Source organism: Neoroseomonas soli, from assembly GCF_018129065.1.
Taxonomy (GTDB): domain Bacteria; phylum Pseudomonadota; class Alphaproteobacteria; order Acetobacterales; family Acetobacteraceae; genus Neoroseomonas; species Neoroseomonas soli.
Genome location: NZ_JAAEDM010000004.1, coordinates 1 through 113,739, shown reverse-complemented (window position 1 = coordinate 113,739; position 113,739 = coordinate 1). Strand labels below are relative to the sequence as shown.

96 protein-coding genes (1 of these 96 only partly in view) are annotated in these 113,739 nt (G+C 70.9%); 44 read left to right on the top strand and 52 right to left on the bottom strand.

Features of this window, described 5'->3' with window-relative positions; all coding sequences use genetic code 11:
* From GXW76_RS02730 to GXW76_RS02720, 3 genes are all read right to left on the bottom strand, one after another.
* Nucleotides 1–969: the 5' portion of a Re/Si-specific NAD(P)(+) transhydrogenase subunit alpha gene (locus tag GXW76_RS02730; protein WP_211860448.1), read on the bottom strand. Its footprint begins 183 nt before the window's first position; only the first 969 of its 1,152 coding nucleotides appear in the window; the start codon lies at nt 967–969; its stop codon lies beyond the left edge, outside the window.
* Nucleotides 970–1,108: 139 nt separating this feature from the next.
* Nucleotides 1,109–2,476: an ABC1 kinase family protein gene (locus GXW76_RS02725; RefSeq protein WP_211860447.1), complete on the bottom strand. Its 1,368-nt coding sequence runs from the start codon at nt 2,474–2,476 to the stop codon at nt 1,109–1,111.
* Nucleotides 2,469–4,331 carry a M3 family oligoendopeptidase gene (locus GXW76_RS02720; protein ID WP_211860446.1) on the bottom strand — a complete coding sequence of 621 codons (1,863 nt, stop codon included), beginning with the start codon at nt 4,329–4,331 and terminating at the stop codon, nt 2,469–2,471. The genes GXW76_RS02725 and GXW76_RS02720 overlap by 8 nt, the downstream gene beginning before the upstream one ends.
* Nucleotides 4,332–4,407: 76 nt before the next feature.
* Here GXW76_RS02720 and GXW76_RS02715 point away from each other — a divergent pair, with 76 nt between their 5' ends.
* The 3 genes from GXW76_RS02715 (at nt 4,408) to GXW76_RS02705 (ending at nt 8,907) form a co-directional block, all read left to right on the top strand.
* Entirely contained in the window at nt 4,408–6,132 is a 1,725-nt protein-coding gene (locus GXW76_RS02715) for an AMP-dependent synthetase/ligase (protein WP_211860445.1), read from the top strand.
* A 248-nt stretch (nt 6,133–6,380) separates the two neighbouring features.
* Complete coding sequence (locus tag GXW76_RS02710) at nt 6,381–7,784, top strand: CoA transferase (protein WP_211860444.1); 1,404 nt, start codon at nt 6,381–6,383, stop codon at nt 7,782–7,784.
* Between the two features lie 13 nt (nt 7,785–7,797).
* Nucleotides 7,798–8,907 (top strand): hypothetical protein, encoded by a 1,110-nt coding sequence (locus tag GXW76_RS02705; RefSeq protein WP_211860443.1) that lies wholly within the window; start codon nt 7,798–7,800, stop codon nt 8,905–8,907.
* A gap of 142 nt (nt 8,908–9,049) precedes the next feature.
* On the opposite strand, the gene GXW76_RS02700 is transcribed toward GXW76_RS02705, so the two are convergent.
* The 4 genes from GXW76_RS02700 to GXW76_RS02685 form a co-directional block, all read right to left on the bottom strand.
* Nucleotides 9,050–10,336 (bottom strand): ParB N-terminal domain-containing protein, encoded by a 1,287-nt coding sequence (locus GXW76_RS02700; protein ID WP_211860442.1) that lies wholly within the window; start codon nt 10,334–10,336, stop codon nt 9,050–9,052.
* A gap of 225 nt (nt 10,337–10,561) precedes the next feature.
* Nucleotides 10,562–11,632, bottom strand: coding sequence for a TauD/TfdA family dioxygenase (locus GXW76_RS02695; protein ID WP_211860441.1), 1,071 nt, complete (start codon nt 11,630–11,632; stop codon nt 10,562–10,564).
* A gap of 40 nt (nt 11,633–11,672) precedes the next feature.
* A complete protein-coding gene (locus tag GXW76_RS02690) occupies nt 11,673–12,944 on the bottom strand; it encodes an aminopeptidase (RefSeq protein ID WP_408904298.1) in 1,272 nt (423 codons plus the stop codon).
* Nucleotides 12,945–12,952: 8 nt separating this feature from the next.
* On the bottom strand, nt 12,953–14,587 hold the full coding sequence (locus GXW76_RS02685; protein WP_211860440.1) for a flavin-containing monooxygenase: 1,635 nt from the start codon (nt 14,585–14,587) through the stop codon (nt 12,953–12,955).
* A 233-nt stretch (nt 14,588–14,820) separates the two neighbouring features.
* Between GXW76_RS02685 and GXW76_RS02680 the strand changes: the two genes are divergently transcribed.
* Entirely contained in the window at nt 14,821–15,663 is an 843-nt protein-coding gene (locus tag GXW76_RS02680) for an amidohydrolase family protein (RefSeq protein ID WP_211860439.1), read from the top strand.
* A gap of 20 nt (nt 15,664–15,683) precedes the next feature.
* Complete coding sequence (locus GXW76_RS02675; protein ID WP_211860438.1) at nt 15,684–16,478, top strand: SDR family NAD(P)-dependent oxidoreductase; 795 nt, start codon at nt 15,684–15,686, stop codon at nt 16,476–16,478.
* On the opposite strand, the gene GXW76_RS02670 is transcribed toward GXW76_RS02675, so the two are convergent.
* Nucleotides 16,475–17,983 carry an ATP-binding protein gene (locus GXW76_RS02670; protein WP_211860437.1) on the bottom strand — a complete coding sequence of 503 codons (1,509 nt, stop codon included), beginning with the start codon at nt 17,981–17,983 and terminating at the stop codon, nt 16,475–16,477. The two genes, GXW76_RS02675 and GXW76_RS02670, sit on opposite strands and share 4 nt — an antisense overlap.
* A 241-nt stretch (nt 17,984–18,224) precedes the next feature.
* Between GXW76_RS02670 and GXW76_RS02665 the strand changes: the two genes are divergently transcribed.
* The 4 genes from GXW76_RS02665 (at nt 18,225) to GXW76_RS02650 (ending at nt 21,715) form a co-directional block, all read left to right on the top strand.
* Nucleotides 18,225–19,079, top strand: coding sequence for an endonuclease/exonuclease/phosphatase family protein (locus GXW76_RS02665; RefSeq protein ID WP_246513858.1), 855 nt, complete (start codon nt 18,225–18,227; stop codon nt 19,077–19,079).
* A gap of 233 nt (nt 19,080–19,312) precedes the next feature.
* Nucleotides 19,313–20,158, top strand: coding sequence for an SDR family NAD(P)-dependent oxidoreductase (locus GXW76_RS02660; RefSeq protein WP_338150872.1), 846 nt, complete (start codon nt 19,313–19,315; stop codon nt 20,156–20,158).
* Nucleotides 20,155–20,709, top strand: a complete 555-nt coding sequence (locus GXW76_RS02655; RefSeq protein WP_211860436.1) for a carboxymuconolactone decarboxylase family protein — start codon at nt 20,155–20,157, stop codon at nt 20,707–20,709. The genes GXW76_RS02660 and GXW76_RS02655 overlap by 4 nt, the downstream gene beginning before the upstream one ends.
* Before the next feature lie 22 nt (nt 20,710–20,731).
* Nucleotides 20,732–21,715: a Bug family tripartite tricarboxylate transporter substrate binding protein gene (locus GXW76_RS02650; RefSeq protein ID WP_211860435.1), complete on the top strand. Its 984-nt coding sequence runs from the start codon at nt 20,732–20,734 to the stop codon at nt 21,713–21,715.
* 180 nt (nt 21,716–21,895) lie between these two features.
* On the opposite strand, the gene GXW76_RS02645 is transcribed toward GXW76_RS02650, so the two are convergent.
* On the bottom strand, nt 21,896–24,202 hold the full coding sequence (locus GXW76_RS02645) for a molybdopterin guanine dinucleotide-containing S/N-oxide reductase (RefSeq protein ID WP_211860434.1): 2,307 nt from the start codon (nt 24,200–24,202) through the stop codon (nt 21,896–21,898).
* 493 nt (nt 24,203–24,695) lie between these two features.
* On the opposite strand from GXW76_RS02645, the gene GXW76_RS02640 reads away from it, so the two are divergent.
* The 3 genes from GXW76_RS02640 to GXW76_RS02630 are packed head-to-tail and all read left to right on the top strand — an operon-like array spanning nt 24,696 to nt 27,288.
* Nucleotides 24,696–25,817, top strand: coding sequence for a methionine ABC transporter ATP-binding protein (locus tag GXW76_RS02640; protein WP_246513857.1), 1,122 nt, complete (start codon nt 24,696–24,698; stop codon nt 25,815–25,817).
* On the top strand, nt 25,814–26,476 hold the full coding sequence (locus GXW76_RS02635) for a methionine ABC transporter permease (RefSeq protein WP_211860433.1): 663 nt from the start codon (nt 25,814–25,816) through the stop codon (nt 26,474–26,476). The genes GXW76_RS02640 and GXW76_RS02635 overlap by 4 nt, the downstream gene beginning before the upstream one ends.
* A 14-nt stretch (nt 26,477–26,490) precedes the next feature.
* Nucleotides 26,491–27,288 carry a MetQ/NlpA family ABC transporter substrate-binding protein gene (locus GXW76_RS02630; RefSeq protein WP_211860432.1) on the top strand — a complete coding sequence of 266 codons (798 nt, stop codon included), beginning with the start codon at nt 26,491–26,493 and terminating at the stop codon, nt 27,286–27,288.
* Between the two features lie 213 nt (nt 27,289–27,501).
* Here the strand turns inward: GXW76_RS02630 and GXW76_RS02625 are convergent, their stop codons facing one another.
* Nucleotides 27,502–28,437 carry a LysR substrate-binding domain-containing protein gene (locus GXW76_RS02625; RefSeq protein WP_246513856.1) on the bottom strand — a complete coding sequence of 312 codons (936 nt, stop codon included), beginning with the start codon at nt 28,435–28,437 and terminating at the stop codon, nt 27,502–27,504.
* A 109-nt stretch (nt 28,438–28,546) separates the two neighbouring features.
* Between GXW76_RS02625 and GXW76_RS02620 the strand changes: the two genes are divergently transcribed.
* From GXW76_RS02620 to GXW76_RS02600, 5 genes are all read left to right on the top strand, one after another.
* Nucleotides 28,547–29,572, top strand: coding sequence for a YeiH family protein (locus tag GXW76_RS02620; protein ID WP_211860430.1), 1,026 nt, complete (start codon nt 28,547–28,549; stop codon nt 29,570–29,572).
* Nucleotides 29,573–29,735: 163 nt separating this feature from the next.
* Nucleotides 29,736–30,854 (top strand): cache domain-containing protein, encoded by a 1,119-nt coding sequence (locus GXW76_RS02615; protein ID WP_211860429.1) that lies wholly within the window; start codon nt 29,736–29,738, stop codon nt 30,852–30,854.
* Nucleotides 30,851–32,062, top strand: coding sequence for an HlyD family secretion protein (locus GXW76_RS02610; RefSeq protein ID WP_211860428.1), 1,212 nt, complete (start codon nt 30,851–30,853; stop codon nt 32,060–32,062). The genes GXW76_RS02615 and GXW76_RS02610 overlap by 4 nt, the downstream gene beginning before the upstream one ends.
* Complete coding sequence (locus GXW76_RS02605; RefSeq protein ID WP_211860427.1) at nt 32,062–34,041, top strand: glycosyltransferase; 1,980 nt, start codon at nt 32,062–32,064, stop codon at nt 34,039–34,041. The genes GXW76_RS02610 and GXW76_RS02605 overlap by 1 nt, the downstream gene beginning before the upstream one ends.
* A gap of 238 nt (nt 34,042–34,279) precedes the next feature.
* On the top strand, nt 34,280–36,061 hold the full coding sequence (locus tag GXW76_RS02600) for an SLC13 family permease (RefSeq protein ID WP_338150871.1): 1,782 nt from the start codon (nt 34,280–34,282) through the stop codon (nt 36,059–36,061).
* Here the strand turns inward: GXW76_RS02600 and GXW76_RS26100 are convergent.
* Complete coding sequence (locus tag GXW76_RS26100) at nt 36,058–36,339, bottom strand: transposase (RefSeq protein ID WP_408904297.1); 282 nt, start codon at nt 36,337–36,339, stop codon at nt 36,058–36,060. The two genes, GXW76_RS02600 and GXW76_RS26100, sit on opposite strands and share 4 nt — an antisense overlap.
* A 484-nt stretch (nt 36,340–36,823) precedes the next feature.
* Between GXW76_RS26100 and GXW76_RS02590 the strand changes: the two genes are divergently transcribed.
* Nucleotides 36,824–38,863, top strand: a complete 2,040-nt coding sequence (locus GXW76_RS02590; protein WP_338150870.1) for an arsenate reductase (azurin) large subunit — start codon at nt 36,824–36,826, stop codon at nt 38,861–38,863.
* A gap of 61 nt (nt 38,864–38,924) precedes the next feature.
* Here the strand turns inward: GXW76_RS02590 and arsJ are convergent, their stop codons facing one another.
* The 5 genes from arsJ to GXW76_RS02565 all read right to left on the bottom strand — a co-directional run bounded on the left by arsJ (nt 38,925) and on the right by GXW76_RS02565 (nt 43,600).
* Nucleotides 38,925–40,172 (bottom strand): organoarsenical effux MFS transporter ArsJ, encoded by a 1,248-nt coding sequence (gene arsJ, locus GXW76_RS02585; protein WP_211860425.1) that lies wholly within the window; start codon nt 40,170–40,172, stop codon nt 38,925–38,927.
* Nucleotides 40,173–40,188: 16 nt separating this feature from the next.
* Nucleotides 40,189–41,232, bottom strand: coding sequence for an ArsJ-associated glyceraldehyde-3-phosphate dehydrogenase (locus GXW76_RS02580; protein ID WP_211860424.1), 1,044 nt, complete (start codon nt 41,230–41,232; stop codon nt 40,189–40,191).
* Complete coding sequence (locus tag GXW76_RS02575) at nt 41,229–42,089, bottom strand: metalloregulator ArsR/SmtB family transcription factor (protein WP_211860423.1); 861 nt, start codon at nt 42,087–42,089, stop codon at nt 41,229–41,231. Before GXW76_RS02575 ends, GXW76_RS02580 begins: the two co-directional genes overlap by 4 nt.
* 63 nt (nt 42,090–42,152) lie before the next feature.
* On the bottom strand, nt 42,153–43,226 hold the full coding sequence (arsB, locus tag GXW76_RS02570) for an ACR3 family arsenite efflux transporter (protein ID WP_211860422.1): 1,074 nt from the start codon (nt 43,224–43,226) through the stop codon (nt 42,153–42,155).
* Nucleotides 43,223–43,600: an ArsR/SmtB family transcription factor gene (locus GXW76_RS02565; protein WP_211860421.1), complete on the bottom strand. Its 378-nt coding sequence runs from the start codon at nt 43,598–43,600 to the stop codon at nt 43,223–43,225. The genes arsB and GXW76_RS02565 overlap by 4 nt, the downstream gene beginning before the upstream one ends.
* Before the next feature lie 135 nt (nt 43,601–43,735).
* On the opposite strand from GXW76_RS02565, the gene GXW76_RS02560 reads away from it, so the two are divergent.
* The 3 genes from GXW76_RS02560 to GXW76_RS02550 all read left to right on the top strand — a co-directional run bounded on the left by GXW76_RS02560 (nt 43,736) and on the right by GXW76_RS02550 (nt 47,198).
* Entirely contained in the window at nt 43,736–44,923 is a 1,188-nt protein-coding gene (locus GXW76_RS02560) for an acetyl-CoA C-acetyltransferase (RefSeq protein WP_211860420.1), read from the top strand.
* Nucleotides 44,924–44,934: 11 nt separating this feature from the next.
* Nucleotides 44,935–46,695, top strand: coding sequence for an arsenical pump-driving ATPase (arsA, locus tag GXW76_RS02555; RefSeq protein WP_211860419.1), 1,761 nt, complete (start codon nt 44,935–44,937; stop codon nt 46,693–46,695).
* Between the two features lie 65 nt (nt 46,696–46,760).
* A complete protein-coding gene (locus GXW76_RS02550) occupies nt 46,761–47,198 on the top strand; it encodes a DUF2703 domain-containing protein (RefSeq protein WP_211860418.1) in 438 nt (145 codons plus the stop codon).
* A 31-nt stretch (nt 47,199–47,229) separates the two neighbouring features.
* Here the strand turns inward: GXW76_RS02550 and GXW76_RS02545 are convergent, their stop codons facing one another.
* From GXW76_RS02545 to GXW76_RS02515, 7 genes are all read right to left on the bottom strand, one after another.
* On the bottom strand, nt 47,230–48,444 hold the full coding sequence (locus GXW76_RS02545; protein WP_211860417.1) for an MFS transporter: 1,215 nt from the start codon (nt 48,442–48,444) through the stop codon (nt 47,230–47,232).
* A 4-nt stretch (nt 48,445–48,448) separates the two neighbouring features.
* The gene (locus GXW76_RS02540) at nt 48,449–49,813 is read right to left on the bottom strand and encodes an NAD(P)-binding domain-containing protein (protein WP_211860416.1); all 1,365 of its coding nucleotides are present in this window, start codon (nt 49,811–49,813) and stop codon (nt 48,449–48,451) included.
* 160 nt (nt 49,814–49,973) lie between these two features.
* A complete protein-coding gene (locus tag GXW76_RS02535) occupies nt 49,974–50,405 on the bottom strand; it encodes a PadR family transcriptional regulator (protein WP_246513855.1) in 432 nt (143 codons plus the stop codon).
* A gap of 24 nt (nt 50,406–50,429) precedes the next feature.
* The gene (locus GXW76_RS02530; RefSeq protein ID WP_211860415.1) at nt 50,430–50,780 is read right to left on the bottom strand and encodes a hypothetical protein; all 351 of its coding nucleotides are present in this window, start codon (nt 50,778–50,780) and stop codon (nt 50,430–50,432) included.
* Between the two features lie 407 nt (nt 50,781–51,187).
* Nucleotides 51,188–52,426 (bottom strand): Zn-dependent hydrolase, encoded by a 1,239-nt coding sequence (locus GXW76_RS02525; RefSeq protein ID WP_211860414.1) that lies wholly within the window; start codon nt 52,424–52,426, stop codon nt 51,188–51,190.
* On the bottom strand, nt 52,423–53,592 hold the full coding sequence (locus GXW76_RS02520) for a M20 aminoacylase family protein (RefSeq protein WP_211860413.1): 1,170 nt from the start codon (nt 53,590–53,592) through the stop codon (nt 52,423–52,425). Before GXW76_RS02520 ends, GXW76_RS02525 begins: the two co-directional genes overlap by 4 nt.
* A 92-nt stretch (nt 53,593–53,684) precedes the next feature.
* Entirely contained in the window at nt 53,685–54,734 is a 1,050-nt protein-coding gene (locus tag GXW76_RS02515; protein WP_211860412.1) for a pyridoxal-phosphate dependent enzyme, read from the bottom strand.
* 54 nt (nt 54,735–54,788) lie between these two features.
* On the opposite strand from GXW76_RS02515, the gene GXW76_RS02510 reads away from it, so the two are divergent.
* A complete protein-coding gene (locus tag GXW76_RS02510) occupies nt 54,789–55,283 on the top strand; it encodes an Lrp/AsnC family transcriptional regulator (protein ID WP_246513854.1) in 495 nt (164 codons plus the stop codon).
* Between the two features lie 341 nt (nt 55,284–55,624).
* On the opposite strand, the gene GXW76_RS02505 is transcribed toward GXW76_RS02510, so the two are convergent.
* Both GXW76_RS02505 and GXW76_RS02500 read right to left on the bottom strand, forming a co-directional pair.
* A complete protein-coding gene (locus tag GXW76_RS02505; protein ID WP_211860411.1) occupies nt 55,625–55,894 on the bottom strand; it encodes a DUF2312 domain-containing protein in 270 nt (89 codons plus the stop codon).
* 71 nt (nt 55,895–55,965) lie between these two features.
* Nucleotides 55,966–56,277, bottom strand: a complete 312-nt coding sequence (locus tag GXW76_RS02500; RefSeq protein WP_211860410.1) for a DUF1244 domain-containing protein — start codon at nt 56,275–56,277, stop codon at nt 55,966–55,968.
* 155 nt (nt 56,278–56,432) lie between these two features.
* Between GXW76_RS02500 and GXW76_RS02495 the strand changes: the two genes are divergently transcribed.
* The 3 genes from GXW76_RS02495 to pyk all read left to right on the top strand — a co-directional run bounded on the left by GXW76_RS02495 (nt 56,433) and on the right by pyk (nt 60,211).
* A complete protein-coding gene (locus tag GXW76_RS02495; protein ID WP_211860409.1) occupies nt 56,433–56,819 on the top strand; it encodes a nuclear transport factor 2 family protein in 387 nt (128 codons plus the stop codon).
* A 199-nt stretch (nt 56,820–57,018) separates the two neighbouring features.
* A complete protein-coding gene (locus GXW76_RS02490; RefSeq protein WP_211860408.1) occupies nt 57,019–58,299 on the top strand; it encodes a glycerate kinase type-2 family protein in 1,281 nt (426 codons plus the stop codon).
* Between the two features lie 478 nt (nt 58,300–58,777).
* Nucleotides 58,778–60,211 carry a pyruvate kinase gene (pyk, locus tag GXW76_RS02485; protein WP_211860487.1) on the top strand — a complete coding sequence of 478 codons (1,434 nt, stop codon included), beginning with the start codon at nt 58,778–58,780 and terminating at the stop codon, nt 60,209–60,211.
* Nucleotides 60,212–60,242: 31 nt separating this feature from the next.
* Here pyk and ada read toward each other — a convergent pair whose 3' ends face one another.
* The 3 genes from ada to glcF form a co-directional block, all read right to left on the bottom strand.
* On the bottom strand, nt 60,243–61,322 hold the full coding sequence (gene ada / locus GXW76_RS02480; protein WP_211860407.1) for a bifunctional DNA-binding transcriptional regulator/O6-methylguanine-DNA methyltransferase Ada: 1,080 nt from the start codon (nt 61,320–61,322) through the stop codon (nt 60,243–60,245).
* 64 nt (nt 61,323–61,386) lie between these two features.
* Nucleotides 61,387–61,962, bottom strand: a complete 576-nt coding sequence (locus GXW76_RS02475) for a tetratricopeptide repeat protein (RefSeq protein ID WP_211860406.1) — start codon at nt 61,960–61,962, stop codon at nt 61,387–61,389.
* A 47-nt stretch (nt 61,963–62,009) separates the two neighbouring features.
* Nucleotides 62,010–63,326 (bottom strand): glycolate oxidase subunit GlcF, encoded by a 1,317-nt coding sequence (glcF, locus tag GXW76_RS02470; RefSeq protein WP_211860405.1) that lies wholly within the window; start codon nt 63,324–63,326, stop codon nt 62,010–62,012.
* A 156-nt stretch (nt 63,327–63,482) separates the two neighbouring features.
* On the opposite strand from glcF, the gene GXW76_RS02465 reads away from it, so the two are divergent.
* The 4 genes from GXW76_RS02465 (at nt 63,483) to GXW76_RS02450 (ending at nt 69,965) form a co-directional block, all read left to right on the top strand.
* A complete protein-coding gene (locus GXW76_RS02465; protein WP_338150868.1) occupies nt 63,483–64,247 on the top strand; it encodes a bestrophin-like domain in 765 nt (254 codons plus the stop codon).
* Nucleotides 64,248–64,350: 103 nt separating this feature from the next.
* Nucleotides 64,351–66,015, top strand: coding sequence for an ABC transporter permease (locus tag GXW76_RS02460; RefSeq protein ID WP_246513853.1), 1,665 nt, complete (start codon nt 64,351–64,353; stop codon nt 66,013–66,015).
* Nucleotides 66,016–66,186: 171 nt separating this feature from the next.
* Entirely contained in the window at nt 66,187–68,445 is a 2,259-nt protein-coding gene (locus GXW76_RS02455) for a penicillin acylase family protein (protein ID WP_211860403.1), read from the top strand.
* Nucleotides 68,442–69,965 (top strand): GH3 family domain-containing protein, encoded by a 1,524-nt coding sequence (locus GXW76_RS02450; RefSeq protein WP_211860402.1) that lies wholly within the window; start codon nt 68,442–68,444, stop codon nt 69,963–69,965. The genes GXW76_RS02455 and GXW76_RS02450 overlap by 4 nt, the downstream gene beginning before the upstream one ends.
* Here the strand turns inward: GXW76_RS02450 and bfr are convergent.
* The 7 genes from bfr to GXW76_RS02415 all read right to left on the bottom strand — a co-directional run bounded on the left by bfr (nt 69,931) and on the right by GXW76_RS02415 (nt 76,945).
* Nucleotides 69,931–70,419, bottom strand: a complete 489-nt coding sequence (gene bfr / locus GXW76_RS02445) for a bacterioferritin (protein ID WP_211860485.1) — start codon at nt 70,417–70,419, stop codon at nt 69,931–69,933. The genes GXW76_RS02450 and bfr overlap by 35 nt on opposite strands.
* 87 nt (nt 70,420–70,506) lie before the next feature.
* Entirely contained in the window at nt 70,507–70,686 is a 180-nt protein-coding gene (locus GXW76_RS02440; RefSeq protein ID WP_211860401.1) for a (2Fe-2S)-binding protein, read from the bottom strand.
* Nucleotides 70,687–70,693: 7 nt separating this feature from the next.
* The gene (locus GXW76_RS02435; RefSeq protein ID WP_211860400.1) at nt 70,694–71,716 is read right to left on the bottom strand and encodes an extracellular solute-binding protein; all 1,023 of its coding nucleotides are present in this window, start codon (nt 71,714–71,716) and stop codon (nt 70,694–70,696) included.
* Between the two features lie 130 nt (nt 71,717–71,846).
* Nucleotides 71,847–72,632, bottom strand: a complete 786-nt coding sequence (locus tag GXW76_RS02430) for an HpcH/HpaI aldolase family protein (RefSeq protein ID WP_211860399.1) — start codon at nt 72,630–72,632, stop codon at nt 71,847–71,849.
* Nucleotides 72,633–72,685: 53 nt separating this feature from the next.
* The gene (locus GXW76_RS02425; protein ID WP_211860398.1) at nt 72,686–74,254 is read right to left on the bottom strand and encodes an ABC transporter substrate-binding protein; all 1,569 of its coding nucleotides are present in this window, start codon (nt 74,252–74,254) and stop codon (nt 72,686–72,688) included.
* Nucleotides 74,255–74,312: 58 nt separating this feature from the next.
* Complete coding sequence (locus tag GXW76_RS02420; RefSeq protein WP_211860397.1) at nt 74,313–75,902, bottom strand: cisplatin damage response ATP-dependent DNA ligase; 1,590 nt, start codon at nt 75,900–75,902, stop codon at nt 74,313–74,315.
* On the bottom strand, nt 75,899–76,945 hold the full coding sequence (locus GXW76_RS02415) for a ligase-associated DNA damage response exonuclease (protein ID WP_211860396.1): 1,047 nt from the start codon (nt 76,943–76,945) through the stop codon (nt 75,899–75,901). The genes GXW76_RS02420 and GXW76_RS02415 overlap by 4 nt, the downstream gene beginning before the upstream one ends.
* Nucleotides 76,946–76,992: 47 nt before the next feature.
* Between GXW76_RS02415 and GXW76_RS02410 the strand changes: the two genes are divergently transcribed.
* Together GXW76_RS02410 and pdeM are read left to right on the top strand one after the other, a co-directional pair.
* Entirely contained in the window at nt 76,993–79,536 is a 2,544-nt protein-coding gene (locus GXW76_RS02410; RefSeq protein ID WP_211860395.1) for a ligase-associated DNA damage response DEXH box helicase, read from the top strand.
* Complete coding sequence (gene pdeM / locus GXW76_RS02405) at nt 79,533–80,246, top strand: ligase-associated DNA damage response endonuclease PdeM (RefSeq protein WP_211860394.1); 714 nt, start codon at nt 79,533–79,535, stop codon at nt 80,244–80,246. The genes GXW76_RS02410 and pdeM overlap by 4 nt, the downstream gene beginning before the upstream one ends.
* Nucleotides 80,247–80,535: 289 nt before the next feature.
* On the opposite strand, the gene GXW76_RS02400 is transcribed toward pdeM, so the two are convergent.
* A complete protein-coding gene (locus GXW76_RS02400; RefSeq protein ID WP_211860393.1) occupies nt 80,536–80,739 on the bottom strand; it encodes a hypothetical protein in 204 nt (67 codons plus the stop codon).
* 679 nt (nt 80,740–81,418) lie between these two features.
* On the opposite strand from GXW76_RS02400, the gene GXW76_RS02395 reads away from it, so the two are divergent.
* A complete protein-coding gene (locus tag GXW76_RS02395) occupies nt 81,419–82,999 on the top strand; it encodes an AMP-binding protein (RefSeq protein ID WP_211860392.1) in 1,581 nt (526 codons plus the stop codon).
* 4 nt (nt 83,000–83,003) lie between these two features.
* Here GXW76_RS02395 and GXW76_RS02390 read toward each other — a convergent pair whose 3' ends face one another.
* A complete protein-coding gene (locus GXW76_RS02390; protein WP_211860391.1) occupies nt 83,004–84,206 on the bottom strand; it encodes a Zn-dependent hydrolase in 1,203 nt (400 codons plus the stop codon).
* 139 nt (nt 84,207–84,345) lie between these two features.
* On the opposite strand from GXW76_RS02390, the gene GXW76_RS02385 reads away from it, so the two are divergent.
* Nucleotides 84,346–84,555 (top strand): hypothetical protein, encoded by a 210-nt coding sequence (locus GXW76_RS02385; protein WP_211860390.1) that lies wholly within the window; start codon nt 84,346–84,348, stop codon nt 84,553–84,555.
* Between the two features lie 60 nt (nt 84,556–84,615).
* Here the strand turns inward: GXW76_RS02385 and GXW76_RS02380 are convergent, their stop codons facing one another.
* From GXW76_RS02380 to GXW76_RS02370, 3 genes are read right to left on the bottom strand one after another with little or no spacing between them, the layout of a single operon-like run.
* Nucleotides 84,616–85,386, bottom strand: coding sequence for an SDR family NAD(P)-dependent oxidoreductase (locus tag GXW76_RS02380; protein WP_211860389.1), 771 nt, complete (start codon nt 85,384–85,386; stop codon nt 84,616–84,618).
* Nucleotides 85,383–86,345 carry a 3-hydroxyacyl-CoA dehydrogenase family protein gene (locus tag GXW76_RS02375; protein ID WP_211860388.1) on the bottom strand — a complete coding sequence of 321 codons (963 nt, stop codon included), beginning with the start codon at nt 86,343–86,345 and terminating at the stop codon, nt 85,383–85,385. The genes GXW76_RS02380 and GXW76_RS02375 overlap by 4 nt, the downstream gene beginning before the upstream one ends.
* A gap of 4 nt (nt 86,346–86,349) precedes the next feature.
* Nucleotides 86,350–88,026 carry a thiamine pyrophosphate-binding protein gene (locus tag GXW76_RS02370; RefSeq protein ID WP_211860387.1) on the bottom strand — a complete coding sequence of 559 codons (1,677 nt, stop codon included), beginning with the start codon at nt 88,024–88,026 and terminating at the stop codon, nt 86,350–86,352.
* Nucleotides 88,027–88,103: 77 nt separating this feature from the next.
* Here GXW76_RS02370 and GXW76_RS02365 point away from each other — a divergent pair, with 77 nt between their 5' ends.
* Nucleotides 88,104–89,036 carry a Bug family tripartite tricarboxylate transporter substrate binding protein gene (locus tag GXW76_RS02365; RefSeq protein WP_211860386.1) on the top strand — a complete coding sequence of 311 codons (933 nt, stop codon included), beginning with the start codon at nt 88,104–88,106 and terminating at the stop codon, nt 89,034–89,036.
* Between the two features lies 1 nt (nt 89,037).
* Here the strand turns inward: GXW76_RS02365 and GXW76_RS02360 are convergent, their stop codons facing one another.
* From GXW76_RS02360 to GXW76_RS02330, 7 genes are read right to left on the bottom strand one after another with little or no spacing between them, the layout of a single operon-like run.
* Nucleotides 89,038–89,571 carry a carboxymuconolactone decarboxylase family protein gene (locus GXW76_RS02360; RefSeq protein ID WP_211860385.1) on the bottom strand — a complete coding sequence of 178 codons (534 nt, stop codon included), beginning with the start codon at nt 89,569–89,571 and terminating at the stop codon, nt 89,038–89,040.
* Between the two features lie 49 nt (nt 89,572–89,620).
* Entirely contained in the window at nt 89,621–90,100 is a 480-nt protein-coding gene (locus GXW76_RS02355; protein WP_211860384.1) for a MaoC family dehydratase, read from the bottom strand.
* Entirely contained in the window at nt 90,097–91,722 is a 1,626-nt protein-coding gene (locus GXW76_RS02350; protein WP_211860383.1) for a hydantoinase B/oxoprolinase family protein, read from the bottom strand. Before GXW76_RS02350 ends, GXW76_RS02355 begins: the two co-directional genes overlap by 4 nt.
* Nucleotides 91,719–93,788 (bottom strand): hydantoinase/oxoprolinase family protein, encoded by a 2,070-nt coding sequence (locus tag GXW76_RS02345; RefSeq protein WP_211860382.1) that lies wholly within the window; start codon nt 93,786–93,788, stop codon nt 91,719–91,721. Before GXW76_RS02345 ends, GXW76_RS02350 begins: the two co-directional genes overlap by 4 nt.
* 20 nt (nt 93,789–93,808) lie before the next feature.
* Nucleotides 93,809–95,173 (bottom strand): TRAP transporter large permease, encoded by a 1,365-nt coding sequence (locus GXW76_RS02340; protein WP_211860381.1) that lies wholly within the window; start codon nt 95,171–95,173, stop codon nt 93,809–93,811.
* Nucleotides 95,170–95,814, bottom strand: coding sequence for a TRAP transporter small permease subunit (locus GXW76_RS02335; RefSeq protein ID WP_211860380.1), 645 nt, complete (start codon nt 95,812–95,814; stop codon nt 95,170–95,172). Before GXW76_RS02335 ends, GXW76_RS02340 begins: the two co-directional genes overlap by 4 nt.
* A complete protein-coding gene (locus GXW76_RS02330) occupies nt 95,811–96,881 on the bottom strand; it encodes a TRAP transporter substrate-binding protein (RefSeq protein ID WP_211860379.1) in 1,071 nt (356 codons plus the stop codon). The genes GXW76_RS02335 and GXW76_RS02330 overlap by 4 nt, the downstream gene beginning before the upstream one ends.
* A gap of 240 nt (nt 96,882–97,121) precedes the next feature.
* Between GXW76_RS02330 and GXW76_RS02325 the strand changes: the two genes are divergently transcribed.
* Genes GXW76_RS02325 through GXW76_RS02315 form a run of 3 tightly spaced genes read left to right on the top strand, consistent with a single transcriptional unit; the run spans nt 97,122 to nt 101,753 of the window.
* Nucleotides 97,122–98,081 carry a Bug family tripartite tricarboxylate transporter substrate binding protein gene (locus tag GXW76_RS02325; protein ID WP_211860378.1) on the top strand — a complete coding sequence of 320 codons (960 nt, stop codon included), beginning with the start codon at nt 97,122–97,124 and terminating at the stop codon, nt 98,079–98,081.
* Nucleotides 98,074–100,146, top strand: coding sequence for a hydantoinase/oxoprolinase family protein (locus GXW76_RS02320; protein WP_211860377.1), 2,073 nt, complete (start codon nt 98,074–98,076; stop codon nt 100,144–100,146). Before GXW76_RS02325 ends, GXW76_RS02320 begins: the two co-directional genes overlap by 8 nt.
* Nucleotides 100,143–101,753 carry a hydantoinase B/oxoprolinase family protein gene (locus GXW76_RS02315; protein WP_211860376.1) on the top strand — a complete coding sequence of 537 codons (1,611 nt, stop codon included), beginning with the start codon at nt 100,143–100,145 and terminating at the stop codon, nt 101,751–101,753. Before GXW76_RS02320 ends, GXW76_RS02315 begins: the two co-directional genes overlap by 4 nt.
* A gap of 100 nt (nt 101,754–101,853) precedes the next feature.
* Here the strand turns inward: GXW76_RS02315 and GXW76_RS02310 are convergent, their stop codons facing one another.
* Nucleotides 101,854–102,873, bottom strand: coding sequence for a hypothetical protein (locus tag GXW76_RS02310; protein WP_211860375.1), 1,020 nt, complete (start codon nt 102,871–102,873; stop codon nt 101,854–101,856).
* Nucleotides 102,874–102,957: 84 nt separating this feature from the next.
* On the opposite strand from GXW76_RS02310, the gene queA reads away from it, so the two are divergent.
* The 3 genes from queA to queF are packed head-to-tail and all read left to right on the top strand — an operon-like array spanning nt 102,958 to nt 105,640.
* On the top strand, nt 102,958–104,046 hold the full coding sequence (gene queA / locus GXW76_RS02305; RefSeq protein ID WP_211860374.1) for a tRNA preQ1(34) S-adenosylmethionine ribosyltransferase-isomerase QueA: 1,089 nt from the start codon (nt 102,958–102,960) through the stop codon (nt 104,044–104,046).
* On the top strand, nt 104,043–105,170 hold the full coding sequence (tgt, locus tag GXW76_RS02300) for a tRNA guanosine(34) transglycosylase Tgt (protein ID WP_211860373.1): 1,128 nt from the start codon (nt 104,043–104,045) through the stop codon (nt 105,168–105,170). The genes queA and tgt overlap by 4 nt, the downstream gene beginning before the upstream one ends.
* Nucleotides 105,167–105,640, top strand: a complete 474-nt coding sequence (gene queF, locus GXW76_RS02295) for a preQ(1) synthase (RefSeq protein WP_211860372.1) — start codon at nt 105,167–105,169, stop codon at nt 105,638–105,640. The genes tgt and queF overlap by 4 nt, the downstream gene beginning before the upstream one ends.
* 208 nt (nt 105,641–105,848) lie before the next feature.
* Here queF and GXW76_RS02290 read toward each other — a convergent pair whose 3' ends face one another.
* The gene (locus GXW76_RS02290; protein ID WP_338150873.1) at nt 105,849–106,682 is read right to left on the bottom strand and encodes a Bug family tripartite tricarboxylate transporter substrate binding protein; all 834 of its coding nucleotides are present in this window, start codon (nt 106,680–106,682) and stop codon (nt 105,849–105,851) included.
* Nucleotides 106,683–106,717: 35 nt separating this feature from the next.
* Nucleotides 106,718–107,365, bottom strand: coding sequence for a MarR family winged helix-turn-helix transcriptional regulator (locus tag GXW76_RS25575; protein WP_246513852.1), 648 nt, complete (start codon nt 107,363–107,365; stop codon nt 106,718–106,720).
* Nucleotides 107,366–107,452: 87 nt separating this feature from the next.
* On the opposite strand from GXW76_RS25575, the gene queG reads away from it, so the two are divergent.
* The 3 genes from queG to GXW76_RS02275 are packed head-to-tail and all read left to right on the top strand — an operon-like array spanning nt 107,453 to nt 109,763.
* Nucleotides 107,453–108,505, top strand: coding sequence for a tRNA epoxyqueuosine(34) reductase QueG (gene queG, locus GXW76_RS02285; protein ID WP_211860370.1), 1,053 nt, complete (start codon nt 107,453–107,455; stop codon nt 108,503–108,505).
* Nucleotides 108,502–109,206 carry a 7-cyano-7-deazaguanine synthase QueC gene (queC, locus tag GXW76_RS02280; RefSeq protein ID WP_211860369.1) on the top strand — a complete coding sequence of 235 codons (705 nt, stop codon included), beginning with the start codon at nt 108,502–108,504 and terminating at the stop codon, nt 109,204–109,206. Before queG ends, queC begins: the two co-directional genes overlap by 4 nt.
* Nucleotides 109,203–109,763 carry a VUT family protein gene (locus tag GXW76_RS02275; protein WP_211860368.1) on the top strand — a complete coding sequence of 187 codons (561 nt, stop codon included), beginning with the start codon at nt 109,203–109,205 and terminating at the stop codon, nt 109,761–109,763. Before queC ends, GXW76_RS02275 begins: the two co-directional genes overlap by 4 nt.
* Before the next feature lie 12 nt (nt 109,764–109,775).
* On the opposite strand, the gene GXW76_RS02270 is transcribed toward GXW76_RS02275, so the two are convergent.
* Both GXW76_RS02270 and GXW76_RS02265 read right to left on the bottom strand, forming a co-directional pair.
* On the bottom strand, nt 109,776–110,750 hold the full coding sequence (locus GXW76_RS02270) for a Bug family tripartite tricarboxylate transporter substrate binding protein (RefSeq protein WP_211860367.1): 975 nt from the start codon (nt 110,748–110,750) through the stop codon (nt 109,776–109,778).
* A 108-nt stretch (nt 110,751–110,858) separates the two neighbouring features.
* On the bottom strand, nt 110,859–111,839 hold the full coding sequence (locus GXW76_RS02265; RefSeq protein ID WP_211860366.1) for a Bug family tripartite tricarboxylate transporter substrate binding protein: 981 nt from the start codon (nt 111,837–111,839) through the stop codon (nt 110,859–110,861).
* A gap of 169 nt (nt 111,840–112,008) precedes the next feature.
* On the opposite strand from GXW76_RS02265, the gene GXW76_RS02260 reads away from it, so the two are divergent.
* Nucleotides 112,009–113,643 carry a thiamine pyrophosphate-binding protein gene (locus GXW76_RS02260; protein ID WP_211860365.1) on the top strand — a complete coding sequence of 545 codons (1,635 nt, stop codon included), beginning with the start codon at nt 112,009–112,011 and terminating at the stop codon, nt 113,641–113,643.
* The last annotated feature ends 96 nt before the right edge of the window (nt 113,644–113,739 follow it).

Below are 113,739 nucleotides of genomic sequence, written 5' to 3'. Positions count from 1 at the left end.
CCAGTTGGTGAAGCCGAGCACCTTCACGCCGTTCTCGGTCACCACCATCTCGCCGGGCTTCGTCACGGCGCAGTTGCCGCCGGCATCCGCCGCGATGTCCACGATGACGGAGCCCGGCTTCATCGAGGCGACCATGGCGGCCGTCACCAGCGTCGGCGCGCGGCGGCCCTGCACCAGGGCGGTGCAGACCACGACGTCCTGCTTGGCGATGTGCGCGGCCACGACCTCGGCCTGCCTGGCGTAGAACTCGGCCGAGAGCTGCTTGGCGTAGCCGCCGGCGGTCTGGGCAGCCTTGCTCTCCTCGTCCTCGTAGCCGACGAAGGACGCGCCGAGGGACTTGATCTCCTCCTTCGCCGCGGGCCGGACGTCGGTGGCGGAGACGCGGCCACCGAGGCGGCGCGCGGTGGCGATGGCCTGAAGCCCCGCCACGCCCGCGCCCATGATGAAGACATTGGCGGCGGGCACGGTGCCGGCCGCCGTCATCATCATCGGGAAGCCCTTGTCGTAGGACGTGGCCCCCTCGATCACCGCGCGGTAGCCCGCGAGGTTCGCCTGGGAGGACAGCACGTCCATCGACTGCGCGCGGGTGATGCGCGGCAGCAATTCCATGGAGCAGGCCTCGATCCCCGCGGCGGCGTAGCGGGCCGCGGCATCGGCGTCGGCGCCGAGCGTGCCGATCAGCAGCGCGCCGCGCGGGATGGCGGAGAACTCGTCCACCTCCCCTTCCCCGGCGGCGAGCGGCGCGCGGACCTTGAGCACGATGCCCGCCCCGGCGAGCGCCCCGGCCGCATCGGCGGCGAGCTTCGCGCCGGCTTCCGCATAGGCGGCGTCGGTGATGCCGGAGGCGAGGCCCGCCCCCTGCTCGACCGTCACCTCGAGACCCATGCCGATATATTTCTTGACCGTTTCGGGCGTAGCCGCGACTCGGGTCTCCCCGTTCCGCCGTTCCAACAGGACCGCAACTCTCATGCGGGAGGTCTCCCTGCGCCCAAATGTGCGGCTTCGGACCTACAAGGGGCGCGGCTGGGTGTCCAGCATGCGCGATGACCATGCATCGACCGGCCGCCGGGTGCCGCCGGCCGGTCGCGTCCCGCCCGGGGTCGCGCCGTCAGGTCGCCGGCACGCCGGCTTCGGCCAGCGCCGCCTGCTGCCGCTCCGCGAGCCTCGCCTCGTCGAAGTCGGCGATCAGTTCGTGGAACAGGTCGTGCCAGTTCACCTTGGCGCCCAGCCGCAGGAAGACCGAACCGAGCCCGATCGCCGCCCGGTCCATGAGAGGGAATTCCCGCGGCACGCGCACGCCGCCGGTACGCTTCAGGCCTGCATGGACCTGCTCGGCGATCCTGCGCCCATAATTCGCGTCGTCGGTTACCTGGATCGGCCGCACGCGATCGTCGAGCAGCGGCTCGTAGAGGAAGCGCGCCCAGATGTTCAGCACTTCCATCGTCTCCCGCTTGAGGTCGCGGAAGCCCCAGATGCGATAGGCCTCGGCCGACTTGTCGAAGTCGTCGTCGCGGACGGCCTCGTAGAGCATGATGACGCCGCCGATGAAGGCCGGCGGGAAGACCCGAACCACGCCGAAATCGAGCAGGTTGATGCCCCAGCCGCCATTCTCCGCCGCCTCGGCGCGCACCTGGTAGTTGCCGAGATGCGGGTCGCCGTGGATGACGCCGTACCGGTAGAGCGGCAGATACCAGGCGCGGAACAGGGCGCGGGCATAGGCGGCGCGCTCCTCCTCCGGCGGATCTTCCTCGATGCGCGCCTGGATGGCTCGGCCATCGAGCCAGGTCATGGTCAGAAGGCGCCTCGTGCAATAGCCCTCGACCGGCACCGGCACGCTGACGCCCGGCGTCCCGGCGAGCATCAGCCCATAGAGGCGCTGCTGCGCGGCCTCGCGGATGTAGTCGAGTTCCTCACGCAGCCGGTCGGAGAGCTCGAGGTAAGCCTCGTCGTTCTCCAGCGTCGGGTCCATCCGCCGGTAGACCGCCATGGCGATCTTGAGCTGACGGAGGTCGGCCTCCACCACGCTCGCCATGTCCGGGTATTGCAGCTTGCAGGCGACGCGGCGGCCATCCGGCAGCACGGCGCGATGGACCTGGCCGAGCGAGGCCGCGGCGGCCGCCTCCCGCTCGAAGGAGGCGAACCTCGATTCCCAGGCCGGGCCGAGTTCGCTCGCCATCCGCCGGCGCACGAAGGGCCAGCCCATGGGCGGGGCATTGGCCTGAAGGGTCGCCAGTTCCTTCGCGTATTCCGGCGGCAGCGCGTCCGGCACGGTGGAGAGGAACTGCGCCACCTTCATCATCGGGCCCTTGAGCCCGCCGAGGATCGCCTTCAAATCCTCCGCATGTGCGGCGGCGCCGCCCTTCATGCCGAAGATGCGCTGGCCAGCGACGCGCGCGGCGATGCCGGTGACGGCGCCGGAGGTGCGCAGCATCCGCCGCGCCTCCCCGAACAGGGTGCTGCCCTCGCGCTCAGGCATCCGTGCGTTCCGGCACGTCGTCGCGCGGTTCGCGCTCCAGTTCGTCGATGAAGCCGGAGATGACGTCGAGGCCCTTGGTCCAGAAGGCCGGATCCGCCGCGTTCAGCCCGAAGGGCGCGAGCAGTTCGCGGTGCCGCAGCGTGCCGCCGGCGCGCAGCATCTCCAGGTACTTGGCCTGGAAATCCTTCACGGACCCATCGCGGTACACGCCGTAGAGCGCATTCACCAGGCAATCCCCGAATGCGTAGGCATAGACGTAGAAGGGCGTGTGGACGAAGTGCGGGATATAGGCCCAGTAGACGCCGTAATCCGGCGTGAACTCGAAGGCCGGGCCGAGGCTTTCCACCTGCACCTGCATCCACAGTTCGGCGATGCGCTCATGGGCGATCTCGCCCTTGCGGCGCTCGTCGTGCAGCAGCGTCTCGAAGCGATAGAAGGCGATCTGGCGGACGACCGTGTTGAGCATGTCCTCGACCTTGCCGGCGAGCAGCGCGCGGCGGCGCCTGGGGTCGGTCTCGGCGTCGAGCACGGCGCGGAAGGTTAGCATCTCCCCGAAGACCGACGCGGTCTCGGCCAGCGTCAGCGGCGTCGAGGACATCAGGTAGCCCTGCGCACCGGCCAGGATCTGGTGGACGCCATGGCCGAGTTCATGCGCCAGCGTCATCACGTCGCGCGACTTGCCGTGGTAATTCAGCAGCAGATAGGGATGCGCGGACGGCACGGTCGGATGCGCGAAGGCGCCGGACGCCTTGCCCGGCCGCAGTGCCGCGTCGATCCAGGGCTTGTCGAAGAAGCGCCGGCCGATCGCCGAGAGGTCCGGGCTGAAGGCGGCGTAGGAGGCCAGCACGCGCTCCACCGCCTCCGGCCAGGGCACCAGTCGGTCATCCTCGTCCGGCAGCGGGGCGTTGCGGTCCCAGTGCTGCAGCTTCTCCAGGCCGAGCCACTTCGCCTTCATCGCGTAGTAGCGGTGCGACAGGCGCGGGAAGGACTGGCAGACGGCGCCGACCAGCGCGTCCACCACCTCGTCCTCCACCATGTTGGAGCGGTTGCGGTAGGAACCGGGGCGCGGGTAGTGGCGCCACTGGTCCTCGATCTCCTTGTCCTTCGCGAGGACGTTGGTGATGAGGGAGAACAGCCGCACGCGATCCCCGAAGGCTTCCGAGACGCCCTTCGCCGCGGCCTCGCGCTTCGCACGGTCGCGCTCGGAGAGGCGGTTGAGGGCGGCCGAGACGGTCAGCTGCTCCTCGCCCACCTTCACCTTCATGGTGGCGATGGTCTCGTCGAACAGCCGCACCCAGGCGGAACGGCCGGCGACCTCCTTCTCGTGCAGCAGCTTCTCCGCCTCGTCCGAAAGCTGGTGCGGGCGGAACACGCGCAGGTCGCGCAGCCAGGGACGCCAGCGGCCGAGCGCGGCCGAGCCACCGATCTTCGATTCGAGCGCATGGTCCTCGAGCCGGTTCAGTTCCAGCGTGAAGAACAGCAGGTGGGAGGAGATGGTCGTCACCCTCTCCTGCGTCGTCTGGTAGAAGCGGCCGTTCGCCGCGTCCTGGGCATCGCCGCTGAACAGCAGCCCGGCATAGGAGGTCACGCGCCCGAGCCGTTCCCACATCGCCTCGTAGTCCGCGATGGCCTTGGCGAGCGTGTCGCCCGCCAGGCCGGCGAGGCGGCCGGAGAGCCGGGCCTCGAATGCGCGCGCTTCCTCCTCCGTGCGCGCCAGGTCGGCGGCGAGGCGCGGGTCGTCCGGCCCGGCATAGAGGTCGGAGAGGTCCCAGACGGGCAGCGCGGCTTCCGCGGCGGCGGCGTCGAGGGGGGCGCGGGCGGGGGTCGGGAGATGCTTGCTGGTCACGTCGTCCATATAGGCGAAACGGGGACTTGGCCAAGCGCTTCCGCCACCCCCAACATGCCGGTCCCGGAACCCCAGAGGGAGACGCATGGCCCATTCGCCCGAAGACTGGCCGACGCTGCCCGCAATGATGCTGTCGCGCGCCGCCGAATGGGCGGACAGGCCATTGTTCCGCCACTGGCAGAATGGCGGCTGGCGCAGCCTGCCCTGGGGGGGGTTCGCGGTGCAGGTGGCCTCGGTCGCCGCCTTCCTGCGCGGCCGGGGCATCGGCCCCGGGGACCGGGTGCTGCTGGTCAGCGAGAACCGGCCCGAATTCCCCATCGCCGACACCGCCATCATGGCGATCGGCGCCATCACGGTGCCGACCTACACCACCAACCTGCCGGGCGACCACGCGCACATCCTGCGCGATTCGGGGGCGCGCGCGGCGATCGTCTCGACTCGGAAGCTGGCCGAGCGGGTGCTCGAGGGCGCGGCGCTGGCCGAGGGCCTGGACCTGCTCATCTGCTGCGAGGAGCCGCCCGCGCAGGCGGGCCTTGCCGGCCATGGCTGGGCGGAGGCCCTGGCGACCGCCGGCGACCCGGCCATGCTCGCCGCAGAGGCCGCCAGCGCCCCGCGCGAAAGCCTGGCCTGCCTGATCTACACATCCGGCACGGGCGGGCTTCCCAAGGGCGTGATGCTGCCGCACCGGGCGCTGCTGGCGAACCGCGCCGGGGTGGTGCCGCTGGCGCGGCGGCTGGAACTCGCGGGCAAGGCCTACCTGTCCTTCCTGCCGCTGTCGCATTCCTACGAGCACACGGTGGGCGGCTTCCTGCTCCCCTCGGTCGGGATGGAGGTGGTCTATTCGCGCGGCGCCGACCGGCTCGCGCATGAACTGGCCGAGATCAAGCCCGCCGTGCTGACCGCCGTGCCGCGCCTCTTCGAGGTGCTGCGCGGCCGCATCCTGGCGGGGCTCGAGAAGGAAAGCGCCTTCAAGCGGCGGCTTTTCGATCGCACCCTCGCGCTCGGAATCAGGAAGATGGACGGGCCGCCGCTCGGCCTGCTGGAGCGGTTGCAGGACGTGGTGCTCGACCGCCTGGTGCGGGAAAAGACGCGCGCGCGCTTCGGCGGGCGGCTCCAGGCGATGGTCTCGGGCGGGGCGCGGCTCGATCCGGAACTCTCGGGCTTCTTCATCGCGCTCGGCCTGCCGGTGATCCAGGGCTACGGCCAGACGGAGGCCGGGCCGGTGGTCAGCGTGAACCTGCCCTGGGCCAACCGGCGCCACACCGTCGGCCCGCCGCTGAAGGGCGTGGAACTCCGCATCGCCGAGGACGGCGAGGTGCTGGTCCGCGGCGACCTGGTGATGACCGGCTACTGGAACAACGCCGAGGCCACCGCCGCCGCGCTGAAGCCGCCTCCCGGGGACGACACGCACTGGCTGCACACAGGCGACGTCGGCGTGATCGAGGACGGCTACCTGCGCATCACCGACCGCAAGAAGGACTTCATCAAGACGCTCGGCGGCGACATGGTCAGCCCGGCCAAGATCGAATGCCTGCTGATGGCCGAGCCGGAGGTGCACCAGGCCCTCGTCGCCGGGGAGGGCAAGGCGGCACTGGTGGCCCTCCTCGTCCCGGCGGAGGGGATGGCGGAGAAGATCGGCGACGCGGTGCGCCGGGTGAACGCCAAGCTGCCGACCATCGAGCGCATCCGTCATTGGTCCGTGACGGAACCCTTCACCATCGAGAACGGCCTGCTGACGCCGACCATGAAGGTGAAGCGGCGCGCGGCAATCGAATCCCGGGGGCCGTCGCTGGAATCGCTGTGGGGGTGAGAGGCGGCGCGCCCGACGGCCCGTGAAGCGGCGGGCGACGAGGAAGGCACGCGGCGCGGTGGCGTCGTCCGTCGCGACGACAGGTGGCTCCTCCTCCTCCCTCCGGGCACGCAAGGGGGGCTTCGCGCGGGTTGGCGCCGTGCAGGTTGGCGCCGCCCTCCCTCCGGGCTCGCAAGGGGACTTCCTGCCTTTACCCACGCGATGACGCGGGGCAGCCTCCCCGCTTCATGCGCGAGGATGCCAGGTGGATGAGCGGGAGTGACGACGCCCTTGCGGGTCTCTGGAACGCGGCCGGGCTGGGCGACGCCGCCCGCCCCGAGACCTCGCTCTCGGGCGCCGACCCGGTTGTTCCCTCCTCCTTCGCCGTCGGCACGGCGGCCGTTGCCACCATCGCCGCCGCAGGCGCGGCGGCCGCGGCCATACACCGGGCGCGCGGCGGGCCGGCGCAGCGCGTCTCGGTGGACATGGCCCATGCGCTGACCGAATTCCGCTCCGAGCACCACCTGAGGATCGACGACGCGCCGGTCCATGAGGGCTGGGACCGCATCGCCGGCCTGCACCGCTGCGGAGACGGGCGCTGGGTGCGGCTGCACACCAACTTCCCGCACCATCGCGACGGCATGTTGCGCCTGCTCGGCTGCGACTACGACCGGGAGGCAGTGAGCCGCACCCTTCAGGGCTGGACGGCCGAGGCGCTGGAAACCGCCGCCGCCGAGGCCGGCCTGGTCGCCACCATGACGCGCAGCCTCGACGAATGGGCCGCGCATTCGCAGGGCCAGGCGGTCGCGACGCTGCCGCCGCTGGTGATCGAGCGCATTGGCGACGCGCCGCCGATACCGCTGCCCCCGCTCGGCGCCCGGCCGCTGGATGGGCTGCGCGTGCTGGACCTGACGCGGGTGATCGCGGGGCCGGTGGCCGGGCGGACGCTCGCGGCGCATGGGGCGGAGGTGCTGCACGTGACCGGGCCGCATCTGCCCTCGATCCCGGCGCTGGTGATGGATACCGGGCGGGGCAAGCGGTGCGCTGCGCTCGACCTCCGGCGGGAGGAGGATCGGGCGGCGCTGCGCGGCCTCGCCGCCGGGGCGGATGTCTTCCTGCAAGGCTACCGGCCGGGCGCGGTCGCCGCGCACGGCTTCGCCCCGGACGAACTTGCCGCGCTGAGGCCCGGCATCGTCTGCGTGTCGCTGTCGGCCTATGGGCATCTCGGCCCGTGGGCGGGACGGCGGGGCTTCGATTCGCTGGTGCAGAACGCCAACGGCATCAACGACGCCGAGGCCGTCGCCGCCGGCAAGGACAAGCCGCGCCCCCTGCCCTGCCAGGCGATCGACCATGCCTCGGGCTATCTGCTGGCCCTCGGGGCCATGGCGGCGCTGCTGCGGCGGGCGCAGGAAGGCGGGTCGTGGCTGGTGCGGGTGTCGCTGGCCGGCACCGGGGAATGGATCAAGCGACTGGGCCGCGTCGAAGGCGGGCTTGCCGCGCCGGGGATTCCGGACGCGGCGGCCACGGGATGGCTGGAGGAAAGCGCCAGCGGCTTCGGCCGCATGACGGCAGTGCGCCACAGCGCGATCCTGTCGGAGACGCCCGCGCATTGGGCGCGCCCGGCCGTGCCGCTCGGCAGCCACGCTGCCGCCTGGGCGGCGAGCCCCGGCTGATGGGGCGCGGCAGGTGAGTGCGGGCCGCGACGCCGCCGGGGAGGCAATCGGCCGGTTGGTGCCGGCCATCCTGGATGCGTTGGCGGTGCTGGAACACGCGGCGCGGCACCTCGACCCCGAGACGCTGGCGGCACTGACGCAGGCGGTCGGGGAGCGCGGGTCGGACCTCGGGCCGGCGCTGGCGGCGGCGCGGGCGCTCGATTGGCCGGAGGGGCTGATCCCCGTGCGGGATTGCATGGAACGCGCGGGACAGGCCGCGCTGGGCGGGCTCGACGGCCTGGCCGGCGCGATGGCAGCGCCGGACCCGCTGCGCGCCGCCTATCGTGCGACACGTGCCTATGGCCGGGGTTGCGAGGCGATCTATCCCCTCGCCCCCTTCATGTCCGCCGTCAGCCGCTTCTTCCTGACGCCCGAGGCGCGGGAGGATGCGGCGCTGGCCGCGCGCCTCTCGGCGCAGCCTGGACGGGAGGGGCGCGGGACAATGTCGCTCGGCGGCCCGCCGGGCAGCCGCGGAGCTGCGGCGCTCTATGTGCCGGAGGACCATGATCCGGCTCGGCCGGCGCCGCTGATCGTCGCGCTGCACGGCGGCAGCGGGGATGGCGGCGGGTTCCTCTGGACCTGGCTGCGGGACGCGCGATCCCGCGACTGCATCCTGCTGGCACCGACCGCGATCGGCCGCACCTGGTCGTTGCAGGATCCGGCGCTGGACGGGGAGAACATCACGCGGCTGGTGGCGCAGGTGGCGTCAGGGTGGGCGGTGGACCCGGCGCGCATGCTGCTGACGGGGATGAGCGACGGCGGGACCTTCGCCTATCTGCACGGGCTGGCGGCGGGGGTGCGGTTCACGCATCTCGCGCCGGTGGCGGCGGCCTTCCACCCGATCATGGCGAGCGTCGCGGACCCGGCGCGGCTGCGCGGGCTGCCGGTATTCATCCTGCACGGCGCGCGCGACTGGATGTTCCCGCCGGAGACGGCGGAGCGCGCCGCATCGCTGCTGGTGCAGGGCGGCGCGGCGGTGCGGCATGAGGAGATCGCGGATCTCGCGCATTGCTGGCCGCGCGAGGCGAATGGGCGGGTGCTGGACTGGTTTCTCGGGGGAGGACGCTCCCCACTGGTTGCTTAGAGCCGTTACCGTTCGCTCTGGCGCACGGTAACGGCTCTAGACACCGCGGGAGAGCGGAATGGCATCTTCCCTCCGTCAAGTCAGCAGCATCCCCCAATACCGGCGATGCCAATATCCCAGCACAAACGGTAAGCGTATTAGCTTACCTGTTGAGCGTGGCGACAAGAAAGCGCCCTAACCGAACCCAATAAATGCGAAGTTCGCTCTCCATAGGTGCAAAATCAGGAGAGTGAATATACCGCTGCATACTCGCTACTGAAATTAACTGATCATTGAGGCGCATCCTCTCCAGCTCATCAAAATAGTCTTGATCAATTATCTGACGGCCAAGCAGATGCGTAGAGACGGCACCCACTTTGCGCGATAGGTTATCAAGAACCTGCAGACCATGTTCGTTAATGTAACTCTCAACTGATAGCTCCAATAAGATTCGCATAAGCACCGATACCGCATTTGGATGCCTTTGCAGAGATAACGACTGCAATTCCTCCCAGACTGCTCGGGCACGCTGCTGATTCGCCAGCCATTGGACGTGGGGCGCGTCAGACGGAATAAAGGTCGTCTGCGGGGGCTGGGGCGGTTGCTGGTTTCTTCTGGTATTTCTCGGTGAAGTTCGGCTGCCGGTTGCCTCGGGCAGGCGCTGGGCCTCCTGAGGTAGGATGCCCTCGCTCTCAAGACGACCTAGATAGGCTCTTTTTCCTTCATTGTTCCAGAGATCACCTAGCGTTACGACTTGATCTGCCAAGTCGTTCGCAATTCTATACAGAGCCTCTGTTACAACCTCGCGCTCGTGTGTCAGCCGAAAGCGTCTACCCGCCGTGCTGATTCCGGCTCGGTTCCGAAATTCCTCGGACGAAAGCAGTCTCGTAAGGGTTGACCATGGTATCATTCCTTCCGGAAGTCTCCCCGCTTCGGAAAGAACTCGCTCGATTTCGGCTGCAACGTTGACGCTTTCGTTGCGGCCGGTCCGCTCAACAAAGTTCAGCTTCGCTCGATCGTTCCATCCGAGTTGTCCGATACCTCGCTGCGATCCGGTGTGTCGTCGGAACAGAATACTGTCGATAACATTGCGATCACTTTCAGTCTGGCAAATAAGGCGTGTTGGTATTCGATCACCAAATTCGTTCCTCAAGTTTGAAAATAACGTTTGCAATTCGGCAGACGGAGCGCGCCTGGGATTTAAAAGCAACTTTGCACAAGTTATCCTTCTATTTCCGTCAAATACCACAAAGCTGCCATTGCCTGGCATCACTAGCGGCGGATCGTATATGGCGCCCTCAGCAGCAATATCAGCCGCGAGGTTTCGCATCTGAGCGTCATGTAACCGGAACAGCTCAGCAATTGCGAGGTCCTCACTCCCGACCTCTCCGTGTCGATCATTGGCTTGGTTGACGCGCAGATCACCGACATTCAGTTCTTCGTAGGTCAACTAACCCCCCCTACACAAAGCCTTCTCCACCCGAAAGTATGCACGGAAACGGGAGGACGACAGCCCAAATATTGGGCGCATCGCGGGCCGACTGCGCCCGATCGGGCCCGGTCTTGGTTCCCGCTAGCGCCGGCCTCTGCTTTCAGTCCCCATCTGCTTTCAGTCCCCAAAAGCCAAAGAAGGTTGAGGGGGGTGTGGGGGGAGAAGTTCCCTTCTCCCCCCGCCTCACGCCGCGATCGCGCTTCGCCCCAGGATCGCGCCACCCCTCAGCGCCCCTGCCTCGGTCGCGCCCCACTGCACGCGGTGCCCTTCCGGCAATGCCCGGCTGAACGGCACCGCCAGCCAGATGCGCAGCAGCACGCGGTGCGCTCCGGACGCCGCGTCGTCCGCATAGGCCGTGCGCCCATGATAGGTGACGTGCTGGTTCAGCAACTGGACGTCGCCGGGGGTGAAGGGCGCCTCGGCGCAGAGTTCGTCGGCGAGGGCGGCGAGCATGTCCATCGCCTCCACCTGTTCGGGGCGCAGCGGCGGCACGCCGGGCTCGGCATGCGCCATCTCGACATAGGTGCGGGAATACTGGCTGGTGAAGGCGCCGTCCGGGCCGCGGGAGAAGACCGGCATGCGGAAGACGCGGTCGGCATGCTGCGCGCCTTCCTCGTCCGCCGGGCGCATGCGCCAGAAATCCTCGTAGAGCACGCGCAGCAGGTCGGGGCGGCGGCGCGCCATCTCGTCATGGATGGCAACGGTGGAGACGACGCGGGAAACGCCGCCCGCGATGCCGTTCGACGCACAGAGCAGGCAGAGCAGGTCGCACTTGTCCGTGTGGAAGCGGAGCGGCCCGGTGGAGCGGCTGCGCGCGCGGGCCGAAGGCACCGGGCCGGGCCCGCCGCCGGTCACGGCGATGCCCTGGCCGGTTTCGTCCTTCACCTCGGCCAGGACTTCGCCGGTGGTGTTCTGGAACAGCGGCGTGCCGATATTGGCACACAGGCCCCAGAACAGCGTCCTGAGATCGTCCTTCGACAGCCGCTCCACGGGCAGGCCCGAAAGGCGCACCACGCCGGCGCCGCTCTCGAGTTCCGCGGTGACGGCGGCGAGCAGTGGCGCGAGCGCGGGGATGGCGAAATGCTCGCGCGCGATGGCGGGCGGTGCGCGTCCCGCGGCCTTCACCGCGCCGAGCGCCGCGTCCAGCGCGGCTACCTCCTGCGCCGTGAGGCGCCGCGGCCAGAAGCCGCGCGCGGCGAGTTCCGCGCCGCGCCAGGCGGCGGCGCCGCCAATCGGAGTGATGGCCTGGTCCATGGTTGTTTCCCCTCCCCGTGCCGGCCAGCGCCGGCTCAACCTATTTCACCCATTCGCCGCCGCGCATCAGCGGCTCCGCGCGGCCGTCGGCGTCGATGCCGTCCACCTCGGTCTCGGGCGAGCCGATCATCCAGTCGACATGGATCAGGCTGGTGTTGGCGCCGCGCGCGGCGAGTTGCTCCGCCGTCAGGTCATCCTCCACGAAGCACTTGGAATAGGCCTGGCCGAGCGCGATGTGGCTCGCCGCGTTCTCGTCGAACAGCGTGTTGAGGAAGAGCACCCCGCTGCGCGCGATCGGGTTGGAGGCCGGCACCAGCGCGACTTCGCCCAGCATCCGAGCGCCCTCGTCGGTGCCGATCATGCGATCCAGCACGGCGCTGCCGGTGGCGGCGGAGGCCTCGACGATGCGGCCGCCCGCGAAGCGCACGCGGATGTCGCGGATCAGCGTGCCCTGGTAGGAGAGCGGCTTGGTCGCCGTGACCGTGCCTTCCGTCATCCGTGCGTCGGGGGTGGTGAAGACCTCCTCGGTCGGGATGTTGGGATTGCCGGTGATGCCGTTCTTCGCCGGGCTGGCGCCGCCCATCCAGGCGTGGCCCTGCGCGAGGCCGACGCGCAGGTCGGTGCCCGGCCCGCGGAAATGCAGCGCGGCGTAACGGCGCGCATTCAGCATGTCGCGCCGTGCGCGCAGCGCGGCGTTGTGCTCGGCCCAGGCCGCGACCGGATCGGGCGCATCGATGCGGGAGGCGGCGAAGATCGCATCCCACAGCTTCGCCAGCGCGACCTCCGGCGGTTCATCCGGGAAGACGGCGGCGGCCCAGGCGGGCGTCGCGCCGGCGACCAGGGACCAGTTGATCGCCGAGGCGGTGATGAGTTCGAGCGCGGGCCGATAGGCCGCCGACCGCGCCCGGTTGGCGCGCGCGACCTTGTCAGGGTCCTCGGCGGCGAGCAGGGCGGGATCCTCGCCGACGATGGCAAGGCGCGCCGCGCCATTGCGGAAGGCCGCGGCCATGCCGTCGAAGAGCCAGCCGGGGGCGGTGTCGAAGGCCTCGTCGCGCGCGAGGCGGTAGCGCGCCAGCGTCGCCTGCTCGTCCGAGAACAGCGTCGTGACGAGCGAGGCGCCCGCCTTGTAGGCCTGCTCGGTGATGCGGCGCGCGAGGTCGATGGATTCAACCGAAGCCGTCATCACGACTTCCTGCCTCGGCGCCAGGTTCAACCCGACGCGCACCGCGAGCTCCGCCAGGCGGTCGAGCCGCGCCTCGAAGCCGAGCGTGGTGGCGTGGGTGCCCATGTCGTTCATCGTGTCCTGCCTCATTCGTCCCGTCAGGCGCCGAGGGCGAAGCCCTCGTAGCCGCGCGCCGCAACCTCGGCGCAGGTCTTCCGGTAGCGCGCCAGGCCGCCGGCGTAAGGCATGAAGACGCGTGGCTTGCCCGGCACGTTGGCGCCAAGATACCAGGAATGGCCGGCCTGGGGCAGCAGGGTGGCGTTGGCGGCCTCGTTCACATGGGCGACCCAGCGGTCCACCGCCTCGGGCCGCGGCTCGATGCGGGCGATGCCCTGCTCGCGCATGTGCGCGATGCAGTCGGTGATCCACTCCACATGCTGCTCGATGGCGACCGGCATGTTGGTGAGCACCGACGGGCTGCCCGGGCCGGTGACGGTGAAGAGGTTCGGGAAGCCCGCCACCTGCAGGCCGAGATAGGTTTGCGGCCCGGCTCGCCAGGCGTCGCCCAGCGCGAGCCCGTCGCGGCCCTGGATGTCCATGCGCAGCAGCGGCCCCGTCATGGCGTCGAAGCCGGTGGCGAAGACGATGATGTCGAGCGCGTGCTCGGTGCCGTCGCGCAGCAGGATGCCGGCGGGGGTGATGCGCTCGATCGGCGTCGCGCGCAGGTCCACCAGCGAGACGTTGTCGCGGTTGAAGGTCTCGAAATAGCCGGTGTCGATCGGCGGACGCTTGGTCGCGAAGGGATGGTCGATGTTCGACAGGATCTCCGCCGTCTTCGGATCCTTCACCACGTCCCGGATGCGGGCGCGGAGGAAGTCGGACGCGGTGTCGTTCGCCGCGCGGTCGGTCAGGATGTCGCGGAAGGCGGCACGCAGGTGCAGGCCGCCCTTCTCCCAGGCGGCGCGGTAGATCGCCTCCCGCTCCTCCGGCGTCACGTCATGCGCGGAGCGCTCGGCGATGCGGTGGGGATGGCCGTTGACGGTCGAATGCATCAGGCGGCGGAGTTCCGCCGCGTTGTCCTTGGCCCAGCGCTTGAAGTCCTCGGTCAGCGGGGCATTGCGCGCGGGGATGCTGTAGTTCGCCGTGCGCTGGAAGACGGTGAGGTGCGCGGCCGCTTCCGCGATCACCGGCGCGGCCTGGATGCCGGTGGAGCCAGTGCCGATCATACCGACGCGCCTGCCGCGGAAGTCCACGCCTTCCTGCGGCCACAGGCCGGTATGGTACCAGCGGCCGGCGAAGTCGTCGCGGCCGGCGATGTCCGGCACGTTGGCGGCGGACAGGCAGCCGACCGCGGTGATCAGGTAGGTCGCCGCGAAGCGTTCGCCGGTCTCGGTGCGCACATGCCAGCGGTTCGTCGCGGCGTCGTAGGCCGCGCCGGTCACGCGCGTGCCAAAGCGGATGTCGCGGCGCAGGTCGAAGCGGTCGGCGACGTGGTTCAGGTAGCGCAGGATCTCGGCCTGGCCCGGATAGCGTTCGGACCAGGTCCAGTCCTGCAGCAGTTCGTCCGAGAAGTAGAAGGCGTAGGAATGGCTCTCGGAATCGCAGCGCGCGCCGGGGTAGCGGTTCCAGTACCAGGTGCCGCCGACACCATCCCCCGCCTCCAGCACCTGCACGGAAAGCCCCAGCCGGTCGCGCAGGCAATGCAGTTGGTAGAGCCCGGCGAAGCCGGCGCCGACGATGATCGCGTCGACCGTGGTCTCTGGGCCGGGAGATGCATCGGCGGCAGGGGACATGGTGGGATGCTTCCTCGTTGCGGATGCCTCACCTGGCCGTGACAGGGGCACGGACAAGGGCTGGTTCCGGTGCGTCGCGGGGAGTGTCCCGCCTGCGGCGCGGCACGGCAAGTCACGGCGTGCCCGCGCGGGGTTGATGCGGCCTGAATGGCTGCGTAGCGTTCGCGCACAACGCCGGCGCGGCGGGTTCCGGTGATCCGCGGATACGCACGCGCTGCAGGGGAAACGACGCCATGCCGGTCATCGACGCCCAGGTACACGCCTATGAACGCGACCATCCGGGGCGGCCCTGGGCCGGCGTGCTGCACGGCCCGCCCGAGGTCACCGGCGACGAGATGGTGAAGGCCATGGACGCGGTCGGGGTGGACGGCGCGATCCTCGTCTCGGCCTTCACGATGTACCGCTACGACGCCTCCTATGCCGTCTCCGTGCGCAAGGCACATCCGGGCCGCTTCGCGCTTGTGAAGCCGGTGGACACGCGCAACCCGGCGGTCGAGGAGGTCATCGCCGACTGGGCCGGGACCGACGGCGCGGTGGCGGTGCGCATCATGATGAACCAGGACGTGCCCGAGGACCCGGCCGATCCGGGCGTGGCGCGCGTCCTCGCCGCGGCCGGGCGGCATGGGCTGCCGGTGAACCTGCTGTGCTGGGGGCGGCTCGACCAGGTGGATGCGCTCGCGGCGCGGCATCCGGGCACGCGGCTGGTGATCGACCATCTCGGCCTGCAGCAGCCCTTCGAGCCGCCCGTGCCGGCGCAGCCCTTCGCGGAACTGCCGAAGCTGCTGAGGCTCGCCACGCACGACAACGTGGTGGTGAAGATCACCGGCGCCTGCACGCTGTCCCACCGGCCCTTCCCCTACGCGGACATCTGGGACCCGCTGGCGCGCATCTTCGACGCCTTCGGCCTGGACCGCTGCCTGTGGGGCACCGACTGGACGCGCGCGGTGGCGTTCCTGACCTACGCGCAGGGGGTGGATGCCTTCCGCGTGACGGATCGCCTGAGCGATGCCGACCGCGCGGTGCTGATGGGCGGCACGGCGCAGGATGTCTACGGCTGGGCACCGTCCCGCGACTGAAGATACGGAGGAAACGCAAGGTGGATTTCAAGGGCAAGGTCGCGGTCGTCACCGGCGGCGGCAACGGGATCGGGCGCGCGGCGTGCCTGGGCTTCGCACGGCATGGCGCGAAGGTCGTGGTGGTGGACCGCGACGCGGAAGGTGCCGAGGCCGTCGCCGCCGAGATCGGGAAGAAGGACGCCGTCGCCTGCGTTGCCGACGTGGCCCGCGCGGCCGATGTGCGGGCCTATGTGCAGGCCGCGCTCGACGCCTTCGGCAGCATCGACTGCTTCCACAACAACGCCGGCATCGAGGGCCGCATCCTGCCCACCGCCGAGTACGACGAGGCGGTGTTCGACGAGGTCATGGACGTGAACGCGAAGGGCGTCTTCCTCGGCCTGCGGCATGTGCTGCCGGTGATGATCCGCCAGGGGCGCGGCGCGATCGTGAACACGGCGTCCATCGCGGGGCTCGTTGGCACGCCGGCCATGCCGGCCTATGTCGCCTCCAAGCACGCGGTGATCGGGCTGACCAAGGTTGCGGCGGGCGAGGTCGGGCCGCTCGGCATCCGCGTCAACGCCGTCTGCCCCGGGCCGATCGAGACGCGCATGATCCGCGGCATCGAGCGCCAGGTCTCGCCGAATAATCCCGAGAGCGTGCAGGAACGCTATTCCGCTGGCATCCCGCTGCGCCGCTACGGCACGGCGGAGGAAGTCGCGAACGTGGTGCTGTTCCTCTGCTCCGACCTCGCGGCCAATGTCACCGGCGCGCAATATGCGGTCGATGGGGGCCGCACCGCCGCGCCCGCGGGCGTGTCGCAGGCGAGCGTCTCCTAGGCGGCGGGCAGTTCCAGCGCCCCGTCGGGTTCGCCGGGCGCCGTCTCCCAGCCGAGGCCGACCAGCGCCACGCTGCGCCGGCCTGCCCGCTCCGCGCGGAGCACGATGGCGCCGCGCTCCTCGAGCCAGGTCAGCACCCGGCGCGCCCGGCCGAGCGAGCGGCTGCCATAGGCCCGCGCGATGGTCGCGTCCGAGGGACAGGCTTCGCACGCCAGGGCGGCGCGGGCGAGCAGCAGGTAGACGCCCTGCGCGTCCTCGGGCAGCGCCTCGGCGCGCTCGACCGCGCGGGGCCATTCGGGGCCCTCCGCCGCCGCGTCGCCGATCCCGGCGAGGGCATTGGCGAGCATCCGCCGGAACCCCGGCAGGTCGATGGGCGAGGCGCCGAGTTCCTGGATCCGGCAGCGCACGATGAAGTCCTGGTAGAGCACCGCGGCCGGGCGGAAGGGCGCCTCCGGGTCTGCCATGATCTGGCGCAGGATCGCTGCGAGCTGGCGCTCGCGCTCCGCGGCCTCCTCCGGGCTGGGCGGCGTCACCTCCGCGCGCGTCTCCGCCGGCGCGAGCGGCACGTATTGCGCGAGCTGCTGGAGGATGTCCGGCGCGGGCGCACGCGGCGGGCGGCGCTGGCGAGCAGGTAGCGACGCCTCGGGTTCAGGCGCGTTCCGGATCAGTTCGCGCGCCTCCTCCATCGTCGCGAGATCGGGCGGCGGCACCAGTTTCGGGCCGGCGCTGCGCGTCGCCGTCTCCACCACGCCGATGCGCAGCGGCAGCGGCCGGCGCGCCAGGGCGGGACCGAGGGCGACGAAGTTGCCCCGCGGCAGGTCGCGGAACATCTCCGCCTGGCGGCGCTCCATGCCGAGCAGGTCCGCCGCGCGCGCCATGTCGATGTCGAGGAAGGTCCGCCCCATCATGAAGTTGGACGCCTCGGCCGCCACGTTCTTCGCCAGCTTCGCCAGGCGCTGCGTCGCGATGACGCCGGCGAGGCCGCGCTTGCGGCCGCGGCACATGAGGTTGGTCATGGCGCCGAGCGACAGCCGCCGCGCCTCGTCCGAGACCTCGCTCGCGGCGGCGGGGGCGAAGAGCTGCGCCTCGTCCACCACCACCATCACGGGCGCCCAGGCGTCCCGGTCGGCATCGAACAGCCCGTTGAGGAAGGCGGCGGCGGAGCGCATCTGCTCGTCCACCTCCACCGATTCCAGGTTCAGCACGACCGAGACGCGGTGCCGGCGCACCAGGTCGGCGGTGCGCTGCAGGGCGCCCTCGGAATGGTCCGCGACGTCGATGACCAGATGGCCGTGGCGCTCGGCCAGGGTGACGAAGTCGCCCTCGGGGTCGATCACCACCTGCTGGACCCAGGCGGCGCTCTGCTCGAGCAGCCGTCGCAGCAGGTGAGACTTTCCGGATCCGGAATTGCCCTGGACCAGGAGGCGGGTGGAGAGCAGTTCCTCGAGGTCGAGGAGCGCCGGCTCGCCTGCGGCCGTCCTGCCCATCTCGATCCCGATCGTCATTCAGTCACCCCGGTGAAGGCCTCTCCTCCCGGGCGCGAGTCGCCCAGGCTGTGCAGGGGGGTGGTCCTACCGCCTATCGGCCGGGGCCGGAAGGCGGGTGCCGAGGCATGGGCCTTCCACCCCCCATGAGCGACCGGCATCGCCGCCCCGCGCAATTTCTGCTGGGATATCGGACCTTGAGCCCCTATTTCTGTGGCCAGTCATGGGCCTCGAATCGCCCGTTCCCCTGGACCGACCCTGGATGAACCTGCTGCCCATGCGGATGCCGCCCAGCCGGGCGACCGCCCTGCCCCGGCTGATCGACGGCCTTCGCGCGCGCCTCGGCGTTGCCCTGCCGGAACGGCATGACGTGCCCGAGAGCGCGCTGACCATCGCCTCCTACAACGTCCACAAATGCGTCGGCACCGACAAGCGCTTCGACCCCGACCGCGTGGCCGAGGTGATCACCGAACTCGACGCCGACATCCTCGCCTTGCAGGAGGCTGACCGCCGCTTCGGGCGGCGCCACGGGCTGCTCGACATGGCCGGGGTCGAACGGCGGACGGGGCTCGCCCTGCTGCCGCTCTCGCTCGATCCGGACGGGCATGGCTGGCGCGGCAATGCCCTTCTGGTGCGCGGCGTCCGCGCGATGCGGCTGCGCCGGCTGACCCTGCCGGGCGGCGAGCCGCGCGGCGCGGTGATGGCCGATCTCGACCTGCCCTCCGGGCCGCTGCGGATTGTTTCGGCGCATCTCGGCCTGCTGCGCCGGAACCGCCTGCGGCAGGCGGAGGCGATCCTCGCCGCCCTGGCCGAGGCCGAGGACATCCCCACGGTCATGCTGGGCGACCTCAATGAATGGCGGCCCGGGCCGCGTTCCTCCCTGCGCGCGCTGGAGGCCGGGTTCACCGACGCCCGGCCCGGCCCGGCCACCTTCCCGAGCCGGCGCCCCCTGCTGCCGCTGGACCGCATCCTCGGCCGGCCGCGCGGTCTGGTGCGCGCGATCGAGCCGCATGACAGCCCACTCGCCCGCATCGCCTCCGACCACCTGCCGATCAAGGCCAGGCTGGACATGGTGGCGGTCGAGGCCGCCGTGCCGGAGATGGCCGCGGCCGCCTGACTGCCCGCCCAGGTCAGGCTGCCTGGATCAGGCCTTGCCAGGGGAGCCTGGCGACACCCTGCCGCGGCGGCGCGCCGGGCAACGACCCCTTCGTGCCGATCCCCGCCCCTGGCCGGATCGGCGGAGGCGGTAGGCCCCGGCGTGCTCCGCGCCGCGTCGGCGTGCCGCGCATTCGGAACGCACGGGCGGCACCCCGGGCCTCGGTTGCCACTGCGCCGCCCCGACGTTACGGAGTGCCCGACACTGATTTCGTCGGGGGAAGCGTGCTCGATCTCACAGGCAAGGCAGCCATCGTCACCGGCGCCGGTTCGGTCGGTCCCGGCTGGGGCAACGGGAAGGCGGCCGCCGTCCTCTTTGCCCGGCAGGGTGCCGCCGTCTTCTGCATCGACAACAATCCGGACGCCGTCGCGGAGACGGTCGGGATCATAGCCTCCGAAGGCGGGCGCGCGGTCGCGCACACCGCCGACGTGACGCGCAGCGACGATGTGAAGGCCGCCATCGAGGCCGCGGTCGCCGAATTCGGCCGCCTCGACATCATGGTGAACAATGTCGGCGGTTCCGCGCCGGGCAGCGCAGAGTCGATGAGCGAGGAGGTGTGGGACCGCCAGTTCGACATCAACCTGCGCAGCGTCTTCCTCGGCTGCAAGCATGCCCTGCCCCATCTGCGGCAGCAGGAGACCTCGGCGATCGTCAACATCGCCTCCATCGCCGCGCTGCGCATGAGCGGCGACCGCCCGCACATCGCCTATTCCGCCTCGAAGATGGGCGTGATCGGGCTGTCGAAATCCGTCGCGATGGAGCAGGCGCGCAAGGGCGTGCGCTGCAACGTCGTGGTTCCCGGGCTGATGAACACGCCGCTGGTGGAGAACCGCCTGCTGCGCCAGCTCGGCGCGAACGACGCGGCGACGCTGATCGCGAAGCGCGACGCGCAGGTGCCCACCGGCAAGATGGGCACCGGCTGGGACGTCGCGCATGCGGTGCTGTTCCTCGCTTCCGACGAGGCGCGCTACATCACCGGCACCGAGATCATCGTCGATGGCGGCATGAGCGCGATGATGCCCGGGGCTGGCGCGGCATGAGCGGGCGCTTCCCTCCCCTCGCGCGCGAGGCGCTGGACGAGGCGCAGCGCGCGGTGTTCGACGCCATCGCATCCGGCCCGCGCGGCGGCGTCCAGGGACCCTTCACCGTGCTGCTGCGCGCGCCGGCCTTTGCGGATGCGGCGCAGCGGCTGGGCGCGACGCTGCGCTTCTCCGGCCTGCTCGACGATGCGCTGCGCGAGATCGCGATCCTCACCGTCTCCCGCCGCTGGTCGGCGCAGTTCGAATGGTACGCGCACCATCCGATCGCGGTGAAGGCGGGCGTCGACGCCGATGCACTCGAGCGTCTGCGCCAGGGCGAGGATCCGCGTTTCGCCGACGCGACGCAGCAGCTCGTCTGGCGGCTGTCGCGCACGGTGCTCGAGCGTGGGCGGCTCGATGACGCGGAATTCGCCGAAGGGCGGGACGCGCTGGGCGAGCCGCGGCTCGTCGAGCTGCTCGGCGTGCTCGGCTACTACACGCTGCTCTCCTTCATCCTGAATGTCGGGCAGGTGCCGGTGCCGACGCCGCCGCCCTTCCCCGAAGCGACCTGACGACCACCGGGAGGAACCCAGAATGACGATCACCGCACCGCGCCGCGCCCTGCTCGGCGCCGGGCTGGCGACGCTTGCCGCGCCCGGACTGCTCCGCGCGCAGGGCAGCCTTGCCGGCAAGACCATCACCCTCGTCGTGCCGTCGCCGGCCGGCGGCGGCACGGATTTCAGCGCCCGCCTGGTGGCGGATTCCTTAGGCCGCGCGCTCGGCGCCACCATGGTGGTGGAGAACCGGCCGGGCGGGAACGATGTGGTCGGCCTGCAATCCGTGCTGCGCGCGCCGGCGGACGGCACCACGCTGCTCTGCGGCTACTGCGCGACGATGACCGCGCGCCCGGCGATCGGCGGCATCGGCGACATCGTGCCGACGCGCGACTTCCAGGCAATCGGGCAGATCACCGACACGCCGCAGCTCTTCGTCACGCACCCCACCGTGCCGGCGAACACGCTGCAGGAGTTCATCGCGCTGGCCAAGCAGCGGCCGGGAGAGATGAACTACGCCTCGGCAGGCAACGGCTCGATGCACCACATGGGGACGGAATACCTCAAGCACCGCGCGGGCATGGACCTGCTGCACGTGCCGTATCGCGGCACGGGCGAGACCATCCGCGACCTGATCGCCGGGCGCATCCAGTTCTACATGAATTCCCCGCCGCCGCTGACGCCGCTGGTGCGCGACGGCAAGCTGCGCGCGCTCTGCGTGAGCTCGAACGAGCGGCATCCGGGCCTGCCGGACGTTCCCTCGGCGGCCGAGCAGGGGATGCCGGACCTCAACCTGAACGTCTGGTTCGCCGCCTTCGCGCCGCGCGGCGTGCCGGCGCCGATCGTGGCGATGCTATCGGAGAAGCTGCGCGAGGTGCTGGCCGACCAGGCCATCCGCGACCGCGCCTTCACCGCCGGCGCGCTGGTCGCGCCCAGCACCGGCCAGCAGCTCGCCGACCGCGTGGCACGCGAGACGGAGAACTGGCGCCAGATCGCCCGCACCGCGAACATCACCGCAGGCTGAGACCGGCCGGCGGCGCCTGACCGGGTGCCATGCCAATGGCCCCGGTTCCTGACCTGCGACCCAGGCCGAGGCCGCGAATGCGGCCCGCCGGGAGCCCGGCGAAGCCGAGCGGATGCGCGGCGCCCGGCGTTTGAGGGCGCGAAAACGGATACCAGCGGTCAATGATATGGACCGCTGGTGTCAGGCGCCTGCCGGCGGATCCCAGGCGCGGACCGGCGGCAGTTCCCCGTCGAAGCGTTCCACCTGCACCGCCGTGAGCTGGCCCGTGGTGCCCTGGGCCAGGCGCGAGGTGCCGACATCCCGCGTCAGCACGTTCGGGTTGCCGTGCACGCAGAGCGGCCGGTCCGCCTGTGGATCCTCCGGGTCGTACCAGGCGCCGGTCGAGAGCTGCACCACGCCCGGCCGCAAGGCCTTGCTGATCGCCGCCGCCGCGAGGCAGGCGCCGCGCCCGTTGAACAGCCGCACGATGTCGCCCTCGGCGATGTCGCGCGCCGCGGCATCGGCCGGGTGGATGCGCATCACCTCGCGGTCGCGGCGCTTCTGCGCGGCGCTGTGGGTGCCGAAGTCCAATTGGCTGTGCAGCCGCGTCGCCGGCTGGTTCGCCACGATCCAGAGCGGATGCGCCGCATCCGGCACGTCGCCCTGCGTGAGCCAGGCGGGATGGCCGGGGCAGTCGGCATATCCGAAGCCGGCGATGGTGGCGGAAGCGATCTCGATCCGCCCGCTCGGCGTCGGCAGCGGGTTCGCGACGGGATCGCAGCGGAAGGCGCCGAGGATGCCGCCGGTATCCTCCTCCACCGGCAGTTCGAGTTCGCCGGCCTCCCAGAAGGTGTCGAAATCGGGCGTGTTGATGCCGCGCGCAGCAAGCCCTTCCGCCGTGCGCGCATAGAGGTGGCGCAGCCAGGCCTGCGCATCGCGCCCCTCGGTGAATTCGGCCTTGCGACCAAGCCGGTCGGCGATGCCGGCGAAGATCGCGTAGTCGTCCCGCGCCTCGCCATGGGGTTCGGCGATGCGGTGCATGGCGACCAGCAGCGGGTCGGAGGTGGAGCCGGCGATGTCCTCCCGCTCCAGCGTCATGGTGCAGGGCAGGACGATGTCGGCGTGGCGCGCGGTGGCGGTCCAGGCCGTCTCGTGCACCACCAGCGTGTCAATGCGGGCGAAGGCCTCGCGCAGGCGGTTGATGTCCTGGTGGTGGTGGAAGGGATTGCCGCCGGCCCAGTAGACCAGGCGGATATCCGGGTAGGTCAGGCGCTGGCCGTTGTAGTCGAATGGCGCGCCGGGGTTCAGCAGCATGTCGGAGATGCGCGCGACGGGGATGAAGGCGCTGACGCCGTTCTCGCCCTGCGGCAGGCCGCCGATGGGCACCGCGACACGCCGCCGCCCGTAATGCCCCAGCGTGCCGAGTGCATAGCCGAAGCCGCCCCCGGGCAGGCCGTACTGGCCCAGCATCGCGGTCAGCACCGCGCCCATCCATACCGGCTGCTCGCCGTGCTCGGCGCGCTGCAGGGCATGCGCCATGCTGACCAGGCAGCGCCTGCCCGCGACCTCCCGCGCCAGGGTGGCGATGCGCTCCGCCGGCACGCCGCAGATCGCGCTGGCCCAGGACGCCGACTTCGGCACGCCGTCGCTGCGGCCGAGCAGATAGGCCTCGAATTCCGGGTAGCCGACGCAGTAGCGGTCGAGGAAGGCACGGTCGTGCAGCCCTTCCGTCGCCAGTGTGTGCGCCAGGCCGAGCATCAGCGCAGTGTCCGTGCCGGGGACCAGCGGCACCCATTCCGCGCCGGCTTCCTCGGGGAGGTCGTCGCGCAGGGGGCTGAACAGGACGAAGCGGGCGCCGCGGGCGTGGGCCGCGGCCATGGCGCCGCGCTCGACATGGCGGCTGACGCCGCCGCCGGCGACGGCGCTGTTCCTGATCGCCATGCCGCCGAAGGCGAGCACCACCTCGGTCTGCGCCGCGATCTGTTCCCAGGTGATGCAGTGGCGCGCGATCGCCTCGAAGGGGCCGAGGATGTGGGGAATGACCACGTTCGAGGCGCCGGCGCTGTAGCTGTTCACCGAGCGCACGTAGCCGCCGACAGCCTTGTTCAGGAAGCGGTGCACCTGGCTCTGCGCGTGATGGAATCGCCCGGCGCTGGACCAACCGTAGGAGCCGCCGAAGATCCCCTCTGCGCCGAACTTCCCACGCACGCGCGCCAGTTCCGCGGCGACGAGATCGAGCGCCTTCTCCCAGGAGACGGGCACGAACTCGTCCCGCCCGCGACGGTCGCTCGGGCCGGGACCGTTCTCGAGCCAACCGCGACGGACCACCGGCCGCGCGATCCGCGCCCGATGGCGCAGCGCGCCCGGAAAGTTGCCGAGGATGGCGGAAGGATCGGGGTCGCCCGGATGTGGGGTGACGACGAGTTCACCGCCCTGCCAGCCGGCGCTGAACACGCCCCAATGAGAGGAATGGGGTCGCGGGGGCGTGTCGGTCGGTGTCTGGTCCATGCGTCTCGTTCACCGGGGGAGGCCGCACATGGTGGCGCCAGACCGGCCACCTGTCATCGGATGGCCGCGAGGCTGGTCGGCGGGCAATCGCCGGAGGACGAACCGTGCCGGCCCGGACATGGCCGGAGGAAAATGGCCTCCGCGATGGTGTGATCCGGCAATATTACATTTTCTTCTGGTGCTTTATTGACGGGTGGCGCGCAGGCCGCCATCTCTGCCGCGGGCGAAGACATGCCCTCGAAAGAAGAGAGAGTACGCATGAAGTCGCGGCCGGAGATCGGCGGGGCGCCATGGCCCATTCCCGGATATTCACGTGCCCGAATGCCGGCGGCGATGTGCGCCCGCTGTTGGCGCGACTGACGCTTCGCGACCCCGTCGCTCCCGCCCCGCCACGCCGGACCCTCGGCACAGCGGGCCGATGCGGCTCTCCATTATTTGACGAAACATCATTATGAATATGCAACCCACGCGCTTGCCGGGGCCGTCCGCGCTGATGGCTGACCTGCAAGCCGAACGGCTACACGCTTCGCATCCGCGCGCGCATATCACCCGCATCATGCATGACGAAACCGCCCCGGCGGATCGCGCGACCGCGATCCGGCTCATCGGACTCAGGAAGCGTTTCGCCGCGGGCGGGACAGTGGCGCTCGACGACGTCTCGCTCGAGGTGAAGCAGGGCGAGGTGTTCGGCATCGTCGGCCGCTCCGGCGCCGGCAAGTCCACCCTGATCCGCAGCGTGAACCTGCTCGAACGCCCCGATGCCGGCCAGGTCGAGGTGCTCGGCGCCGACCTCCTCGCGATGGACGAGCCGGCGCTGCGTTCCGCGCGGCGCGGCATCGGCATGGTGTTCCAGCACTTCAACCTGCATACGCGCCGCACCGTCGCGGAGAACATCGCCTTCCCGCTCGAGATCGCGGGCGTGCCGCGGGCCGAACGCGCCGCGCGCGTCGCCGAGATCCTCCCTCTGGTGGGGCTGGAGGCGAAGCGCGATTCCTATCCGGCCCAGTTGTCCGGCGGGCAGAAGCAGCGCGTCGGCATTGCCCGCGCGCTGGCCTCGCGGCCGCGCATCCTGCTCTGCGACGAGGCGACCAGCGCGCTCGACCCCGAGACGACGCAGGAGATCCTCGCCCTGCTGCGGGAACTGCGCGAACGGCTCGACCTGACCGTGCTGCTCATCACGCACGAGATGGGCGTCGTGAAGGCCGTCTGCGATCGCGTCGCGGTGATGGAAGCCGGACGCGTTATCGAGCAAGGCCGGGTCTTCGACGTCTTCACCAGGCCAGCCCATCCCACCACGCGCCGCTTCGTCGCCGAGGTGATCGGCCACGCCGTGCCGCAGGGCACGCTTGCGCGCCTGCCGCGGCCGGCCGAGGGCCAGGTGCGCCAGGTCGTGCAGGTCGTCTTCACCGGCCCGCACAGCACCCGCGCCGTGGTCAGCGAGGCGAGCCGCGACTTCGGCATCGACATCAACATCGTCTCCGGCCGGGTGGACGAGATCGCCGGCGAGCCCTTCGGCGTCATGGCGCTCGCCGCCTATGGGCCGGAAGCGCGCGTCGCGGCGGCCTTCGCCTGGATGCGCGGCCTTGGCCTGGACGTCGCGGAGGTCTCGGAATGAGCTGGCTCACCCCCACCATGCAGGACTTGCTGCTGGAGGCGTTGTGGCAGACCGCGGTGATGGTCGGCGCCGGCGCTGCCATCTCGGTCGCCCTCGGCCTGCCGATCGCGCTGCTGCTCTACGCCACGGGATCGGACGGGCTGCGGCCCGCGCCCTGGGTGAACCGCCCGCTCGGGCTGCTGGTGAACGCGACGCGCTCGACGCCCTTCATCATCCTGATGGTGGCGATCGTGCCCTTCACGCGGCTCGTCGCCGGCACCTCCATCGGCACCGGGGCGGCGATCGTGCCGCTCGCGCTGGCCGCCACCGCCTTCCTCGCGCGGCTGTTCGAGAATGCGCTGCGCGAGGTGGACAAGGGCGTGATCGAGGCCGCGCGCGCCATGGGCGCCACGCGGCTGCAGATCCTGCTCAAGGTGCTGGTGCCGGAGGCGCTGCCCGGCCTGATCGCGGCCACCACGGTCGCGCTCGTCTCGCTGGTCGGCTTCTCCGCCATGGCGGGCGCGGTCGGCGGCGGCGGGCTCGGCGACCTCGGCATCCGCTTCGGCTACCAGCGCTTCATGCCGGAGGTGATGGCGACCGTCGTCCTCGTTCTCATTCTTCTCGTGCAGGGCCTGCAGTCCTTCGGGGACTGGCTGGTCCGCCGCACGTCCCATCGCTGAGGGAGTTGTCGATCATGTTGTCCCGTCGTTCCCTGGCCCTCGCGGCCATCGTCCTGCCGGTCGCCGCCCAGGCACAGGAGATCGGTTCCGCGCAGCGGCCGCTCCGCATCGGCGTCACCGCCGGCCCGCATGCCCAGGTGATGGAGAAGGTGCGCGAGGTCGCCGCGCGCGACGGCCTCGTGCTCCGCGTCATCGAGTTCCAGGACTACATCCAGCCGAATGCGGCCCTGGCGGCCGGCGACCTCGACGCCAACAGCTACCAGCACCAGCCTTTCCTCGACCAGCAGGTGCGCGACCGCCGGCTGCCGATCGTCAGCGTGGCGAAGACGCTGGTCTTCCCGATGGGGGTCTATTCGCGGCGCCATCGCCGCGTTGCGGATGTGCCGGCGGGCGGGCGCATCGCCATCCCGAACGACCCGACCAATGGCGGGCGCGCGCTGGTTCTGCTCGCGCAGGCCGGCGCCTTCCGCCTGCGCGACGGCGCCGATTTCCGCGCCACCGTCGCCGACATCGCGGAGAACCCGCGTCGCCTGCGCATCGTGGAACTGGAAGCCGCGCAGATCCCCCGCGCGCTGGACGAAGTCGAGGCCGCGGCCATCAACACCAACTTCGCCATCCCGGCCGGACTGAACCCGGTGCGCGATTCCATCGCGCTGGAAGCCGCCGACAGTCCCTATGCCAACCTGATCGTCGTGCGGGAGCAGGACCGCAACGCCGACTGGGTGCGCCGCCTCGTCGCCGCTTACCAGAACCAGGAGGTGAAGGACTTCGTCCAGGTGACCTTCCAGGGCGCCGTGGTGCCGGGCTTCTGAGCAAGGCGGCGATGCTGCCGCGACGCTCGATCCTGCCCCTTCCTGCGCTGCTGCCCGGCGCGGGCGCGGCGCAGGCACCCCGTTGCGCGCCCACTGCGCGGCGTCTCGACCGGAGCAGAACCCGATCAGGTGGAATCGCCTGATCGGGCGAAGATGCTTGCAGAAACAAGGGCCTGGAGCGGTGTCCGTGCGCCGAGGCGAACGGAGATCGCTCTAGCCTTTCGGGTCGCTCCGGAGACCTGCGGCCCGCGCCTTCGCGCGCGGGCGTGCCGCGAGAAGACCCTGGAATGCCATCGCGGCAGGGCTGAGTTGACGGCCCGCGACGCTCAGCCGGTTGAAGTCCCGCCGAAGGACGAAGTCCCGGAGCCGCACCACACGCAGCTTGCCGAGAGCGATCTGGTCCGCCGCCGCATCCGCCGAGATCAGCGCGACCCCGACACCCGCCATGACCACCTGCTTGATCGCTTCCGTACTGCCGACCTCGAGCTGCTGACGCGGCACGATGCCCTTCGCTGCGAGTGCGGTATCGACGATCTCGCCGGATCCCGACCCGGGTTCGCGGACGATGAGGATCTCTTCCGCCAGGACCGTGATCGGGACCGGCCCCTTGCGCAGCGCCAGCCGATGCGCCGGGGCCGCTATCAGAACCATCGCGTCCTCGCGCCACCGCGTCACCTGAAGGCTCGGATCGCCCACAGGTCCTTCGACAATCGCCAGGTCGAGCTCTCGGCGCAGCAGGAGGTCCGCAATGGCCCTGGTGTTCGCACTCGTCAGCCGGAGTTCCACCTGGGGATGGGAGCGGTGAAAGGCCCCGAGCAAAGGCGGAAGGACGTAGGTCGCGACGGTCGTGCTCGCCCCGATACGCAGCACGCCGCGGGTGAGACCGCGGAGAGCCGCCAGCTCCTCCTCGGCCGAGCCCTCCGCGGCGAATATGGTTCGGGCATGGCCGGCCAGCACGCGCCCGGCCTCCGTCAGGCGGATGCCGCCCGGCCCTCGCTCCAGCAGGGGGCTGCCAAGCTGGGCCTCCAGTTCCCGCACGCCTTTCGAGACGGCGGGCTGGCTGATGTGCAAGGCCTCGGCGGCGCGGGAGAAGCTGGCGCGGCCCGCCACGGCATCGAACAGCCGGAGAAGGTGCAGGTTGATGGGCATAACTGAAGGGCATGCACCCGTGAGAAGAATGTATTGGAGTTATCCGGGAGCCTGATGTCTCTGCAAGCCCTCCGCCGGACAGGATCGGCGTTGCAGGGAACAACCCCACATGAATGTCATCGCGGGTGCCGCCTCCCGGATCGGACCGGGCGTGGCGCTCTGTCTCGTCATCGCACTGTTCGGCTTCGCGTTGCAGGCCGCGGAAGAGGCCATCTTCGGCCACCCCTATGTCGATGCCCTGGTCATCGCCATCCTCGCGGGCATCGCGCTGCGGACCTGCGGGACGATCGGCGGACGCTGGCTGCCGGGCATCGCCTTCAGCGCCAAGACGCTGCTTGAAATCGCGGTGATGCTGCTCGGCGCGACCGTCAGCATCCAGGTTCTCCTCTCGGTCGGGCCGGGGCTTCTCGCCGGCATCGCCCTCGTCGTGCTGCTGGCCATCGGGGCGAGCTACGGCATCGGGCGAGGGCTCGGCCTGTCGCACCGGCTGGCCCTGCTGGTCGCGTGCGGCAACTCGATCTGCGGCAACTCCGCCATCGCGGCGGTGGCGCCGGTGATCGGGGCGAATGGGCGCGACATCGCCTCCTCCATCGCCTTCACCGCCGTGCTCGGCGTGATCGTGGTGCTGTCGCTGCCCATGCTGGTGCCGATCCTCGGGCTCTCGGCGACGCAGTACGGGGTGCTTGCGGGATTGACCGTCTATGCCGTGCCGCAGGTCCTGGCGGCGACGGCGCCCGTCGCCATGGTCAGCGTGCAGATGGGCACGATCGTGAAGCTGGTGCGCGTCCTCATGCTGGGCCCGGTGGTCGTCGCGCTCAGCCTGATGAGCGAGAGGCCGCGGTCGGCGGAAACCGCGCCGCGCCTTGCCCTGATGCGCTTCGTGCCCTGGTTCATCCTGGGCTTCCTGGGGCTTGCAGCGCTCCGTTCATTCGGCCTGGTCCCACAGGCGATGGTCGGGCCGCTGACACTGCTCGCCAAGATCCTGACGGTCGTGTCGATGGCCGCGCTCGGCCTCGGCGTCGACCTGCGGGTCCTGCGGGCCGTGGGTGGGCGCGTCACCGCCGCGGCGGGGGTGTCGCTGGTCCTGCTCGTCGGCATCAGCCTCGGACTGATCCGCCTGCTCGGGATCGGCTGAGTCGCGCCGCATCCATTCGCTCACGCCTGCCCTGAGCCCGAATCATTTCACGAATGGCGCATGCGGGAACCCTGGCGCGCATATCTCACTTTCACCACAACCTGTATTGCGCATTACCGCGGCGTCACTACTTTCGGGCGAGTAAGCCTTGATGTGAGTAGCGATGCGTCGAATTCCGGAGCGGACTCTTTCCGCCACCCTTGCCGTTCTGGTGCTCGGCGCGGCACTGCTTCCGCTGGTCGCGAGCGTGCCGGGCTTCCTGACGGCCTCCAGGAGCACCGTGGGCGATCGCGCGGCCGAGAACCTCACCGCCGCGGCACGCCAGATCAGCATCCGGCTTGGGTTCGGCATCAGCGAACAATGGGCCGAGCTCCGCACCGTGGCCGGCTGGGCGGCGACCGATGGTCTCGTCGGCAGCCTGCTGCTGCGCCTCGATGCGGCCAAGGATCTGAACGGGCGCCTCGCCTGGATGGGCATTGCCGCGCCCGACGGGCGCGTCCTGGTTGCGACGAACAGGGTCCTCGAAGGCCAGGACGTCTCGGCGCGGCCATGGTTCCGCGCCGGCCTGCAGGGCGACTTCGTCGGCGACCTGCATGAGGCGCTCCTGCTGCAGCGCCACCTCGCCCCGCCGCCCGGCGGCGAGCCGATCCGGCTGATCGACTTCGCCATGCCGCTGCGCCGGGCGGACGGCACGCTGGTCGGCGTGATCGGCAGCCATGTGGACTGGGCCTGGATGCGTGACCGGATCCGCCGCGCCCCATTGCCGCCGGGGTTTGATGCCCTCCTCGTCGCGCGGGACGGAACCGTCATCGTCGGGCCGGAGGGTCTCGAAGGCACCCGGCTGACACAGCGGACCACCCTCGCCGGCGGCCAGGGCGTCAGCGTCGTCACCCAGGAACAATGGCCGGACGGGCGGCGCTACCTCGCCGCCACGGTCCCGGCCGGCACGGCGGATGGCATGCCGGGCTTCGGCTGGACCGTCATCGTCCGTCAGCCGCCCGAGGCCACCTACGGGGAGGTGCGTTCGCTGGCGGGCGCGATCGGCATCCCCCTGCTGGCCAGCAGCGTCCTGGTCCTGCTGGTCGGCCTGGTCCTGACGCGCGCGGTCGCGAAGCCGTTCGCGCGTCTCGCCGAGGCGGCCACCTCGCTCGCCGAAGGCAGGCTCGACAGCCCGGTTCCCGATACCCGTTCGACCCGGGAGGCCGCCCTGCTCTCAGCCGCCCTGGCGCGGCTCGACCGGCCCTCGCCGCAGGGCGCCGCGTCCGCGGGAGGCGGGGCATGAACCGCTGGGTCAAGGTCGGCGCCGGCCTGCTCCTGGTCGGCGCCGGGCTCTACGTGATCGTCGGCGAGCAGATGGCGGGCGTCTCGGCCGATGCGGTCGTCAATGCGCAGGTCGTCACGGTCCGCGCCCCGGTCGACGGCGTCATCAGCCTGCAGGTCCGCACCCTCGGCACGCGGGTCGTCGCGGATGAGCCGCTCGGCACCATCACCGATCCGCGCCCGGACGAGCTGCGCCTGACCGACCTCCGCCAGACACTGGCGCATGCCGAGACCGACCTGCGACGCATGGAGGACCTGATCAACGCACTGGTCGCCAGCCGCGCCGCCTACGCCCAGCAGGCGGAGGACTACGCCATCGGCCGCACCCGCCAGGTCGAAGCGCGGCTCGCCGAGGCGACGGCCGCGCTGGAGGCCGCGCAGGCCCGGCTGCGGGAGGCGGATGCCACCATGCGCCGCGCGACCGACCTCAGCCGCCAGGGCATCCAGACCGCCGCCGACTTCAATCGCGCGCGTGCCGGCTTCGAGGTCGGCGGGCAGGAGGTGGAGGCCGCGCGCAACCGCCTCCTCTACCTGACCATCGAGGCGGAGGCCGCGCGCCGTGGCGTCTTCCTCGGCGATTCCTACAATGATGCGCCGTCCTCCCAGCAGCGGGTGCGGGAACTCGACCAGCGCATCGGCGAACTGTCGGCCGAGGTGCGCGAGCGCAATCGCCGCATCACCCAGCTCGAAGCCGCCGTGGCCGAGGAGCGCGTGCGGCTCGCCCGGTTCCGCGAGGCGCGGTTCCTGTCCCCCGCCCCCGGCGTGCTGTGGGAGATCATGACCGGCAACGGCGAATACGTCCTCCGCGCGCAGGACGTGCTGCGCCTGGTGGATTGCACGACCACGATGGTGACCGCGAGCGTACGGGAATCCGTCTACAACCGGCTCAAGGTCGGGGACGCCGTGCAGTTCCGGCTGCTCGACGACGGGCGGGTGTTCGAAGGCGTCGTCGCGCGCCTGGCCGGTTCGGGGGCGGAGACGATCTATCGCAGCCTCGCGGTCGGGCCGAGCGTCGAGCACCTCAAGCGCTTCGACGTCGCCGTCAGCGTTCCGGCCCTCGCCGCGGATCCGGAGCTCGCCTGCGCCGTTGGCCGCACCGGACGGGCGGTCTTTGCCGGCCGTCCGCTCGATGCGCTGCGGCGGCTGATGTCACAGTTCGGCTTCTTCTGATGCTTCTGCTCGGGGACTACTCGGCGGCGTTGGCCCCGACGCTGGTCGTCCTCGGCCTCGCGCTCGTGATCCTGCCGCTGTGCCGGCGGGACGACCCCGTGGTGCGCGCCACGCTGTGCGTGATCGCCTCGCTGCTTGCGTGGCGCTACATGGCCTGGCGCTTCACCGAGACCGTGCCCGATCTCGACTGGACCTTCGACGCGCTGGTCGGCTGGGGCTTCGCGCTGCTCGAAGCGACGACGCTGCTTTCCTCGACCATCGCCTTCATGATCCTGACGCGCACCCGTAACCGCGCGCAGGAAGCCGACGACAATGCCGGCTGGTGGCGCCCGGGCCCGGCGCCCGTGGTGGACGTGCTGATCGCCACCTACAACGAGGAGGAGCCGATCCTCGAGCGCACCATCGCCGGGGCGCTGGCGCTGCGCCATCCGCGAACGCGCGTCTGGGTCCTCGATGACGGGCAGCGGGACTGGCTGCGCGCGCTCTGCGAACGGCTTGGCGCGAACTACCTGGCACGCACCGACAACGCGCATGCCAAGGCGGGCAACATCAACGCCGCCTTCGCGACGCTGCGCGCGCTCGACCGGCCGCCGGAATTCGTCGCGGTGCTCGATGCCGACTTCGTGCCGCACAAGGACTTCCTCGATCGTGCGCTCGCGCTGTTCCACGACCCGAAGGTGGGCCTGGTGCAGACGCCGCAGCATTTCTTCAACCAGGATCCGATCCAGCAGAACCTCGGCCTCGGCCGCACCTACCCGGACGAGCAGCGCTTCTTCTTCGACCACGTCCAGCCCGCGCGCGACGCCTGGGGCCTCGCCTTCTGCTGTGGCACCTCCTCCGTCATGCGGTGGGGGGCGCTGGAGGCGATCGGCGGCTTCCCGGTCGGCTCGGTGACCGAGGACTACCTCATCACCCTGCGCCTGCAGGAGGAAGGCTTCGCCACCGTCTACCTGAACGAGCCGTTGACCGAAGGGCTCGCGCCCGAGGGCCTCGGCGAATACATCACCCAGCGCGGGCGCTGGTGCCTCGGCCTCATGCAGATCGTGCGCGGGCCGATGGGCCCCTTCGCGCGCAACCGCCTGCGGCTGCGCGACCGCATCGGGCTGGTGGACAGCTTCCTGTTCTGGGCAACCACCTATCCCTTTCGGCTCGCCTGCCTCGTGACGCCGCTCGCCTATTGGTATTTCGGCATCACCGTCGTGAACGCGCCGGTCGCCGGGGTGATCGCGTATTTCCTGCCCTACTTCGTCGCCGTGCTCTTCGCGGTGAACTGGGTGTCGGGCGGGTTGATCGTGCCGGTGCTGAACGATGTCAGCCAGTTGCTCGGCGCCAAGGAGATCAGCAAGGCAGTCGCCATCGGCATCGCACAGCCCAGGGGGCACAAGTTCAAGGTCACGGCGAAGGGCGGGGACCGCACCCGCGTCGTCGTGCAATGGCCCATCCTGCGCCCGCTTGCCATCGTCTTCGTGCTGACCCTCGGCGGGCTGTTCTTCTCGCCGGCGACCGACGTCGTCTTCGACCGCGACGCCGGTGACGGGAAGTGGGTGATCCTCGGCTGGACGATCTACAACCTCGTCGTGCTCGGCGTCGCGATGGCCGTCTGCGTCGAATTGCCGCGGGCGAGCAGCGCTCCGCGGATCATGCCGGAGCGCGTCCTGCTGCACACCACGGCCGGCGACGGCAATGCCTGGCTGATGCGGCTGACGACCGAGGATGCCTGGCTGCGCGGTGGGCCGTTCCTCGCACCGGGCGACACCTGCGAGGTCGCGATCGAGGGCGTCGGGCGCGTCGCGGCCAAGGTCACCCGCGTGGAGCCGAGCGGCTCCGCGCTCGCGCTGATGCCCGACGAGCCCCAGCGTACGGCATTGCTGGTCCGCCTCCACACCCGCGAGGGTGCGGCAGGAACGACCGAGACCAATGTCGGTGGGCTCTTCACCGACCTCGCGCTGCGCGCCAGCCGGGGTTGGATGGGACGCTGACGCGGCGGATCCAGGCTCGGATGCATGGGTTCGCTCGACGCGGGGCGTGTGCGTGCGCCGGTGCCGGCATTCCGATGTCAACGCCTGCCCGATAAGGGGCACACGGCATCGATCAGCGAGATGGCGGCGGCGTCGCGGTGGCCACGTCGTCGCGACAGATTTACCTCCCCCTGATGCACCGAACGCGCAACCTGCGCCCGGGCGCGACGTTATGTCAGGCCAGATCCAAGGGGGCGCCGTGCCGTCGCTGGAACAAGCATTGGCCTTCTCGATCCTGGGCATCACCCTGGCGCTCTTTGTCTGGGGCAGGCTCCGCTACGACCTCGTCGCACTTCTGGCGCTGCTCGCAGCGATCGCGAGCGGCGTCGTGCCGGCGGCGGACGCCTTCAAGGGATTTGGCGATCAGGTCGTCGTCATCGTCGCGTCCGCGCTCGTCCTGAGCGCGGGTATCGGGAAATCCGGACTGATCAAACGCGCCATCCGCCAGGTGGAGCCGCATCTGCGAAGCACGGGCGCGCGGGTGGTGGCGCTGACAGCCAGCGTCACCGTGCTGTCGGCATTCATGAAGAACATCGGCGCCCTGGCGATCTTCCTGCCGATGGCAATGCAGATCGCCCGCCGCAGCAATACACCCCCGTCCGCGTTGCTCATGCCGATGGCGTTCGGCTCCCTCGTCGGCGGTCTCGTCACGCTGGTCGGCACCTCGCCCAATCTGATCGTCTCCCGCGTGCGGGAGGACATCGGCGGCGCACCTTTCGCCATGTTCGACTTCGCGCCGGTCGGCCTCGGCATTGCCGCGGCCGCGCTCGTCTTCCTCGCCTTCGGCTGGCGCCTCCTGCCGCACGATCGGAAGGGGCAGCCGAGCGCCGCCGAGGCGTTCGAGGTCGGGCCGTACATGTCCGAGGCAAGGATCCCCCAAGGCAGCGCGATCGTGGGAAAGACCGTGGGCGAATTCGAGGCGATCGCCGACGGCGAGATCGTCACGCTCGCGGTCCTGCGCGAAGGGGGAAGGAGCTACATACCGAATGGCGCATGGAGACTGTTCGCCGGCGATGCCCTGATCCTGCAGGGCGACCCGCACCGCTTGACCGACCTGGTCACGCAGACGGGGCTTGAACTGGCCGGCGCCGGCAAGGGGCCTGCCAGGAACCTGCCGGCGGGGGACATCAGCGTCGTCGAAGTCGTGGTCATGCCCGAATCCGCGCTGGTCGGTGCCACCCCGCGCCAGATGCGGCTGCGGGATGCCCACGGGCTGAACCTGCTGGCGGTCGCGCGCCGGGGCGAGACCATCCGCACCCGGCTCCGGCAGGTGCGCGTACGCGCGGGCGACGTGCTGGCGTTGCAGGGGCCGGCCGGGGCGATGACCGAGGCATTGCGATCGCTCGACTGCCTCCCGCTCGTGGATCGCGCCACGGGCCTGGGCCGGAAGCGGTACGAGATCCTGCCGCTCATCCTGCTCGGGATAACGCTCGTGCTGGTCGGCTTCGGCATCGTGCCGGTCGCACCGGCCTTCTTCGCGGCTGCCGTGATGACCGTGCTGTGTGGCGTGCTGACGCTGCAGGAGGCCTATGACGCGGTGGACGCGCCGATCCTGATCCTGCTGGCCTGCCTGATCCCGGTCAGCGATGCGATCGCCAATACGGGCGGCGCGCAACTGATCGCCGGCGGCCTGGCCCAGATCGCGGTGCAGCTTCCGGCGACAGGAAGCCTGGCCCTGGTGCTCCTCGTCGCGATGGCATTGACGCCATTCCTCAACAACGCGGCGACGGCGCTGATTATGGCCCCGATCGCCGCCGACCTCGCGGTGCGGCTCGGATTGAAGCCCGACCCCTTCCTGATGGCGGTGGCGATCGGCTGCGCCTGCGATTTCCTCACGCCGATCGGTCACCAGTGCAACACGCTGGTGCTGGGGCCCGGCGGGTATCGCTTCGGTGACTACTGGCGCCTCGGCCTGCCGCTGTCAGCCATCGTGCTGGTGATCGCGACGCTCACGATTCCGATCGTCTGGCCGCTGCGTTAGGGCCTCACGGGGAAGGTCCGGCACATGGTGCGGGAATTGCCGCCGCGCCTGGCGCGGCAGCCGTCGCGGTCCTGAGCCTTGGCCGGATGGACGACGACACCGAGCAGGAGGCCGATGGCGTCGGTCAGCAGATGGTGCTTCCGGCCGACGACCTTCCCACGCGTCGCAGCCGGACGGATCGGCGGCACCACCGGCGTCCATTCGGCATCCGTCAGGTCAGACGGGTGACGCAGGCCGCGGCGATCCGCCGCGCGTCGACGTTCCGCCGCCCATTCCATCCACCTGCCCCCCGGAATGACCCGGCGGGCAAGAGAATCACGGGAGATTCGATCGGCTCAATCGCTTTCCGGGTGAGCCTTCGCGATGGGCGTTGTCAGTGAAGGCATAGTCTGTCACAAATCAGGATATCCAACCCGCAGAAATCCGCCAAATTTGGTTTTGTGACACCATTTCAATTAAGCGAATTGGGCGTCACAAAAGGTAGTTTTGAGCGCATTGGTTGTCACAAGGTGGAAGTCCCTGCCTCGGCAATCGGCATATACTTGATACCCAAATCGCAACGACTGCCCAAGGCTCCGCGGACTAGGCAACGGCGCCCTTCTCTTCTTTCGAGGTTGCCTAGGCTCCATCCCGAGGGACCTCTCCCCGGTTGGTTGCCGACAGCAGCGTAGAGAACGGCGTCGTGACCGTGCAAAGGGAATCCTTTGCTCCAGCCGTGACCCGCGAAAGCGGTCCCGGCGGGACGATTTGGTTTCAACCGATATGACCCTCTCCACCGTCGCTGGTTGGCTGCGAGATCCCTGCTGGAACGGCGAGGTCGTCCGCGTCGTCGTCGCCGTCGACACCCTCGATCGCGAGGTCATGGCCTGGGTCCCCACGATCGGAGCAGGCATCCCCATATCGGCTTACACCTGCTCTCGCCGCGTGAGTTCATCGCTGCACAGTCAGCAAACCAAGCCGCATGGCTCACGCGACATGGGCGTGGGTGAGCTGAACAACTGCTACGAAGACGCCGAGCTCGCAGACACCATCATGGTGGTCGGCGCCAACCCGCTCGAGACCCAGACCAACTACTTCCTGAACCATTGGGTGCCGAACCTGCGCGGCGCGTCACTCGAAAAGAAGCGCCGCGAGATCCCGAACGAACCGCATGCCCAGGGCCGCATTGTCCTCGTGGACCCGCGCCGCACGGTCACGGTCGCGGCGTGCGAGACCGAGGCCGGGCGTGACAACGTGCTGCATCTGGCAATCAACCCCGGCACGGACCTCGCCCTGTTCAACGCGCTCTTCACGGAGATCGCGGCGCGCGGCTGGGTGGATCGGGCCTTCATCGCTGCCTCGACCAGCGGCTACGACGCGGCCGTCCAGGCGAACCGGACGACGATCGAGCAGGCAGCGCAAATCACCGGCCTGTCCGCCGAGGATATCCGCAAGGCGGCAACCTGGATCGCCGAGCCGAAGCAGGGCGGCGTCCGTCGGCGGACCATGTTCGCTTATGAGAAGGGCCTGATCTGGGGCAACGACAACTACCGGACCAACCAGGCCCTGGTGAACATCGCGCTCGCGACCGGCAATGTTGGGCGGCCTGGCGGCGGCTGCGTCCGCCTCGGTGGCCACCAGGAAGGCTATTCGCGCCCCTCCGACGCGCATGTCGGCAGGCCGGCCGCCTATGTGGACCAGTTGCTGATCGGCGGCCGCGGTGGCGTCCACCACATCTGGGCCTGCGACCACTTCAAGACGACGCTGAACGCCGCTGAATTCAAACGCGCCTACAAGCGGCGCACCGACCTGGTGAAACAGGCGATGGACGGCGTGCCCGCGGGCGACCGTGCGGCGCAGGTGGACGCCATCATGGGCGCCATCCGCCAGGGCGGGCTCTTCAGCGTGGACGTGGACATCGTGCCGACCCAGATCGGCTCCTGCGCCCACATCGTTCTCCCCGCCGCGACCTCGGGCGAGATGAACCTGACCTCGATGAACGGCGAGCGGCGGATGCGGCTGACCGAGCGCTACATGGACCCGCCCGGCCAGGCACTGCCGGACGCGCTCATCGTGGCGCGCCTGGCGCAGGCGCTGGAACGGTCCTGGCGGACGGCCGGCAAGGCCGATATCGCCGACAAGTTCCGTGGCTATGACTGGCGGACCGAGGAGGACGCCTTCAACGACGGCTACCGCCGGCACGAGAGGGGCGGCGAGCACGTCACCTACGAACGCCTCCGCGCCGCAGGTACCAACGGCTTCCAGGAGCCGGCGACGGGCGTCGAGAGCGGCCGAATTGTGGGCACGAAGCGACTCTTTGCCGACGGCAAGTTCAACAAGCCGGACGGCCGCGCCACCTTCACCAGCACGCAATGGCGCGGTCTGCAGGCGGAAGGCAAGCAGGCCGAAAAGGACAAGTTCCGTTTCCTCGTGAACAACGGCCGGGCAAACCACATCTGGCAGTCGGCCTATCTCGACCAGCACAACGACTTCGTCCGCGACCGGTTCCCGTACCCCTTCATCGAGATGAACCCCGCCGACATGACGGAGCTTCGTCTGAATGCCGGCGATCTCGTGGAGGTGTTCAACGACAACGGCGCGACGCAGGCGATGGTCTGGCCGGTGCCCTCGGCCCGGCGTGGGCAGACCTTCATGCTTTTCGCCTACCCGACCGGCGTGCAGGGCAACGTCGTGTCGAAGGGCGTGAACGAATTCATCATCCCGAACTACAAACAGACCTGGGCGAACATCCGGAAGATCGCCGACGCGCCCGAGGGCGTACGGCACCTGACCTTCAAGTCGCAGGAGTATCGTCAGCCCTGAACCGCGTGAGGGGTGCGCCGGCCGCATGCCGGCGCGCCTTCCTGGAGTCGGGGCGGAGCCTTTACGCCGGGAGCGCCTGCGACCGGTTGCTCGGGAATGCCAGGGTGAAGGCCCAGCACAGGGCGAGCATGACCGTGGCCCCGAGCAGGCAGGCGGTGAGCCCGCCCCACCCATACAGGACACCGGACAGCAGGATCCCGCCGAACCGCCCCGCGGCATTGGCGGCATAGTAGAACCCGACATCCTCGGCTGCCTTCTCGCTGCCGGCGTAGGCCAGCACGAGATAGGAATGCACCGAGGAGTTCACCGCGAACAGCACGCCGAAGACGCAGAGCCCGACCGGCACGAAGAGATCCGCCCGCGGCACCCCAGCCAGCATCATCACCGCGAGAAGCGCCGGCACTGCCGCCAGCGCAAGTGACCAGGCCCGGGCCACCGGCACCTCGGCCGAGAGCCCGTCCTCGCTACGGCGGACGAGCGCCGGCGCGGAGGCCTGGATCAGGCCGTAGCCGATGGTCCAGAGGGCAAGGAAGCCGCCGACCATCGTGAAGGTCCAGCCACTCGCGTAGAGGAACACGGGCAGGCCGACGACGAACCAGACGTCGCGCGCACCGAACAGGACGACCCGCGCGGCGGCGAGCAGGTTGACGCCACGGCTCTTGGCGAAGAGTTCCTTCGCCGATTTCGATGCCTTCGCCTTACCCATCAGCGGTGGTAGCGACAGCACGACACCAGCGAGGACCAGCGCCAGCACCGCAGCCATGGCCCAGAGCGCTCCGCGGAAGCCGAGCGCCTCCAGCAGCGCACCGCCCAGGAAGAAGCCGGCGCCTTTCATCGCGTTCTTGCTGCCGGTGAAGAAGGCGACCCACTTGAAAAGCCGTCCGGATGCCTCCCCGGCCGTCAGCTTGATGGCGGATTTCGACGCGGTCTTGGTCAGGTCCTTCGCCACGCCGCAGACGCCCTGCGCCACCACCACCCAGGCCACCGACAGCGCCGCCCCCCAATCCGGCGACACGGCCGAGAGCATCAGGAAGCCCACGATCTGGGTGCTGAGCCCCGCCGCGAGCATCCGCGCGATGCCGAAGCGCGTGGCGAGCCAGCCGCCGACGAGGTTCGCGCCGATCCCCGCCGCCTCGTAAAGCAGGAACAGGAAGGCCAGCGTGAAGGGGCTGTAGCCGAGCCGGAAGAAGTGCAGCAGCACCAGCATGCGCAGCGCGCCGTCGGTCAGCGTGAAGCCCCAATAGGCGAGCGTCACGATGACGTAGTTGCGCGTCCCGTGCGACGCGGCGCCGGCGGTGCTGCTGCTCATGCCGTCAGACCCCGGTTCAAATGCCCGCTTCGCGCATGTGGCAGGCCAGGTCGATCATGCGGCAGGCATAGCCCATCTCGTTGTCGTACCAGGCATAGACCTTCAGCAGCGTGCCGTCGGTGACCATGGTGGAGAGGGCATCGACGATGCTGCTGCGGGTGTCGCGGGCATAGTCGGCCGAGACCAAAGGACGCGTCTCGAAGCCCAGGATGCCGGCGAGCGGGCCGGCAGCGGCGGCGCGGAACAGCGCGTTCACCTCCTCGGCGCTGGTCTCCCGCCGCATCTCGAAGACGCAGTCGGTCAGGGATGCGTTGAGGACCGGGGCACGCACTGCATGGCCGTTCAGCTTGCCCTTGAGTTCGGGGTAGATCAGCGCGATGGCGGTCGCGCTCCCCGTGGTCGTGGGCTGGAGCGACAGCATGGCGCTGCGTGCCCGCCGCAGGTCCTTGTGGGGTGCGTCGACCACGACGTTGGTGTTGGTCGGGTCGTGGATGGTGGTGATCTGGCCGTGCCGGATGCCGATGGATTCATGCACCACCTTTACGACCGGCGCGAGGCAGTTGGTGGTGCAGGAGGCCGCAGTCACGATCGGGTGCCGCGCCGGGTCGTAGAGGCCGTCGTTCACGCCCACGACCACGTTGAGCACGCTGTCGAACTTCACCGGCGCGGCGACGATCACCCGCTTCGCCCCGCGGTCGAGGTGGCCCTGCAGCATCTCGGGCGAGAGGAACTTGCCGGTGCATTCCAGCACCAGGTCCACCCCCAGCTCACCCCAGGGGATCTCGCCAGGCTTCGCGTGCTCGCTGAAGCCCAGGCGGCGGCTGCCGATGCGGATGGCCGCATGTTCCTCGGCCTCGATGGCCGTGCGCCAGCGTCCCTGGACGCTGTCGAACTCGAGCAGGTGCGCCGTGGCAGCGACGCCGCCCTTGACCTCATTCACGTGCACCACGTCGAGGCGATTGCCCGCGCGCGGATCGTCACCGGGGCGCTCGGCAGCCCCCATCGCCGCGCGCAGCGCGAGCCGGCCGATGCGGCCCATGCCGTTGATGCCGACCCTCATGCCCGGCCCCCCGCAGCGAGCGGCTGCGCCAACTCGTCGAGCCGCGCCTTCAGCGCCATGCGGTCCAGGGCGCCGAACGGCAGGCTGGTGAAGATGCCAAGGCGGCGATGCAGCGCGGCGTAGAGCTCGTTCAGCAGCGTCGCCCGCTCCGTGGCGGTCCCGGAGAACTTCGCCGGGTCAGGCAGCGGCCAGGCGGCGGTGACGTGGGTGCCCTCGAAATCCGGGCAGGCCTGGAGGTTCAGCGTGTCACACAGGGCGATGACGAAATCCATCCGCGGGGCATCAGGTCCCGTGAACTCGTCCCAGGACTTCGAGCGCAACTCGGACACGTCGTGGCCGATCGCCTTCAGCTGCGCGAGGACCTCGGGCAGCGGGCCGGTGGGCAGCGGCTCGGAACCGGCCGAAAAGGCGCGGAAGCGACCCTGGCCGATGTCGTTCAGGATCGCCTCGGCCATGATCGACCGGGCTGAGTTGCGCGTGCAGAGGAACAGGACTTTGAAGGTCGCCGGTGTCATCCGGGCGGTCTCCCTGGGGGTGTCGAACAGGCGGTGCAGGTCGCCGCAGCGCGATGGATCCCCGTCGCAGCAGGCATCGGCGAGGAAGGTCAGCAGCGCGCGCAGGCGATCGACCTGCGCCGCGTAGATCAGGCTGCGCCCCTGCCGGGTGGGGGCGATCAGCCCGGCCTGGTCCAGCGCGCGCAGATGGAAGGACAGCGTCGAGGGCGGCACGCCGAGCCGCGCGGCGATGTCACCGGCGGCGAGCCCGCTCGGCCCGGCCCCGAGCAGCACGCGCAGCAGGTCGAGGCGCGTCTCCTGACCCAGGGCGGCAAAGGCGAAGGCGGCCGTTGATGATTCCATAATTCAACAATGATCGAATCATGGAATCAGGCCAGTGATGATTCGATGACAGGCGCGCTCGGCCTACCGCGCCTCCGCGGTCGTTAGGCCGAACCACCGCTCCCCGAGCCGCAAGGCCACGCCGACCAGCAGGATCAGCACCGGCACCTCGACCAGCGGTCCGATCACCGTTGCAAAGGCCACCGGCGAGGACAGCCCGAAGGCCGCGATGGCCACCGCGATGGCGAGTTCGAAGTTGTTGGACGCGGCGGTGAAGGCGATCGCCGTCGTGCGCGGATAGTCCGCCTCGATCAGCTTCCCCATCCAGAAGCTGACCATGAACATCACCACGAAATAGATCGCCAGCGGCACCGCGATCCGCAGCGCGTCCAGCGGCAGCCGCAGCACGTCACCGCCCTTCAGCGCGAACATCGCCACGATGGTGAACAACAGCGCAGCCAGCGTGACCGGCGCGATGCGCGGCAGGAAGCGCTGCCGGTACCAGGCCTCGCCGCGCCGCGCGATCATCACCCGACGCGTCAGGAAGCCCGCCGCGAAGGGTACGCCGAGATAGAGCAGCACCGCCCCCGCGATGGTGGCGAAGGAGACCTCCACCACGCGCCCCTCGAGGCCGACGAGCGGTGGCAACACGCCCAGGAAGAACCAGGCATAGACGCCGAAGAACAGCAGCTGGAACACGCTGTTGAAGGCGACGAGGCCGGCGACGTACTGGTTGTCCCCGCGCGCCAACTGGTTCCAGATGATCACCATGGCGATGCAGCGGGCCAGGCCGATCAGGATCAACCCGGTCATGTATTCCGGCCGGTCCGACAGGAACAGGACGGCCAGCACGAACATCAGCACCGGCCCGATCACCCAGTTCTGGACCAGCGAGAGCAGCAGGACACGCCGGTCGGCGAAGACCTCGGGCAGCGCCTCGTAGCGCACGCGCGCGAGCGGCGGATACATCATCAGGATCAGCCCGGCGGCGATCACGATGTTGGTGCCGCCCACCGAGACGCTGTCGAGCGCGGCCGGCAACCCTTGGACGAAGGCGCCGAGCGCCACTCCCAGCGCCATCGCGGCGAAGATCCAGAGCGTCAGCCAGCGGTCGAGGAAGGACAGGCGCCGCGGCGCGGCCTCGGCGACCGCGCTCATGCCGCGCACGCCGGCTGGCAGGATCCTGGGAGCGGTCCGCAGGACGATGCGGGCATGGCCGCGTCGAGCAGTGCCGCACAGCGCTCGGGTTGGCCGCCGCAGCACTCCTGCACCAGGAAGGTGACAAGCCCGCGCACCGTCTCCAGGTCCACCGAGTAGATGACCTGCCGGCTTTCGCGCCGGGACCGCGCCAATCCGGCGCGGGACAGGATCGCCAGGTGCGTCGACATGGTGTTGTGCGGCGTGCCGAGGCGGCGGGCCACCTCGCCGGCCGGCAGGCCGTCAGGGCCCGCACTCAGCAGCAGGCGGAAGACCTGGAGCCGGGTGTCCTGGGCCAGGGCTCCGAAGGCGTCGATGAGATGAGGTTCGTCCATATGTCCAGATTGCCCGAAACATAGAATCGTGACAACGTCATCGCAGCCTGACTTGAGGCGCCGCAAGGCGCACCCGGGCCCGAGGCCGCAGTTTTCCTGCAGCCGCGCTGCGGCAACCGACAGGAGGATCCCCCCATGGCTGACCGCGATGTCGTCATCTGCGCCCCGGTCCGAACCGCAATCGGCACCTTCGCCGGAACGCTGAAGGACACGCCGGCCGCCGAGCTCGGCGCCGTCGCCATCCGCGCCGCGATGGAGCGCGCGGGCCTCGATCCCGCCAAGGTCGATGGCGTGGTCATGGGCAATGTCATCCAGGCCGGCAACCGCATGAACCCTGCCCGCCAGGCGGCGATCGGCGCCGGCATCCCGGTGTCGGCGCCGGCCCTCACGGTGAACCGCGTCTGCGGCTCGGGCGCCCAGGCCATCGCCTCGGCCGCCCAGGAGATCCGCCTCGGCGAGGCCGAGGTGATGATCGCCGGCGGCATGGAGAACATGGACCGCGCGCCCTACCTGCTGCCGAACGGCCGCTGGGGCATGCGCATGGGCGACGGCCAGATCATCGACAGCATGCTGTACGATGGCCTGAACGACGCCTTCTCCGGCCAGCATTCGGGCTGGCACACCGAGGACCTGGTGACGAAGTGCCAGGTCTCGCGCGAGGAGCAGGACGCCTGGGCGCTGCGCTCGCAGACCAACTTCTCTGCCGCCCAGGCGGCGGGGAAGTTCGAGGCCGAGATCGCGCCCGTGCAGATCCAGGGCCGCAAGGGCCCGGTCGCTTTCGCGAAGGACGAACACAACCGCCCGGAGACCACGGCCGAAACACTGGCCAAGCTGCGCCCCGCCTTCCGCAAGGATGGCACCATCACCGCCGGCAACGCGCCCGGCCTGAACAGCGGCGCCGCAGCCATGGTGGTGGCCGAGCGCAGCGCCGCCGAACGGCTCGGTCTCAAGCCGGTGGCGCGTCTCGTCTCCGCCGGCGTCGGCGCGGTTGAGCCTGGGATGTTCGGCCTTGGCCCGGTGCCCGCGGTGCAGCGCGCCCTGGCCCGTGCGGGCTGGAAGGCCGCCGACATCGAGCGCGCCGAGATCAACGAGGCCTTCGCGGCCATCGCCATCGCCGTGATGCGCGAGACCGGCCTGAAGGAGGAGGCGGTGAACCCCGAAGGCGGCGCCATCGCCCATGGCCACCCGATCGGAGCGAGCGGCGCTGTGCTGACCACGCGGCTGCTCCACGGCATGGCCCGCGCCGGCCAGACCCGCGGCCTCGTCACGCTGTGCATCGGCGGCGGCCAGGGCATCGCCCTTTGCCTGGAGCGCCTGCCCTGAACGAGCCTCACATGACCCTTCCGGGCTTCCTCCAGGCGCCGCCGCGGCACCTGTTCTTCACCGGCAAGGGCGGGGTGGGAAAGACCTCGATCGCCTGCGCCTCCGCGATTGCCCTGACGGAGGCCGGGCAGCGCGTGCTGCTGGTCAGCACAGACCCGGCGTCCAACCTGGACGAGATGCTCGGCGTGGCGCTGTCGGATGTGCCGCGCCCGGTGCCCGGCGTTCACGGTCTCTCGGCGCTGAACATCGACCCGGAGACCGCCGCCGAAGCCTATCGGAAGCGAGTCCTGGCGCAGATGGAGGGCGCGCCGGAGACCGAGCGTTCGACCGTGCGGGAGCAGCTCTCCGGCGCCTGCACCACGGAGGTCGCCGCTTTCGACGAATTCGCCGGTCTCCTGGCCGGTGACACGGCGGAATTCGATCATGTCGTGTTCGACACCGCGCCGACGGGGCACACGCTGCGACTGCTCAGCCTGCCAGCGGCCTGGACCGGGTTCCTCGGGGCGAATGAGGCGGGCGCCTCCTGCCTCGGCCCTCATTCCGGGCTGAAGATGCAGGAGCGCCGCTTCCGTGCCGCGATGGAGGCATTGGGCGATGCCGCGACCACGGCCATCATCCTGGTCGCCCGGCCCGACCGGGTTTCCCTCGTGGAGGCGGCCCGCAGCGCTGGGGAACTTGCCGCGCTGGGCCTGCGCAACCAGCGCCTTGTGGTCAACGGCGTCTTTCGTGCGGGCGCCTCGGACGACCTGGTCGCACGCGCCATCGAGCAGGGTGGCCGCGCCGCGCTCGACGGCATGCCCGAGACGCTGAGGCTCCTGCCGCGCGACGAGGTACCTCTGCGCGGCTTCGACACGGTCGGTCTCACGGCGCTTCGTGCGCTGCTGAAGCCGGGCCCTCCGGCGGCGCCCGCCATCCCGCCGGCGACAGCCGTGGCATCGGTGAAGACACCGGGTCTCGACGCCCTGGTGGACGGACTTGCCGCGCGCGGGCACGGCCTTGTCATGGTCATGGGCAAGGGCGGCGTCGGCAAGACGACGATCGCCGCGGCCGTGGCCATCGGTCTCGTGGAGCGCGGCCATGCCGTCCACCTCAGCACGACCGATCCGGCCGCCCACCTCGCCATGACGCTCGGCGGCGATATGCCCGGCCTGCGCGTGGATCGCATCGACCCCAAGGTCGAGACCGACCGCTATGTCGCAAAGATCATGGAAAGCCGTGGTCGCAGCCTGGACGAGGCCGGACGCGCGCTGCTGCGGGAGGACCTGCGCTCCCCCTGCACCGAGGAAGTCGCGGTGTTCCACGCGTTCTCGCGCATCGTCGCCGAGGCGCGGAGCAGCTTCGTGGTGCTGGATACCGCGCCCACCGGACACACGCTTTTGCTGATGGACGCGACCGGCGCCTACCACCGTCAGATGACGCGCAACCTAGAGCCGGCGAATGGCACCGGACGCATCGTCACCCCCCTCATGCGGCTGCAGGATCCCGAGCACACGCAGGTCCTGCTCGTCACCCTTCCCGAGACGACGCCCGTCTCGGAAGCGGCAGCGCTTCAGGAGGATCTGCGGCGCGCGCGCATCGAGCCCTATGCCTGGGTGGTCAATCGCGCGCTCTCGGGCAGCGGCACGACGGATCCCTTGCTGATGCAGCGGATGGCAGGCGAGCGAGCCCAGATCCAGCGGATCGAAAGCGGCCTCGCGCAGCGGCTGTTCCTTCTGCCCTGGCAGGCCGAGGCACCGGTTGGTCTGACCGCGCTCCAGCGCCTCGCGGCGTAGGGGCTGGGGCTTGGCTGCTGCTGGCGGCATGACGAATGCCGCCGAATCGACGGAGGCGGATCGCCATGGCGCAACTCTCTATCGTCTGGCAGAGGTTGGTGACGGAGGGTGCCACCTGCCCCCGCTGCGATGGCACGCAGGGCCAGCTCATGCGCGCCGTTGCGACGTTGCGCAGCGCGCTTGCCCCGCTCGGCATCGAGCCGGTGCTGACCGTCAAGGAACTCGACGAGACGACCTTTCGCGCAGCGCCAGGCGAGTCCAACCGGATCTGGATCAGCGGCAAGTCCTTGGAGGAATGGGTCGGCGCGCAGAGCGGGAGCAGTCAGTGTTGCTCCGTCTGCGGCGATGCCGAGTGCCGCACGACGGAACTCGGCGGCACGGTTTATGAGGAGGTGCCCGAGCGGCTGATCGTCCAGGCGGGGCTGATGGCGGCATCGCGGATGGTCGGCGATGTGAGGCCAGATAGCAGTTGCTGTCAGGCGGGCGACTGCTGCGCGGGGTGACCGGCGCTTCCGATCCGCCGCGCGGGGGAGGCTAGCGTGGTCGCATGGCCACGGGCAGCAGGGGCAAGACCAGGAGCAGGTTCACCACGCTCGCCACACTGAGCGCGACCAACGTGCCCTCCGCCCCGAATGCTTCCAACGCCCATACACCAAGCATCGGCGCCGCTGCCGTGGCCAGCAGCGTGGGGACGGCAAGCCGTCCCATCAGGATCGCGTAGCCCTCCTTCCCGAAGAGCACGAGCGGCACCGTCCCGCGCACGATGGAACGGAGCCCGCTGCCGATGCCGTAGAGGATGATCGCGCCTGCGGCCCAGCCGGGTGCGAGGAGCAACAGCACCGTCCCCAGCGCCACCAGCGCCGACGAGACCAGCAGTGTCCAGATCGGGTGCGCGCGCCCGCCGAACGCCATCTCGACCAGGCGGCCGCCGACCTGCGCCGGCCCAATCAGCGTGCCCAGCGCAACAGCGGCGGCCAGTTCCAGCCCGCGCGCCTGCAGCAGGGTCAGCAGGTGCACGGCGATCACGGTCATGACGGCGAAAGCGAGCGTGAAAACCACTGCGATCAGATTGAAGGCAAAGCGCTGGTCCGGCCGGAGATGGCCCGGCGGGTGCATCGCCGTAGCGCCGGCAGTCGACCTTGCGGTGGCTGCCTCCTTCGGGATGACGCCGAGGTAGAGCGGCAGCACGAGCACCAGGTGAATGACGGCATAGGCGAGGCAGGCGCCGCGCCACCCGAGGGCTTCGCTCAAGACAGCCGTCAGCGGCCAGCAGACCGTGCTGGCGAGGCCGCCGTAGAGCGTGACCTTGGTTATCACCGGCCGCGCCGCCTCACCGTAGAGACGGCCAAGCGTGGAGAAGGCCGGATCGTAGAGGCCCGCGCCCATTCCAATGCCGATCACGACCCAAGCCGCGACGAAGGCTGGAAGGTTCGGCGCCAGCCACAGCCCGATCTGGCCGAGCGCGATGAGCCCCGCGGCAGCGGCCAGAACCGGCCGCCCGCCATGGTGATGGATCAGGCCGCCGACGCGCGGCGATACGAGGCCCGACGCCACCAGGCCGACCGACAGCGCGCCGAACAGCCAGCCGAGCGACCAGCCCGTGTCCTCGGCGATCGGCACGGCCAGCACCGCCGGCAGGTAGTAGGTCGAACCCCAGGAGAGAATCTGCCCGAGCCCGATGGCGGAGATCACCGCCAGGCTCGGGCGTTCGGCCGCCTCGGCGGCGGCCGGCACCGCGCTCACGCGCATTCTCTCAACCGCAGCAGCCGCCGCTCTTCGGCGCTGGCGCCACAGCCGGGCCGCAGCAGGCGCCGGCGGTGACCGGCTCAGGCAGGGCCGCCGCCAAGGCGGGACCGCAACAGGATGCAGTGGAGGTCGTCGCGCTGCGCTCGGTCGAGCACACCCCAGTTTCCGGCAGGACGAGTTCCACGCGGCGGGCCGCCTCGACATCGCCGGCGAGGAAGGCGGCGATGGAGCGTACCTGCTCGTGGCCGGTCGCCAGCAGGAAGGTCGGCGCGCGGCCGTAGCTCTTCATGCCAGCGATGTAGAAGCCCGCCTCCGGGTGGCGGAGCTCCGCCTCGCCGTGAGGGCGCACCGTGCCGCAGGAATGCAGGTTCGGGTCGATCAGCGGCGCGAGCGCCGGCGTCGCCTCCACCGCCGGGTCCAGCCCGAGGCGAACCTCACGCAAGAAGGAAAGATCGGGCCGGAAGCCGGTCGCGACGATCATGCGGTCGGCCTGCACCATCCTGGTGCGACCCTCCTGCCGACCGGAGACGGACAGCGCGCCATCCGCCTCCGCGATGCGGTCGATCAGGAAGGGGGCGAGCGCGTTTGCGGCGCCGCTCTCGACCAGCGCCTGCGCCCGCGCGCCGAGCTCGCCGCGCTGGGCAAGGCCGTCACGCGCGCCACCGCCGAAATTCACCGCGCCGAGAGGGCGTCGGAATGCCCACAGGATGCGCGTGTCTGGTACCGCCTTCGCGAGTTCGACGAGATCCAGCACGGCATTCATCGCCGAGTGGCCCGCACCGACGACCAGCGTGGTACGGCCGGCATAGGTGGCTCGCTCGGCGCCGAGCACGTCCGGGATGCCGTAGGCGATGCGGCCCGCGAGCCGCGTCTCGCCTGGTGCCGGCATGCCATGGCTGCCGGCCGGGTTCGGTGCATTCCAGGTGCCGGAGCAGTCGATCACGGCGCGGGCGTCGATCGCCTCCGTGCCGCAGCAGGTTTCGACGTGAAGGACGAACGGCGCCGCATCGCGGCCTTCGCCGTTATGCAGGCGCCCGAAGTCCCGTCGTGCGACGCCGACGACGCGCATGCCGGTGCGGATACGATCGCGTAGGGCGTCGGTGGCGGCCAGCGGTGCGAGGTAGCGATCCACCAGCTCGCCGCCGGTCGGATAGGCATCGGGATCGGGCGCCGTCCATCCCTCTGCCGCAAGCAGGGCACGCGCGGCGGCATCCGTGTTGAAGGCCCATGGTGAGAACATCCGCACATGGCGCCAGGCGCGGACAACGTGGCCGACCTCAGCACCGGCTTCCAGGACCAACGGCTCGATGCCGCGGGCGAGGAGTTGCGCGGCGGCTGCCAGGCCGATGGGACCGGCGCCGATGATCGCCACCGGCAGCCTCGCTTCGGCGGCCGGGTCACGCGTTGCGTCGGTCGAAGCGGCTGCGGGCCGCGAACAGCACGAGGTCATAGGTTCCTCCACACGCGAAATTCTGAACCACGATGCATCGATGATCGAGGTATTGGCCGACAGGAAGAGGTCGGATCGCCGCTCACGGGCAGCATCCATCGCCTCCTGCGCGCGACTTGCGCGCCTGATCGGCCGCTGCGAAGGCGCGGCCGGTATCCTGTAGAGCCGCCGTCGCCTCCATCCAGGCGTCGAGGGCGACGCGGAACGCGGCACGTCCTGCCTTGGTGAGTTGGTAGACGCGGCGCTGCCGGCCCTGCACCACTTCCTCGTGCACGGTCAGGAAGCCGCCGGCCTCGAACTCGCGCAGCACGGGATAGATCGTTCCCTCTGTCGGCGAGCAGCAGCCTCCCGTCGTCCGCTCGACGGAACGCGCGATGTCATAACCGTGCATCGGCCCGTCATGCAGGACGCGCAGGATGAAGAACTTGGACAGGCCCATCTTGATCGTGCCCGCCCAGTAGTCGCGGGAGGCGTAGTCGACGCGCGGTGCGGGAGCGGGGCTGAGGGCCTTCATGGAGCGCTTCTATACCTTGACCATCTATGCATCAAGGCAAATAGCAATCGGCAAGCCAGTGATGAGCGCCCGGGAGGGCGCTGGGGCCTCGCGCGTCAGGCGGTCGAGCTCCTGCACCACGTCGAAGGCCCGGAAGGTGGCTCTCGCTGCGATCGAGAGCGCCTCTCGCGTGTGAGCGTCGATCACTGCCAGGATCCGGATCGGCCGGCCGTCGAACAGCTGGTCGACGACGAAGTCCATCGCCCAGATTTCATTCGGCGCCGTCGCGCCCGGCCGTCCTTTCCGATACCGCCACGCCCGCTTGCGCCGCGGCAGTTTGGTCCGGATCGTCAGGCCTTCCTCACTGTACAGGAGATACACGCGCTTCGCGTTCACCGGCCACAGCAACCACCACCCAGGTTGGGACCTTCCACAATACTAGGGAGGCGAAGGCCGCGATGGAGAAATCGGCGGGCACCTTCACGCTGGACGTGAAGATCGGATCGTAGAGCGCCCCCAGCAGAATGCCGACCGTGGAGGCGTTTACCCCCCCCCAGCATCGCCTGCGCCAAGCGCCGCTTCCGGAACTCGCCCCGGGACCGCAGCATGCCGTCCCATCAGCAGCAAGCCCGGCAGGAAGATCCCGATCAACGCGCTCACTGCACCAAGCACGCCATTGGGGATGGGTAGTGAATTCTACACCATTGGCCGATAGGCGGTCCTGACCATCTCCGGGCGGCCGGAGCAGCATGCCCCGCTGGGCCGCCTTTGCCTGCGGCCCACAAGACGCCGACGGGGCGTGATCAGGGCGACACGCCCGTGAGCTTGCGAACGACATCCAGCAGCACGCTGGCCCCCGCTTCCAGCTCCGCGGCGGCGGTGTGCTCGCGCGGGTTGTGGCTGATGCCGCCGGCGCTGGGGACGAAGATCATGGCGGCCGGGCAGATGCGCGCGATCATCTGCGCATCATGCCCGGCACCCGAGGTCATCCGCCTGGAGCGCAGGCCATGTGCCGCAGCCGCCTCCTCGATGGCCTGCACGATGGCCGGGTCGAAGGTCACCGGCGCGAAGCGTGCGAGGCGCTCGACCGAGATCGTCACCCCCTCGGCCGCCGCCAGGTCATCGAGGTAGCGCGCCAGCGCATCCTCCTCCGCTCGCAGCCTGTCCTCATCGGGGTCGCGCAGATCGACGGTGAAGACGGCGCGGGACGGGATGACGTTGATCGCATTGGGTTCGAAGGCCATGCAGCCTACCGTCGCGACCGTGGGGGCATTGGAGCCGGCCACCCGGTCGCGCAGGAAGGTCACCACCCGCGCGGCCGCCTGGCCCGCATCCTGGCGCATGGACATCGGCGTGGTGCCGGCGTGGTTCGCCACGCCGTCGATGGTCACCCGCTGCCAGGAGATGCCCTGCAGGTTCTCCACCGCGCCAATTGGCACGCCCTCGCGCTCCAGCACCGGCCCCTGCTCGATGTGAAGTTCCAGATAGGCGTGCGGGCGGAGGAAGCCGGGCTCGTGTGGGCCGGCATAGCCGATGCGGGCGAGTTCCTCGCCCAGCACTGTGCCGTCGGTGCCGATGGTGGCGAGCGCCTCATCCACATCAAGGCCGCCGGCATAGACGAGGGAGCCCAGCATGTCGGGCGCGTAGCGCACGCCTTCCTCATTGGTGAAGGCCGCGACCACGATGGGCCGCGCCGGCTGCACGCCGGCCTCGCGCAGCGTCTGGACCACTTCCAGCCCACCCAGAACGCCGTAGCAGCCATCATAGATGCCGGCGTTGATGACGGTGTCGATATGGGAACCGAGCATCAGCGGCGCCGCGCCCTCCGGCCCCGCCTGCCAGACACCGAACAGGTTGCCGATGCGGTCCACCATCACCTCGAGCCCCGCGTCACGCATCCAGCCGGCGACGGCATCGCGCCCCGCGCGGTCGGTATCCGACGCGGCAAGCCGGGTCAGCCTCCCCTCACCGTCCCTCCCGATCTCTCCAAGGGCCTGGAGCCGGCCGAGCAGGCGTGCACCGTTGATGCGGAGGTCGGTCATGGCGGGGACTCGCGGATCGGAAGGCGGTCGCGCACGATCTGCACGAAGAACTTCGTGCCGTGCGGCAGAGCGTCGTCATTGAAGTCGTATCCGGGATTGTGCAGCGGCTTCGATTCCTCGCCATTGCCGATGAAGGCGAAGCAGCCGGGCGCCTGCTGGAGGAAGCGGGCGAAATCCTCCGATCCCGTGTTCGGGGCCGCCGCCTCGGCAACGCTGTCCGCCTCGAACACCTTGCGAGCCGCAGCGAGGGCCGCCGCCGCGGCGTCGGGGTCGTTGATTGTCGGCACGAATTCTCGCGTGTAGGTCACGTCGCAGGCGAGGTCGTAGCTGGCGGCGGTGCCGGCGGCGATGCGGCGCAGCTCCGCCTCGATCGTCGCACTCACCGCCGGATGAAAGCTGCGCGCATCGCCCAGAATGCGGGCCGTGCCGGGCAGCGCGTTGCGGGTGCCATCCGTCAGCAACTCGGTCACCGAGACCACCGCCGTGTCGGTCGGCGCAACGCGGCGGGAGACGATGGTCTGGAGATTGAGCACGAGGGCGCAGGCGGCCACCAGCACCTCCCGCCCCTGTTGCGGCCGCGACGCATGGCCGCCCACGCCGCGCAGGACGATCTCGAAATTGTCCTCGGCCGACATCACGGCGCCGGCCCGGGTGCGGAAGGCGCCGACCGGCAGGCCCGGCTGGTTGTGGATGCCGTAGATCTCGTCGAAGGGGAATCGCTCCGCCAACCCGTCGGCCAGCATGGCGAGCGCGCCCTTGCCCCACTCCTCGGCAGGCTGGAAGACGAAGCGCACGGTGCCGTTGAAGCCGCCCTCGGCCGCGAGGATCCTCGCCGCGCCCAGCAGCATGGTGGTGTGCCCGTCATGGCCGCAGGCATGCATCACCCCCGGCGTCCGCGAGCGATGCGGCACCTCGCCCTGTTCCTGGATTCGGAGCGCGTCCATGTCGGCCCGCAGGGCGATGGACCGATTGCCAGTCCCGCGCGTCAGCGTCGCCACCACGCCGGTGCCGCCGATGCCTTCGACCACCTCGGTGAAGCCGAAGGCGCGCAGGCGTTCCGCCACCAGGCGGCTGGTCCGGTTCTCCTCGAAACCGAACTCAGGATGGGCGTGGAAGTCACGGCGCCAACCCCGCAATTCAGTCCACAGCGCGTCGTCGTCGGTCATCCCAGATCCCCCATCAACTCGTCGCTGCCGTAGCGCCGGCGAGCGGTGCCTCGGCAAGGTCCCCGTGGAAACCTGTCATCACCACCAATGCGTCAGGCTGCCATATCCGTTTCGGTGACGAGCACCAGGATCCTTGCCTCGGGGCCCGGAGCCGTGGGCCCGGCCAATGCCGCGACGGCGCCGGCAAGGCCCGCGCTGCCGGATGGTGTCGTGCGCGGCCCGCCGCAGCCATGCAGCAGCCCCGGCGCCGCCGCCAGCGCGTCCTCGGTGACCGTCATGGATCGGACGCCGTGCCGGCGCAGCACCGCCAGAGCCGGGGCGCTGCCCTCCCCGCAGGACAGCATCTCGGCCGTGGTTTCGAGATCGCCCTCGACGCGGACGGGTTGCCCGGAGGCAAGAGCCGCGGCGACCGCGGGCGCATTCGCGGGCTCCACGACGACGATGATCCCGGGCTCGGCCAGCCAGCCGCCGAGACCTTCGGCCATGGCCGCCGCCAATCCGCCGACGCCCGCCTGCACGAAGAGGTGCGTCGGCCGCGCATGGCCGGCCGCGGCCACCTGATGCCGGATCTCCTCCGCCATGACGCCGTATCCGGCCATCACGTCGCGCACGACCGGGTCGTCCGGATCGTCGGTGGTGTCCGCCACCAGGATGCCTGCGCCGGCATGCGCGGCCGCGGCCGCGGCACCCACCGCGTCATCGTATGTGCCCGCGACCCGCACGATCTCGGCCCCCTGCGCCTGGATGCGCTGGGCGCGCGCCAGGGGCACGCCGTCATGTAGGTACACGCGGGCGTTGGCCCCGGCGAAACGCGCCGCCGCGGCGACCGCCAGGCCATGGTTGCCGTCGCTGGCGCAGACCAGCGCAGGCTGGCCTGCCGGGTGCGACGCGATCAGCCCCGCGATGTCCGTCCGCGCGGCGCGGGCCAAGGCGCGGAGCCCGGCATAGGTCCCGCCGAGCGACTTGAAGCTGCCGAGCATCCGGCGCCCTTCGTCCTTGGCCAGGACCTGGGCGACGCCGAGCCTGGCGGCGAGGCGGGGCAGATCGAGCAGCGGTGTCGCCGCATAGTCCGACGAGAGGCGGGACAGCTCCACCGCGATGGCGGAGGGCGTTGCGAAGGCAGCTTCGGCCAGCGTGTTCATGGAGCGATCATGCCGCCCCTTGGATGACCATTGGCGCCGAAATCGGGGCGCCCTATGACGGATTTCGTCATTTGGCGGGCACTCATGATGAAAAACGCCGACCTGGACGATTTCGACCGCGCCCTGCTGGATCGGCTCCGAGCCAACAACCAGACGCCGGCCCGCCTCCTCGCGGAGCAGGTTGGCCTGTCTGAGAGCGCGGTGCTGCGGCGCGTGCGCAATCTGCGGAAGAACGGCGTCATCATTGCCGACGTATCCGTCGTCCATCCGGCGGTGCTCGGCACGCCCCTGACCATCCATGTGCTGGTCTCCCTTGAGCGGGAGGGAACGGCGGCGCTGGACGCCTTCGAGAGGAAGCTCCGCGCCCGCGAGGAGGTTCAGGGCGCCTGGTACGTCACGGGCGAGGTGGACTTTGTCCTCCTGCTGCGAGTGCGCAGCATGGAGGCCTACGCGACGTTCACCCGCGAGATGTTCCACGACGATCCGAACGTCGCGTCATTTCGAACGATCGTCACGCTTCGTGAAGTGGAAGGTCTTCGCCAGCCATGATGCTGGGCGGGCAATCCTGTGCCGGCGTCGCGGAGTAGGGGACGGTATGGGGGCAGTCAGCGGCGCGGCGGCGGCTTTGCGCCCATTGCGGTCGTCACGTCAGGAATGAACTGATCCCTTAAGCTGCCGCCGGTCGAGTTGGATCATTCGACACGGCCGGCGGCACGACTCGGTCTCCTGTCTAGGGCACAACGTCGTAGGTGAAATTACGCGCTGCCAAGGCCCTAGTGGCCTCGTATTCCCCATATCCGCCGCCGCGCATCCGGCCGCGCCTCTTGTTTCGCTATCATGATGTTCTGTGAAGGCGTTTGTGACAAACTATGCCTTCACTGACATGGGCGTCACATCCCCAGCGCGCGGCGATAGAGGTCGAGCAGCGTCTCATGCTCCTCCACATCCGCCGGTTCCTGCTTGCGGATGCGGATGATCTCGCGGATCACCTTCACGTCGAAGCCGGCCGACTTCGCCTCCGCCATGATGTCCTTGATGTCGGAGGAAAGGGCCTTCTTCTCCTCCTCGAGCCGCTCGACGCGCTCGATGATGGACCGCAGCCGGTCGGCCGCGATGCCGCCAACCTCGGTGTCGTCCTGCTTCGCCGCCGTCTGCGACATGTTCTTCCGCGCCTCCGTCTGAAGGGCGGCGGGTTTAGCCTTCGGCGTCCGCGCCATCAACCTTGCCTCTCTCAATGCCCCGGATTCGCGGCGGCGAACTTCGCCTTCTGCTCGGGCGTCGCCGCCTTCTGGTGCTTCGCCTGCCAGTCCTTGTAGGGCATGCCGTACACGATCTCGCGCGCGTCCGGGTCGGCCAGGGCCATGCCCTTCGCCTCCGCGGCCTCCCGGTACCAGCGGGAGAGGCAGTTCCGGCAGAAGCCCGCCAGGTTCATCATGTCGATGTTCTGCACGTCGGTCCGCTCGCGCAGGTGCTGGACCAGGCGACGGAAGGCGGCGGCCTCCAGCTCGATGCGGGTGGCGTCGTCGATCTCGGGCACGGGCATGGCGCGGTCTCCTTGTCCTGGTCCAGGGCCAATCTGGTGCAGGCGGCGGCCGGCGCCAAGCTCGGGGCGGCGGAAATGGCATCCCGGCCCCGGTCCCGCCGGTGTAGTCTCCCGTCGTACGCGGCGGAACACGCGCCGCGCGGGGAGGAAGCGCCATGTCGCACAGCGCACACCGGGCCGCGGCCGCCTTCGATCTCGCAGCCATGAAGCGAGCCCTCGAACAAAGCGATGCCGACACGATCGCCTCGCTTTACGAGGACGACGCGGAGATGGAGATCATCGACCGCAACCGCCCGCCCAGCACGCCCATGCGCCTGGTCGGCCGGCCGGCCATCGAGGCCTTCTGGCGCGACGTCTGCTCCCGCGAGATGACCCATGCCGTGGGGGAGACGATCAGCGACGCGCACCGCGCGGCCTTCGTCGAGCGCTGCGCCTATCCCGATGGCTGCCACGTGGTTTCGGCCATGACGCTCGAACTGCATGACGGGCGCATCCGCCGGCACCTGACCGTCCAGGCCTGGGACGAGGTGAGCTGCGGATAGCCGAACTCCGCAGCGCCGGCGGCGCACGAAACGGATCGGCAGGCCACGGAAAACCACGGCCAGCGAGCCGGCGAACGAAGGCCGCGGGATCCCGGAACCGGGAAACCGGCGCGCCCGGGCGGAGGGAGGGCCGCGCGCGGCATTGCCTCGCGCGCCGGAGCGGGGATGATGCCGCCCGACGAGATCGAGGACGGAACGCATGGCCCTTGATGACGCAACGGCCCGCCGGGCGCTGCGGCGCCTGTTCGACGCCGCGGTGGCGAGCGCCGACCCCCGCGTCGTGCTGGCGCGCCACCTGCCGGAGAAGCCCAGCGGCCGCGTGCTGGTGCTCGGCGCCGGAAAATCCGCCGCGGTCATGGCCGCGGCGGTGGAAGCGGCCTGGCCGGATGTCCCGCTCTCGGGCCTGGTGGTCACGCGCTACGGGCACGGCTACCCGACGCAACGGATCGAGGTCGCGGAATCCTCCCACCCCGTGCCCGACGAGGCCGGGGCTGTCGCCGCGCGGCGCATGCTGGACCTCGCCGCGGCGGCGGGGCCGGGGGATCTGGTGCTGTTCCTCGTCTCGGGCGGCGGATCCTCGCTGACCACCCTGCCCGCCCCCGGCCTGGCGCTCGCCGACCTGATCGCGGTGAACAAGGCGCTGCTCGCCTCGGGCGCGACCATCCACGAGATGAACTGCATCCGCCGGCACCTCTCGGCCTTCTCGGGCGGGCGGCTGGCCGCGGCTGCGCATCCGGCGCGGGTGGTGACGCTCGCCATCTCGGACGTGCCGGGGGACGACCCCACGGTGATCGCCTCCGGCCCCACGGTGCCGGACCCTTCGACCTTCGAGCAGGCGCGCACCCTCGTCGCGCATTACCGCATGGCGCTGCCTGGCGCCGTGACGGCGCACCTTGCCGACGCCGCGGAGGAAAGCCCCAAGCCCGGCGACCCGCGCCTCGGCACGCCGGACTACCGCTTCATCGCGACACCGCTGACGGCCCTCGAGGCGGCGGCGGAGGCGGCGCGCGGGCTGGGCCTCGCACCGATCATCCTGGGCGACGCGCTGGAAGGCGAGGCGCGGGAGGTCGGCACCGTGCTCGCCGGTATCGCGCTCTCCGCGCGGCAACATGGACATCCGCTTCCGGCGCCCTGCGTGCTGCTCTCGGGCGGCGAGACGACGGTGACGATCCGCGCCGAGAAGCCGGGCCGCGGCGGGCGGAATGGAGAATGCCTGCTCGGCTGCACGCTCGCGCTTGCCGATGCGCCGGGAGTCTGGACCCTGATGGGCGATACGGACGGCATCGACGGATCCGAGGAGAATGCCGGCGCCATCGCCGCTCCCGACACGCTGGCCCGCGCCCGCGCCGCCGGGCTCGATGCGCGCGCCCTGCTCGCCGGCCATGACAGCCACCGGCTTTTTTCCACGCTGGGCGATCTCGTCACCACCGGGCCGACGCTCACCAACGTCAACGACTTCCGGGCCATCCTGGTCGCGTGACCGAGGCCGCGCGGCTCGCCGCCCGCCACCGGCGCTTCGCGGCGGAGGAGGTGCGCGACCGCGCGCCGCCCTGCGCAGATCCCCGCCGAGGCCATCGCGGGGGGGGGGGCGAACGGCCTCCTGCTGTGCGTGGAGGCCGGGCCGGCGGCCTGGATCGACCCTCATAGCAAGGCGATCCGATGGATTGAGGCAGGGAACCTTACATATCGTAAGTGACAAATTACTCTCGGCGAGCGTTCTTATCTGACGTAAGAATAAGCCCATGCGCGACCCCGTCCTCGAAGAAGCCTTCGCCCGCCGCGGCGCCATCACGAAGATCGCCACGGAACTCGGCATCTCCACCGCCGCCGTCTCCCAATGGAGGCGGGTGCCGGACGACCGCCTTGCCGATGTCGCCCGCATCCTCGGCCTGGCGCCGCAGGCGCTGCGCCCGGACCTCACCGCCCCGCCCCCGCCGAAGCCCGAAGGATCCCCCCGCATGGCCAGCCGTCCCGTCCTCCGCCGCCGGCGGCGGACCAAGGTGATCGCGACCCTCGGCCCGTCCTCCTCCACCATCGAGGTGATCGAACGGCTCTACCGCGCCGGCGCCGACGTCTTCCGGCTTAACTTCTCGCATGGCTCGCATGAGGACCACGCCGCCCGCATCGCCATGATCCGGGAGGTCGAGCGCAAGGTCGGCCGCCCGATCGGCATCCTCGCCGACGTGCAGGGACCGAAGTTGCGGGTCGGGCGCTTCCAGGCCGGGCGGGTGCAACTGACCCAGGGACAGGCCTTCCGGCTCGACCTGAACCCGACGCCCGGCGATGCCGTCCGCGTCAACCTGCCGCACCCGGAGATCATCCAGGCCGCCCGGATCGGCACCAGCCTGCTGCTGGACGACGGCAAGTTGCGGCTGCGCGTCACCCGCACGCGGCCCGACCATCTCGAAACCGAAGTGGTGGTCGGTGGCCCGCTCTCCGACCGCAAGGGCGTGAACGTGCCCGATGTCGCGCTACCCATCCCGGCGCTGACGGAGAAGGACCGCGCCGACCTCGATTTCGTGCTGCCGCTCGGCATCGAATACATCGGCCTGTCCTTCGTGCAGCGGCCCGAGGACGTGGCCGAGACGAAGAAGATCGCCGCCGGCCGTGCCTGGGTGATGGTGAAGATGGAAAAGCCCCAGGCGGTCGAAAACCTCGACGGCATCCTGGCGCTGACCGATTGCGTCATGGTCGCGCGCGGCGACCTCGGCGTGGAACTGCCGCCCGAGGAAGTGCCGCTGGTGCAGAAGCGCATCGTCCGCGCCGCCCGCGCCCTCGGCAAGCCGGTGGTGGTGGCGACGCAGATGCTCGAATCCATGATCACCGCGCCCTCGCCGACCCGCGCCGAGGTCTCGGACGTCGGCACCGCCGTCTTCGACGGCGCCGATGCGGTGATGCTCTCCGCCGAAACCGCCGCCGGCCAGTATCCCTACGAGGCGGTGAACATGATGGACCGCATCGTCGCGCGAGTGGAGCAGGACCCGGACTGGCGGCGCATCACCGATGCCTCCCGCCCCGCCCCGGAGCGCACCAGCGCCGGCGCCATCGCCACCGCCGCCCGCCAGGTGGCCGAAACCATCGAGGCCGAGGCGATCGCGACCTTCTCCTCCACCGGGTCCACCACGCTGCGCGTCGCGCGGGAGCGGCCGAACTGCCCGATCCTCGGCCTGACCGCGAGCGGGGAGACCGCGCGCCGCATGGCCGTGATCTGGGGCGTCCACCCGCTCGAGGTCAGCGAGATCCACTCGATGACCGAGATGGTGGCCCGCGCCGTCCGCGCGGCGCAGACCGAAGGCTTCGCCAAGGCGGGAGACGAGGTGGTGGTCACCGCCGGCGTGCCGTTCGGGACGCCGGGGACGACCAACGCGCTGCGGGTCGCGATCGTGAAGTAGGGCGCGTGGGACAGCGCGGGCCTCGCAGGCGTCAGGCCTTGGGCGTCCTCCGGGCCGCGCCTTCCCCCGCCAGCAGCGCCCGCTTCCGCTCCACGCCCCAGCGATAGCCGGTGAGGTCGCCGTCCTTGCCCACGACGCGGTGGCAGGGCACGGCAAGCGAGACCTTGTTCTGCGCGCAGGCCCGCGCCACGGCGCGCGTCGCGCGGGGTTCCCCGAGCGCTGCGGCGAGGCCGGAATAGGTCCGCGTCTCGCCGAGCGGGATCTGGCGCAGCGCCTCCCACACCCGACGCTGGAAGGCGGTGCCGCGCAGGTCCAGCGGCAGGTCGAGCGCCGCCCTGGGCTCGGCGACGAAGGTGACCACCTGGCGCACCGCATCGGCCAGCGCCTCAGGCGCGTCCTCGATGCGGGCCTTGGGGAAACGGTGCATGACGTCGCCGCGCAGCGCCGCCGCATCCTCCCCGAAGCCGATGAAGCAGATGCCCGCCTCGGTGGCGCCGATCAGTAGCGGGCCGAGAGCGCTTTCGGCGAGCGCGACGCGGATCACCTCCCCTGCCCCGCCGCGGCGGGCCGCGCCGGGGGTCATGCCGAGCACGCGGCCGGTGTCCTCATAGACGCGGCTTTCGCTGCCGAAGCCGGCCTCGGCCACCGCATCGGCCACCCGCGCGCCCTCGGCGAGCGCCGCCGAAAGGCGCCGCGCGCGCACGCTCTCGGCATAGGAGCGCGGAGTGACGCCCGTGATGTCGCGGAACAGGCGCAGGAAATGGTGGCGGGCATAGCCCGCGCGCTCGGCAAGCGTCGCCAGGGAGGGAATGGTCTCGCTCGCCTCGATCAGGTCGCAGGCGGCGCGGATGGCGGCGGCGTGGATCGCCGCGCGCTCGCCCTTCGGGTCGCAACGCCGGCAGGCGCGGAAACCGGCGGCCTCGGCGGCGGCGACATCGGGGAAGAAGCGCGTGTTCCGTCGCAGCGGTGGCCGCGAGGGGCAGCCAGGCTTGCAGAACACGCCCTGCGTCGTGACAGCGTAGAGGAAAGGCCCGCAGGCCGGATGCGGTTCACGCGCCAGCAGGGCGGCCCAGCGGGCATCGTCGGCGGAGGGGCGGAGGTCGTCGGGCATGAGCAACCCTATCCCACGCCCGCCTTGCCGCGAGCCATCCGGGCGTTGCGCCGGCGCGGCGCGGTCATGTCGCGTCGCCCTCGGCCTTGCGGCGCAGTTCGCGCAGGCGTTCCCGGCCGCCGCGCAGGTGCGGGTGAAGCGCCAGCGCCGCCTCCATGCTGCGCAGCGCCGCGCGGGCGTCGCCGCCTTCGTCCTGCAGGATCGAGAGCGTGACCAGCGCACCGAAATGCCGCGGCTCCAGCCGCAGCGCCTCCCGCAGGTCGCGCGCGGCGGCTGCCGCATCGCCCATTGCGGCATTGGCCTGGGCGCGCTGGAACCAGGCCTCGGCGCTCAGCGGACTGAGGGTTATGGCGGCGTCGAAATCCTCGAGCGCCTCGTCATGCGTGCGGGAGGCCATGTTGCGCGCGCCGCGGCGCAGCAGCAGGACGGCCGCGGGCGAGGCCATCTCGATCCAGATCGCGCGGATGCGCCCTTCCACCGCGGAGGCAAGCGCCTCGTCCGGTGCGGATTTCAGCGTCTCGAAGAGGGAATCCAGCTCGGCGCGGCGGCTTTCCTGGGCACGGTTGGCGCCGGGCTGCGACTGCGCGGCGGCCAGGGTGGGCGGCAGCAGCAGCGTCAGGGCAAGCAGGGCGGCGCGCATGGGGCGATGCTCCGCCCTCCACACCCTGCGGGGCAAGCGCCGCGTGGTCACGCCGCCGCGCGGGCGCGCGCCACGGCGTCCGGCTCTGGCCCGCCCGCCATCCAGTCGAGCAGTTCCACCGTATGCACCGCCGGGATGGCGCCATCGCCCAGTTGCGTCAGGCAACCGATATTGCCCGAGGCGATCAGCGCCGCCCCGGTGCGCGCGATATTGGCCTGCTTGCGTTCCTTGAGCTGCCCCGCGATCTCCGGCTGCAGCAGGTTGTAGGTGCCGGCGGAGCCGCAGCAGATGTGGCTTTCCGCCGGCTCCTTCACCGTGAAGCCTGCCGCCTTGAGCAGCGCCTTGGGCTCGGCGGTGATCTTCTGCCCGTGCTGGAGGGAACAGGCGGCGTGGTAGGCGACGGTGATGCCCGGCGCCGGGCGCGTGGGCGCGTAGCCGAAGCGGGTCAGCACCTCGGAGATGTCGGCCGCCAGCGTGGCGACCTTCGCGGCCTTCTCGCGTTCCGGCTCGTCGCGGAACATGAAGCCGTAGTCCTTCAGCGTGGTGCCGCAGCCGGATGCGTTCACCACGATCGCATCCAGCCCCTCGCCCTCGATTTCGCGGCTCCAGGCGGCGATGTTGGCGCGCGCCAGGCGCATCGCGGGGTCGTGGTGGCCCATGTGGTGGTCGAGCGCCCCGCAGCAGCCCTGGTCCTTCGTCACCACCACCTCGAGGCCCATTCGCGTCAGCAGGCGGATCGTGGCCTCGTTGATGGAAGGCGCCAGAACCTGCTGCGCGCAGCCCATCAGGATGCCGACGCGCCCGCGCCGCGGGCCTTCCGCCGGATGCACGCGCGGCCGTTCGACATCCGACGGCGACGGCACCGAGGCAGGCGCCAGCCGCAGCATCGCCCGCAGCCGGTTCGCCGTCTGCGACCGCCCCGGCACCAGCCGTGCAAGGGGACGCGCCAGGGATGCGCCGGCAAGTGCCAGGCGGAACCGCCCCGGATGCGGCAGCAGGAAGGAGAGCAGGCGGCGCAGGGCCCGCTCGGCGCGGGGACGCTCGTAGGTCTTCTCGATATAGGCCCGCGCATGGTCGACCAGGTGCATGTAGTGGACGCCGGAGGGGCAGGTCGTCATGCAGGACAGGCAGGAAAGGCAGCGGTCCACGTGGCGGACCACCTCCTCCGTTGCCGGCTTGCCGCCTTCCAGCATCTCCTTGATCAGGTAGATGCGGCCGCGGGGGGAATCGAGCTCGTCGCCCAGCAGCAGGAAGGTCGGGCAGGTCGCGGTGCACATGCCGCAATGCACGCAGGTGCGCAGGATGCGGTTGCTCTCCGCGGTGTCCGGGTCCTTGAGCTGCGCGGCGGTGAAGCTGGTCTGCATGGTGTCAATCTAGGAGCCGCACGGCGCGGCCGCCAGCACCCGGGCCCGATTGCGCCACACGCTCCCCACTGCCTACCATCGGCCGTCTCGGAGATCGCCGCCCTGACTGAATTCGTCATCGACATCGCCCGCTACGGCGCCCTGGCCTTCGCCGCCGTGCTCTTCGTCCTGCAGCTGCTCTCGCGGGAGATCGGCCACTGGCTCGGGCGGCGCACCGCGGTGAGCGGCGCCGGCGAGCCGGAGGGGGTCGGCGTCATCGTCGGGGGCATGCTCGGCCTGCTCGCCTTCGTGCTGGCCCTCACCCTCTCCTTCTCCTCCGCCCGCTTCCAGGAAAGGCGGGACGGAACGCTGGCCGAGGCCAATGCGATCGGCACCGCCTGGCTGCGGGCGGTCGCGATCGACCACCCTCGCTCCGCCGAAGTCGCCCGGTTGCTCGAGGCCTACGTGCCGGTCCGCCGGGACTTCGTGCAGGCGCCGCTGGACACCGGCCGGATCGCGGCGATCCAGGCCCGGTCCGACGCCCTGCAGGGCGAGATGTGGGGCCATGTCTCCGCGCTGGTGCGCGAACGGCCGGATCCCGTCGCCGCCTCCCTGATGGCCGCGGTGAACGACGTGATCGACCAGTCCGCCGCCGAACGCCTCGCCTTCGTCACCGGCATGCCGCCGACCCTGTTCTGGCTGCTGATCGGCATGACCTTCGCGACCATGGCGGGCCTCGGCTACCAGCTCGGCCTGCGCGGGATGCGGCTGCGGCTGATCAGCCTGGTGCTCATCACCATGTGGACGGTGGTGATGACGGCAATCCTCGACCTCGGCTCGCCACGGCTCGGCAGCGTGCGCACGAGTGCCGCGCCCTATGACTGGACCATGCAGGGCTTCGCCGGAGGCAACCGCATCCCGCCACTGCCGGCGGCGCGCTGAAACCCGGGAACCGACGCGGCGTGGCGCCGCGAAGGCAGCCCGCGGGACAGGCTCGCGCCCGGCCGGCTGGCATGCTATCGCCTGGCTGAGAATGGCTCGCAACATGACCGTGGAGGCCGTGCCCCTCCCTCGCCTGGCACCCCAACGGCGGCGTGCGCCGGTCTGGGCCTGGGCCTCGCTGCTCGCGGCCGCGGCCATCACCGCGCCGTTGCTCGCCCTGGTCGCGACCGCGGTGGCCGTACCGGGCGCGAGCTTCCTGCATATCGCCACCACCACCCTGCCCGACATGCTGGCCAATTCGGCCCTGCTCGCGCTGCTGGTGGCGCTGATGGCGGGCTCGGCCGGGGCCATTTCGGCCTGGATCGTCTCGACCTGCGACTTCCGCGGCCACCGGGTGCTCGAGGTGGCGCTGCTGCTGCCGCTCGCCATGCCGGCCTTTCTCTGCGGCTATGTCTACACATGGCTGTTTGACGTGGCGGGGCCGGCGCAGGAAGCGTTCCGCAGCCTGACGGGCCTGCGCTACGGCCAGTACTGGCTGCCGGAGATCCGTTCGCTGCCCGGGGCGGCGGTGATGCTGGCGATGGTGCTCTACCCCTACGTCTACCTGCTCTGCCGCGCCGCCTTCCTGCAGCAGAGCGTCTGCCTGCTCGAAGCGTCCCGCACGCTCGGGCACGGGCTGCCGCGCACCTTCCTGCATGTCGCGCTGCCGCTCGCGCGCCCGGCTCTCGCGGCCGGTATCGCGCTGGCGCTGATGGAGACCCTGGCCGATTTCGGCACCGTCCAGCATTTCGGCGTGCGCACCTTCACCACCGGCATCTATGAAGCCTGGTTCGGCATGGACGACCGCGGGGCGGCGGCGCAGCTCTCAGTCGCGCTGCTCGGATGCGTGTTCCTGCTCCTGGGGCTCGAGCGCATCTCGCGCGGCGGCCGGCGCTTCCACCCGACCACGACGCGCCACCCGCCGCTGCGCCCGGTGGTCCTGCGCGGGTGGAAGGAGGCATTGGCCATCTTCGCCTGCGCCATGCCCGTCGTACTGGGCTTCGGCGTGCCGGCCGGCGCGCTCGCCTGGCTCGCCGTGACCTCTGGCGACCCGCTGACACCGGAGCGATTCCTGCCCTTCGCGCTGAATTCGCTGACCCTGGCGGCGATCACCGCGGGGCTGGCGGTGACGATCGCGTCGGTGATGGCCTGGGCGGCGCGGATGCATCCCTCCCCGCTGCGCTCGGCGGCGAACCGGGTGGCGGCGCTGGGGTATGCCCTGCCGGGCTCGGTCATCGCGGTGGGCACGCTGGTGCCCTTCGGCGTCTTCGACAATGCGCTCGATGCCTGGATGCGGGCGCGGTTCGGCGTCTCGACCGGGCTGCTGCTCTCGGGGACCATGGCGGCGCTGGTCTTCGCCTATCTGGTGCGGTTCCTGGCGGTGGCGCTATCGGCGGTGGAATCGGGGCTGGCGCGGCTGAAGCCCTCGCTCTTCGCCGCGGCGCGGGTGCTCGGCCGCACGCCCGGGCAGGCAGTGCGGGAGGTGGAACTGCCGCTCGCCCGCGGCGCCCTGCTGACGGCGGCGGTGTTGGTCTTCGTCGACACCATGAAGGAACTGCCGGCGACACTGATCGTGCGGCCCTTCGACCTCGATACGCTGGCGGTGCGCATCTACAACCTGGCCTCGGACGAGAGGCTGGCGGAAGCATCGACCGCGGCGCTGCTGATCGTGGCGGCGGGGCTGTTGCCGGTTATCGCGCTGACGCGAGCCATGCGACGGGAGGGTTGAAGGCGGGGGGAGAAGGGAACTTCTCCCCCCGACCCCCCCTCAACCTTCTTTGTCACTTGGGAAATGACTGCCTAGGTCAGTTCCTAGGAAGACAAAGAAGGGAGGGGGATCGGGGGCGGTTCCCCTCCCCCGACCTTGCCGTCCGCCGCGCCTGGCCCAAGCATGGCCTTCATGCTTCGCCTCCTCCTGCTCCTGTTCCTCGCCGGCTGCGCCTCCATCGACCCGCGCCCGGTCGGCGTTGACCGCCGCATCGCGGCGCTCCCCGCCGCCGGCGCCGCAATCGAGCGCCCCGTCGTCATCCGCTGGAACCGCCACATGGTCCCCTGGGTCGAGGCCGAGACCGACCGCGACCTCTTCTTCGCCCTCGGCCTGGTGCAGGGGCACCTGCGCGGAGCGCAGATCGCGCTGATGCGGCTGGCCGCGCGCGGGCGGCTCTCGGAGGTGGCCGGTCCCTTCGCCACCGAGATCGACCACGCGTTGCGCATACTCGATTTCGGCCGCGCCGCCCCGGCCATCCGCGCCGCCTGGCCGGAGGAGACGCGCCGCCTGATGGCCGCCTTCGTCGCCGGGCTGAACCACGCGACCATGCGCGCCGAGCCGCCGCCGGAATTCGCGCTGCTGGGCCTCGCGCCCGAGCCCTACACCGAGGACGACCTGCTCGCCATCGGCCGGCTGGCGGGCACGGACGTGAACTGGCTCGGCTATCTCTCGATCCTGCCGGCGCGCGGCACGCCGGGCTTCGCGCGACTGTGGGAACGCACGGTGGCGGCAGGCACCTCGGCGCCGGAAGCCGCGCTGCCGCCCGATCGCCGGCTGGCGCTGGTAAGGGACATCCTGGCCGGCACTTCCCGCGCCGGCTCCAACACCGTCGCCGTCGCCGGGCGGCGTTCCGCGAGCGGCGGGGCGCTGATCGGCTCCGACCCGCATCTCGCGCTGAACCTGCCGAACCTGTGGCTGGCGGCGGGGATGCGCTCGCCCTCCTTCCATGCGGTGGGGCTGATGGTGCCGGGGCTGCCCTTCCTCGGCGTCGGGCGGAATCCGGAGATCGGCTGGGGCGGGACCAACATGCGCGCGGCGTCCTCGGACCTGTTTGACGTGTCCCGCCTGCCGCCGGAGCAGTTCCGCACGGAGACGGTCCGCATCCGCCAGCGCCTGTGGTTCACGGCGACGCGCGAGGTAAGGATCACGCCGCTGGGGCCGGTGCTGACCGATGCCTCGGTGCTGCCGCGCCGGCCCGGGGACGTGATCGCGCTGCGCTGGGTGGGCCACGAGCCGACCGACGAGATCACCGCCCTGCTCGCCGCCGCGCGCGCCCGCAACGGGCAGGAATTCCGCGCCGCCTTCGACCGCTTCGGCGTCTCGGCGCAGAACATGCTTTGGGCCGGCCGCGACGGCAGCATCGGGCAGTTCTACGCCACCACCATCCCGGCGCGGCGGGAGATCCCGCGCGAGGATCCGGTGCTCGACGCGCGTGACGCGGCCGCGACCGCGCCGTGGCAGCGCCTGCTGCGCACGCCGGACCTCCCCTACGTGGTGAACCCGCGCGAGGGCTTCCTCGCCAGCGCCAACAACCGGCCGGAACCGCTCGGCGGCCGCACGCCGCCGGTGCTGGGCTACTTCTTCTCCGACAGCGACAGGGTGGCGAGGCTGCGCGAGATGCTCGCCGCGCAGCCGCGCGCCACGGCGCAGGACATCATGGCGATCCAGGCCGACACGCGCTCCCCGCGCGCCGGCCGGCTGGCGGCGGCGCTGGTGGAACGTCTCGGCGGCACGCCCGAGGCCGCGCCGCTGATCGAGGCCCTGCGCGGCTGGGACGGCGACTACCGGGTGGATGCGCGCGCGCCGGTCGCCTTCGAGGTGCTGCTCGCCCGCCTGGTGCCCCTGCTGCAGCCCGAGGAGCGGCAGGGCGAGACCGGCAACCGTCGCTCCCCGGAAAGCCAGTGGAACTTCCTGACCGCCTTTCTGCTGCCGGACCTCGACGCGCTGCCGCCCGGGCGCCGCGCGGCGGTGCTGCGCGAGGCCTCGGCGGCTGCGGCGCGCGACTTCGCCGCCCTCGGCACCTGGGGGGACATGCACCGCCTGCGCGTCTCCCACTGGCTGTTCAACCTGCCGGTGGTGGGCGGCGCCTTCGCCTATGGCGACCATCCCGTGGGCGGGTCGCGGGAGACGCCGATGAAGACGAGCCACGGGCTGGTGACGCAGCGGCATGCGGCCTCCTTCGGCTCCATGGCGCGGCATGTCAGCGACATGGCCGACCCCGACGCCAACTGGTTCACGCTCTGGGGCGGGCAGGACGGGTGGCTGGGCTCTGCGGCCTTCGCGGACCAGGTGCCGCTGTGGCTCGAACGGCGGAGCATCCGCATCCCGCTGCGCCGCGAAACGGTGGCGGCGGAATTCCCGCGCGTCACGCGGCTGGAGCCGGCGCGGTGAGCATTCCCTTCGACGCGACGCCCTGCCTGCGCGCCCATGCGGCGCGGCGCGTCGCGCGGCTGCGCGCCATGGACCCGGCTGCGGAACAGGAACGCCTGCTGCTGTCCCTGCTGCGCCGTGCATGCGGCACGCGCTTCGGGCGCGACCACGGCTTCGACGGGATCCGCTCCGTCGCCGACTTCCAGCGCGCCGTGCCGCTGCGGCGCTACGAGGACCTGCACGACGACTACCTGGCCGCCGCCCTGCCCGTGCTGGACGGCGTGCTGTGGCCGGGGCGCACGCCCTATCTCGCGCTGTCCTCGGGCACGACATCGGGGCGAACCAAGCACATCCCGGTGACGCGGGAGATGGTGCGCGCCAATCGGGGCGCGGCGCTCGACGTGCTGGCCTGGCATCTCGCCGCCAACCCGCGTGCGCGACCCTTCGGCGGTCTGTCCTTCATGCTCGGCGGCTCGACGGCGCTCGAGCAGGTGGCGCCGGGGGTGCGGCAGGGGGATCTCTCCGGCATCGCGGCGCATGAGGTCCCGGCCATCCTGCGGCGCTGGTCCTGGCCGCCGGAATCGATCGCGCTGATGGCGGACTGGGACGCGAAGCTGGATGCGCTGGCGCGCGAGGCTCCGGTCGCGGAGATCCGGGCGCTCTCGGGCACGCCGTCCTGGCTGCTCGTGCTGCTCGAACGCCTGGCGGCGCGCCGCGGCATGCCGCCGCTTCCGGCGCTCGAACTGCTGATCCATGGCGGGGTCGCCTGGGCACCGTATCGCGACCGCCTCGCGCCCTATCTGCCGGCCGGCTGCGCGACCCGCGAGGTCTATCCGGCCAGCGAGGGCTTCATCGCCATCGCCGACCGCGGCGAGCGCGAAGGGATGCGCCTCAACCTCGACCGAGGCTGCTTCTTCGAGTTCGTGCCCGTCGCGGAGCTCGACGCGCTATCCCCCACCCGCCACTGGGCAGCGACGATCGAGACGGGGGTGGAGTACGCGGTCGTCGTTTCCTCCTGCGCCGGGCTCTTCGGCTACGTGATCGGCGACACGGTGCGCTTCGTGGACCGCGACCCGCCTCGGCTGCTGGTGACGGGCAGGACATCGTGGACGCTCTCGGCCTTCGGGGAACACCTGGCGGGCGAGGAGATCGAGGCAGCCCTGCTGCACGCGGCGAGCCAGGCCGGCATCGCGGTCGCGGAATACGTCGTCGGGCCGGAATTCGCCGGCAGCCGCGGGCGACATCGTTGGTGCGTGGAGGCGGCGGCGACGGCGTCGGAGGGAACGTCCGCGGTGCTCGCCGCCGCCCTGGATGATGCGCTGCGGGCGGAGAACGACGACTACGCCGCGCACCGCGATGGCGCGCAACTCGACGCACCGGAGGTGGTGCTGCTGCCGCCCGGCGCCTTCGCAGCCTGGATGCGCGCGCAGGGCAAGCTCGGCGGCCAGCACAAGGTGCCGCGCGTCATCGCCGATCCGGACCGCTTCGCCGCGATCGCGGCGGCGCTCAGTGCCCCTGGTCCGGCGCCGCGTCCGAATTGAGCATCGTGTAGCGCTCGATGCCGATGCGCTCGATCAGGTCGAACTGCGTGTCGACGAAGTCGGCGTGGTTCTCCTCGTCGCGCAGGATCGAGGCGAAGAGGTCGCGGGAGACGAAGTCGCGCACGGACTCGCAATGGGCGATGGCCTCGCGCAGGTCGGCGATCGCCTTTTCCTCGAGCTTCTGGTCGCATTCCAGGATCTCGCGGACGCTCTGCCCGATCAGGATCGGGTTCAGGCGCTGCACGTTCGGATGGCCGCCGAGGAAGAGGATGCGCTCGATCAGCGCATCGGCGTGCTTCATTTCCTCGATCGATTCCTCGTATTCGTGCTTGCCGAGCTTCGTCACGCCCCAGTGGCGCAGCATGCGCGCATGCAGGAAGTACTGGTTGATCGCGGTCAGCTCGTTGGTGAGCTGGGTGTTCAGGAACTCGATCACCTTCGGGTCGCGCAGCATGGTCATCGGCCTCCGTCCCGCGGCACGCAGGCAGGCGCCCCGCCGTGACCAGTGGGCTGGATGCGGCGGGGCGGTGTCAAGGAACGATCACTCGCGCGTCGCGCCTGGCGACCCTGTGCGGAGCAGGTCGAGGATGGTGGGGCAGCAGCACCCGCACTGCGCGCCGCAGCCGCAGCCGGCATAGACCTCCGCCGGGCGGGAGGCGCCGGCGGCGATCGCCGCCGTCACCTGCACGTCGGTCAGGCGATTGCAGTGGCAGACGACCACGGCCGCCTCAGCGCCAGCCGGCGCGCTGCATGATCTGCAGCGCCTGGGTGGCGTGCGCCGGGTCGCGCAGCGGTTCGATGCCCTCGGCGCGGAACTCGCCCATGGCGCGAAGCAAAGGGTGCATCGGCGCGCCGGGCACCGCCGGATATTCCATGTTGCCCTGCGCCAGGATTTCCTGCGCCTGGTCGGACACCAGGAATTCGAGGAAGCGGCGCGCCTCGGCCGGGTGCGGCGACGTCTTCACCAGCCCGGCGCCCGAGACGTTCACATGCGTGCCGCGGTCCCCCGGAGCCTGGTTCGGGAAGATCACGCCGATGCGCTGGAACAGGGCCTGGTCCTCGGGGCGTTCGGAGCGGCCCACATGGCCGAGGTAATACGTGTTGGAGATCGCGATGCGGCACTGGCCCGAGGGCAGCGCGCGGAACTGGTCGCGGTCGCCACCCTGTGGTGGGCGGGCCAGGTTGGCAGCGACGCCGCGTGCCCAGGCCTCGGTCGCCTCGGCCCCGTCGGCGGCGAGGATGCTGGTCGCGAGCGCGATGTTGTAGGGGTGGTTGGAAGCGCGCACGCAGATCTGGCCGCGGAAGCGCGGGTCGGCCAGGTCCTCGTAGCGGTTCAGGCCCTCGGGGCGGCCGGCCTGCTTGTCGTACATGATGACGCGGCCGCGCATGGTCACGGAGAACCACTGCCCGTTCGGGTCGCGCAGCGCCGCCGGCACGCGCTGGTCGATGGCCGCGCTCGCGTAGGGCTGCAGGATGCCGGCCTGCTCGGCGCGGGCAAGGCGCGTCGCGTCCACGGTGATGAAGACGTCGGCCGGGCTGTTCGCGCCCTCCGAACGGATGCGCGCGACGAGCTGGTCGGCATCGGCCTGGATGGTGCGGACGCGGATGCCGGTCGCGCGGGTGAAGGCCTCATAGAGCTGGGCGTCGGTGTCGTAGTGGCGCGCCGTGTAGACGGCGATCTCCGGCCCCTGGGCCAGGGCGGCGGCAGGGGCGGCGATCACGGCCAGCGCGAGAAGATGGCGACGGAGCATCGGGGACCTCGTCCTGGGATGGGACGAGGCTTATGTCAGTTGCGACCGGCTCGCAAGTTGAAATGCGAATAAGTCGCAATTTCTCGCCGAGGCGGGCAGGACGGCGCCGCCCTGCCCGCCCGCGGTGGGCCTACTTCTGCAGCCCGCGCAGGAACTTCGCACGGCCCCCGCCGCCCGCCATCAGGAAGGCGTGGTCGGAGCCCGACAGCAGGAAGCGCGCGCCGAGGGCGATGTAGTCCGGCGCCACCTTCTCGTCGTAGACGCCGCCCATGCCCATGTGCTTGCCCGCCGCCTTGCAGGCCGCGGCGACCTTCGCATAGGCCGCGCGCACGTCCGGGTGGCCGATCTGCCCCGCGATGCCCATGGAGGCCGTGAGGTCGGAGGTGCCGATCATCAGGCAGTCCACCCCCGGCACCGCGGCGATGGCGGCGGCGTTCTCGACCGCCTGGGGCGTCTCGATCATCACCGTGATGAGGATTTCCTTGTTCAGTTCGACCTGCGCCGCGGCCGTGTCCGCAACCACGAAGCCGTATTGCGCCGGCGGGCCGCCCCAGGAACGCTCGCCGATCGGCGGGTAGCGGAAGGCGCGGACCACCGCCTCGGCTTCCTCCTTGGTGTCGATGTGCGGGACGACGACGCCCATGGCGCCGTTGTCGAGGCAGCGCGTGCCCTCGAACAGCGCGTCCTTGCAGCAGCGCACGATGGGCGTGACGCCCTGTGACAGCGCGGCCATGCACATGCGCGTGGCGTCATCGACGCTCATCGCGCCGTGCTCCATGTCGATGAACAGCCAGTCGAAGCCGGACGCGGCGGCGATCAGGCCGACGGCGGGCGTGCGCAGATGATGCACGCCGAAGCCGAGGGCGAGTTCCCCCTTCTCGAGGCGGCGGCGGGCGAGATTGGGCGCGATGGGCATGGACGTTCCCCTGGTTGGCGATGGCGCCACGCCACCACGCGCCCCGGGGGCGGTCAATCCGCCGGGCGGACGCTCATCGCCAGGGTGTACTGGTCCACGCGCGGCGCCATGCCCAGCCCCTGACGCGCGCCCCAGTTGTTCACCTGCAACAGCAGCGGAAGCATGACTGCGTCGGCGAGCGCGATGTCGGTCGCCTGGCGGATCAGGCCGAGGCGCCGTGGCGCGTCGATTTCCGTGCCCGCCGCCACGAACAGCCGGTCGAGAGCGGGGTTCGAGTAGCGGATGCGGTTCGCATTGCCGAGGCCGCCCTGCCCGCGCGTGCCGAGCTGCGGCACCAGGGTGTAGAGCGACTCCCCCGTCTGGTTGCCCCAGGAGGAGAGGAAGACCGGCAGCTCGTAGCGGTTGCGCCGCGGCGTGAAGACGGCGTGCGGCATGGTCTCGACCGAGGTCGCGACGCCGATGCGCGTCCACATCTGCCCGATCGCCTGCACCATGCGCGCGCTGTTGACGATGCGGTCGTTGGAGGTTGTCAGCGTGAGCCGGAACCCGGCGGGAAAGCCGGCCTCGGCCAGCAGGCGGCGGGCGCCTTCGGGGTCGTGGCGCTCGACCGGAATGTCGGCGAAATGGCCGAAGAATCCTTCGGGCAGGAACTGGCCCGTTGCGATGGCCTGGCCCTCGTTGATGCGCTCCACCAGGGCGCGCCGGTCGATCGCCATGGACAGCGCACGGCGCACCCGCACCTCGCCGAGCGGATTGCGCGCGAGCGCCGGCGCGCCTTCCGCCGCGCGGACATGGCCCGTCGCCAGCGCCTCGTCCGTGCGGTCGAGGCCGAGGAAGACCAGGCGGTTGGACGCGACGGTGACGACCTGGAAGCGCCGGTCGCCGCGCACCCGCGCGACGTCGGTGGAAGGGATGTCCGCGATCAGGTCCACGTCACCGGCGAGCAGCGCCGCGGTGCGCGCCGTGTTGTTGGCGATGACGCGGAAGGAGGCACGCTCCCACGGCTCGCGTTGCCCCCAATAGGCGTCGTTGCGGGCGAAATGGATCTCGGTCCCGGCCGACCAGCGCGCGAAGCGATACGGCCCGGTGCCGATCATGGCCTTGCCGGAGTTGTAGTCGTCCGTCGTCGCGCCCTCTCCATGGCGGCGCGAGACGATGAAGATATTGGAGAGATTGGCCATCAGCAGCGGCGCCGGGGCCGCGGCCGTGATGCGCAGGCTGAGCGGCCCCGTGACCTCGATCCGCCGCACCTCCCGCGTGTAGGTGCCGAAGCTGCCGGGACTATTCGGGACGTTCGCGGCGCGATGGATGGAAAAGGCGACGTCGTCGGCCGTGAAGGGCGTGCCGTCGTGCCAGCGCACGCCTTCGCGCAGGCTGACGTCCCAGGTGATGCCGTCGGTCGTCGTCGCGCCGGTCGCGAGGCGCGGGACGATCTGCATCTTCGCGTCCGGCGCGTGCAACTGTTCGAAGACATGCGCGGCCGTGGCGCTCGACTGGGCATGGGCGTGGTAGTGCGGGTCGAGCGCGGTCGGCGGCGTGGCCAGGCCGATGGTCAGCGATTGCTGCGCCAGGGCGGGGGCGGCTGCGAGCAGCGCGGCGGCGGCAAGGAGGACGGAACGCACGGCGGTATCCTCCGGCAAGGATCGCGGCGCGTATCAGGCGATGCGCGCCGCCGCGGTGTCAACCGGGGCGGTTCTCGACCAGCGCCATGACGGTGGCCAGCTTGTCCGCTTCCTCCACCGGCTTGTCGCGGCGGATGCGGGCGATGCGCGGAAAGCGCAGCGCGACCCCGGACTTGTGGCGGGTGCTGAGTTGCGCCGCGTCGAAGGCGACTTCCAGCACCAGGCCGCGCTCGACCTCCCGCACCGGGCCGAAGCGGTTGACCGTGTTGTTCCTGATCCAGCGGTCGAGCCAGGCCAGTTCCTCGTCCGTGTAGCCGGAATAGGCCTTGCCGATCGGGACCAGTTCGCCGTCATCGCGCCAGACGCCGAAGGTGTAGTCGGAATAGAAGGAGGATCGCCTGCCGTGGCCGCGCTGCGCGTACATCAGCACCGCGTCCACCGTCAGCGGGTCGCGCTTCCACTTCCACCACAGCCCCTTCACGCGGCCGGCGACATAGGGCGCATCGGCGCGCTTGAGCATCAGCCCCTCGATGGAGGCGGCACGCGCGCCGTCGCGCAGACGGGCCAGCGCGTCGATGCTGCCGAACGGCACCAGCCCGGAAAGCTCCATGCGCGGCGGCGCCGCCCGCGCATGCCATGTTTCCAGCCGCGCCCGGCGCGCGTCGAAGGGCAGCGGGCGCAGGTCCTCGTGCTCGTCGAACAGCAGGTCGTAGAGCCGCACCGCGGCAGGAAACTCCCGCTGCATCCGCGCGGTGACGGTCTTGCGGTTGAGGCGTTGCTGCAGGTCGGCGAAGGGTGCGACCTCCCCCTCGCGCACCACGAGAAGCTCGCCATCGAGCACGGCATGGAAGTCCATCGCGGCAAGAATGTCAGGGAAGGCGGCGGAGATGTCCTCGCCCCCGCGCGACCAGAGCCGCCTGCCGCCAGGGCCTGACGTCAGTTGCACGCGGATGCCGTCCCATTTCCATTCGGCGCGCCACTCCTCGGCGCGCAGCGCGGCGAGGTCGGCTTCCTCGAGCGGATGGGCCAGCATCAGCGGGCGGAAGATCGGCGCGTCGCGTGGATCGGGGCGCCCGTCCTGCCCTTCCAGCCAGCGGAACAGCGGCACGTAGGGGGGTGCGACGCCGTGCCAGACCTCCTCGATCTCCTCGACCGCCTGGCCCGACCATTCGGCCAGCGCCACGCGCGCAAGCCGGGCCGAGACGCCGACGCGCAGCCCTCCCGTCACCAGCTTGATCAGCGCCAGCCGCCCGCCGGCGTCGAGCGTGTCGAGCCAGCCGGCGATCAGCGCCGGAACCTCCGCCTTCGGCGTCGTCTCCAACGCCTCGACCACCTCCGACAGCGTCGGTGGTGGCGCGTTCACGCCGGCCCGCGGCTGCCAGATCAGCGCCACGGTCTCGGCGAGGTCCCCGACATAATCGTAGGACAGGCGCAGCAGTTCCGGGTCGGTGCGCTCGGCGGCGATCTCCCGGATCACCGCAGGCTTGGCAGCGGCGAAGCGCAGTTCCTCCGTCAGCGCGGCCAGGCCGACGCCGCGGTCCGGGTCCGGCTGCCCGGCGAACCACTGCCGCAACAGGGCGAGCTTCCCGTTGCGACCGGGGGTGAAGACCAGGCGTTCCAGCAACTCGGCGAAGGCGGGCAGGCTCATGCGGCGGCAGGCTCCTCGCCCTCGTCCTCCTCGCCGCGGCCGACCAGGTGCAAGGCGCGGCCGCGGATGCCGCGGAGGGAGAGCGCATGGATCAGCGCGTCCTCCCGCCCATGCGTCACCCAGATTTCCGGCGCCTGGACCTCGGCGGCGGTCGCCAGCAACTCGTCCCAGTCGGCGTGGTCGGAAATGACGAGGGGCAATTCCACCCCGCCCTGCTTCGCCCGCTGGCGCACGCGCATCCAGCCGGAGGCGACGGCGACGACCGGTTCCGCCAGCCGCCGCGCCCAGCGATCCGCCACGGCGGAAGGCGGCGCCAGCACGATCGCCCCCTTGAGGTCGTCCTTCTTCGCCACGGTCGCGGTGCGCAGCGGGCCAAGCGGAACGCCGAGTTCCTCATAGGTCCGGCACAGCGCCACATGGGCGCCGTGCAAATGGACCGGCCCTTCCCAGCCTGCCTGCCGCAGCATGGCGATCAGCCGCTGACACTTCCCGAGGGAGTAGCAGCCGACGACATGCGTCCGTTCCGGGAACAGCGCGACGGAACGCAGCAGGCGCGCGATCTCGGCCTCGGGCAGCGGGTGGCGGAAGACCGGCAGGGCGAAGGTGGCCTCGGTGACGAAGACGTCGCAGGGTTCTGGTTCGAAGGGCGCGCAGGTGGGGTCGCGCTGGCGCTTGTAGTCGCCCGAGACGACCGCGCGACTGCCGCGCCATTCCATGCAGACCTGGGCGGAGCCGAGCACATGCCCCGCCGGGCGCAGCCAGACCCGCACGCCGTTGATGGTCAGCGCCTCCCCGAAGGGCAGCGCCTGCTGGGTTTCCCCAGCCCGGCCCTCGCCCATCCGCGCGGTCATGATGGCGAGGGTCTCGCGCGTCGCCAGCACCGCCCGGTGGCCGGGCCGGGCGTGGTCGGAATGGCCGTGGCTGATCACCGCGCGATCGACGGCGCGCGTCGGATCGATGAAGAACCCGCCGGGCTCGCAATAGAGGCCGGACGGGGTGACCTTCAGCCAGGTCTCTGGGTGGGGTGCGTTCACGGGGCGCATATGGGCGGCTTCCCGCGACGGGGAACCACCGCCATATTGCCCCGCGGATGAGAACATTGCCAGAACCTTTCGCCGGCTGGTTCGCCGCGCGCGGCTGGGCGCCGCGGCCGCACCAGATGGCATTGCTGGACGCCGCGGCGCGGGGCGAACACGTCCTGCTGCTGGCGCCCACCGGGGGCGGCAAGACGCTGGCGGGGTTCCTGCCCTCGCTGGTGGATCTCGCGCACACCCCGCGGGAGGGGCTGCACACGCTCTACATTTCCCCGCTCAAGGCCCTGGCGGTGGACATCGCGCGGAACCTGACCGCGCCGGTGACCGAGATGGGCCTGCCCATCACCATCGAGACCCGCACCGGCGACACCCCCGTCAATCGCCGCCAGCGCCAACGCGAACGTCCGCCCAACCTGCTGCTGACCACGCCGGAGAGCCTGACCCTGCTGCTCTCCCTGCCCGATGCGCCAGAGATGTTCGCCGGGCTTTCCGCCATCGTGGTGGACGAGGCACATGCCCTGGCCGGGACCAAGCGCGGCGACCAGTTGGCGCTGTGCATGAGCCGGCTGGCGACGCTCGCACCCGGTGCGCGGCGCGTGGGGTTGTCGGCGACCGTCGCGCATCCGCAGGCGCTGCGGGCGTGGCTCTCGCCCACGGCGCGCGCGGAGGACGTCCGGCTGCTGGAAACCCGCGGCGGCGCGGCGCCGGTCTTCGAACTGCAACTGCCGGAAGGCCACCTGCCCTGGGGCGGGCACATGGGCCTTGCCTCGGCGCCGGAGATCTACCGGCGGATCGAGGCCGCCCGCGTCACCATCGTCTTCGTCAACACGCGCGCGCAGGCGGAACTGATCTTCGCCGCGCTGTGGCGGTTGAACGAGGCGGCGCTGCCCATCGCCATGCACCACGGCAGCCTCGAGATCGGCCTGCGCCGGAAGGTCGAGGCCGCGATGGCCGAGGGCCGCCTGCGCGCGGTGGTGGCGACGGCCTCGCTCGACCTCGGCATCGACTGGGGCGATGTGGACCAGGTGATCCAGGTCGGCGCACCCAAGGGGGTATCACGGCTGTTGCAGCGCGTCGGCCGCGCCAATCACCGGATGGACGAGCCTTCCCGGGCGGTGCTGGTGCCCGCGAACCGCTTCGAGGTCGTGGAATGCGTCGCCGCGACGGAGGCCGTGCAGGCGGGCGACCTGGATGGCGAGCCGCCGCGCCCCGGCGGGCTGGATGTCCTGGCGCAGCACGTGCTGGCCGTGGCCTGTTCCGCGCCTTTCCGGCCGGACGACCTGTATGCGGAGGTCACGCGCGCCGGGCCCTATGCCGCACTGACGCGCCGCGACTTCGACGACGTGGTGCGCTTCGTCGAGGATGGCGGCTACGCGCTCCAGGCCTATGACCGCTTCCGCCGCCTGTTCCGGGATTCCGAAGGCTTCCTGCATGTCCGCGGCAAGCAGGTGGCGCGGCAGCTGCGCATGAACCTCGGCACCATCGTGGAGACGCCGCTGCTCAAGGTGCGGCTGCGCGGCGCCGGGGTGCTCGGGGAGGTGGAGGAATGGTTCGTCTCCACCCTCGAGCCCGGCGACTGCTTCCTCTTCGGTGGCCAGGTGCTGCGCTACGAGCGGCTGGACCCGGGCGCGGTGATCGTCTCCCGCGGCGGGGAAGGCGAGCCGCGCGTGCCGGTCTATGCCGGGGCGCGGATGCCGCTGACGACTTATCTCGCGGCCCGCGTGCGCGCCATCCTGCACGACCCGCGCCGCTGGCGGCATCTGCCCGAGCCTGTGAAGGAATGGCTGCGATTGCAGCGCCTGAAATCGGAACTGCCGCCGCGCGACGGGCTGCTGGTGGAAACCTTCCCGCGCGGCGGCAAGTGGTTCCTCGTCGCCTACACCTTCGAGGGGCGGCTCGCGCACCAGACGCTGGGCATGCTGGTGACGAAGCGGATGGAACGGCTCGGCATGGGGCCGCTCGGCTATGTCGGCACCGACTACGTGCTCGCCATCTGGTCCGCCTTCGAGCCGAAGGGCGTGGAGGCCCTGTTCACCGAGGACATCCTGGGCGACGAGATGGAGGAATGGCTGGCCGAGTCCTCCATGCTGCGGCGGACCTTCCGCAACATCGCGACCATCGCCGGCCTGATCGAGAAATCCCACCCCGGCGCGGAAAAGTCCGGCCGCCAGATGACGATGAATTCGGACCTGATCTACGACGTGCTCCGCCGCCACCAGCCCGACCACATCCTGCTGCGCGCCACCCGCGCCGAGGCCGCGCAGGGCCTGACCGACGTCGCCCGCATCGCCGCGCTGCTCGCGCGCGTGAAGGGCCGCATCCGGCACCGCGTGCTGAAGCAGGTCTCGCCGCTCGCCGTGCCCGCGCTGATCGAGGAAGGCCGGGAATGGGTCGCCGGCGGGGCCGAGGACGCCCTGCTCGCCGAGGCCGCCGCCCTGGTCGAGGAAGCGACCGATGGCGCCGAGCATTTCAGCGAGACGCTGGCCGAGGTCACGGAATCCGTCCCGGTCCGCGGCACCTCGGTCGCCCGCGCCAAGGCGCGCGACAGGCGGCACGCCCGCTACATCCGCAGCGCCCCCGGCATGGTGACCGGCCGATGAGCGCCGCGCCCGTCCACGTCGCCGGGGAGCGGTTGATGCTCGACCCCGCCGGGGTGCTGCACTGGCCGGCGCGGCGGCTGCTCTGCGTCGCCGACCTGCATTTCGAGAAGGGCAGTGCCTTCGCCGCGCGGGGCCGGCTGCTGCCGCCCTACGACACGCGGGAGACGCTGGCGCGGCTGATCCCGCTGCTGCGGCGCTACCGCCCGCGGCGCGTCGTCTTCCTGGGGGATTCCTTCCACGACGCGCACGGCGCGACTCGTCTGCCGCCGGCGGAGCGCGCGGTGCTCGCCCATGCGCTCGCCGACTGCGAGGCGGTGTGGATCGCGGGCAACCACGACCCGGCCGCGCCGGCGGGCCTGCCAGGCCAGGCGGTCGAAGACTGGGAGGAAGGCCCCCTCACCTTCCGCCACGTCCCTGCGGCGCGGGCCACGGGCGAGATCGCCGGCCACCTCCACCCCAAGGCGACGGCGCCGACGCGGGCGGGCGGGATCAGCCGGCCCTGCTTCGTCTCGGATGGGAGGCGCGTGCTGATGCCCGCCTTCGGCGCCTTCACCGGTGGGCTGGATGTGACGGACGCGGCGATCGCATCGCTGTTTCCGCGTGGCGGGCGGGCGTTCCTGCTTGGGTCGGAACGCCTCTATGCCTTTCCTCTGGCGGGGCACGGCGCGCCGCGCCGACACGCGCCGGAACCGGCCCTCCGCACGTCCTGAAGCGCGGGCGCTCGCCTCCCCCGAGGCGGGCTCCCGGCGTCGTGGCTAGAGCAATATCCGATCAGGTGGAATCACCTGATCGGATTTCTTGCTCTCGAAAACTTTGAATCTAGAGCAGCTTTTGTCCGGTCGGCGGATCCGCGCAGCGGTTCCACTCGACCGGACGCTGCTCTGGTGTCCTGCCCGCGAAGTTCGCTGGATTTCCTGCGAACGAATCGGACAAGCAGGCCACTGAAGACAAAGGCTAGTGGCCTGAGAACGACGTCCGCAGGATTTCGGAATCAGGACACTAGTGCCGGGGTGCCGCCGTCAGCAGCGCGAAGACGGCATGCAGGAGGCGCACCGCCTCCTCCTTGCCAGCCTCATGCGCATTGGCGAGGCATTGCTCGACTGCCGCGGCGGCCGCCAGGACCGGGTCGTCCATGACCGGGTCCATGCCGGACGCCGAACTCATGCGCTGCTGAATGATCGCGCCTTCAACGTAATGGTTCACGTTCAGATCACCCGTGCTTGACGCCGCGGGGTGCCCCCTTTGCCGCACTCGAGCGTCATCATGCGCATGTGATCAGCAATCTGGCGTGAAAACTGTGCGCAAGGGCTCGCCGGGCCGAAGGTAACGACGCCGTGTTGCCGAAAAGACTCACTGCGTCGGGCTGGGCGCCCCGCCCCATGGCTGCCGGCGACGCGCCGCGACCCGTCGATAAAGGCCCGCATCGCAAGGTGCCGCCAGGATGATCGCCGGCCGTGACGTCACCACCGAAGCGGCGGCTGCGGCGGCACTGATGCACGCGGCGCGCGCAGCGGAGGTTCCGAAGGCCCTGAACCGAGACCGCCCCGTCCCGGCCGATTGCATCCGGGGATACGCTTCTCACTTCACGCGATCGTGAGCGTCTGACCCCATACCGGACGTGATGATCGCACCGAACAGCATCACTTCCGCGGGAAGACAATATTAACTGAACACGCTTGAGTAGTTTTCCTGCTGTATTTTTGCAGATGTATCGATATTTGGCGATTGCACGATTTCGTTATTAGGCTGAATACTGAATTCATTCCGGCAGCGCAGACGAGCCCAGGCTCCCGGCGGTGCCGGCGACACTCCCAGGGGTGGCACAGCCACATGGACTCGCTCATGACCCAGGCTTCGACCGCCACGACGGAAGGGCGCTGAGGTGCGCCCCGGCAGCGCCCCCGCGCGCCACGTGCAGCCTGGCGATTCCCGCCGGCCCTCCTCGCGAGCCCTTAACGTCGCGGCCGTCTGCAGCGGCGGGCTGGTGGACGGCTCCGGCCGCACCGCACTGTTCCACCTGCGCCGCGACGGCCGGGCCGAGCGGATCACCTTCGACGCCTTGCGCGCGAACTCCGCCAGGCTCGCCCATGTCCTGAGCGCGCGGGGCATCCGCCGCGGTGACCGCCTCGGCATCCTCCTGCCGCAGGGGCCGGAAGCGCTCCTCGCCGTGCTCGCGGCGCTCCGCCTCGGCGCCATCGCGGTGCCGTTCGCAAGGTCGCTGCCGCCGGAGGGGCTCGCCGTCCGGCTCCGCCACGCCGGCTGCGCCGGCCTCGTCACCGACGCCGCCGGGATGCCGGCGCTCGCGGCGATTCGCCACCGGCTTCCGGCGCTGCGCCTGGTGTTCTGCGCCGACGGCGCGGCAGCGGGCGCCCTCTCCCTGTGGCAGGAGATGGAGCGCGCCAGCACGGATTTCCCCGCCCTCGCGACCGACGCCGGCGCGCCCGCGCTGCTCCTCTACGGCGCCACGCCGCGCGGCGTGCTGCACGCCCATCGGGCACTGTCCGGCCATGTGCCCGGGCTCCGGGAAGGTCAGTTGCTGTGGGCGCCGGGGGACTGGGCGGGGCGCGGCGGCCTGCTCGACGCCGTGCTGCCGGCGCTCGGTCGCGGCGTGCCGGTGCTGACCCTGGCGACAGAGGGCATCGAGCCCGAACGCGCGCTGCGCATCCTGGCGCGGGGCGATATCGGCGCCGCCGTGCTCCCGGCCGCCGCACTGCGCCGGATGCGGGACGCGGTGACGAGCCGCCCCATCCAGCGCCTGCCAGCCCTTGCCACCTTCGACGGGCCGCTCGATGCCGATCTGCGCGATGCGTTCGGTGCTTCGGTCGTCGAGGCCCATGCGCTGCCGGAATGCGGCGTGATCGCCGCGACGGGCCCGGATGACGACATGCAGCCGCCCGGCTCGGTCGGGCGGGCGGTGCCGGGGCGCCGCATCGCGGTCCTCGGGCCGGACGGGATGCCGCTGCCGGCAGGGCAATCCGGCGCGATCGCGCTGCGCCGGCCCGACCCCGGGATCTTCCTCGGCTATTGGCAGGACCCCGCGGCCACTGCCGCAGCCTTCCGCGGCCCCTGGCTGCTGACCGGGGAGAGCGGCACGCTCGACACCGAAGGCCGGCTATCGCCGCTGACGCAGCACGCAGCGCCCGAGGACGCCGAGGCCGCGCACGCGGCGGTGGAACGCTGCCTGCGCCAGCACCCGGCGGTCGCCACGGCCGCGTTGATCGGCGCCGCGGAGGCGGCAAGCCTCGGCGAGGCCACCGCTATCGTCATCCCAAGCCCGGGGGCGCGGCCCGGGCCGGACCTCGCGGCCGAGCTGCGGGATTTCCTGCGGGCGAGGCTCGCCGGCGACCAGTGCCCGCGCCGCGTGGCCTTCGCCGCCGCCCTGCCCGGCGACCTCGCCGGTCCGACACCTGCTCAGGCGCTCGGCCGGGCAGTGGGCACGGGGGCCTACGGCGCGGAGGGTTAGGGCACTACCCCTTCAGGTAGCGCCCAGCCGCATTGCCCAGCACCTGGCAGCAGAGCGCCAGGTCCTCTTCCTTCGTGTCCTCGGCCCAGTGGTGGCTGATGCCGCCGATCGAGGGCGTGAACAGCATCGCCGCCGGCATGCGCTTGGCGATGTACTGCGCGTCGTGGCCGGCGCCGGAGGGCAGGCGCATCCAGGCACCGGACGCTTCCTCCTGCGCCGCGGCGTCGAGGGCGGCCATCATCGCCGGGTCGCAGAGCGCGGGCGTGGCGCGGGACTTCTGCGTCAGCGTGGCGGGGCACTTCTCCCGCCGGTTGCTCTCCTGCACCAGGGCGCGGAGGGTGCGCTCCATGCGCTCCAGCACCTCGACCGAGACGTCGCGGAACTGGAAGAGCACCTCGGCCGAGCCTGGGATGATGGAGGGCGCGCCAGGCTCGAGCGCGATGCGCCCGGTCGTCCAGGTCGAGCGCTCACCGCAGACGAGCGGGAATTCGCGGTCGATGGCGGCAAGCAGGCGCACGGCGGAAAGGCCGGCATCCTTGCGCTCGGCCATGGTGGTGCCGCCGGCGTGGTCCTGCTGGCCGGCGAACTCGATCAGCCACTGCCAGATGGCGACGATGCCGGTGACGACGCCGACGCGCAGGCCGCGGGATTCGAGCTGCGTTCCCTGCTCGATGTGCATCTCGAAGAAGCCCTTGTGCCGGCCGGGCTCGAGCTGCATGCGCGGCTTGCCGGCGAGGCCGGCCTCCGCGAGCGCGTCGCGCAGCGGTTGGCCGTCGTTGCGGCTGCGGCTGCGGTCGATCTCCTCGTCGCTCAGTTCGCCGATGATGGAGCGGGAGCCGAGGAATCCGCCCTCGAAATGCCCTTCCTCATCGGCGAAGGCGCAGACGTCCACCGGCAGGCCCGCGCGCGCGAGTGCGACGCCGGCAACGACGCCCAGCGCGCCGTCCAGCCAGCCAGCGTAGTTCTGGCTCTCGATGTGGCTGCCCACCAGCAGATGCGGCCCGGGCCCCTTGTGCCGCCCGTACACGTTGCCGATGCCGTCGATGGAGGGCTCGAGCCCGCATTCGGCGAGACGCTCCATCAGCCAGCGGCGCGACTCCATGTCCTGCGGGGAATAGGTCGGGCGATGCACGCCGGTCTTGTAGGCGCCGATCTTCCTGAGGTCGTTCAGGTCCCGCAGGAAGCGGTCGGTGTCGATCGTCGGCATGGGCAGGTTCCTCAAACGCTCCGCCATGCTGTGGCGCAAAAACCATCCGGGCAAGGCATCGGGTTAACTCTCGGGCAAGCCTGATGCGCTCACCTAGGCGAAGCGCAAGATCGCGGCGCTGCTTTCAGTGAGGCCGAAAATGACCGACCTGGCGCTTCCCCGTCCCCGACAAGAGGATCTTTCCTCTGTCGCCCTGCTGGAATCGACCGGGAGCGCGGAACTGCACCTGCGCGGTTGCGCGGGCACGCTGCTGCGCCTGCCGCTCGCCGATGCGGACCGTCAGCGCGGCCTGGCGGCGCTGGCGACGATGGTCGGCGCCCTTCACCGCGCGGCCGGCAACGCCACCTGACGGGCGGCCATTCGGCACCGGCGCGCCCCGCGGGAGCACGAGCGGCCGGCGCCGGACCGGTCAGCGGCTCTCCAGCGTCAGGCCGCCATCGACCACGATCGTCTGGCCCGTGACCATCGCGGCGCCGGCCAGCAGGAAGACCATCACCTCCGCGAGGTCCGCCGGCTGGCAGCGGCGCTTGAGCAGCGCCTTCTCGGCACTCACCTGGCGCCGTTCCTCGGTCCATTCGACCATCCAGGTGGAATCGACCGCGCCCGGTGCGATGGCGTTCACCCGCACCTCCGGCGCCAGGGAGCGCGCAAGGTTCTTCGTCAGGCTGATCACGCCCGCCTTGGTGGCGCCGTAGGCCATGGACGAACCCGGGCTGTCGAAGCCGGCGATGGACGCGACGCTGACCACTGCCCCGCCTGCCGCCCTCAACGCCGGCGCCGCCGCCTTGGTGCAGCGGAAGACGCCGAGCAGGTTCACCTGCAGCACCGTCTCCCAAAGATCCTCCGTCAGGCGGTCGAGTTCCTGCGGGCGGATGATGCTGCTCGTGCCGGGCGTGCCGGCATTGTTCACCAGGTAGTCGAGCCGCCCGAGGTCGGCGACCGCCTGGTTCACCATGCGCACGCAGTCCTCGGCGTCGCCGACATTGCCGGGGGCGGAGATGGCGTGCCGGCCATTGGCGCGCAGCTTCGCCACCACGTCCGGGCCGCGCGGATCGTCCGCGAGGTGGTTGATGGCGACCTTCGCGCCCGAATCGAGCAGCATCACCGCGGTGGCGAGGCCGATGCCCGAGGCGCCGCCGGTCACCAGCGCCGTCTTGCCCTTGAGGTCGTAGCGGATCATGCGTCGCGCTCCAGTCCTGCCATGGTGCCGATCTCCCTGAGCGCCTTCCGCAGCGCCAGCAGGCGGCGGTCGCGCTCCTCGAACAGCGTCGCGGGGTCCTTGCCGGCCCAGTCGTAGAAGCCGGCGCCGGACATCACGCCGGTCCTGCCGGCGGCGACCAGCCTGTCGAGGCTCTCGCTGCGGCCGCGCACGGGCGGCGGCGCGTACATCTTGTTCTTCAGCGCATGCTGCATCATCGGCAGGCCCGTGAAATCGGCCTTCGCGAGCACGCCGAGGATCGGCAGGCGCAGCGCGATGCCGTGGATGATGGCGGCGTCGATCTCCTCGGCCGTCGCCACGCCGTCGTCGAGCAGTTGCTGCACCTCGAGCCCGATCGCCGACTGGATGCGGTTGGCGATGTAGCCGGGGACGAATTTCCGCATGACGATGGGCTGCTTGCCCATGGCCGCGACCATGGCGCGCACCGTCTCGATGGCGGCGGGATCGGTTTCCGGCCCGCCGACGATGTCCACCAGGTCCACGAGGTAGGGTGGCGTGTACCAGTGCGCGATCAGCGTCCTGCGCTGCCGCGCCGCCGGCATCAGCGGGAAGATGTCGAGGTAGGAGGTGTTGGAGGCGATGATCGCATCCTCCGGCGCCACCGCATCGAGCTGCGCGTAGAGCGTGGTCTTCGCCTCCGGGTTCTCGACGATCGCCTCCACGATCAGTTCCGCGCCCTCGACGCAGTCGGCGAGGCTTTCGTGCCGCGTCACCGCCTGTGCCAGATGGGCCGGGGTCCAGCCCTCGGGCGCCTCCCCCGCCGCCGCCAGCGTGGCGAGCGCCTTTTCCATCAACCCCTGCGCGCGGCCGAGGGTCTCGGGGTTGCTGTCGGTCAGCCGCACCGTATGGCCGCCGAGGGCGAAGACCAGCGCCAGGGCGTGGTCCATGGTGCCGGCACCGAGAACTGCGACGCGGGACATGAAGTCAGGCTCCTTCAGGGGCCCAGGGCGCGGGGGCGCGGGCCTCGATGTCGGTGGCGACGTCCACCACCATGGTGTGGTCGGCGGCGATGGCGCGCTTCAGCGCCGGGCCGATATCCTCCGGCCGTTCGACGCGGATGCCGTCGAGGCCAAAGGACCGGGCGACCTGCGTGAAGTCGGTCGGGCCGAAGCGCAGCAACTCGGCGGCCGCATCGGGCCGGTTGCCAGCCTGGCGCACCAGGTTCGGCCAACCCTGGCCGAAGCCGGAATTGTTGTTCACCACCAGCGTCACGGCGATGCCGCGGCGGCGCGCAGTCTCGAGTTCCGCCAAGTGGTAGTAGAGCGCGCCGTCTCCCGTCCAGCAGACGACCTTCCGATTCGGCGCCGCGCATTTCGCGCCCAGCGCGGCAGGGAAGGACCAGCCGAGCGAGCCCGCGGCGCGCAGGTAGGTCTGTGACGGTTCCAGATCGACCAGCGTGCCCGTCCAGATGCCGGAATAGCCGGTATCCGCGACGAGGATGCCATCGGCGGGCAGCGCGGCGGTGATCTCGGCGGCGAGTCGCGCGGGGTCGATGGGCGCGGCCGCGCTGGCGAGGCGCGGCGCGACCTCCGCCCGCCACTCCGCCATGCGCGCCTGCGCCGCGGCCAGGTAGGCGCCGTCACGCGACGGCTTGCCCAATGCCGCCGCAAGCGCGCGCAGCCCCGCCCGTGGGTCCGCCTGCACGGCGACGATGGCGGGGTAGGAGCGGTCGAATTCCAGCGGATCGGCGTCGATCTGCACCACCTGCGCGCCGGCCTTCGGCGTGCGCCAGTAGTTGGTCAGCATGTCGCCCGTATCGGCGCCGACCATGAGGATCAGGTCGGCATCCTGGAGGATGCGGTTCGCCGGCGGCGCCGCGTAGGCGCCCGCCACGCCGATGTGCAGGGGATGGCGCGTGGAGACGATGCCGCGCGCGCCGAGCGCGGTCGCGATGGGCGCGGCCAATGCATCGGCCACGGCCAGCAGTTCCGCCCCGCAGCCGGACAGCGCCGCGCCATCCCCCGCGACGATCGCGACGCGCGGCGCCGCGCGCAGTGCCGCGGCGGCCGCGGCGATCGCGGCAGGATCAGGTTCCGGCCGGTGCATCGGCGTGCGGAAGGCCGAGAGGTCCGCGGCCGGCGCCGGGACTGCGCCGCCTTCGACGACTTCCGCCTGCAGGCCAAACAGGTCGAGATGCACGGGCCGCGGCGGCATCGCCGTGGCGGCGGCGAAGGCCTGGCGCAGCGCGCGCGGCAGGTCGGCGGCCTCGGCCACGTCGGCGCGAAGCTTCGTCACCGGCGCGAAGAGCGGCGCGTGCTCAAGTTCCTGGTAGGCGTTGCGGTTCTGGTGCGCCGGAACCTTGCGCCCCGTCAAAGCGACGATGGGCGTCCGCGCGAGATACGCATCCTGCAACCCCGCCGCGAGGTTCGCCGCACCCACCGACTGCACCGCCACGACACCCGGCCGGCCCGAGACGCGGGCATAGCCGTCGGCCATGTAGACCGCCGCCTTCTCGGTATGCGCGAGCACCGGCGCGACGCCCGCCTCCGACAGCGCGAGCAATGTGCGCCGCAGCACCGCATCGACGAAGAAGACATGGGTCTGGCCGGAGGCGGCCAGGCTCGCTGCCAGCCAGTTCCCGCCCGTCATAGTCCCGCTCATGCACCTATCACTTTCTCATCGCTTCCCGTTAGCCTGCCGCCAGAGGCCTGCGCCGACAAGCAGGCAGGAGGAAGCGGATGAGGAAGATGAGGGCCGCGCTGGTCGCGGCGCTGGTGATGGCTGCCGTGCCCGCGCAGGCACAGGTCCAGATGATCGTGAACTTCGCCGCAGGCGGACCGACCGACATCGTCGCGCGGCTGATGCAGAACGAGATGGGGGCGGCGCTCGGCCAGCCGGTCGTGGTGCGCAACGTCGCCGGCGCCGGGGGGACCATCGGCACCGCGGAAGCGGCGCGCGCCCGGCCGGATGGGCAGACGGTCCTGTTCTCGCCGGTCGGGCCGATGGCGATCCAGCCGCATTTCCGGCGCGGGCTGAGCTACGGCCTGGAGAACTTCGCCGCGATCTGCCAGGTGGCGGACAGCCCGGTGGTGATGATGACGCCGAAGACCTCCGGGCTGCGCACGGTGGCGGATGTGGTCGCGCGCGCCCGCGCGCAGGGCACGGGTTTCCCCTTCGCCTCGACCGGGGCGGGCAGCATCCCGCACATCTCGAACGTTGCCTTCATGCGGCTGGCGAACATCGAGATGAACCATGTGCCCTACCGTGGCTCCGGTGAGGTGATGCTGGCCTTCCAGCAGGGCCAGGTGCAGTTGTTCACCGACCAGACGCTGCTGATCCGGCAGTACGACCTGCATCCGATCGCCTTCCTGACCGAACGCCGCAATCCCGACTTCCCCGACGTGCCGACGATGCGGGAACAGGGCTACGACCTGGTCTATACGATCTGGTCCGGCCTCTATGTGCCGGCCGGCACGCCGGAGCCGGTGATGGCACGGCTGGAAGCGGCCTGCGATCGCACCATGCGCAACGCCGAGGTGGTCGCGGGGATGAACCGCGTGGCGCAGCCCATCCTCTACCGCAATCGCACGGAGTTCGCGGCCTTCTCGCGCAGCGAAGGCGAGAAGTTCCGCTCGCTGATCGAAGCCGCGGGATTGCGCTCGGCCGAATAGGTCAGGCGTCGGGCAGCGGGTCGGAGCCCTTGATCTCGAGGGCTTCGAGCACGCGGGAGACGCAGTTGTAGCCGGCGATGGTCGTCGTCAGTTCGACGAGTTGGCGTGGCGGGAAGAGGTCGCGCGCGGCCCTGGCGACATCTTCCGGCACGTGGACCTGCTTCGTCATGGCATCGCAATAGGCCAGTGCGGCGCGTTCCGTCGCGTCGAAGAGCAGACTGCCTTCCCAATCCGGCAGGTCGTCGAGCTGCGCCTGCGTCATGCCCTCCGCCAGCGCGATCGGCGCATGGGCGTTCCATTCGTAGGACGCGCCGTTGATGGCGGCGATGCGGCAGATCACCATCTCCCGCAGCTTGCCGGAGAGCGTGGAGTTCCAGCGCACGGCATCGAACATGCTGATCCAGCCCTGCGCGATGGGCGGTGCGTGCAGCAGCATGCGATGCAGGTGGCCGATCTTCTTGCGGGAAGCGCGGATGGTCTCTGCCGCCTCCCTCAGGTCCGGCTGCGCGGGATCGGCGTAGGGAATGCGGGCCATGGTTTCCTCCGTCGCGCCGAGTGTGGCGCGACGGGGGAAGCGCGTGAAGTCAGGCCGGACGGCGCCGCAGCAGATAACGCTGGCGGCCATCCATCACGAGTTCGCCCTTCTGGTTATGCACGGTGCTGCGCAGGCCGATCACGCCGGTCGTGCGCTGGGGCGTGACCTCGTCCACCTCCAGCGCGGCGTAGAGCGTGTCGCCCACGAAGACCGGATGGAGGAAGCTGGAGGACTGGTCGAGAAAGCCCTTGAGGCTCTCCTCCACCATGTGCGGGAACATCCCCGCCCCTGCCGCCGTCTGGATGACCACCTGGAAGCCGTGCGCCAGCATGTGCGGCATGCCATGCGCGCGGCAATACTCGACATCGTAGTGGACCGGGTGGTTGTCGCCGGATGCAGCCTGGAAGGCGAGGAAAATGGCATCCGTCATGGTGCGGCTGGGCAGGACGAAGCGCTCGCCGAGGGTGAAGTCCTCGAACCAGCGCTGCTGCGGCACCATGCGATGGGCGGTGGGATCGAAGGCGGTCATGCGTAGCCGAGTTCCTTGTCGCGTGCGACGTCGGCATGATCGCGCGCGGCCGGATCGCCGAAGCCGCCACCGCCTGACGTTTCCAGGCGCACGATATCGCCCCTCAGCAGGCGCACGCCATCCGACTTCGGCGCGATGGGCGTCTCGACGCCGTCGCGGATGCGCACGAGCCGCCCGAGGCTGCCCGGCCCGCCGCCGGCAAGGCCATAGGGCGGGAAGCGGAAGCGGTCCATGTTCGCGGTAAAGACACCGGCCGGACTGTCCAGCCGCCATTCGCGGAACAGGCCAAGGCCGCCGCGATGCTTCCCCGCCCCGCCGGACCCGGGCAGCAGGCCGTAGCGGGTGATCGTCAGCGGCATCTGGCTCTCGATCATCTCCGCCGGGATGTTGGCGTTGTTGTGCATGCCGAAGGACCAGGCGTTGACGCCATCCTTCACCGGGTTGGCGCCGGTGCCGCCGATCTCGATCTCGACCAGCACCTCGCGGCCGCCGTCCTCGGCCTCGGTCTGGAAGGTCGCGACGTAGGAACCGCCGTAGTAGGCGGCGGGCATGCGGTCCGGCAGCGCCTGGTGCAGGCAGCCGAACATCACGTTCGCCAGGCGGTGCGACACCGCGACGCGATGCGCGACCGAGGCCGGTGCGCGGCAGGAGGTGACGCTGCCCTCCCGGTGGGTGATGCGGATCGGGCGGTAGCAGCCGGCATTGGCCGGCATCGCGCCATCCGTCGCGGCGATGATGGAATAATAGACCGCGCAGTTCGACATCGCCGGCGTGCAGTTGATCGGCCCGCGCTGCTGGTCGGCGCAGCCGGTGAGATCGACCGCGATCTCGTCGCCCTTCACCGTCAGCACGGCGTGCAGGCGCACGGGCTCGCCGGAGACGCCGTCATCGTCGAGGAAATCCTCGAACTCGTAGCGCCCGTCCGGCATGGCGCGGATGGCGGCGCGCATGGCGGCCTCGCTCATGTCGAGGATGCGGGCGGTCGCCTCCAGCATTCCCGCCGCCCCATGGCGCTGCGCGAGGCGGCGGATCGACGCCGCGCCGACCTCGAGGCTCGCGAGCTGCGACTGAAGGTCGCCCAGCATCAGCGCCGGCTTGCGCACGTTCTGGCCGATCATCTCCCAGACCGCCCGGTTCAGGCGGCCGTTCTCGATCAGCTTGATCGGCGGGATGCGAAGGCCTTCCTGGAAGACCTCCGTCGCCGTGGCGGCATAGGAACCCGGCGCCATGCCGCCCATGTCGATGTGGTGGCAGAGCGCGCCGACATAGGCGACGCGCCTGCCCTCATGCATCACCGGCTTGAACACCAGCACGTCGTTCAGGTGCTGCGCGCCGCAATAGGGGTCGTTGGTGGCGACGACGTCGTCGGGCCCCCATTCCTCGGCGTTCACGAAGCGGTCGAGCAGCGTGCGCAGCGCGGCACCCATCGAGTTCAGGTGCTGCGGGATGCGCGCCGATTGCGCGACGTTGTTGCCCTCCGCATCGAAGACGGCGGTGGAGTAGTCCAGCAGCTCGCGCACGATGGTCGAGCGGCTGGTACGCCAGATGGTGATGTCCATCTCGGCGGCCGCGGCAGTCAATGCGTTGCGGATGACCTCGATCTCGATGGGTCCGAGCGTCATGGCGTCTCCCTCCGCGCCATCAGCGTGCCGGCGGGGCCGAGCCGCGCTGTCCAGCCGCGCGTGATCCAGTGGGTCGCGAAGGCCTCCTCGACCACGGCGGGACCCTCGATGGTGTCGGCGTCAGTCAAGGCCTCGCGGTCCCAGACTGCGATGTCGCGCCATGCCCCGGCCTCGAAGACGCGGCGCGCGCCCTTGCGCGCGGGGCGTTCGGCGGGTGGCGGGTCGCCGGGTTCGGGCTTGTCCAGCACGCCCGTCGCGACGGCGCGCAGCGTGACGACCTCCACCGGATCGCCCGGATTGGCGTAGGAGAACCGCTGCCGGTGCGTGGCGTGGAAGGCCTCGACGAGCGCGGCGATATCCTCGGCATCAGGCGTGGCGACCTCGCCCCATGGAATCAGCAGTTCGAAGGCCTGGCCGTGGTAGCGCATGTCGGCGGCCATGCTGATGCGGCGGCGCTCGGGCGCGATGCCGTCCTGCGCCAGGCGCGCGTCGGCCTCGGCGCGGAGGGCCGCGAGGGTTTCCACGATTCGCGGCAGGCTGGCGGCTTCCGCACGCATCACGCGGGAACGGGCGATGTCCTGCGTCAGGTCGGAGAACAGGATGCCATAGGCGGAGAGCGTGCCCGGCTCGCGCGGGAAGGCGACCTCGGAGATACCGAGTTCCGCCGCCACCTCCGTCGCATGCAGGCCACCGGCGCCGCCGAAGGACAGCAGACAGAAGTCGCGCGGATCCAACCCCTTCTCGAACAGCGACAGCCGGATCGCCGCGCCGAGATTGGCATTCGTGACGGTCAGGACCCCTTCCGCGGCCTGTTCCACGCCAAGGCCGAGCGGCTTGCCGACCTTCGCCTCCAGCGCGGCGCGCGTGCCCGGCATGTCGAGCTTCATCATGCCGCCGAGGAAGAATTCCGGATCGAGCCTGCCCAGCGCCAGGTTGGCGTCCGTGACCGTCGGTTCGCTCCCTCCGCGGCCGTAGGAAACCGGCCCCGGCCGCGCCCCCGCGCTGCGCGGCCCCACCGTCAATCGCCCGCCCGCATCCACCGAGGCGATGGACCCGCCGCCGGCGCCGATGGTGCGCATCTCGACCATGGGCAACCGCACCGGCAGGCGATCGATCTCGCCCTGGGTGATGACCGAGACGCGTCCATCCTGCACGACGGAGACGTCGAAGGACGTCCCGCCCATGTCCACCGCCACCAGGTTCGGCCGCGACAGCAGCGCCGAGAGCCGCCCAGCCGCCAAAGTGCCGCCGGACGGGCCGGACAGCAGCAGCCGCGCCGGCTGCTCCGCCGCCATGCGCAGGCTGCACACGCCGCCATTCGACTGCACGAGGAAGACGAGCGGCTGGAATCCGCCCTCCCCCAGCCGCGCATCCAGCCGGTCGAGATAGGCCTTCACCACCGGCACCAGCAGCGCGTTCAGCACCGTGGTGGAGGTGCGTTCGTATTCGCGGATCTCGGGCGAGATGTCCGAGGACAGCGACACCGGCAGGTCCGGCCGCGCGACGCGGATCATCGTCGCGAGGCGCTGCTCATGCGCCGGGTTGGCGTAGGCATGCAGCAAGGATACCGCCACGCAGTCCGCGCCCAATGCCGCGATGCGGTCCAGCAGCGCCGGGATCGCGGCCTCGTCGAGCGCGGTCTCCGTGGTGCCATCGGCACGCATGCGCTCCGGCACGCCGAGCCGCCGGTCGCGCGGGATCAGCGTCGGGAAGGGTTCCGGCGCCAGGCCATAGATGTCGCGGCGAACATGGCGGTTGATCTCGAGCACGTCCTCGAAGCCCGCGGTCGTCAGCAGGACGCCGCGCGCCAGTTTCCGCTCGAGCACCGCATTCGTCGCGATGGTGGTGCCGTGCAGCAGAAGCCCGACATCGGCCAGCGCGAAGCCGAAGCGTTCGGCGGCCTCGGTCACGCCGCGCATCAGGCCAATGGAGGGGTCCTCCGGCGTCGTCGGCGTCTTCCACGCGCGGGCGATGCCATTGCGGGCATCGAGGATCTGGAGGTCGGTGAAGGTGCCGCCGATATCGACCGCGATGCGGACGGGGCGGGCCGTGTCGGTGCTTGTCACGCAGCGTTTCCCGAATTGGTTCAGGACATGATGGCCGGCAGCCAGAGCGCGAGGCCGGGGAAGATCATGAGGATGGCGACAGCCAGAAGATAGACCCCGAGAAAGGGCATGACGCCCATGAAGACGTCGGTGATCGGGCCCGGCCGGCTGCGCATTCCCTGCAGCACGTACATCACCGTTCCGTCTGGCGGGCTGATCTGCGCGATCTCGACCAGCATGGTGACGATCACGCCGAACCAGATCGGGTCGTAGCCCAGCGCCACCACGATCGGGAACACCACCGGCACGGTGGTGATGATCATGGAGAAACCCTCCATGAAGGTCCCGAGCGCGACATAGAGCGCGATGATGCACAGCATGATGCCCCAGGGCGGGATCGGCAGCCCGGCGATCAGCCCGGCCAGCGCCTGCGGCACGTTGATGAGGGTCAGGATGTAGTTCAGCAGGTAGGCGCCGAAGAGGATCAGCCCGAGCAGCGCCGTGTTGCGCGCCGTCGCTTCCGCCGAGGCATTCAGCATGCGGAAGGTCAGCCGGCGTTCCAGCGCGGCGAAGACCGCCGCACCCACGACGCCGAGCGCGGCAGCCTCGGTCGGCGTGGCGAAGCCGCCATAGATCGATCCCAGCACCAGCAGGATCAACAGCAGCGTCGGCACCAGGTCCAGCAGGGCGCGCATCTTCACGCCCAGGGGCACCCGTTCGGGCTTCTCCATCGGGTGCTTCAGCCCATGGGCCAGGATCACCAGGATGAAGAGGCCCGTCACCAGCACCGAAGGAATGATCGCCGCGATGTAGAGCGCACCGACCGAGGTCTCGGTGATCAGCCCGTAGATGATGAAGGTGATGCCCGGCGGGATCAGGTTGCCGAGCGCCCCGCCCGCCGCCAGCGAACCCAGCACCATGCGCTGGCTGTACTTCGTGTCCTGGAAATAGGGCAGTGCCACCGAGCCCATCGTCGCCGCGGTCGCCACCGACGACCCCGAGATCGCCGAGAACACCGCGCAGGACACGATGTTGGTGTGCAGCAACCCGCCCGGCATGCGGTTCAGCCAGACGTTCAGCGCCTTGTAGAGCCGGTCCGACAGCCCCGCCCGCAGCAGGATCTCCCCCATCAGCAGGAAGAGCGGAACGGCCACCAGCACGAAGTTGGAGGACGGCCCCCACAACGTCTGCCCCAGGAAGGCCCACCACGGCCGGTCGGAGAACAGGAACCCGGTCAGCACGCCGAGCACGCCGAGCACGGCGGCGATGTACACCCCCGATCCGAAGAAGACGACGAAGACCGCCGTCAGCATCAGGATCTCGCCGACGGGCAGCGCCTGGCCGGTGGTGGCCGCGGCGAAGATGGTGACGGCCAGCAGGCCGAGCAGGAAGACGATGGCGATCACGGGCGCGGAGCCTCCTCGCCTTCATGCGCCATGGCCACGGCTTCCAATGCCTCCTCGGTCTCGTCCTCGAGCGTGCGGGATCCGAGCAGCCCGTCCAGCGAAGCCCCCCGCCCCGCCAGCAGCGCCAGCGACGCCTCCAGCAGCAGCACGAAGCAGGAGAGGACGAAGGCCGATATCCCGAAGGCCCAGATGCCCTGCGGCCAGACCATCTGGAACCGCAGCGCGGAATTGTCGTGCGCGTCGAACAGCGCGCTCTCGTCCACCAGTTCCCAGGCCGCCCAGGCGAACAGGACAGCGAGCGCCGACAGCAGCCCCAGCGCCAGGATGTGCAGCGGTGCCCGCACCTGGACGGGCAGCCGGTTCACGAAGACGTCCACGCGGATATGCGCCCGCTTGAACAGCGTATGCGCCAGCGCCCAGGCAATGCCGCCGGCCAGCAGGTAGCCGGTGACTTCCACCGTCGCCTGGGAGGAGAAGCCGAGGAAGGTGCGCGCCACGATGTCGAAGGTGATGAACAGCGCGCAGACGATGTAGGCCCAGCCCGCGACATAGGCCATCAGCGCCGCCACCGCGGCGGCCGCGCGCCGCAGCGCGCGGACCGCCCGCAGCGGAGCCGGGACCGGGCCGACCGCGCCGCTCACCCGCCGAAGCGCACGCCGGAGATCGGCGCGATCACCTCGTTGTAGACCTCCCCGCAGCGGGCGCCGCAGCGGCGCACCCAGCCGGGCAGCACGACCTCGCGGAAGATGCGGCGTGCCTCGGCCTTGTCGGCATCGGTCGCCGCCACTTCCGTCATCGGCCGGGCGGCAACGTTGTGGATGCGGCATTCGGCGGTGCGGCCGATGTTGCAGTCGATGCCGTCGCGCGTCGCGGCATTGCCGAGTTCCCACTGCTTGTCGCTGACTTCCTTCATGGTCGCTTCCATGAAGGCGCGCACCTGCGGGTCCAGCCGGTTCCACCAGTTGAGGTTGACGAGATACCCGGCGACGGCCCAGGAGACCGGAAGGTTGGAAATGTGCGTCGTCACCTCCGGCCAGCGCGCCGCGGCGCCGGACCCCGATCCTGTGATGGCGCAGTCCACCACGCCGCGCTCGAGCGCCGAATAGACCTCGGGGAAGCCGATGCTCACCGGCTGCGCGCCGAGTGTGGTGAAGAAATCCACCAGCGAATTGCCGAAGGTGCGGATGCGCCGGCCGCGCAGGTCGGACAGGCTGGTGAAGGCCTGGCGGCAGAACACCACCTGCGCCGGGAAGGGATAGAGCCCGACCAGCCGCGTGCCGAAACGCTCGAGGTCGCGATTGGCGGCGGGGATGATCGCCTCGGCGATGCGCTGCGCGTCGCGGATGTCGGGCGCGAGGCCTGCCAGGTCCACGCCGTCCAGGATCGGCACGTCACCGGATAGCGTCGTCAGCGTGCCCGCGCCGATCTCCACCTGACCGGAGCGGACCAGGCGCACGATCTCGTTGCCGGCGAGGTTGCGCTCGGCATGGGTGGACAGCGTCACCTGGATGCGGCCGTTGCTGCGCTGCGCGGTGGCATCGCGCAGCACGGGAACATCGACGCGCGTGTATTGCGGCTGGGTCGGCAGCGGCTGCGTGACCGCGGCGATTCGCACCGGCGGCCCGGCCGGCAGGCTCGGCACCTGCGCCAGGGCGGGGACAGAAACCGCTGCCGAGGCAAGAAGCCCGGCGATCACGCGTCGCAGCATCGCAAACTCCTCCTGTTGACCGGGGTCGGATCTTCCGTCCGCCCGCATGACGACACTCGACCACGCGTCGGGCGATGCGTCGAGGGGCGGCACCCGCGCCTTCGGGGCCCGCGCGCACGGCGATGCCCCGCCGGGCGGCAGAACGGCCCGTCGCTGCCTTCGGCGGCAGCAGGGCGGAGGAGGGGGTTTCGCAACCGCGAAGCCTGGCCCATGCTCGTGCCCTCGCTGGGAGAGCCCGCCATGACGCTCCGCCGCCGCGATCTGCTTGCCGCCGGCCTCGCGCTGCCCGCGGCGGCGCGCGCACAGGGTCCGGGCGGGTTCCCGAACCGCCCGATCCGTCTCATCGCGCCCTTCCCCCCCGGCGGCGGAGTCGACCTGACGGCGCGGCTGCTGGCCGAACCACTCTCGCGTGAACTGGGACAGACGGTGGTGGTGGAGAACCGCGGCGGCGCCGGTGGCGTGATCGGTGTCGAGGCGATGAGCCGCGCCGCGCCGGACGGCTACACCCTCTCGCTGACCGGCGCGGGCACGATCACCGCGGGACCGCACCTGCGGCGCCTGCCGTACGAGGCGCTCGGCCTCACGCACATCACGCGGCTGGTGCGCATGCCCTTCATCGTCGCGGTGCGCACCGATCTGCCGGCGAGCACGCTGACGGAATTCCTCGCCCTCGCGAAGGCCCGGGAACTGCGCTACGCCTCGGGTGGCGCGGGCACCAGCCAGCACCTGACGGGCGAGTTGTTCAACCAGATGGCCGGGCTGCGCATGATCCACGTGCCGTATCGCGGCACCGGGCCTGCGCTGAACGATCTCGCGGCACGCGTGGTGGACCTTTATTTCGGCGACCCGGCGACGCTCTCCGTCATCAATGCCGGAGGGGCGCGGGCGATGGCGGTGACCTCGCCGCAGCGCTGGCCGCTGCTGCCGGACGTGCCTGCGGTGGCCGAAGGCGTGCCGGGCTACGAAAGCGAAAACTGGTACGGCCTCGCTGCGCCGCCCGGCCTGCCGGTGGAGATCCGCGGCATCCTGCACGCCGCGGTGGTCAAGGTGATGCGCGATCCGGCGACCGTGCGCCGCTTCGACGAGGCCGGCCTGCATCCGGCCGTCATGGAACTCGCGGATTATGATGCCTTCCTGCGCGCGGATTCAACGCGCTGGGAAGGCGTGGTGAGAACGGGGAACATCAGCATCGATGGGTGACTCGCGCCTGGCCGTCGACATCGGCGGCACCTTCACGGACCTCGTGCTGCAGACGCCGCGCGGCACCCATGAGATGAAGCTGCTCACCACGCCCGAGGCGCCCGAGCGTGCCGTGCTGGAAGGTGCCAGCGCCATCCTCGCCGCCGCCGGCTGCGCGCCCGCGGAGGTCGGGCTGGTGGTCCACGGCACGACGCTCGCGACCAATGCGCTGATCGAGCGCAAGGGCGCGCCCACCGCCCTGCTGACGACGGAAGGCTTCCGCGATTCCGTCGAGATGGCCTACGAACACCGCTTCGAGCAATATGACCTGTCGATGCAGCGGCCCGAGCCGCTGGTGCCGCGCGACCTGCGCCTCGGCGTGAGGGAACGCGTCGCGGCGGATGGCTCGGTCCTGCTGCCGCTGGATGAGGACGCCGTGCGCGCCACGGCGCGGAGCCTGCGCGGGCGCGGCATCCAGGCGGTGGCGATCTGCTTCCTGCATTCCTTCACCAACCCGGCGCACGAACGTCGCGCGGCGGAGATCCTCGCCGAGGAGATGCCGGGCGCGTCCGTCACCATCTCCTCCGAGGTGGCGCCCGAGATCCGGGAATACGAACGCGCCTCCACCACCATCGCCAATGCCTATGTCCTGCCGCTGATGGGCCGCTACCTGGCGGCCCTGGAGGAGGGGCTGAAGGAGGCCGGGCTCGACTGCCCGCTGCTGCTGATGATGTCCTCGGGCGGCGTCACCACGGTCGAGACGGCCCGGCGCTATCCCGTCCGGCTGGTGGAAAGCGGGCCCGCGGGCGGGGCGATCCTTGCGCAGGCCGTCGCCGCCGAGAACGGGCTCGGGCAGGTGCTGGCCTTCGACATGGGCGGCACCACGGCGAAGCTGACGCTGATCGACGATCTCGAATTCCAGCGCTCGCGGTCCTTCGAGGTGGCGCGCGCCTACCGCTTCATCCAGGGCAGCGGCCTGCCGGTGCGCATCCCGGTGATCGAGCTGGTGGAGATCGGCGCCGGCGGCGGCTCGATCGCGCGCGTCGATGCGCTCGGGCGCATCCTGGTCGGGCCGGACAGCGCGGGCAGCGTGCCGGGCCCCGCCTGCTACGGGCGCGGCGGAACGGCGCCGACCGTCACCGATGCGGATGCGACGCTCGGCCGGCTCGATCCCGCGCGCTTCGCCGGCGGGTCGATCGCGCTCGACGTCGCGCGCGCCGAGGCCGTGGTGGGCGACAGTGTCGCCGCCCCGCTCGCCATGCCGCCGAGGCAGGGCGCCGTGGGCATCGCCGAAATCGTGGACGAGACCATGGCCAATGCCGCCCGCGTGCATGCCGTGGAGAACGGCAAGGATACGGCCGGCCGTGCCATGATCGCCTTCGGGGGCGCGGCGCCGCTGCATGCCGCGCGACTGGCGCAGAAGCTCGGCATCGCGCGGGTCGTGGTGCCGGTGGGCGCGGGGGTGGGTTCCGCGCACGGCTTCCTGCGCGCGCCGATCGCCTATGAGGTGGTGCGCAGCCGGCACATGCGCCTCGATGCCTTCGATGCGGCGGCGCTGAACCTGCTTTTCGCGGAGATGCGGGCGGAGGCCGAGGCGGTGGTCCGCATGGGCGCGCCCGCCGCCGCGCTGACGGAAACCCGCACCGGCTTCATGCGCTATCGCGGCCAGGGGCACGAGATCGCCGTGCCGCTGCCCGCCCGCGCCTTCGAGGCAACCGATGCGGCCGGCCTGCACCGCAGCTTCGAGGCCGCCTACACGACCCTCTTCGGCCGCGTCATCCCGCGGCTGGAGGTGGAGGCGATGACCTTCGCCCTCTCGCTGTCCGCCGCGCGGCCGCTGCCCGCGCGGGTGCCGGATCCGCCATCCCTGCCCGCCCCGCCGCCGCGCGGCAGCCGGGAGGTGACCGATCCGGCGACCGGCGCGACGGAAGCCGCGGCGCTGCACGAGCGCGCATCCCTCGCCCCCGGCATGACGCTCGCCGGCCCCGCGCTGATCGTCGAGGACGGCACCACGACCGTGGTCCCGCGCGGCACCACCGCGCGCATCAACGCCCTGCACCAGATCGTGCTGGAGACGGCCGCATGAACACCGACATCCGCTTCCAGGTCATGTGGAACCGCCTGCTCTCGGTGGTGGAGGAGCAGGCGCGCACGCTGGTGCGCACGGCGTTCTCCACCTCCGCGCGCGAGGCGGGAGACATCTCCGCCGGCGTCTTCGACCTCGACGGGCAGATGCTGGCCCAGGCCGTGACCGGCACGCCGGGGCACGTGAACTCCATGGCGCGCAGCGTCGTGCATTTCCTCAGGGAGTTCCCGGCACACACGATGAAGCCGGGCGACCATTACATCACCAACGATCCCTGGAAGGGGACCGGGCATCTCTACGACCTGGTGGTCACCTCGCCTGCCTTCCACAACGGGAAGCTCGTCGCGCTCTTCTCCTCGACGACGCATCTGGTGGACATCGGCGGCGTCGGCCAGTCGGCGGAAGGCAAGCAGGTCTTCCACGAAGGGCTGTTCATCCCGCTGATCCCGCTCGCGCGCGAAGGCGTGGTGGACGAGACGGTGATGCGCATCATCCGCGCCAATGTGCGCGAGCCGGTGCAGGTGGAAGGGGACGTCTTCGCGCTCATGGCCTGCAACGAGACGGGCGAGAGGCGCCTGTCCGCCATGCTCGCCGAGCACGGGCTCGCGGACCTCGACGCGCTCGGGGACTACATCATCACCCGCTCCCGCGCCGGCATGACGGCGGCGATCCGGAAGCTGCCGAAGGGCACGTGGAAATCCCACATGCGCATCGACGGCGTGAACGAGCCGATCGACCTGCACGCCACGGTCACGATCGCCGACGACCACATCGCCGTGGACTACGCCGGCACCTCGGCCGCGGTGCCCTTCGGCATCAACTGCCCGCTCTGCTACACGGAGGCCTACACCGCCTTCGGCGTGAAATGCGTGGTGGGCGCGGAGATCCCGAACAATGCCGGCACGCTGGACGCCGTGATCGTCACCGCGCCCGAGGGCTCGATCGTCAATGCACCCTTCCCCTTCCCGGTCACCGCGCGCTCGACCATGGGACACATGCTGCCCGACGTGGTCTACGGCGCGCTCGACCAGGCGATCCCTGGCCGCGTGCCGGCGGAGGGCACGTCCAACCTGTGGAACCTGAAGCTCGGCGCCGGGCCCGGCTACACGGGGCCAAAGGGGCCGGCCTTCATGATCACGTCCTTCCACTCGGGCGGAACGGGCGCGCGGCCGAACCTGGACGGGCTCTCGGCGACGCCCTTCCCCTCCGGCGTGCGCAACGTCCCGGTGGAAGTGACCGAGGCGATCACGCCGCTTGTCTTCTGGAAGAAGGAGTTGCGCGAGGGCTCCGGCGGGGCCGGGCGCCAGCGCGGCGGCCTCGGACAGGTGATCGAGGTCGGCCGCCGGGACGGCGAGCCCTTCGGCATCTTCGCCACCTTCGAGCGGGTGAAGCACCCGGCACGCGGCCGCGCGGGCGGGCAGGACGGCGCGCGCGGGCGGCTTTCCCTCGCTTCCGGCGAGGAACTCCGGCCCAAGGGCTTCCACGTCGTCCCCGCCGGCGACCGCATCGTGGTGGAGATGCCCGGCGGCGGTGGCTACGGCGACCCGGCCGAACGCGACGCGGAGGTCGCGGCGCGCGACCTCCGGCTCGGCTACGTCCGGGACTAGAACAGGCCCCGATCAGGTGGAATCACCCGATCGGATGAAGATGCCCGCGCAAACAAGCGCCTGGAGCGGTTGCCGTGCGCCGCTGCGAATGGAGGCCGCTCTATTCGGCCGCGCGGACCAGTTCCGCCACGAAGGGGATCCGCGCCTCGGGATCGGCGCGGATCAGCAGGGCGGCGACTTCCCGGTTGCCGGGCACCATCATGCGCGTCGCATGCGGGATGGTGCCGCCGTGCCCGTCCGACGGCCAGGACTGCACCAGGTAGGTGTGGCCATCCCCGTGCAGCAGCAGCACGGGCCGGCGGAAGGCGCGCGCGCCATCGGCAATGCGCCCCAGCACCATCCCGACATCATAGGGCAGGTCGCGCAGCGCCCGCGTCCCCGCCTCCCCGCCCGAGGCGACCGGCCGGGCGCGGCAATCCGGTGCCGCGACCATGTGGCAGGGGTGCCAGAGGTCGGCCTGGAAGGCGAGGACCACCGCCCGCGCCTGCTTCCGGCGGGCCTCGGCAAAGGTCTCATCGATCCAGACGGCGGCGGCGGCGGCCAGGCGGGGCAGGATGAGCAGCGCCTCCGGCTGGACCTGGCGCGCGCCGGGCAATTCGGGCCGCGGCACGCCCGGCAGGTTCAGCGTTGCGAAGAGGATGCGGGCGTGGGTCCAGCGCGCGTTCTCGGTTTCCTTCCCGAAGGGCCCGCCGCGCCCGCCCTGCCGCTCGAGGCGGATCGGCCGCCCGCCGAGGGAGGTCGGCCCGCCGAAGAAGGCCTCCCGCAGGCGTCCCAGCGCGTCGGCGGGCCCGCTTTCCCCGGGACCACGGGGCGCGCAATCAGTCCATTCATTGTCGCCAGGCGTGTAGATCACCGCCCGATCGAAGCGGGCAAAGACGCGCTGCGGGCGGGTGACGAGCATCTCCTCCGTGCAGGGCTCGCGAGAGGATTTCGTGTCGCCGAGGAACACGGTGAAGGCCGGCGCCCGCCGGTTCACCTCGGCGGTCAGGGTGAGGACGCGCGGTTCGTCCTCGGCGCGGTAGGGCATGTCGCCGAAGGCGGCGAAGCGCATGGGCTCGGCGCCGGCGGGCAATGCCCAGGCGAGCAGCAGGACAAGGATCGGCGGCAGGCAGAGGCGCAAGGCGGGGCTCCGGTGCTGGCGGCGGCACGCTAGCCGCCTCCGGCGAAGGTTGCACCGCCCGCCCGCGCGGGCTACCGCCCCGCCGTGCCCGCCGACCTGCCGCTTCTCCGCACCGCCGATTTCGATTTCGACCTGCCCGAGGACCTGATCGCCCAGGCCCCCGCGCGGCCGCGCGATGCCGCGCGGATGCTGGTGGTGCGCCGGGGCGGGCTGGACGATGCCGGCGTGCGGGACCTGCCCGGCCTGCTGCGCCCCGGCGACGTGATGGTGGTGAATGACACCCGCGTCATTCCGGCCCGCCTGCACGCCCGCCGCGGCGCCGCGCGGATCGAGGTGATGCTGAACCGTTCCGAGGGCGGCGGCGTCTGGCATGCCCTGGTCCGCAACGCGCGCCGCCTGCGCGACGGCGACACGATCGAGATCGAAGGCGCCGAGGGCTGCACCGCGAAGGTGCTCGGTGCGCCGGAGGGCGGGGCGGCGCTGCTCGATTTCGGTCCCGATCCGGCCGCGCTGGCGGCGGCGCTGGAACAGGCCGGGGAGATCCCGCTGCCCCCCTACATCGCCCGCCCCGAAGGCCCGCGGCCGGAAGACGCGACCGACTACCAGCCCATCTTCGCCGAACGCCCCGGCGCGGTGGCCGCGCCAACTGCCAGCCTGCACTTCACGGACGCCCTTCTCGAGGCCATATCCGCCTGCGGCGTGGCGCGGGCGACCGTCACGCTGCATGTCGGGGCCGGAACCTTTCTGCCTTTGCGCAGCGACGACCCGCGGGCGCATCGCCTGCATGCCGAATGGGGCGAGGTAAGCGATGAGGCTGCCGCCACGATCAACGCGGCCCGCGCGGCCGGCGGGCGGATCGTGGCGATCGGCACCACCGCGCTGCGCCTGCTGGAAAGCGCCGCGGCCGAGGACGGCACCATCCGCCCCTTCCGCGGCCTCACCGACCTCTTCCTGTTGCCCGGCCACCGCTTCCGGACCGCCGACCTGTTGATGACCAACTTCCATCTGCCGAAGAGCACGCTGTTCATGCTGGTCTGCGCCTTCGCCGGCACGGATCGGATGAAGGCCGCCTATGCGCATGCCGTGGCGCAGCGGTATCGCTTCTACTCCTACGGCGACGCCTCATTGTTGGAGCGCGCGGACGGCCGCGCAACGCTGGAGCGCGCGGCATGACGCTGCACTGGAAGCGGCTCGCCACCGACGGCGCCGCGCGCGCCGGCGTGCTGCACACCGCCCATGGCGAGGTGCCCACGCCGGTCTTCATGCCCGTCGGCACCGCCGGCACGGTGAAGGCCATGACCGCGGATGCGGTGCGCGCGACGGGCGCGCGCATGGTGCTCGGCAACACCTATCACCTGATGCTGCGGCCGGGGGCGGAGCGCGTCGGGCGGCTCGGCGGGCTGCATCGCATGATGGACTGGCACGGGCCGATCCTGACGGATTCCGGCGGGTTCCAGGTGATGTCCCTGTCCGGGCTGCGGAAGATGGACGAGCAGGGCGTCACCTTCCAGAGCCACATCGACGGATCGAAGCACCGCCTGACGCCGGAGCGCAGCGTCGAGATCCAGCGCCTGCTCGGCGCCGACGTGACGATGTGCCTCGATGAATGCACGCCATTCCCGGCGACCGAGAAGCAGGCGGCGGAGTCCATGCGGCTGTCCATGCGCTGGGCCGCGCGATGCCGCGACGCCTTCACCGAGCGCGAGGGCCACGGGCTGTTCGGTATCGTGCAGGGCAGCACCTATCCCGACCTGCGCGCGGAAAGCGTGGAAGCCCTGACCCGCATCGGCTTCGAGGGCTACGCCGTCGGCGGCCTCGCCGTCGGCGAGGGGCAGGAGATGATGTTCTCCGTCCTCGACACCACCGTGCCGCTGCTGCCGGGGGACAGCGCCCGCTACCTGATGGGCGTCGGCACGCCGTCCGACCTGGTGGGCGCGGTGCGGCGCGGCATCGACATGTTCGACTGCGTGATGCCGACGCGCTCGGGCCGCACGGGGCGGGCCTATACGCGGCGCGGCGTGCTGAACATCCGCAACGCGCGACATGCGGAGGATGACGGGCCGCTCGACCCCGATTGCTCCTGCCCGGCCTGCCGGCGGCATTCGCGCGCCTATCTCCATCACCTGTTCAAGGCGGGGGAGATGCTCGGGCCGATGCTGCTGACCTGGCATAATATCCAATACTACCAGGACCTGATGGCCGAACTGCGGGCCGCGATCCTGGAAGGCCATTTCGAGGAAACCGCCGCGCGCATCGAGGCCGGCTGGCGCGCGGGCGAGGAGGAGAAGGCGGCATGAGCGGCGGACCCGACCACGAGTATCACGGCCTGACGCAGCTCGGTCAGCCGACGCGCCTGCCCGCGAGCCCCGGGGAAGCGGTGCTGGAACGCGTGCACGCCCCGCACAAGAACCTGCGCTACTGCGTGCGCTTCACCGCGCCGGAATTCACCTCGCTCTGCCCGCTGACGGGCCAGCCGGATTTCGCGCACCTCGTCATCGACTACGTGCCCGGCGAATGGATCGTCGAGAGCAAGTCGCTCAAGAACTACCTCGCCTCCTTCCGCAACCACGGCGCCTTCCACGAGGCCTGCACGCTCGACATCGCGCAGCGGCTCGTGGGGCTGCTCGATCCGGTATGGCTGCGCATCGGCGGCTATTGGTATCCGCGCGGCGGCATGCCGATCGACGTGTTCTGGCAATCGGGGAGCCCGCCCGAGGGAGTGTGGATCCCCGCGCAGGAGGTCCAGCCCTATCGCGGCCGCGGCTAGAACAGTTTCCACCGATGCGGAAACCGCTCCAGCCATGTTTGAGCGAGCATCTTCACGCATACGGCTGATTCCAGCCGTATGCGATCTGTCCTGGCGTCCTGTTTCCGAAATCCTGCGGACTTCGTTCTCAGGCCACCAGCCTTTGGTTTCAGTGGCCTGCTTGTCCGCTTCGTTCGCTGGAAATCCAGCGAACTTCGCGGGCAGGACACTAGCCCGGCGCCCGCAGCCCCACCGTCCGCACCGCGAGTTGCACACGCTCGCGCTGTACCCCGATGACGGCGGCCAGTTCCGCGGGGCCGCCGAAGCGCGCGACGATCCCGGCCGCGCGCATCCGCTCGGCCACCGCAGGCAATGCCACGATCTCCGCCACCACTGCCGCGACGCGGTCACGCGCTGTCCCGGGCATGCCGCGCCAGCCGAAGAGCCCGGTGAAGGGGTCGTAGCGCTGGGCGGGGAAGCCGGCTTCCTCCATCGTCGGCACATCCGGCAGCGAGGGCGCGCGGCTACCGGAGGTGACGGCGACCGGCCGCACCTTCCCCTCCCGGATCGCGCCGAGCAACGGTGTCAGCGGCTGCATCCCCACCTGGATCCGCCCGGCCGCGAGGTCGAGGATGGCCGGCGGCGAGCCCGGATAGGCGACATAGGCGATCTCGACCCCCTGCTGGTGGAAGAACAGCCGCGTGTCGAGTTCCACATAGCCCGGCACCGAGTTCCAGTTCAGCGCCCCCGGCCGCGCCTTCGCATGCGCGACCAGTTCCGCCACCGACCGCACGGGCAGTTCCGCGTTGACGGCGAGGCAGAGGAACTCGCTCGCCGGGATGGCGACGGGCACGAGGTCCGCCTCAGGGTCGTAGGGCAGCCGCCCGTTGAAGGTGTAGGGCACGGTGGAAGCGACACCCGTCGCGGCCAGCAGCAGCGATTCCCCCGGCCGCGCCTGGGCATGGGCCTGTACCGCGAGCACCGACCCGCCGCCTGGCCGGTTCTCCACCGTCACCGGTTGGCCGAGGCGCTGCGCCAGCCCGTCCGACAGCAGCCGTGCCACCAGATCGATGCCGGAACCCGCCGCGCCGGAATTGATCAGGCGGAGGGGGCGGTCGGGCCAGGCCTGCTGCGCGCCCGCGGTGCGCGGGCCGGCGAGGATGAAGCCGGCACCGAGGCCGAAGGCGGCGCGGCGGCCGAGGCGGTGGCAGGTGTCTGGCATGGGGGGCTTTCCTCATTCCGCGCGCGCCGCGGCGGCCGACGGCCGGCACCGGGGCGGGCGTGGATCTCGTGGGCTTCGACCAGGCGCGTGAGCAGGCGGAGCAGCGTCTCGCCTTCGGCCTCGGTCAGCGGCGCCAGCATCCGCTGCGCGACGGCGCGCGCCGGCGTGGAGAGGTCCGCGCGCAGGGCCTGCCCCGCGGGCGTCAGGCTGAAGGCATTGGCGCGGCGGTCCGCGGGATTGGCGGCGCGGGCAACGAGGCCGCGCGCCTCGAGGGTGGCGAGCGCCTGCCCGGTCGAGGTCGGGTCGATGCCGATGGCGGCTGCCAGCCAGTTCCGGTCCTTGCCTGGCGTACCCTGGATCTGGGCCAGGAGGGCGACATGCCAGGGCACGACCCCGTAGGGGGCGAGCGCCTCGCTCTGGAACGTCGCCGCGATCTGCCAGAACCGCCGCGCAAGGTGCTGCGGGAAGGTCCGGTGCAGGGCTGGGACATTCCGGGTCGGTGTCGTTTCGTTCCGGCTTTGCATATGCGGAGATTACTTCGCATTCCCCGGCGAGCAAGAAGAATTCTTCGCATCATCGACGACGGCGTTCAGCGGGCGGCCAGTTGCGCTATGACCATCCTCCCCATGGACATGCGCGCCGAAATCCGCAGCAAGGCCCTCGCCCTCGGCTTCGACGCCGTGGGCTTCGCGCGCGCGCACCTGGCGCCCGAGACACGCGAGCGGCTGATGGCATTCCTCGCCGCCGGGATGCATGGCGAGATGGGCTGGATGGAGGATCGTGCGGAGCAGCGCTCGCATCCGCAGGCGTTGTGGCCGGGGGCCGTTTCGGTCGTCGCCCTCGGCGTGAACTACGGCCCGGAGGACGACCCTCTGGCGCCGCTGGCGCAGGCCGACCGCGCGACCATCAGCGCCTATGCCCGCAACCGCGACTACCACGATCTGGTGAAGAAGCGGCTGAAGGCGCTCGGGCGCTGGATGGCGGAACGCTGGCCGGGCAGCGAGCTCAAGGTCTTCGTGGACACCGCGCCGGTGATGGAGAAGCCGCTTGCGCAGCAGGCGGGCCTCGGCTGGCAGGGCAAGCACACCAACCTGGTCTCCCGCACGCACGGGTCCTGGCTGTTCCTGGGCGAGATCTACACCGCACTCGATCTCGGCGCCGATGCGGCCGAGACGGACCATTGTGGTTCCTGCCGCGCCTGCCTCGATGCCTGCCCGACGGCGGCCTTCCCCGCGCCCTACCGGCTCGAAGCGCGGCGCTGCATTTCCTACCTGACCATCGAGCATCGCGGGCCCATCGATCCTGAACTGCGCCCGCTGATGGGCAACCGCATCTATGGCTGCGACGACTGCCTCGCCGCCTGCCCCTGGAACAAGTTCGCCCGCGCGCACAGCGAGCCCGCCTTCGCGCCGCGCGCCGAACTGACCGCGCCACGCCTTGCCGATCTCGCCGCGCTGGACGATGCCGGCTTCCGCGCGCTGTTCTCGGGCAGCCCGGTCAAGCGCATCGGGCGCAACCGCTTCGTGCGCAACGTGCTGGTCGCGATCGGCAATTCGGGCGAGGCTTCCCTGCGGCCAGTCGCGCAATCTCTGGCCGAGGACCCCGACCCCGTGGTGGCGGACGCCGCCCGCTGGGCCGCGCAACGGCTGGAGAAGGCCCCATGAGGGACGACGCGGCTCTGGTGCTGTTCAGCGGCGGGCAGGACTCCGCCACCTGCCTCGCCTGGGCGCTGGACCGCTTCGCGCATGTCGAGACGCTCGGCTTCGACTACGGCCAGCGGCACAAGGTCGAACTCGACTGCCGCGCCGCCTTCCGCGCCGCCATCCCGGCCATCGACCCGGACTGGGCCGCGCGGCTCGGCCCCGACCACGTGCTGCACCTCGATGCGCTGGGCGCGATCTCCGACACCGCCCTGACCCGCGATGCCGAGATCCGCATGGGCGAGGAAGGCCTGCCCACCACCTTCGTCCCCGGCCGGAACATCGTCTTCCTCAGCTTCGCCGCCGCGCTCGCCTACCGGCGCGGCATCCGCCGCATCGTCGCCGGCATGTGCGAAACGGATTACTCCGGCTACCCGGACTGCCGCGACGACACCATCAAGGCACTGCAGGTGGCGCTGAACCTCGGCATGGAACGCCGCTTCGTGCTCGAGACCCCGCTGATGTGGCTGACCAAGGGGCGAACCTGGCGACTGGCGGAGACGCTCGGCGGGCGCGACCTCGTCGCGGCGGTGGTCGAGCATACCCATTCCTGCTATCTCGGCGACCGATCCCACCGCCACCACTGGGGCTTCGGCTGCGGCAAATGCCCGGCCTGCGACCTGCGCGCCAAGGGCTGGGCGGAGTACGTTTCGGAGAGACTATGAGGTCGTTGACCCCGCGCGCCGAGGGCGTGCTCGCGCTGATCGGCTTCGGCCTCTGCATCCCGGCGGCGAACTGGCTGATCGGGCATGCCGGGACGGTCTGCGTGCCCAATGGTCCCTGCCTGGTGCCGGTGGCGCCGGGTGTGATGGCGCCGTCCGGCGTGCTGATGATCGGGCTCGCCCTGGTGCTGCGGGACCTGGTGCAGCGGCGGCTCGGCGTGGGCTGGGCGGCGGGCGCGGTGCTGGCCGGGGCGGCGCTCTCGGCCCTGCTGGCGCCGCCGGCGCTGGTGGTGGCCTCGGCCGTCGCCTTCTTCCTCAGCGAGATGGCCGATCTCGGGGTCTATACCCCGTTGCAGAAGCGCGGGCTGGTGCTGGCCGTCGCCGCATCAGGCGCGGTCGGCCTCGTGGTGGACAGCATCGCCTTCCTCTGGCTCGCCTTCGGCAGCCTGGACTTCCTGGCCGGGCAGGTGATCGGCAAGGCGTGGATGGTGCTCCTCGCCCTGCCCTTCGTGCACCTGCTGCGCCGCCGCGACGAGCGGCGCGGCATCGTCCCGGCGTAGCGCCGCCCCGGCCTATTCGGGCTGAACCCCCGCCGCGCGCAACACTGCGGCGCTGCGGGCCATGTCCGCCCGCACGAAGGCCATCAGCGCCTCCGGCGTCGCATATTGCGGCTGGACCTCGACGCCCAGTTCGCCGAGGCGCGGCCGCAGCCGCTCCATGGCCGTGTTGAAGGCCGCGTTCAGCGCCGCGACCGCCGGCGCCGGGGTGCGCACCGGCACGAAGGCGGCGAACCAGGCGGCGTTGTCAAAGGCCGGCAGGCCGGCCTCGGTGGCGGATGGCACCTCCGCCAGGATGGCGGCCCGCGTCGGCCCGGCCACCGCGATCGCGCGCACCGTGCCGCCCCGGATGTGGCTGATGGCGGAGGCAACCGGGTCCACGGCCATGTGGGCGTCGCCGGAAATGACCGCCTGCATCGCCGGTCCGCCGCCGCGATACTGGACCATCTGCATCTCCACGCCCGGCACCGCGGCGCGGAAGACCTCGCTGGTCAGGTGGTTGGCGCTGCCGATCCCGGCGGAAGCGAAGTTGATCTTCCCCGAATTCGCCCGCAGCCAGGTGAGCAGCGACGCCAGGTCCGTCACCGGGAGGTTCCTGTTGACCACCAGCACCTGCGGCACGCGCCCGAGATGCGCCACCGCGGCGAAGTCCGCCGCCGGATCGTAGGGCATCCGCGCGACCAGGCTCGGCGTCACGACATGCGCGTTGGAATTCACCAGGATGGTGTGGCCGTCCGGGGCGGATTTCGCCACCGCATCGGTGCCGATCAGCCCGGCCGCACCGCCGGCGCGGTTCTCGACGACAAAGGGCTGGCCGAGCAGCGTGCCCGCCGTCTCGGCCACCACGCGCCCGATCACGTCGGTCGATCCGCCCGGCGCGAAGGGGATGATCATGCGCAGCGGCCGGTCCGGTCGCCAGCCCGCCTGGGCACGGGCGATGGCGGGCGCGACAAGGCCGGCCAGCAACAGCGGGCGCCGTTTGATGGTCATGTTGTTGTTTCCTCCCTGTATGTCAGGCCATTGCCCGGCGCGAGGCGCGCTCGCGCCGGGGGTGCGGCACCCCCGGGGGCGCCGTGCGAGGTGGTTCCCGGAACCCGCCTATTCCGGCTGGACGCCGGCCGCGCGCAGGATGGCCGTGTACTGATCGACGCCCTCGCGCACGAGCGTCATCACCTGGTCCGAGGTCTCGTAACCGGGGCGCGGCGCGACGCCCGCCATCTCGCTCAACTTGCCGGCGTTCTGCTGAATCGCGGCGCGGAAGGCGGCGCCGAGCGCGCTCAGCACGTTCGCCGGCGTGCCGGCGGGCGCGAGGATGGGGAAGAACTCCTCGAAGATGAAGCGCGGGATGCCGGCCTCGACCGCGCTCGGCACGTCCGGCAGCGCCGGGCTGCGCTGCGCGGCCGCGACGGCGAGCGCACGCACGCCCCCCTGCCGGACCTGCCCGATCGAAGAGGCCATGGTGGGCGTGCCGAACTGGGCCTCGCCGGACATCAGGGCCGCCACGGCGGGCCCGCCGCCGCGGTAGTGCACCATTTCCACCTGCACCTCGCTGGTGCTGCGGAAGAGCTCGCCGGCGAGGTGCACGCCGCTGCCGATGCCGGCCGAGGCGAAGTTGTAGCGGCCCGGATTGGCCTTCAGCAGCGCCACGAGCTCGCGCGCGTTCTGCACCGGCAGGCTGGGGTTCACCACCAGCACGTGCGGCGAGAATCCCGCCACCGCGACGCCCGCGAAGTCGTTGACGGCGTGATACGGCACGCGCGCGACGATCGCGGGAACGGTGGCATGCGCGCTGTTGATCAGCACCGTGTAGCCATCCGGCGCGGCGCGCGCGACCGCCTCGGTGCCGATCACGCTGCCGGCGCCGGCGCGATTCTCCACGACGACCGCCTGGCCGAGGATCTGGCCGACCGCCTCCGCCAGGATCCGCCCCACGATGTCGTTCGAACCGCTGGGGGCGAAGGGCACGATCAGGCGGATCGGCCGGGTGGGCCGCCATTCGGCGGCGGCCTGACCGCGCGCGAGCGTCGGCGCGAGGCCCCCGGCAAGGGCCAGGGCAAGCGTTGAACGGCGATTCGGCATCAGTGGACGACTCCCTCCGGCAGGGCTGCTCGTCGCCCCCGGCGGGCGACCGGCGCCATGCATCTTTCCGAAGACATAACGCGATTGTGGGCGGATGGCACGCCCGCCATGGATCACCGGCCGGACCCGCGCTATCGGGTGGGGCAAGCCAACAAGGAAACGTTGCCCGATGCCGACTGCCGCCGAGCGCCTCATCGACTTCCTCGCCGACCAGGGCGTGGACCGCGCCTTCTGCGTGCCGGGCGAATCCTACATCGCGCTGCTCGACGCCCTGCACGCGCATCCGAAGCTCGACCTCGTCACCTGCCGCAGCGAGGGCGGCGCCGGCTTCATGGCGGTCGCCGACGCGAAGATGACGGGGCGGCCCGGCGTGGTGCTGGTCTCGCGGGGCCCCGGCGCCTGCAACGCCTCGATCGCCGTGCACACGGCCGAGCAGGACGCGGTGCCGCTGATCCTGCTGGTCGGGCAGGTGGAGAAGCGCGACCTGCGCCGCAACGCCTTCCAGGAAATCGACTACACCCGCATGTTCGGCGGCATCGCCAAGTGGGTGGGCGAGGCGACCGAGCCGAACCAGGTCCCCGAACTGATCGCGCGCGCCTACGCCATGGCCATGCAGGGCGTGCCCGGCCCCGTGGTGCTTGCCCTGCCCGAGGACGTGCTCGCCGAGCCCTGCACGGCCCCCGTCCTGCCCGCCACCCTGCCCGCCCCGGCCATCCCCGCGCCCGCCGAGGTGGCCCGCCTCGCGGAGATGCTGCGCAAGGCGGAACGCCCGATCCTGCTCGCCGGCCATGCCTTCGACCGCCCCGGCGGGCGCGAGGCGCTGCGCGCCTTCGCCGAGGCCTGGAAGCTGCCGGTCGCCGTCTCCTTCCGCCGGCAGGACCTGTTTGCGAACGACCATGCGCTCTATGCGGGCGATCTCGGGCTGCGGAACCCGGACGCGCAGCGCGCCGCCTTCGCGGAGAGCGACCTCGTCCTGGCGCTCGGTACGCGGCTGACCGACATCACCACGCAGGGCTGGACCTGGCCCGCGCACGGCCAGCGCCTGGTGCATGTCTGCGCCGAGCCGCGCTTCCTCGGCTGGCTCTTCCCGGCGGAAATGGCGCTGGCGGCCGACGCGCTCGCCCTGGTCGCGGCCCTGGGCGCGGAGGCACCGGCCGCGCCCGCCTCCCGCGATGCCTGGAATGCGCGGCTGCGGGCCATCCATGTCGCGGATACCGGCGTGCGCCCCGGCAACCACAATGACGGCGTCGCCTTCGCCGACGTCGCGCGCCGCATCGGCGAACTCGCCGCGGCGGATGCGATCGTGACGCTCGATGCCGGCACCTTCGGCGCGCCCTTCTACCGCAAGGTGCCCTGGGTGCCGCCGCAGCGGCTGCTCGCGCCGGTCTCCGGCGCCATGGGCTTCGGCGTGCCGGCCGGCGTCGCCGCCGCGCTGCGCTACCCGAACCGGCAGGTGATCGCGGCGGTGGGCGACGGCGGCGCGCTGATGACGGCGGGCGAGTTCGCCGTTGCCGTCGCGCGTGACGTGCCGCTCAAGCTGCTGCTGTCGGACAATGGCACCTACGCTTCCATCCGCATCCACCAGGAACAGGCACATCCCGGGCGGGTCAGCGGCACCTCGCTGGAGAACCCTGATTTCGTCGCCTGGTGCGCGTCCTTCCGCGTGCCGGTAACGCGGATCGACAGCAACGCCGACCTGCCGGCACTCGCCGCGGCGCTTGCCGCGCCCGGGCCGGCGGCGATCGTGGTGCGCACCTCGCTGGCGGCGGTGCTGCCCGCGCCGGCGATGCGCGCGGCGGAATAGCCGGGAGATGGCCGATCTGCCGCCCGGCCTCGCGGCGAAACTGCCCGAGGCCGCGCTGCGGCAGCTTGCCGGCGACCCCGGCCCCGCCGCCCTGCT

What these genes read in the sequence shown, in the direction of transcription:
- GXW76_RS02495 (WP_211860409.1), top strand. Translation starts at nt 56,433, where the DNA reads ATGTCGCACAGCGCACACCGGGCCGCGGCCGCCTTCGATCTCGCAGCC.
- GXW76_RS02375 (WP_211860388.1), bottom strand. Translation starts at nt 86,345, where the DNA reads ATGTCCCGCGTCGCAGTTCTCGGTGCCGGCACCATGGACCACGCCCTG.
- GXW76_RS02725 (WP_211860447.1), bottom strand. Translation starts at nt 2,476, where the DNA reads ATGCCTGAGCGCGAGGGCAGCACCCTGTTCGGGGAGGCGCGGCGGATG.
- GXW76_RS02360 (WP_211860385.1), bottom strand. Translation starts at nt 89,571, where the DNA reads ATGGCCCGCATTCCCTACGCCGATCCCGCGCAGCCGGACCTGAGGGAG.
- queF (WP_211860372.1), top strand. Translation starts at nt 105,167, where the DNA reads ATGAGCGGCGGACCCGACCACGAGTATCACGGCCTGACGCAGCTCGGT.
- GXW76_RS02630 (WP_211860432.1), top strand. Translation starts at nt 26,491, where the DNA reads ATGTTGTCCCGTCGTTCCCTGGCCCTCGCGGCCATCGTCCTGCCGGTC.
- GXW76_RS02545 (WP_211860417.1), bottom strand. Translation starts at nt 48,444, where the DNA reads ATGCGCGTGAGCGCGGTGCCGGCCGCCGCCGAGGCGGCCGAACGCCCG.
- GXW76_RS02380 (WP_211860389.1), bottom strand. Translation starts at nt 85,386, where the DNA reads ATGATCCGCTACGACCTCAAGGGCAAGACGGCGCTGGTGACCGGCGGC.
- GXW76_RS02690 (WP_408904298.1), bottom strand. Translation starts at nt 12,944, where the DNA reads ATGAGGCAGGACACGATGAACGACATGGGCACCCACGCCACCACGCTC.
- arsB (WP_211860422.1), bottom strand. Translation starts at nt 43,226, where the DNA reads ATGAGCGCGGTCGCCGAGGCCGCGCCGCGGCGCCTGTCCTTCCTCGAC.
- GXW76_RS02710 (WP_211860444.1), top strand. Translation starts at nt 6,381, where the DNA reads ATGAGCGGGAGTGACGACGCCCTTGCGGGTCTCTGGAACGCGGCCGGG.
- GXW76_RS02505 (WP_211860411.1), bottom strand. Translation starts at nt 55,894, where the DNA reads ATGTCGCAGACGGCGGCGAAGCAGGACGACACCGAGGTTGGCGGCATC.
- glcF (WP_211860405.1), bottom strand. Translation starts at nt 63,326, where the DNA reads ATGCAGACCAGCTTCACCGCCGCGCAGCTCAAGGACCCGGACACCGCG.
- GXW76_RS02620 (WP_211860430.1), top strand. Translation starts at nt 28,547, where the DNA reads ATGAATGTCATCGCGGGTGCCGCCTCCCGGATCGGACCGGGCGTGGCG.
- ada (WP_211860407.1), bottom strand. Translation starts at nt 61,322, where the DNA reads ATGCCCGACGACCTCCGCCCCTCCGCCGACGATGCCCGCTGGGCCGCC.
- GXW76_RS02325 (WP_211860378.1), top strand. Translation starts at nt 97,122, where the DNA reads ATGACGCTCCGCCGCCGCGATCTGCTTGCCGCCGGCCTCGCGCTGCCC.
- GXW76_RS02615 (WP_211860429.1), top strand. Translation starts at nt 29,736, where the DNA reads ATGCGTCGAATTCCGGAGCGGACTCTTTCCGCCACCCTTGCCGTTCTG.
- queG (WP_211860370.1), top strand. Translation starts at nt 107,453, where the DNA reads ATGACCATCCTCCCCATGGACATGCGCGCCGAAATCCGCAGCAAGGCC.
- GXW76_RS02645 (WP_211860434.1), bottom strand. Translation starts at nt 24,202, where the DNA reads ATGGACCAGACACCGACCGACACGCCCCCGCGACCCCATTCCTCTCAT.
- GXW76_RS02610 (WP_211860428.1), top strand. Translation starts at nt 30,851, where the DNA reads ATGAACCGCTGGGTCAAGGTCGGCGCCGGCCTGCTCCTGGTCGGCGCC.
- GXW76_RS02410 (WP_211860395.1), top strand. Translation starts at nt 76,993, where the DNA reads ATGAGAACATTGCCAGAACCTTTCGCCGGCTGGTTCGCCGCGCGCGGC.
- GXW76_RS02415 (WP_211860396.1), bottom strand. Translation starts at nt 76,945, where the DNA reads ATGCGCCCCGTGAACGCACCCCACCCAGAGACCTGGCTGAAGGTCACC.
- bfr (WP_211860485.1), bottom strand. Translation starts at nt 70,419, where the DNA reads ATGCTGCGCGACCCGAAGGTGATCGAGTTCCTGAACACCCAGCTCACC.
- GXW76_RS02460 (WP_246513853.1), top strand. Translation starts at nt 64,351, where the DNA reads ATGACCGTGGAGGCCGTGCCCCTCCCTCGCCTGGCACCCCAACGGCGG.
- GXW76_RS02330 (WP_211860379.1), bottom strand. Translation starts at nt 96,881, where the DNA reads ATGCTGCGACGCGTGATCGCCGGGCTTCTTGCCTCGGCAGCGGTTTCT.
- GXW76_RS02520 (WP_211860413.1), bottom strand. Translation starts at nt 53,592, where the DNA reads ATGACCGACGACGACGCGCTGTGGACTGAATTGCGGGGTTGGCGCCGT.
- GXW76_RS02580 (WP_211860424.1), bottom strand. Translation starts at nt 41,232, where the DNA reads ATGAGGGTCGGCATCAACGGCATGGGCCGCATCGGCCGGCTCGCGCTG.
- GXW76_RS02560 (WP_211860420.1), top strand. Translation starts at nt 43,736, where the DNA reads ATGGCTGACCGCGATGTCGTCATCTGCGCCCCGGTCCGAACCGCAATC.
- GXW76_RS02635 (WP_211860433.1), top strand. Translation starts at nt 25,814, where the DNA reads ATGAGCTGGCTCACCCCCACCATGCAGGACTTGCTGCTGGAGGCGTTG.
- GXW76_RS02695 (WP_211860441.1), bottom strand. Translation starts at nt 11,632, where the DNA reads ATGGACCAGGCCATCACTCCGATTGGCGGCGCCGCCGCCTGGCGCGGC.
- arsJ (WP_211860425.1), bottom strand. Translation starts at nt 40,172, where the DNA reads ATGAGCAGCAGCACCGCCGGCGCCGCGTCGCACGGGACGCGCAACTAC.
- GXW76_RS02515 (WP_211860412.1), bottom strand. Translation starts at nt 54,734, where the DNA reads ATGAACACGCTGGCCGAAGCTGCCTTCGCAACGCCCTCCGCCATCGCG.
- GXW76_RS02270 (WP_211860367.1), bottom strand. Translation starts at nt 110,750, where the DNA reads ATGACCATCAAACGGCGCCCGCTGTTGCTGGCCGGCCTTGTCGCGCCC.
- GXW76_RS02500 (WP_211860410.1), bottom strand. Translation starts at nt 56,277, where the DNA reads ATGCCCGTGCCCGAGATCGACGACGCCACCCGCATCGAGCTGGAGGCC.
- GXW76_RS02490 (WP_211860408.1), top strand. Translation starts at nt 57,019, where the DNA reads ATGGCCCTTGATGACGCAACGGCCCGCCGGGCGCTGCGGCGCCTGTTC.
- GXW76_RS02265 (WP_211860366.1), bottom strand. Translation starts at nt 111,839, where the DNA reads ATGCCGAATCGCCGTTCAACGCTTGCCCTGGCCCTTGCCGGGGGCCTC.
- GXW76_RS02670 (WP_211860437.1), bottom strand. Translation starts at nt 17,983, where the DNA reads ATGACGATCGGGATCGAGATGGGCAGGACGGCCGCAGGCGAGCCGGCG.
- GXW76_RS02350 (WP_211860383.1), bottom strand. Translation starts at nt 91,722, where the DNA reads ATGACGCTCGGACCCATCGAGATCGAGGTCATCCGCAACGCATTGACT.
- GXW76_RS02550 (WP_211860418.1), top strand. Translation starts at nt 46,761, where the DNA reads ATGGCGCAACTCTCTATCGTCTGGCAGAGGTTGGTGACGGAGGGTGCC.
- GXW76_RS02685 (WP_211860440.1), bottom strand. Translation starts at nt 14,587, where the DNA reads ATGTCCCCTGCCGCCGATGCATCTCCCGGCCCAGAGACCACGGTCGAC.
- GXW76_RS02475 (WP_211860406.1), bottom strand. Translation starts at nt 61,962, where the DNA reads ATGCGCGCCGCCCTGCTTGCCCTGACGCTGCTGCTGCCGCCCACCCTG.
- GXW76_RS02320 (WP_211860377.1), top strand. Translation starts at nt 98,074, where the DNA reads ATGGGTGACTCGCGCCTGGCCGTCGACATCGGCGGCACCTTCACGGAC.
- pyk (WP_211860487.1), top strand. Translation starts at nt 58,778, where the DNA reads ATGGCCAGCCGTCCCGTCCTCCGCCGCCGGCGGCGGACCAAGGTGATC.
- GXW76_RS02390 (WP_211860391.1), bottom strand. Translation starts at nt 84,206, where the DNA reads ATGCCGACGATCGACACCGACCGCTTCCTGCGGGACCTGAACGACCTC.
- GXW76_RS02510 (WP_246513854.1), top strand. Translation starts at nt 54,789, where the DNA reads ATGACGGATTTCGTCATTTGGCGGGCACTCATGATGAAAAACGCCGAC.
- GXW76_RS02420 (WP_211860397.1), bottom strand. Translation starts at nt 75,902, where the DNA reads ATGAGCCTGCCCGCCTTCGCCGAGTTGCTGGAACGCCTGGTCTTCACC.
- GXW76_RS02430 (WP_211860399.1), bottom strand. Translation starts at nt 72,632, where the DNA reads ATGCCCATCGCGCCCAATCTCGCCCGCCGCCGCCTCGAGAAGGGGGAA.
- GXW76_RS02355 (WP_211860384.1), bottom strand. Translation starts at nt 90,100, where the DNA reads ATGACCGCCTTCGATCCCACCGCCCATCGCATGGTGCCGCAGCAGCGC.
- GXW76_RS02715 (WP_211860445.1), top strand. Translation starts at nt 4,408, where the DNA reads ATGGCCCATTCGCCCGAAGACTGGCCGACGCTGCCCGCAATGATGCTG.
- GXW76_RS26100 (WP_408904297.1), bottom strand. Translation starts at nt 36,339, where the DNA reads ATGGAATGGGCGGCGGAACGTCGACGCGCGGCGGATCGCCGCGGCCTG.
- GXW76_RS02365 (WP_211860386.1), top strand. Translation starts at nt 88,104, where the DNA reads ATGAGGAAGATGAGGGCCGCGCTGGTCGCGGCGCTGGTGATGGCTGCC.
- queC (WP_211860369.1), top strand. Translation starts at nt 108,502, where the DNA reads ATGAGGGACGACGCGGCTCTGGTGCTGTTCAGCGGCGGGCAGGACTCC.
- GXW76_RS02525 (WP_211860414.1), bottom strand. Translation starts at nt 52,426, where the DNA reads ATGACCGACCTCCGCATCAACGGTGCACGCCTGCTCGGCCGGCTCCAG.
- GXW76_RS02455 (WP_211860403.1), top strand. Translation starts at nt 66,187, where the DNA reads ATGCTTCGCCTCCTCCTGCTCCTGTTCCTCGCCGGCTGCGCCTCCATC.
- GXW76_RS02385 (WP_211860390.1), top strand. Translation starts at nt 84,346, where the DNA reads ATGACCGACCTGGCGCTTCCCCGTCCCCGACAAGAGGATCTTTCCTCT.
- GXW76_RS02640 (WP_246513857.1), top strand. Translation starts at nt 24,696, where the DNA reads ATGGCTGACCTGCAAGCCGAACGGCTACACGCTTCGCATCCGCGCGCG.
- GXW76_RS02575 (WP_211860423.1), bottom strand. Translation starts at nt 42,089, where the DNA reads ATGGAATCATCAACGGCCGCCTTCGCCTTTGCCGCCCTGGGTCAGGAG.
- GXW76_RS02590 (WP_338150870.1), top strand. Translation starts at nt 36,824, where the DNA reads ATGACCCTCTCCACCGTCGCTGGTTGGCTGCGAGATCCCTGCTGGAAC.
- GXW76_RS02435 (WP_211860400.1), bottom strand. Translation starts at nt 71,716, where the DNA reads ATGCTCCGTCGCCATCTTCTCGCGCTGGCCGTGATCGCCGCCCCTGCC.
- GXW76_RS02605 (WP_211860427.1), top strand. Translation starts at nt 32,062, where the DNA reads ATGCTTCTGCTCGGGGACTACTCGGCGGCGTTGGCCCCGACGCTGGTC.
- GXW76_RS02650 (WP_211860435.1), top strand. Translation starts at nt 20,732, where the DNA reads ATGACGATCACCGCACCGCGCCGCGCCCTGCTCGGCGCCGGGCTGGCG.
- arsA (WP_211860419.1), top strand. Translation starts at nt 44,935, where the DNA reads ATGACCCTTCCGGGCTTCCTCCAGGCGCCGCCGCGGCACCTGTTCTTC.
- GXW76_RS02370 (WP_211860387.1), bottom strand. Translation starts at nt 88,026, where the DNA reads ATGAGCGGGACTATGACGGGCGGGAACTGGCTGGCAGCGAGCCTGGCC.
- GXW76_RS02625 (WP_246513856.1), bottom strand. Translation starts at nt 28,437, where the DNA reads ATGCCCATCAACCTGCACCTTCTCCGGCTGTTCGATGCCGTGGCGGGC.
- GXW76_RS02665 (WP_246513858.1), top strand. Translation starts at nt 18,225, where the DNA reads ATGAACCTGCTGCCCATGCGGATGCCGCCCAGCCGGGCGACCGCCCTG.
- GXW76_RS25575 (WP_246513852.1), bottom strand. Translation starts at nt 107,365, where the DNA reads ATGCAAAGCCGGAACGAAACGACACCGACCCGGAATGTCCCAGCCCTG.
- pdeM (WP_211860394.1), top strand. Translation starts at nt 79,533, where the DNA reads ATGAGCGCCGCGCCCGTCCACGTCGCCGGGGAGCGGTTGATGCTCGAC.
- GXW76_RS02275 (WP_211860368.1), top strand. Translation starts at nt 109,203, where the DNA reads ATGAGGTCGTTGACCCCGCGCGCCGAGGGCGTGCTCGCGCTGATCGGC.
- GXW76_RS02535 (WP_246513855.1), bottom strand. Translation starts at nt 50,405, where the DNA reads ATGAAGGCCCTCAGCCCCGCTCCCGCACCGCGCGTCGACTACGCCTCC.
- GXW76_RS02720 (WP_211860446.1), bottom strand. Translation starts at nt 4,331, where the DNA reads ATGGACGACGTGACCAGCAAGCATCTCCCGACCCCCGCCCGCGCCCCC.
- GXW76_RS02315 (WP_211860376.1), top strand. Translation starts at nt 100,143, where the DNA reads ATGAACACCGACATCCGCTTCCAGGTCATGTGGAACCGCCTGCTCTCG.
- GXW76_RS02655 (WP_211860436.1), top strand. Translation starts at nt 20,155, where the DNA reads ATGAGCGGGCGCTTCCCTCCCCTCGCGCGCGAGGCGCTGGACGAGGCG.
- GXW76_RS02260 (WP_211860365.1), top strand. Translation starts at nt 112,009, where the DNA reads ATGCCGACTGCCGCCGAGCGCCTCATCGACTTCCTCGCCGACCAGGGC.
- GXW76_RS02565 (WP_211860421.1), bottom strand. Translation starts at nt 43,600, where the DNA reads ATGGACGAACCTCATCTCATCGACGCCTTCGGAGCCCTGGCCCAGGAC.
- tgt (WP_211860373.1), top strand. Translation starts at nt 104,043, where the DNA reads ATGACGCTGCACTGGAAGCGGCTCGCCACCGACGGCGCCGCGCGCGCC.
- GXW76_RS02680 (WP_211860439.1), top strand. Translation starts at nt 14,821, where the DNA reads ATGCCGGTCATCGACGCCCAGGTACACGCCTATGAACGCGACCATCCG.